Consider the following 115,343-nt stretch of genomic DNA (forward strand, 5'->3'; position numbering starts at 1 on the left):
CTCCCAGCGGCTGGACCAGTACGGCGGCCCGGGCCTGTCGGTGGTCATCCCGAAGACGCCGATGCACTTCCACATCCCGATCGAGCTGGACCCGCCGGAGTTCCGGTCCTTCCGCAAGGTCGTCAACCCCGTCGCCTCGCCGGCCGCCGTCGCCAAGGTCGAGGACATGATCGTGAAGTGGACGACGTGGTTCGTCGACGAGCTGATCGAGACCGGTGAGGCCGACCTCGCCCAGGTCATCGGCGTCCCCGCCATCTGCACCATCGACTGGCTGGGCCTGCCGGTGCAGGACTGGCAGATCTACGCCCGCTCGCACCAGGCCACGCTCGCCGAGCCGACCGACAGCCCGCTGTACAAGCAGGCGGTCGAGGTCGACCTCCCCTACGGCACCGAGCAGATGCGCCAGACCATCGCCGCCCGCGCCGCCGAGCCCCGCGACGACGTCATCAGCTACCTGGTCCAGCAGGAGGTCGACGGGCGGCCGATCACCCAGGAGGAGGTCTTCTCCATGGTCGAGCTGCTGGTCAGCGGCGGCGTGGGGACGACGGCCTCGCTGGTCAGCCAGACCCTGGTCTGGCTCTACGAGCACCAGGACGTGCGGCAGGAGCTGATCGACGACCCGTCGCTGCTGGACCGCGCGATCGAGGAGTTCCTCCGCTACTTCTCCCCCACCCAGGCCCTGGCCCGCACGGTGGTCAAGGACGCCGACTTCCACGGCAGCCACGTGCACGTCGGCGACCGGGCGCTGCTCGCCTGGTCCTCGGCGAACCGGGACCCGAACCAGTTCGAGAACCCGGACGAGATCGACATCCACCGCTGGCCGAACCGGCACGTCTCCTTCGGCGTCGGGGTGCACCGCTGCGCCGGCTCCCACTTCGGCAAGCGCATGGCCAAGGAGATGCTCGCGCAGGTGCTCGAGCGGATGCCCGACTACGAGGTCGACCTCTCCGGCCTCAAGCGCTACCCGCGCCAGGGCGTCAACAAGGGCTGGCAGCGGATCCCGGCCACCTTCACGCCGGGCGAGCGCCGGCTGCCGCCGGGCGCGGTGCCCGAGGGCGTCTCCGCCGCCTCCGCCCGCAGCTGACCGTTCCCCACGCCACCCCACCAGCAGCACCGACCGAGCCGCACCGTCGCGGCCGGGGACCCCGGGCAACCGGAGAACAGGAGCGCACGCCATGGCAGGACGCATGGAGGGCAAGGTCGCCTTCATCACCGGAGCGGCACGCGGCCAGGGCCGCAGCCACGCGATCCGGCTGGCCCAGGAGGGTGCCGACATCATCGCCGTCGACATCTGCGAGGACATCGCGACGGTGACGCCCTACTACCCGCTGGCCACCGAGGCCGAGCTGGCCGAGACCGTGGCGGCCGTCGAGGCGCTGGACCGGCGGATCGTGGCGAAGAAGGCCGACGTCCGCGACCTCGACGGTCTACAGGCCGCCTTCGACGCCGGCGTGGCCGAGCTCGGCCGGGTGGACACCGTCGTCGCCAACGCCGGGATCGCCACGTACGGCCTCGCGTGGGAGCTCTCCGGCGACCAGTGGAAGGACATGATCGACGTCAACCTGACCGGCGTCTTCCACACCGCCAAGGTCGCCATCCCGACGATGATCGAGGCCGGCCGCGGCGGCTCGATCATGTTCACCAGCTCGATCGGCGGGCTCAAGGGCATCCAGCACGTGGCCCACTACGTCGCCGCCAAGCACGGGATCGTCGGCCTGATGCGCACGCTGGCCAACGAGCTCGGCCCGCACAGCATCCGGGTCAACACCATCCACCCGACCAACGTCGACACGATCATGATCCAGAACCCGGGCACCTACGCCATGTTCTCGCCGGGCGACCCGGAGCCGAGCCAGGAGAAGGCGATGCCGGGCTTCATGAGCCTCAACACGCTCCCGGTGCCGTGGATCGAGACCAGCGACATCAGCAACGCCGTCCTCTGGCTGGCCAGCGACGAGAGCCGGTACGTGACCGGCGTGACCCTGCCGGTCGACGCCGGCGCCTACGTGAAGTAGTCGTCCCACCCCGCAGCGGGCGCCGTCGCGAGCACGTCTCGCGGCGGCGCCCGCTGCCTGTTGTGGTGCAGCCCACACCATGCATATGGTGAGCCTGTTTACGCACCGACGCGTCAGCCGAGCCAGGGAGCACCCCGCATGAGCCAGTCGACCGCCGCCCCGCCCGCTCCGGACATCCTCTCGCCGGAGTACGTCGCCGACCCGTACCCGTTCCACAAGGTGCTGCGCGACCACCACCCCGCCACCTACCACGAGGCGACGCAGAGCTGGCTGATCAGCCGGTACGCCGACTGTGCGCACGCGTTCAAGAGCGAGGCGTTCTCCAGCCGGAACTACGACTGGCAGCTGGAGCCCATCCACGGCCGGACGATCCTGCAGATGCAGGGCAAGGAGCACGCCACCCACCGGTCGCTGCTCAACCCGTTCTTCCGCGGCAAGGGCCTCGAGGCCTTCATGCCGACCATCCGTCAGAACGCCGCGGAGCTGATCACCGCCGCCGTGCAGCGCGCCGGCAGCGAGATGATGGACGAGCTGTCCGGGCGCGGCCGGGTCGACCTCGTCGCCGAGTTCACGACCTGGTTCCCGATCCGGGTCATGGTCGACATGCTCGGCCTGCCCAAGAGCGACCACGACCGCTTCCACCGCTGGTACCACTCGGTCATCGCGCACCTGAACAACCTCGCCGGCGACCCGGCCGTCACGGCCGCGGCCGACCAGACCCGCGAGGAGCTGCGCGAGTACATGCTCCCGATCATCCGGGAGCGCCGGAACGGCGACGGCGACGACCTGCTCTCCCGCCTCTGCCGGGCGGAGGTCGACGGCGAGCAGATGTCCGACGAGGAGATCAAGGCGTTCGTGAGCCTGCTCCTGGTCGCCGGCGGCGAGACCACCGACAAGGCCATCGCCAGCATGATGACCAACCTGATCAAGAATCCCGACCAGCTCGAGGCGGTGCGCGCCGACCGCAGCCTGGTCGACGCCGCCATCGCCGAGACGCTGCGCTACACGGGCCCGGTGCACATGATCATGCGCCAGACCGAGCAGCCGGTGGAGATCGAGGGGACGACGATCCCCGAGGGCGCGACCTGCATCCTCATGCTGGCCTCGGCCAACCGCGACGAGCGGCACTTCAGCGACCCGGACCGCTTCGACATCCACCGCAGCGACCTCGACGTGGCGCGGGCCTTCAGCGGCGCCGCCAACCACGTCCAGTTCATCCTGGGCCGGCACTTCTGCGTCGGCTCGCTGCTGGCTCGCACGGAGATGCAGGTGGCCCTGGAGCTGGTCCTCGACTCCATGCCGAACCTGCGTTTCCAGGAGGGCTTCGTGCCGAAGGAGGTCGGGCTCTACACCCGCAGCGTGGAGAGCCTGCTGGTCGAGTTCGACGTCCCGGCCAAGGCCTGAGACCGCCGCCTGAGCGCCCCCCCCCCCCCCCCCCCCCCCCCCCCCCCCGAGACCCGGAGCCCCGGACTGCGCGCCGCCGCGTCCGGGGCTCTGGTCAAACAGGGTAACCATGCATAGGGTAATCCCGATCACATCGACCCGGCCGACGACGCCGTCGGCCCGCCGTCCAGGAGACGCCGAATGTCCGCACGTGGAGACCTCGAGAACGTCCTCAACCGCTACTCCATCGCCTACGACCAGAACGACATGACGGAGATGGCCGACACCTTCGCCGACTCCGCCGTGCTCACGATGCGCATCGGCGGCGGCGACCTCATCGGCCCCTTCGAGGGCAAGGAGGCGGTCATGAAGCTGATGACCGACAGCCTGGCCAGCCAGAGCGACCAGCGCCGGCACGTCACGACGAACATGGCCGTCCGCAAGGAGACCGACGACGCGGCCACCGTCGACTCCTACCTGACGCTGATCTCGATCGAGAACGGCAAGGCCACCCTGCTGTCGACCGCGCTCTACCAGGACGAGCTCGTCAAGGAGGCCGACGGCGCCTGGCGGTTCACCAAGCGGCACATCGAGCTCGACCTGCCGTACTGAGTCCCGCACGACACTGAGGGGGAGGCGCCGGCGGCGCCTCCCCCTCGGTCGTCCGCGGATCAGCGGATCAGGGCACCCGCGTCGACCGGCAGCGCCACCCCGGTGATGAAGCGGGCCTCCTCCGAGGCGAGGAACAGCACGGCGTTGCTGACGTCGTCGGGCTCCACCCAGCCGGTGTCCAGCGCGTGCATGCCCTTCATGATGTCGACGACGTCGTCCTTGCCCGGCGCCTCGAGGTCGGGCCGGAAGAGCTTGTAGATCGCGTCGTTGAACAGCAGCGGCGTGTCGACGTTGGTCGGGTTCACGCAGTTGACCCGGATGCCCTGCGGCGCGACCTCGTTCGCCAGCGCCCGCATGATCCCCACCAGACCGTGCTTGGCCGCCGTGTAGTGGGTGTTGTTCGGCAGCCCCTTGGCCGAGGCGATCGACCCGGTGAGCACGACGGACGCGCCCGCCGACAGGTGCGGCAGCGCCGCCCGGATCGTCTTGAAGACGCCGGTGAGGTTGATGTCGATCATGTCCTGCCACGTCTCGTCGGACATCTCGGCCATCGGCGCGCTGCCCCCGACCCCGGCGTTGGCCACCACGACGTCCAGCCGGCCGAGCTCGGCCACGCCCCGGTCGACCAGCTCCCGCAGTGCGGTGCCGTCGCGGACGTCGACCCGGCCGACGACGGCACGCCGGTCCTCGGCCTCGATCAGCCGGACCGTCTCGGCGAGGTCGGCCTCGGTGGCCAGGCCGTAGCCGACGGTCGCGACGTCGGCGCAGGCGTCGGCGAGGACCAGGTCCGCGCCCTCCCGGGCCAGCCGGACGGCGTGGTTGCGCCCCTGCCCGCGGGCAGCCCCGGTGACGAACGCGACCTTCCCCTGGAACCGCTGGTGCACGTGCTCTCCTCTCCCCCGGGACCGCCCGTGCGGCCCGGTCAGGCAGACGCCACGGCGGCCTCGCCGCCGTAGCAGTGGTGCAGGATCACCGACTCGCTGACCTGCGCCCCGGTCAGTTCCGCGACCACGCGGCCCTCGCGCAGCACGACCACGCGGTCGGACACGGCGGCCAGCTCCGGGAGGTCGGAGGAGATGAACAGGACCGCCTTGCCCTGGTCGGCGAGCTCCCCGACGATCCCGTAGACGTCGGCCTTGCCCTCCACGTCGATCCCCGCCGTGGGCTCGTCGAAGACGAAGACGTCGGCGCCGTGCATGAGCCACTTGGCCAGCACGACCTTCTGCTGGTTGCCGCCCGACAGCGTGCCGACGGCCACCTCGGTGTCGCGCGCCTTGATGCCGAGCCGGCCCACCATCTCCTCGCCGGCCGCGCGCTCCTTCGCCGCGCTCGGCCGGGGCAGCCAGCCGGCGGAGCGGTACCGGCGGAGGGTCGGCAGCGAGGCGTTCTTCCGGATGCTCTGTGCGGTGTCGTTGCCCTGGTGCCGGCGGTCCTCGGGCAGCAGCGCGATCCGCTCCCGCATGGCCGCCCGGGGCGAGCGCAGCACGACGTCCTTCCCGCGGACGGTGATCGTGCCGCCGTCGGGGGTGTCCACGCCGAACAGCACCCGGGCGAGCTCGGTCCGCCCCGCGCCGACCAGGCCGGCCAGGCCGAGGACCTCGCCCTCGCGCAGGGTCAGGTCGACGCCGTGCAGCGCGGGCGCGCGGGTCAGGCCGGTGACCCGCAGCAGCTCCGCGCCGGGCGGCCGGCCGGTGCGCTCGACGTGCACGGTCGCGCTCTCCTCGGTCTTCGCCTCACCGGTGATGCCGGCGACGAGGGTCTGCTTCGTGAGCGTGGCGGTCACCAGGTCGGCCACCACCGAGCCGTCGCGCATGACCACGACCCGGTCGGTGGCACCGAGCACCTCCTCGAGGCGGTGGGAGACGTAGACGATCGCGACACCGGCGTCGGCCAGCTGCCGGATGACCTCCAGCAGGTGCGAGATCTCGTCGTCGGTCAGCGAGGCGGTGGGCTCGTCGAGGACGACCACGCGCGCGTCCCAGGCCAGGCAGCGGGCGATCATGACCATCCGCTGCTGGGCGACGCTGAGGTCCTGGACGTCGACCCGCGGGTCGACCTCCAGGCCGAGCCGCTCGAGCACCGTGCGGGTGCGGCGGTGCAGCTCGGACCAGTCGACGAACAGCCCGGCGCGCCGGGGGTAGGGCAGCCCGAGGAAGACGTTCTCCGCGACGCTGCCGCGCGGGACCAGCGCCAGCTCCTGGTGGACGACGGAAATGCCCAGCACCGAGGCGGCGTGCGAGGAGGCCAGCACGGTCGGCTCGCCGTCGACCAGGATCTCGCCGGAGTCGGGGGCGACCAGCCCGGCGAGCATCTTGATGACGGTGCTCTTGCCTGCGCCGTTCTTGCCGACGAGGCCGAGGATCTCCCCCGGGGCCACCGTGAAGGAGGCGTCGTCGACCGCCAGCACGCCGGGGTAGGTCTTGCGCAGGCCGCGTACCTCGACGACCGGCACCTCGCCGGTCACGTGTGCTTCCGTTCGAGCCGGCTGATCAGCATGGCGGCGATCAGGACCAGGCCCTGGATGATGTTGATCCACGCGGTGGCGATCTGGAGCATCTGCAGGCCGGTGGTGATCACACCGAGGAAGAGCACCGCGACCACGGTGCCCGGCACGTTGAAGACGCCCGGCCGGAACGTCGCCGAGCCGAGGAACGCCGCCGCGTAGGCCGGCAGCAGATACGGCACGCCGGCGTTGGGCTGGGAGGAACCCCCCTGGGCGGTGATCAGGATGCCGGTGATCGCGGCGGCGACGGCGACGATGACGAAGCCGAGGACGCGCAGCCGCTTCACCGAGACGCCGGCGAAGCGGGCCGCGTCCGGGTTGCCGCCGACGGCGTAGATGCGCCGGCCGGTCTCGGTCTGCTCCAGGAAGAGGTACATGAGGACGGCGACCAGGAGCGCCAGCCAGATCTGGATGTTCACGTCGAACAGCGCCTTGCTCTGGCCGAGGTCCTTGTAGCCCTGCGGGACACCGCTGAAGAGCGTCTGCTGGTTGGTGAACAGGTACTCGACCCCGAGCAGGATCACGCCCATGGCCAGCGTCTGGACGAACGACGAGGCGCCCAGGTAGGCGATGAAGACGCCGTTGACCAGCCCGACCAGCAGGCCGATGCCGAGCGCGAGGAGCACCGCGACGGGCCAGGCCACCCCGTGCAGGGTGATCAGGGCGAGGGCCGAGGCGCCGCCGAGGCCCACCATCGAGCCGATCGACAGGTCGAACTCCCCCAGGGCGAGCGGGACCGTGAGCCCGATCGCGAGGATCGCCGGCGCGGCCGCCTGCTGGAGGATCGCGGACAGGTTGTTCGTGGTGAGGAAGCTGTCGGGCTTCGCGATGCCGAAGAACGCGACGACCAGGATCAGCGCGATGAGCACGCCGCCCCGCGCGAGCAGGGCCACCCAGCCCGGGCGATGGCGCCCGGGAGGACGTGCCTCCCTCCCGCCGGACCGCCCGGATCCGGGGCCGGAGTCGGTGGGGATCGCCGCGCCCACCGCGGCGGGTTCCCGGCCGGCGGGTGCGTCGGTCTGTCCTGTCGCCACTGCTGCTCCTCGACGGGCTGGTCCTCGACGGTGCGGGCCCGGGGTGCGGCCGCGTGGCCGCACCCCGGGTGGTCGGGCTACTGCGAGAGGTTGGTGAACTCGGTCGACCACTTCGTGGTGAAGAAGCCCTCGAAGTCGACGGGCGGGGTCGCGAGCTCGCCCTCGTCGGGCAGGTTCTCCGCGTCGACGACGAAGAACCGCCAGAAGTCCAGGTCGGTGCCGTAGTCCGGCCGCGGCTCGGAGGAGATGGCGGTGTCACGGGCGAAGAACTCGGCCAGCTGGTCCATGGCCACCCAGGCGATCCACTCGTGGCTGTTCTCCGCCGCGGCGTCGACCTGGCCGGACCGGATCAGGTCGATGGTCGGGAGGTTGGCGTAGAAGGTCGTGATCAGCGGCCGCTCCGGGAACTGGGCGCCCGGCCGGAGCACCTGCATGGCCTGCGCCGCCCCGATCTCGGAGCCGGAGAAGGTCATGTAGTACGCCTGGAGGTCCGGGTTGCCGTTGAACGACGACGAGACCGACTGCTGGGCACCCGGGATCAGGTTGGCGGCGTCGGCGTCGAAGGTGTCCCCGATCGTCACGTCGGAACCCTCGAGCGCGGTGTCGAGCCCCTCGAGCCGCTGGATGACGAAGTCGGCCTGGAAGGTCTGCGTGGCGATCGGCCCGCCGTCGGGCAGCTTGTCGACCAGCCAGTCGCCCATCACCTCACCGAACCCGGCCTCGTCGGGGTAGATGGAGCCGTCGAACAGGTCCTCCTGGCCGATGTACCCGCCGACGTTGATCACCGGGATGCCGGCCGCGTCGGCCTGGGTGAGGGCCGGGGCGATGGACGACTGCGGCATCCCGTTGGTCAGGATCGCGTCGACGCCCTCGTTCACGAAGTTCGTCGCACAGGTCAGCTGGCCCTGCGGCGTGGACTGGCCGTCGCACACCTCGAGGTCCCAGCCGGCCGCGGCCGCGGCGTTCTGCATGCCCTGCGTCAGCCGGGCGGAGATCGGGATGGCCTCGCCGTAGGAGATGTAGCCGATGGTCTTGGCGGGGAGCTCGACCGGCTCGCCCGCCGCCTCCGCCGAGGCGGTGGCGGCGTCCGAGATCTCCGAGGTGAGCTCGGGCAGCGGCAGGTCGCCGACCCGGTCGCCGTCCGCGCTGCTGCCGCTGCTGTCGCTGCCGCCGCCGGACCCCCCGTCGTCGGAGCTGCCACAGGCGGAGGCGAGCAGGAGGGCGGCCACGGCGGTGCCGGCCATAAGGGTGCGCGATCTCATGAGCGTGGTCTCCGATCAGGACGAGTGCGTCGATGCAGTCGTGGTGCGGTGGAGCCACGCCGGTCGGCGACCGTCCGGGAGACGGGAGCAACACCGGCGCACATCGATGTGACGTGGGTAACGATGCGCATTGATGTCATGGTTTGCGGGTTCGCGTCAATAGAACGCTTCCACCGATACGACTACGTGATCAGGAACGAGAGCGTCTCGTCGGGCCTCGTCGATGCACAGGGGGCTGGCATCCGGAGCCAAACATGCATATGGTTCGCCCAGTCACGTGCCCTGTGGGGCCGGTCACAACGTGGAGACGAGAGAGGGTCACATGAACCAGGGACTGATCCCGGCCAAATGGGCGGCGCTGACCCCGCGCAACGAGGCCGTCATCGACGTGCCGAACAACCGGCGGCTGACCTATGCCGAGTTCGACACCCTCGTCCGTCGCCTGGCCAACGGCCTGCGCGGGCTCGGCCTCGAGCAGGGCGACCGGTTCGGCGTCCTCTCCCGCAACTGCGCCGAGTTCCACGCGCTGTACTTCGCCGCCGGGCGGGCCGGCCTGGTGCTCCAGCCGCTCAACTGGCGGCTGGCCGGCGAGGAGCTGGCCACGATCGTCCGGGACGCGTCACCCAAGGTGATCATCAGCCAGGACGAGTTCAGCGAGGCGATCGAGCAGCTCCAGCGCGACGTCGACGTCCCGAACTGGCTGCAGTTCGGCGACAAGAGCGACGGCAGCTTCACCCGTTTCGTCGAGGCCGCCAGCGACGACGAGCCGATCTGGACGCCCTCGATCGGCGACGACGACCCGTTCTTCATCCTCTACACCGGCGGGACCACCGGGAAGAGCAAGGGCGCCATGCACACCCACCGCAGCGCGGGGGCGATGATGCTGGCGCAGACCGTGGCCGAGCGGATCGTGCCCAGCGACGTCTACATGCTGACCGGGCAGATGTACCACATCCCGATCGTGCTGGCGATGAACTACAACCGGCACGGCTGCCCGCTGGTCCTGGTCAACTTCGAGGCCAAGCAGGCCCTGGAGATCATCCAGGAGGAGAAGGTCTCGGCCTTCCTCGGCATCACCACGATGATCAACTGGATGATGGCCGTCCCGGACTTCGCCAGCTACGACCTGTCGAGCCTGCGCAACTTCCAGTACGGCGGCGGCCCGATGCCCTCGTCGGTCGTCCGGGCCGCCATGGACAACTTCCCCTGCACGATGATCCAGGGCTACGGGCAGACCGAGGGCGCCGGGATGACGTTCCTGTCGCAGGAGGACCACATCGACGCCGTGAAGGGGATCCACCCCGAACGGCTGCGCTCCTGTGGCCGTGAGGGCTTCACCGCGCAGATCCGGGTCGTCGACGAGCGCGGCAACGACGTCCCCCGCGACGGGCGGACCGCCGGCCAGATCGTCGTCCGCGGCGAGCAGAACATGATCGGCTACCTCAACCAGCCCGAGCTCACCGCGCAGACCATCCACGACGGGTGGATGTGGACCGGCGACATGGCGACCTGGGACGAGGACCGCTACATCTTCATCGTCGACCGGGCCAAGGACATGATCATCTCCGGCGGCGAGAACATCTACTCGGTCCAGGTCGAGGAGGCCATCAACCAGCACCCGGCGGTGCTCGAGTGCGCGGTCTTCGGTGTCCCGGACGACGAGTGGGGCGAGACGGTCAAGGCCGTCGTCGTCCTCAAGCCCGGGCAGACCGCCAGCGAGCAGGACATCATCGACGAGGCCAAGAAGCACCTGGCCAGCTACCAGAAGCCGCGCTCGGTGGACTTCGTCGGCGAGCTGCCCAAGGCGCCCACCGGCAAGATCCTCAAGCGCAACCTGCGCGACCCGTACTGGGCCGAGCGCGACCGGGGCGTCTGAGTGGGGTTCGCCGAGGCAGACCTCGACGGTCAGGTGGGCCGGGCCTTCCCGGGTGGCACGTACACCGTGCACCCCTGGCGGGCCTGGCTCCTGGCCGACACGGTGCTGGCCCAGCCGCCGTCGGTGCGCTCGGCCGGCGAGCAGGTGGCCCACCCGCTGTTCGCCTGGATGGCGGCCACCGGCGCGATGGGCATCACCTGGGACGAGCTGTTCTCCTGGTTCGGCGCGACCGCGGCCGACGGCCCGGTGTTCGGCGAGCACGAGACGACGCTGCACCGCCCGCTGCGGGTCGGTGCCGCGTACCGGGTGACCGGCGGGATCGTGTCGGCCGAGCGCAAGGTGGGCCGGCGCACCGGTGTCTTCGACGTCGTCGGGTACTCCATGGACCTGCACGACGAGAGCGACGGCGCGCACGTCGCCACGTGCTGGAACTCCATCGTCTTCCCCCGGAGGGACGCATGACGACCGCCGTCGAGGTGGGCACCGAGCTGCCGGGGTACGAGGTGCCCTCGGTCAGCGCCGAGAAGATGAAGACGATGGCCGCGCTGCTGTCGGACCCCACCGCGATCCACTGGGACGTCGAGACCCTGCAGGCGCTCGGCATGGGCGACCGGCCGGTCAACCAGGGCCCGCTGAACATGGGGTACGTCATGAACGCCGTGACCGACTGGGCCGGCGGCCCCGACCGGCTGCGCCGGTTGCGGGTCCGCTTCCTCGGCAACGTGCTGGCCGGCCACCACCTGCGGGTGCGCGGCACGGTCACGGCGGTGCGCGAGGAGGAGGGCGCCCGGGTGGCCGACTGCGACGTGGTGCTCGAGGTGGTCGACGGCGATGCGGTGGTCTCCGGGACGGCGACGGTGGTGCTCTCGTGAGCTCGCCCCTGCGCTTCCAGCTGTCGTACGGCGACTGCGACACCGTCGGGATCGCCTACTTCGCCGTCTACTACCCGTGGATGGAGCGGGCCTACAGCACCTGGCTGTACTCCCACGGCCTCCGCTCCGGCGAGCTCGTCGAGCAGCACGGGTTCATGACGGTCGGCGTGCACTCCGAGTGCACGTACAAGGCGATGGTCCGCGTCTTCGACGAGCTGACGATCCGCCTGGTGCTCGACCGGGTGGGGTCGTCGTCCTACACCGTCGGCTTCGACTTCCTCCGCGGCGACGAGGTCGTCACCCACGGGACGATGACGTTCGTCTGCCGCACGCCCGAGGGCGGCAAGGCGGCGATCCCCGACGTCCTCATGGACGTGCTGCGCACGTTGCCCTCCGCGGAGGGTGCGGCGGCGTGACGCTCGACCTCGCGGCCGTGACGGCCGCGCTCACCACCGTGCCCGCGCTCCCCGAGGGCGACGCGGCGGCGCTGGCCCGGGTGGTCCGAGACCTGGCCGACCGGCAGGCGATCGCCGACCTCGCCGTCCTCTACGCGCGGGCCGTGGACGACCACGCGATCGACGCCCTGGTGGCGATGTACACCCCGGACGGCGTCTTCGAGCGCCGCGGCGTGCCGGCGACCGGTGCGGCCGAGATCCGGGCCGCCTACGTGGCCAGCTTCGACACCTACCGGACGATGCTGCACACCCCGCATCCCGGCGTGGTGCAGCTGCACGGCGACGGGACGGCGACGGGCTGGTCGCACGGGCACGCGGAGCTGGCGACGCGGAGCACGCTGGTCCTCGCCTCCTACCGGTACGAGGACACCTACCGCCGGGTCGGGGGCCGGTGGCTGTTCGCCCGCCGGTCGCTGGGGTTCTCCTACGCCGTGCCCGCCGACCAGCTGGCCGGCAGTTTCGGCGACGAGCTCCGGATGCGCTGGCCGCGTACCGAGCCGGAGGCCGCCGACTTCCCCGAGTCCGTGCCCACCTGGGACACCTACCGCAGCTAGCGGGCCCGGGGTGCCGGCTCGCGACACCGCGGCAGTGCCGCCGCGCCGTCCCGGGTGCCGCCCCGCGGCGCGGCACCGGCCACGACAGCGCGGCACTGCCGCGGTCGGAACGCCGGCGCGAGCCGTCAGGGGCGGACGGGCGAGGGGTTGAAGCCGGGCATCGCCAGGTGCCCGGCGTCGATCGGGAAGGCCTGGCCGGTGACCCCGTACGCGCCGTCGCCGGCCAGCCAGACGGCGGCGTCGGCGATCGCCTCGGGTCCGAGCGCACCCTGCCCGCCGAGGATGCCGTAGTGCAGCGCGGAGGCCTCGAAGTCCGCGCGCGTCCCGCCGGGCCGGCCGGCCATCCGGTCGTAGAGGCCCGGCCAGTTGGTCATCGGCGTGTCCACCAGGCCGGGACACAGGGCGTTGACCCGGATCCCGTGCGGGCCGAGCTCCAGGGCCGCGCTGCGCATCAGCCCGAGCACCCCGTGCTTGCTCGCGGCGTAGTGCGCGGCGCCGGCGTTGCCGCGCAGGCCGTTGACCGAGGAGACGAGCACCATCGACCCGCTCCCCCGCTCGATCATGTGCGGCGCGACGGCCGTCATGGACCGCCAGACGCCGAGCAGGTTGACGTCGAGCACGTCGCGGAACTGCTGCTCGGTGAGCTCCCAGAACGGCCCGGTGGAGAAGATCCCGGCGTTGGCGACGAGCACGTCGAGGCGGCCGAACGTGGCGAGCCCCTCCTCCACCGCCGCGGCCAGCGCGGCGCCGTCGCGGACGTCGGCGGTCCGGGCGACGATCCGCCGGTCCAGCGCCTCGACCTGCGCGACCGTCTCCTCGAGATCGGCAGCCTGCGCGGTCGGGTAGGGCACCGAGCCGATCGGGGCGTCGATGTCGACGGCGACCACGTCGGCCCCCTCGCGGGCGAAGGCGACCGCGTGCGCCCGCCCCTGCCCGCGGGCGGCCCCGGTCACCAGCACGACCCTGCCCTGCAGCCTGCTCACGGGCGGTCCCCTCTCCTCGCGTCGAAGGCCGCGGCGGCGGCCCGGTGCTCGGGCGACGCGAACAGCAGCGCGGTCGCCTCGGTGGACTCGGCGAAGCCGCCGCCCGCGTCCCGGTTCAGGAACGCCTTGGCCACCTGGACGGCGAGCGGGGAGTGCGCGGCCATCCCGGCGGCGAGGGCGACCGCGGCGCCGAGCAGCTCGCCGTCGGGGTGCACCTCCTGCACCAGGCCGATGCGCTCCGCGACGCCGGCCGGGATCTCCCGCCCGGTGAACGCCAGGAGCCGGGTCCAGTTCCGGCCCATCACCTCGGGCCCGCGGACGATGCCGTACGTCGGCATCAGGCCCATCGTCGGCTCCTTGAGGGCGAACCGCGCCGACTCCGCGGCGAGGACGACGTCGCAGGCCAGCACCAGCTCGGTGCCCCCGCCGAAGGCGATGCCGTTCACCGCCGCGACCACCGGCACCGCGCAGCGCTCCACCGAGGTGAAGGCGTCGACCACCCGGCGCAGGTGCGGCCGGACCCGGGAGACGTCGCCGGCCAGGTCGAGGAACGTGGCCACGTCCCCGCCCGCGGAGAAGGCCCGGCCCTCCCCGGTGAGCACGGCCGCGCGGATCCCGTCGTCGGCACCGAGGGAGCGCATGACCGCGGTGAGCTCGGCGAAGAACTGCTCGTCCATCGCGTTGAGCTTGTCGGGCCGGGCGATGGTCAGCAGGGCGACGCCCGGCGCCGGCTCGCTGCGGCGGATGCGCTCGCTCACGCGTCCGGCGGGGGGAACTGCGGCCGGCGCTTCTCCAGGAACGCCTGCGCGCCCTCGGCCATGTCGGGGCTGCCGATGGCCTGGACCAGCATCCCGAGGCCGTTCGTGAACGAGTCGCGGGCGGCGTTCCACCACACGTTGGAGCTGACCTTGGCGATCTCCAGGTAGCGCGGGGAGAGCCGGGACAGCTCCTCGACCAGCTCGTCGACGGCGGCGACCAGCTCGTCGTCGGGCACGACCCGGTTGACCAGGCCGAGCTCCAGCGCCTGGGCGGCGGAGTAGCGGCGGCACAGGAAGGCCATCTCCTTGGCCCGCTTCTCGCCGATCTGCACGCCGAGCACGTTGGTCGCGCCGGTGACCGGGGCGCTGCCGACCCGGGGGCCGGTCTGGCCGAAGGTGGCCGATTCCGCGGCGATCGCCAGGTCGCAGGCGATGACCAGCTCGTTGCCGCCGCCGGCGGCGGGGCCGTTGACCGCCGCGACGACCGGGCGGGGGTGGGTGCGGATCGCGTCGAACAGCCGCAGCGAGCCGCGGTAGAGCCCGCGCATCGCGGTCACGTCCGGCTCGGCCAGCCCGGTCAGCGCGCCGCCGGCGCAGAAGCTGCCCGGGACGCCGGTGATCACGACGGCGCGGCTGCGGGTGCTGGCCTCCAGCGCCTCGACGACCGCCTCGGCCATCACCGGGTCGTAGGCGTTGCGCCGGTCGGGCCGGTTGAGGGTGATCCAGGTGGCGTCGCCGCGCTGCTCGACGAGCACGTCGCTCATGCCGGCTGCTCCACCGGGCCGGGGACCGGTGCCTCGGGGTCGATGCCCATGAGCCGGGCGAAGTTGCCGCCGAGGATGCCCTCGGTCACCTCGTCGGAGAGGCCGAGCGCCTTGATGGCGGCGATCTCCTTGGCGGGGTCGGCCATCGGCCAGTCCGAGCCGAACACGATCCGGTCGGCGCCGTGCTTGCCGACGATCTCGCGCACCTTCTCCGGGGCGAGGGTGGCCAGCGAGGGTGGCCAGGATGTCTCCAGGTACACGTTCTCCCCCAGCAGGTCGGCCTCGGCCTCCTCGAGCTTGTGGTAGCCGCCGAAGTGGCAGGCCACCATCTTGAGGTCCGGGAACTGGCGGACGATGTCGCGGATCATCCCCGGCGTCGCCCGCTCGTTGCTCTCCTTGTCGCCCCCGGCGCCCACGTGGGCGATGACGGCGATCCCGGCGGCGGCCAGGCCCTCGAGGATGTCCCAGACCCGGGGGTCGGAGTAGGCGAACCCCTGGAACAGCGAGTGCAGCTTGACGCCGCGGATGTCGTTGCTCTGCAGGCTGGCCAGGTTCTCCTCGACCGGCAGGTCGGGGTGCACGGTGCCGAACCCGAACAGGGAGCCGCCGCGGCTGCGGCCGACGAAGCGGTTGGTCCCGTCCACGTACTTGGCGGTGTCGGCGATGCCCAGCAGCACCCCGCGGTCGACCCCGGAGGCGGCGAGCACCCCGGGCAGGGTGGAGATCTTGCCGTCGCCCACCCGGGGCAGCTGCGGCACGCGGGGGCCCAGCGCCCGCTCGGCGATCGCGTCGGGCCAGGCGTGGCAGTGCACGTCGATGATCACAGCTGCTCTCCCATCAGGGCTGTCCACCGTCGACGGTGAGCACCGCGCCGGTGGTGAACGAGGACCAGTCGCCGGCCAGGTACAGGCAGGCGCCGACGATCTCCGACGGCTCGCCGCCGCGGCCCATCGCGAAGGTCGCCGACCGCTTCGCGAACGCCTCCATGTCCCAGGCGGCGGAGACGTCGGTGAAGAAGGTGCCGCACATGATCCCGTTGACCCGCACGGCCGGCCCGAAGGCGTGCGCCAGGCCGACGGTGACGGCGTTCAGGCCGGCCTTGGCCGCGGCGTAGGGCACGATGTCGGCCCGCGGCCGGACGGCGCCGGTGCTGCTGATGTTGATGATCGAGCCGCCCTCGCCGGCCGCCATCCGGGTGCCGATGAGCGCGGCGAGCCGGAACGGGCCCTTGAGGTTGACCCCGAGCACCTTGTCGAACAGCGTCTCGCTGACGTCGGCGACCGTGTCGTAGACCGGTGACATCCCGGCGTTGTTGACCAGCACGTCGACCCGGCCGAACTCGCCGTAGGCGGTGTCGACCAGCGCGTCGAGGGCGTCCCAGCGGCCGACGTGCGCCGCCACCGGCAGCGCCTTCCGCCCGGTCGTCTCGCGCACCTCGGCGGCGGCCTTCTCGCAGCTGTCCAGGTCGCGGCTGGCGATGACGACGTCCGCGCCGGCGGCGGCCAGCCCGAGCACCATCTCCCGGCCGAGCCCCCGGCTGCCCCCGGTGACCAGGGCGACCTTCCCGGACAGGTCGACGGCGGGACCCGGCCGCGTGGAGGGCGCGCTGCCGGGCGCCGTCATCGGGCGGCGACCGGCGTCGGGCCCACCACGGCCGCGGCGCCGAGCGCCTCGAGCTCCTGCGCGGGCATGCCCAGCAGGTCGGTCAGGGCCGACCGGGTGTGCTCGCCGATCGACGGGACGCCGTCGTAGGTCGGGCCCTCGTAGCTGCCCATGTGCAGCACCGGACCGGGCACGAGCGCCTTGCCCAGCACCGTGTTCGCCAGGGGCACGAGGGTGCGGTCGAGGAAGTGCGGGTCCTCGACGATGTCCTTGGCGTCGTTGACCGCGGCGGCGACGACCTCGTGCGCGTCGAGGTCGTCGAGCACCTCGTCGCGCGGGCGCTGCCCCACCCACGCCGCGACGATCTCCTGCAGGGCGTCGTTGTTCGCCATCCGCGCCACGTTGGTGGCGTACCGCTCGTCGGTCTTGAGGTCGGCGCGCTCCATGGCGTCGAACAGCCGCATGGCGATCGTCTGGTTGGACGCGGCGATCGACAGCCACTGCCCGTCGCCGGCCTGGTAGATGCCCCGCGGGGAGGCCGAGCCCGAACCGTTGCCGACCCGCTGCTGGATGAAGCCGCTCGCCGTGTAGTTCAGGATCAGGTCGCCGAGGATGAACATCAGCGGCTCGTAGAGCGCCACGTCGACGACGTCGCCCCTGCCCGTGCGGGTGCGGTTGAACAGCGCCGTCGTCGTCCCGAAGGCGGCCGAGAGGCCGGCGATCGAGTCGGCGAAGCCGAACGGCGGCGAGGTCGGCGGGGTCTCCGGCCAGCCGTTGATGTAGGCGTAGCCGCTGGCGGTCTCGGCGACGGTGCCGAAGCCCGGCCGCTCCCGGTAGGGCCCGGTCTGGCCGAAGCCGGAGACGCGGGTGAGGACCAGGCCGGGGTTGTCCGCCGACAGCACCTCGTAGCCGAGTCCCCAGTCCTCCAGCCGGCCGGGACGGAAGGACTCGACGACGACGTCGACCTCCGCGGCGAGCCGGCGGACCAGGTCGCGGCCCTCCGGGCGGCGCAGGTCGATGCCGATCGACTCCTTGCCGGAGTTCAGCCGGGCGAAGCCGATCGACATGCCCTCGAACTGCGGTGTCCACTGCCGGGCGAAGTCGCCCGACGCCGGGTCCTCGACCTTGACCACCCGCGCGCCGAAGTCGCGCAGCATGCGGCCGGCCGTCGGTGCGGCGTACATCGTGCCCAGTTCCAGGACCGTGACCCCCGCCAGCGGCGGGACCCCCTGTGTGCTGCCGGTCATGGCTCCCCCTCGGGTGCTCGGGTCGTTCAGGTCAGCTGTCATGGCCGCCACTGCACGTGCTGGGGCTCCAGGTACTCGCGGATGCCCCACTCGCCGATCTCTCTGCCCACTCCGGAGAGCCCGAAGCCGCCGAACGGCGCGTCCGGGCGCATGTTGCCGCCGCCGTTGACCCAGACCGTGCCCGACCGCAGCTGGGCGGCCAGTGCGCGGCCGTGCTCGACGTCGGGCGTGTAGACGTTCGCGGCCAGCCCGTAGGCGGTGTCGTTCGCCAGCCGGATCGCCTCCTCCTCGGTGGAGAAGGGGACGACGACGCCGACCGGGCCGAACACCTCGTTCTGCACGAGCCGGTTGTCGTGCGACAGCCCGGTGAAGACGACCGGGTTGACGAAGTAGCCCTTGTCCGGGACCGGGGTGTCCAGCGACAGCGCGATGTGGCCGCCGTCGGCCAGGCCGTTGTCGATGAAGGACTGCACGCGCTGCCGGTGGTCCTCACGGATCATCGGGCCGATGTTCACGCTGCGGTCCCACGGGTCGCCGACCTTGAGCGCGCCGAAGGCCTCCTTGGAGGCGCCGAGGAAGTCGTCGACCAGGCTCTCGTGCACCAGCATCCGGGCCAGCGCCGCGCAGCCCTGGCCGCCGTTGCGGGCCCAGCGCAGGTGGATGTCCTTGGCCAGCGCGGCGGCGTCGATGCCGGGCAGCAGGATGTTCGGCGACTTGCCGCCGAGCTCGAGGGTGACGCCCTTCAGCCCGCGCGCGGCCTGCTCCATGATCGCCGCGCCGACGGCGTCGGAGCCGGTGAAGGAGACCCGGTCCACCCACGGGTGGGTGGTGAGGTGCTGCCCGACCGAGGGGCCGTCGCCGATGACGACGTTGATGACACCGGCCGGGATCCCGGCCTCCTCGAACAGCTCGCCCATCCACAGCGTGGTCAGCGGGGTGCGCGGGGAGGGCAGCAGCACCGTCGTGCAGCCGGCCGCCAGCGCCGCGCCGAACTTGAAGACGGCGAGGTTGATCGGGTAGTTGTAGCCGGTGATGCAGGCGACCACCCCGGCCGGCCGGTAGGCGACCTCGGAGTAGCTGAGCACCGGGTCGTGCCACTCCCCCAGCTGCACCGTGCGGTCGACCAGCGCCGCCTCTGCCATCCACCGCAGGTGCACGATGCCGAGCTTGACCTGCATGGCCTCGGCGAAACCGGCGGGCGTGCCGACCTCGTTGACGATCGAGGCGGTCAGCCGCTCGGTGTGCTTCTCGAACACGTCGGCCAGCCGGTGGATGGCGGCGCTGCGCTCCTGCGGGGAGGCGGCGGCCCAGGCGGGGAACGCCTTCCGCGCGGCGGCGACGGCCTGGTCGACCTGCTCGATGCTGGCCGTGGCGACGGTGGCGTGCACCTGCTCGGTGGCGGGGTTGAGGCCGTCGATGGACGGGCCCTCGCCCGGCACCAGCCGGCCGTCGATCAGCAGCTCGCGGGTGGTGGGGACCCAGTTGCGCAGGTCGTCGGTCATGCTCGCGCCTCCTCGTCGGCGGTGGTGGGGGCGGTGGTGGGTTCACCGGTCACGACCGGGTTGGAGCCACCGTGCTCGGGGGACTTCGCCATCAGGCCGACGCGGGTGCAGACCATGATCAGCTCGTCGTGCTGGTTGTAGCCGCGGTGCTCGAACCACACGATGCCGCTGTCGGTCCGGCTCCTGCTCTCCCGCTTGTCCAGGATCGTCGTCTCCCCGCGCAGCGTGTCCCCGTGGAAGACCGGGTGCGGGAACTTCACGCTGTCGTAGCCCAGGTTCCCCAGTGTGGTGCCGAACGTCAGCTCCAGCACGTGGAAGCCGCCGACCAGCGCCAGGGTGAAGAGGCTGTTGAACAGCGGCCGGCCGTGGATCGTGCCCTTGGCGAACTCGTGGTCCAGGTGCAGCGGCTGGGTGTTCATCGTCAGCGACGTGAACAGCACGTTGTCGGACTCGGTGACGGTGCGGGTGAACGGGTGCCGGTAGACCCGGCCGACCTCGAACTCCTCGAAGTACAGACCGCGCATGTCAGTGGCCCCCTTCCGGGGCGTCGATGCCCGAGGACTGGTACCGCGCGGCCTCCGCTGCGCGGCCGCCGGGCGTCGCCCGCGCGTGCTCCAGCCACTCCGTGGCGGTGTCGGCGTGCGCCTTGTCGATGTGCACGCCCCGGTAGCGGACGGCGCCGTGACCGGCGGCCGCGGCCGAGGCGTAGGCGGCGACCAGGCCCTCGTGGAACTCGACCTCGTCGGCGGTCGGCGTGAACGCCTCGTTGACGGTGGCCACGTGCGAGGGGTGGATGGCGATCATCCCGCGGAAGCCCAGCTGGCGGCCCTTCTCCGCGAAGGCCTTGAGCCCGGCGAGGTCCTCCAGCCGCTCCCACAGCCCGGTCAGCGGGTGGATCCCCGCCTCCCGGCAGGCCAGCAGGATCCGGCTGCGCAGGTAGAGCGTCTCCTCGCCCTCCGGCGTCCACCGGTAGCCGACGGCGCGGGCGATGTCGGCGTGCTCGGCCGTCGGGCCGATCATCGCCCCGACCCGCGGCGAGGCCAGCGCGATCTCCCGGGCGTTCTGGATGGCGCCGATCATCTCGACCGGGACGATGTACTCCAGGCCGGAGACGCCGTTGCGCTCCTCGAAGTGGTCCAGCAGCGCGTCGTAGCGCAGCACGTCCGACGCCACGCTGATCTTCGGCGCGAAGACCCCGGTCAGCCCCGGGACGACGACGGCCTCGAGGTCGCCGCCGGTGAGCCGGGTGTCGAGCGGGTTGACCCGCACGAACAGGCCCACCCGCCGGTCCTTCGCCCGGACGGCCGCGATCGACTCGGCGACGGTCTGCCGGGCGCCGAGCTTGAGGTCGGCGGGCACCGAGTCCTCGAGGTCGAGCACGATGCAGTCGGCGCCGGCGGCCAGCGCCTTGTCGATCCACGCGGGCTTGTGCCCGGGGACGAAGAGGATGGAGCGGTACGGCACCACGGCGCGTCCCCCGTCAGTAGCTGCGCGGCAGGCCGAGCACGTGCTCGGCGGTGTAGTTGAGGACCATCTCCTGGCTGATCGGGGCGATCCGCATCAGCCGCGCCTCGCGGAAGTACCGCTCGACGTGGAACTCCTTGCCGTAGCCGAAGCCGCCGTGCACCTGCAGCGCGACGTCGGCGGCGTAGAAGCCGGCCTCGGCGCAGAGGAACTTGGCGGCGTTGGCCTCGCGCCCGCAGGGCAGCCCGCGGTCGACCATCCAGGCCGCCTTCTGCACGACCTGCTCGGCGGCGTCGAGTCGGATCTGCGCCTCGGCGAGCTGGAAGGAGATGCCCTGGTTCATGCCGATCGGCCGGCCGAACACCTCGCGCTGCTTGGCGTACTCGGTCCCGCGGCGCAGCGCCGCCTTGCCGATGCCGAGCGCGGCGTTGGCGCTGATCACCCGCTCGGCGTTGAGCCCGCCGAGGATGGTGCGGAACCCGTGCCCGGGCTCCCCCACCACGTCGGAGTCGGCCACGAACAGGTCGTCGATGAACAGCTCGTTGGTGTCGACGGCGTTGCGGCCCATCTTCGGGATCGGCCGGACCTGCACCTTGTCCCGGTCGATCTCGGCGAACAGCAGGGTCATGCCCTGCGTCCGCTTCGCCCCGGCCTCGCGCGGCTCGGTGCGGACCAGCAGCAGCATCCGCTGGGACTCCTGGGCCTTGGTGATCCACACCTTCTTGCCCGAGACCAGGTACCCCCCGTCGACCTTGCGGGCGAAGGTGGAGATGTTGGTGGTGTCGGTGCCCGCGTCGGGCTCGGTGACGGCGAAGGAGACGTGCAGGTCGCCGCTGGCCGCCTGGGGCAGGAAGCGCCGCTTCAGGTCCTCGGAGCCGTGCTCGATGATCGGGTGGTAGCCGAAGATCCCGATGTGGACGGCGCTGCAGCCACCCATGCCGGCGCCCGAGGCGGCGATCTCCTGCTCCACGATCGCGGCCTCGGTGACGCCCAGCCCGCCGCCGCCGTACTCCTCGGGGATGGTCAGGCCGAGCCAGCCGGCCTTCTGCACCGCCGCGTAGAACTCCCAGGGGAACTCGTGCGAGGTGTCGTGCTCCATCCAGTACTCGTCCGGGAAGTCCTTGCACATGGCCCGGACGGCCTCGCGGATGTCCCGGTGGACCGGGTCCTCGGTGTAGTCCACGTCAGCCTCCTCAGCGTGCGGCGGCGGAAGCCAGCCGGTCGACGGTGTCCGCGGTGATGCCGAGCTCCCGCAACTGGGCCTTCTGCACCTTCTCCGACGGCGTCTTCGGCAGCGCGTCGACGAGGCGGATGAAGCGCGGGGTGGCGAAGGCCGGGATCCGGCCCTCGCACCACTGCCACAGCTCCGCGGCCTCGACCGGTGCGGAGGCCACGACGTAGGCCATGACCTCGTCCTCGCCGGCCTCGGAGTCGGCGGGCACGGCGATGACGGCCACCTCGAGGACGGCGGGGTGTGACAGCAGCCCCTGCTCGACCTCGTAGGAGCTGATGTTCTCCCCGCGGCGCCGCAGCGCGTCCTTGTAGCGGTCGACGAAGTAGAACCAGCCGTCGGCGTCCTTGCGCAGGGCGTCGCCGGTGTGGAACCACAGGTTGCGCCAGGCCTCGACGGTCTTCTCCGGCATGCCGAAGTACCCCATGGAGCAGGTCCACGGGAACCTCGGCCGGACGGTCAGCTCGCCGACCTCGCCGACCGCCACCTCGCGGTCGGTCTCGGGGTCGACCAGCCGGACGTCGAACCAGTCGGCGGCCTGCAGTCCGGCCGCGCCGGGGGGCCGGGGCTCCCCGTAGGGCGACAGGATCGGCGCGCTGGTCTCGGTGAGGCCGAAGACCTCGGTGAACGCCTCGATGCCGAAGCGCTCCTTGAAGCCGTCGACGATGGAGCTGGCGGTCGGCGCGGCGAAGACCGTCCGGAGCACGTTGTCGGCGTCGTCGTCCTTCGCCGGCTGCTTCCAGATGAAGTCCATCATCACGCCGATGAGGTTGGTGGCCGTCACGCCCGAGACCCGCAGGTGCTCCACCCAGCGGCTGGCGCTGAACTTCGGCCGGCACACCAGCCGGGCGCCGGCGATGAGCGCCGGGTAGGCCGCCATGAACTGCGCGTTGCCGTGGAAGAGCGGCGTGCAGGTGAAGTAGACGTCGTCGGCGGTCAGCCGCTGCAGGCTGACGACCTCCTGGCCGAAGAAGTACATCTGCGCGTGCGGCATGGCCACGCCCTTGGAGGGGCCGGTCGTGCCGGAGGTGAAGAAGATCGACGCCTGCGCGTGCGGCGGCGGGGTCGGGAAGTCCGCGCCGGGCCGGGCGCCCTGGGCGAGCTCCTCCCACGGCGCGGCCTGCCAGCCGGCACCGGTCAGGGTCGCGATCGCCGCGTCCCGGCTGCCGGTGTCGACGACCCAGAACTTCTCGATCACGCGGGCCGGGTCGCCCACGGCGGGGAACTTCGCGGCCTGGACGTCGTCGATGACGGCCCACCGCGGCGCGGCGACGGTCATCTGGTGCTCGAGGAACATGCCCTCGTAGGCGGTGTTGACCGGCACCTCGATGGTGCCGCCGACGCCGGTACCCAGCCAGGTGCGCAGGAACTGCGAGGAGTTCGCCGCCATCACCAGCACCCGGTCCCCGGCGACGGCGCCGGCCTCGGCCAGCCGGTCGGCGACCGACTCCGCCTGCGCCAGGGACTCGGCGTAGGTGAGGGTCAGCCCCTCTTCGGGCAGGTCGAGGAACACCGCGCCGGGTCGCTGGTCCGCGTGGTGGCGCAGCACCGTCGCGAGCGTCCAGTCCCCCTGGTCCGCGAAGGCCGGCACCAGGTCCGTGTAGGTCCGCATGACTCCCCTGCCGACGTCGTCGTCCGTTGCCAATAGCTAATCATGATTAGGGTTGCTGCCGCCAGTGCCCGGTCCCGCCCCGCCCGAGTGGTCACTCCGGCGGAACGGGACGGCGGGTCACTCGACGAGAGCGGCCTCGCCGAGGAAGGCGAGCAGCACCGACGCGTTGGACCGGGCCTGCTCGGCCGGCCCGCTGAACACGACCTCCCCGCGGGCCATGGCGACGACCTCGTCGGCGATCTCCAGGCCCATCTCGGCGTTCTGCTCCACCAGGAGGACGGCGATGCCCGCGTCGGCCATGCCCCGCACCGCCCCGAGCACCGACTCGACCATGGTCGGCGCCAGGCCCATGGACGGCTCGTCGAGCATGATCACCCGCGGCGAGGACATCAGCGCCCGGCCGAAGGCCAGCATCTGCTGCTCCCCGCCGGAGAGCAGTCCGGCGGCGCCGGCCCGGCGCTGGCCGAGGATCGGGAACATCTCGTAGACCTGCGCCAGGACCTCGGCCGACTTCTCGCGGGTGGCCGTGTAGCCGCCGAGGACCAGGTTCTCCTCGACGCTGAGGGGCGCGAACACCCGGCGGCCCTCCGGGACGAGCACCATGCCGTGCCGGACGATCTTGTGCGGGGCGAGCCCGGTGACGTCGCGGCCCTCGAGCGTCACCCGCCCCGCGTGCGGCGTCACCAGCCCGGCCGCGGCGCGCAGCGTGCTGGACTTCCCAGCACCGTTGGCCCCGAGCACGAGGGTGATCCGGCCGGGTGTGGCCGAGGCCGACACCCCCCGGACCGCCTCCGCGGTCGCATACCGGACGTGCAGGTCATCGATCTGCAGCACGGTTCCACCTCTTCCCCAGGTAGGCCTCCTGCACGGTGGGGTCGCGCACCACGTCGGCGGGGGCCCCCTCCGCGACGTGCCTCCCCTGGTTCATCGCCAGCAGCCGGTCGCAGGTGTCGACCATCATCTGGACGTCGTGCTCGACGAGGAGCTGGGTCAGCCCCTCGTCCCGCAGCCGGCGCAGCAGCCCCGCGACCTCGAGCCGCTCCGGCTGGTTCATCCCGGCCGTCGGCTCGTCGAGCATGAGCACCCGCGGCCGGGAGGCCAGGGCCCGCGCGATCTCGACCCGGCGGGCGGTCCCGTACGACAGCTCCCCCGGGAACAGGTCGAGCACGTCGCCCACCCCGGTCCGCTCGATCGCCTCGGTCACCGGTTCCGGCACCGCGCGGCGGACGAGCTCGCGCCAGCGCGCGGCGCGCGGCAGCTTGAGGTCCGAGCCGAGCTGGATGTTCTCCCGCACGGTCAGGTCGGGCAGCAGCCGGACCGTCTGGAACGTCCGCGCGATGCCCCGGTGCGCCAGCCGGGCGGGCGGCGTCCGGCCGTAGTCCTCGCCGTCGAGCAGCACCCGCCCGCGGGTGAGCGGTACCAGCCGGGTCACCGCGCCCAGCAGGGTGCTCTTGCCCGAGCCGTTGGGCCCCAGGATGCCGAGGATCCGGCCGCTCTCCAGCACCAGGTCGATGCCGTCGACGGCCTTGATGCCCCCGTAGTGCACGGCGACGTCGATGGTCTGCAGCACCGTCGTCCCCGTCGCGGGGGACGTCGGGGCGGTGTCCTGGGACGTGGTCACGAGCGCGCCTCCGCGGTCGGGCCGCCCAGGGCGGCGAGCTTCTCCTCGGGGTCCTCGGCGACGGGAGCGGCGGCGACGGACGCGCCCCCGGCCGGCAGCCGGCGGCCGCGGCGGCGCAGCCGGCGCCAGCCCTCCTGGAGCAGGCCGAGCAGGCCGTTGGGCACGTAGACGGCCGCGATCGCGACGACGATGCCGTAGACGAGCAGCTGCCACTCGCCGACGAACTGCAGCACGCTGGGCAGCCAGGTGAAGATCACCGCGCCGATCGCCGCACCCGCCCAGGACAGCGCACCGCCGACGATGATCATCGTCAGCGCGGTGACCACGAGGTGGAAGCCGACGGTCTCCGGCGAGACGGTGGTCCGCAGCAGGGTGTTCATCCCGCCGGCGCAGGCACCCAGGGCGCCGCTGATGACGAAGACCCGGCGGCGCACCCGGTTGACGTCGATGCCCATCGAGACCGCCAGCTGCGGGTCCTCGCGGACGGCGTCCACCCGCCGGCCGAACGACCCGCGCTCGGAGGCGGCCAGGGCGACCAGCACGAGCACGGTGATGGTGATGACGTGCGCGGTCGTCAGGGTGCTGAGCGCGCCGAAGAGGCCGGTCGCCCCGCCGGTGAGGTCACCGCCGTTGGTGGCCAGCACACCGAGGAAGAGGGAGAAGGCGATCGTCGCCATACCCAGGTAGAGACCGGACAGGCGGGCGACGAGCAGGGCCAGCAGGTAGCCGGCCGCCGCGGCGATCAGCACCCCGGCGCCGATGGCCACGACCGGGGCGACCTGCTCGCGGATGGTGAGGATCGCCGCGGTGTAGGCACCGATGGCGTAGCTGCCGATGCCGGCGAAGGAGAAGACCCCCGCTCGCAGGGGCACCTGGATCGACAGCGCCAGCAGCAGGCTGATGAAGGTGCCCTGGATGAGGATCTCGTGGGAGAGATACCACTGGTTCATGTGCGACGGACCTCCTGGCGGCCGAGCAGGCCGTTGGGCCGGACGAGGAGCATCAGGAAGATCACCCCGAAGGCGATCGCGGGGGCCCACGTGCCCGAGGTCGTGACCAGCACGAACGTCTCGATGCCGGCCAGGATCACGGCACCCAGGACGACGCCGGCGATGCTGCCGACCCCGCCGAGGATGATCGCGGCGAAGGCCTTGAGCAGGAACGCGTCACCGGTCTCGGGCGCGATCGACCCCAGGTAGTAGGTGAGGAGCACGCCGGCCAGCCCGGCCAGCGCCCCGGCGACGGCCATGGTCAGCAGCGCCAGGCGCCGCCGGTCGACGCCCATCAGCGACGAGACCTCGGGGTCGACGCCGATGCCGCGCAGCGCCAGCCCGGGCCGGGCCGCCTTGAGCCACCAGCCGATCGCCGCGGCCAGCCCGAAGGCGGCCACGAGCGTCACGATCTGGACGTTGCTGATCCGGACGAAGCCCAGGTCGTAGGTGTCCACCCGGAACGTGCCGCCGGAGTAGCCGAACGGGACGCTGCTGGTGATGTGCTGGGCGATGGCCAGCGGGATGATCGCGATGCCGATGCCGCCGACGAGGATCTGCAGCTCGGCCTGCCGGTGGTCCTTGGCCCGGCGCTGGATGGGCTCGAAGGCCAGCACCTGCACCAGCAGCGAGAGCACCGCCCCCACGGCGGCGCCGATGAGCAGCAGCACCGGCATCGACAGGGCCACCTCGCGCACCACCAGGTAGGCGGAGAACGCGGAGAACATCAGGATCGAGCCGTGGGCGAAGTTGAGGATCCCGATGGTCCCCCACGCCAGGCTCATCCCGAGGGCGAAGAGCAGGTAGAGCGACCCGAGGGTCAGTGCGTTGAGAACGTCCTGTGCCATGTTCGGTCCTTCCGCGAGGGCCGGTGCCGGCGGGGCCACCCCGCCGGCACCGGCCGACGGCCGTCGGTCAGGAGCCGTCCGTGGACAGCGGCACCTCGCGGCTGCCGTCCCACTGGACGAGGACACCGGGCACGCGCGCGTCGTTGCCGTCGAAGGTGATGTCACCCTGCGCCCCGGAGAAGCCGTCCGCGGCCACCGCGGCCAGGCCCTCCTGGAGCGCGGTGCGGTCGGCACTGTCGGCCTCGGCCAGCCCGCGGGCGATGAACCAGACCGCGTCGTAGGCCTCGGCGGCGTAGTTGTTCGGGTCCTCGCCGTACTTCTCCCGGTAGGCGTCGACGAAGGCCTGCGAGCTCTCGCCCTCCTGGTCGGCGGTGAAGTTGGTCGGCCAGACGAAGCCGGCCGCGTCCTCCCCGGCCGACGAGAGGTTGCCGGCGCCGGCGGCGCTCATGCCCACCAGCACGCCGTCGTAGCCGGCCTGCCGCAGCTGGGTGATGGCCACCGGGTACTGCGGCCCCTGGACCATCAGGAAGGCGGCGTCCGGGTCGTCCCCGGCGATCTGCGAGGTCGGCGTCGTGAAGTCCTGCTGCGTCGCCTCGACGCCCGCGGTGCTGACGACCTCGAAGCCGTGGTCCTCGGCGAGGGCGGGGACGGAGTCCTGGCCCAGCTGGACCAGCGTCGGGTTGCCGCTGTTGAACAGCACCGACGCCGTCTTCACGCCCTGCGCCTCGACGTAGTCGCCGGCGATGTCGAAGTAGGAGGCCGCGGGCGGGGTCAGCCGGAAGGTGTAGTCCCCGGTGACGACGCCCTCGCTGCCCGACTGCACGTAGACCGTCGGGATCCCGGCCTGGTCGACGAGCGGGGAGATGGCGGTGGACTGCGCGCTGGCCGACGGGCCGAGGATCGCCGTGTACTTCTGGTCGGTGATCGCCTGGCTGGCGAAGCTCGCCGCCTCCTGGGCGCTGGCCGCGGAGTCCTTGTACTCGATCTCGATCGTCGTGTCGCCGAGCAGCCCGTCGGCCTCGACCTGCTCGACGGCGAGGTCGTAGCCCTTCTGCGCGTTGGTGCCGGCGAACGCGACCGGGCCGGTGAGGCCGTTGATCGCCATCAGCGTCACGGTGTCGGGCAGCCCCTCGCCACCACCGCCACTGCCGCCGCTCCCGCTGCCGGACGACGAGTCACTCGGCGAGCTGCAGGCGGCGAGGCCGACGGCCAGCAGGAGGGCGCCGGCACTCCCGAGTGCCTTGCGCCGGCCGATCCGGGATCCGCTGTTCATGAACGCTCCTGAAGGGTGTTAATCATGTGCAGGGTTGAGCGACTGTAACTGTGCTCACAGTTCGGATCAAGGCCCCGAGACAGATCTGTGACAGCGAGCCCTGGACGCACGACGGCTCCGGCCCCCGAGGGGACCGGAGCCGTCGGGTGCTGCCTCAGATGCCCTGGATGACCTTGGTCTCCAGGAACGCCCCGATCCCCTCGATGCCGCCCTCCCGGCCGAGCCCGGACTGCTTGAAGCCGCCGAAGGGCTGGGTGACGCACATGCCCCAGTCGTTGACGTAGATCTGGCCCGTGCGGACCCGGCGGGCGACGGCCTCCCCCAGCGCCGGATCGGCGGTGAACACCGCGCCGGAGAGCCCGTAGGGGCTGTCGTTGGCGATCCGCACCGCGTCGTCGACGGTGTCGTAGGGGATCACCACGAGCACCGGCCCGAAGATCTCCTCCTGAGCGATCCGCATGGAGTTGTCCACGTCGGCGAAGAGCGTCGGCTGGACGTACCAGCCGCGCTCCAGCCCCTCCGGGCGGCCGCCGCCGGTGACCAGGCGGGCACCCTCCTCGATGCCGGTGCGGATGTAGCCCTCCACCCGCTCCCGCTGCCGCTCCGCCGCGAGCGGGCCGATCAGCACACCCTCCTCGCGGGGATCGCCCACGCGGACGGCCTCCATGACCCCCCGCACCGCCTCGACGACCTCCTCCTGCCGGTCCCGGGGCACCACCAGCCGGGTCAGCGCGGCGCAGACCTGCCCGGAGTTCCCGATGCCGGCGAAGGTGACCGTCTGCGCGACCGCGGCCACGTCGGCGTCGGGCAGGACGATGGCCGCCGACTTGCCGCCCAGTTCCAGCGTCACCCGTGCGATGCGCTCGCCGCACAGCTGCATGACCCGCCGCCCCGCCGCGGTCGAGCCCGTGAAGGACACCTTGTCGACGTCGGGGTGGCGCACCAGGTGCTCGCCGACCTCGCGACCACCGGGGAGCACGCTGACCACCCCCTCCGGCAGCCCGGCGGCCTCCAGCGCCTCCGCCAGGACCAGCACCGAGACCGGCCCCTCCGGCGCCGGCTTGAGGACGACGGTGCAGCCGGCCGCGAGCGCCGGGGCGATCTTCAACGAGGCGGTGGCCACCGGCCCGTTCCACGGGATGATCACCGCGGCCACACCGACCGGCTCGCGGACGACGGTGACCTTCCCGCCGCCGGGGAGGGGACGCTCCTCCTCGAGCACGATCGTGCCGGCGAGGGTCGCGGCGTCGTCCCAGATCGCCGTCGCGTTGGCGTGGAACGCCTGGCTGATCATCGCCGGCGCGCCGATCTCGGCGGTGAAGGACGCCTCCATCTCCGGGATCCGCCGGCCGACCTCCGCGGCGACCCGGCGCAGGGCCTCGGCCCGCTCGGCCGGGGCCATCCGGGGCCACGGTCCCTCGTCGAACGCCGCCCGGGCCGCCGCGACGGCGGCGTCGACGTCCGCCGGGCTCGCCGCCGGGACCGTCGCGACGACCTCCTCGGTGATCGGCGAGACCACCTCGATCAGCTCGTCGGTCGCCGGGGCCACCCAGTGGCCGCCGACGAAGAGCCGGTCGAACGAGCGCACGCCGCTGCCGGCACGCTCCTGCACTGCGCTGCTCATGCTGGTCCTCTCAGGCCGGGGGCCGGGCGGTCAGGCATCGAACCCCTCCATCTCGGGCGGGGTGAGGGCGGAGATGCGGCGGGAGGCGATGCGCCACCCGTCGGCGGTACGCCGGTAGACGTCCTCGTTGAGCGCGATCGCCCGGAACGCCGCGCCGCTCTTCGTGTGCCCCTCGGAGAACACGTAGTTGGTGCCGCGGGCGCTCACGCCGTCGTCGTCGACGTCCACGACGTGGTTGGTGATGACGTGGAACTGGTCGGCGATCGCGGCGGCGTCCCGCTCGAAGAAGTCGAGGATCGCCGCGCGCCCCTCGAGGCGATCGAGCCCGACCGGGGTGGCGTCCCAGACGGCGTCGTCGGTGAAGGCCGACAGGGCCTCCTGCGGGTCGAACCGGTCCAGCCCGCGGGCGTAGACGTGGGTGGCGCGCTGGATGTCCAGGACGTCGGCGGTGCGGGCGTCGTGCGCGGTGGCGGTCATCGCGGGCCTCAGTCGTCGTAGACGATGACGCCGCGGATGTTCGTGCCCTCGCGCAGGTCGGCGAAGGCCTCGTTGATGTCCTCCAGCGCGTAGGTCTTCGTGATCAGCTCGTCGAGCTTGAACTGCCCGTTCTTGTACATGGAGGCGATCAGCGGGATGTCGTTGCGGGAGTTGGTCGTCCCGTAGAGCGACCCCTGCAGCCGCTTGCCCGACATGGCGAAGCTGAACAGGTCGAACTGGACGTCGCGCTGCAGCACCGGCGCCGCCGCGGTGAGCACGATGACCCCGCCGCGCCGGGTGAGCTGGTTCGCCTGCTCGACGATCTCGCCGCGGGCGACGTCGACGGTGATGATCACCCGGTCGGCGCCCTGGCCGTTCGTCATCTGCTGGATCAGCTCGGCGGCCTCGGCGAACGAGCCGACCGGGTGCGTCGCCCCGAACTCCTTGGCCTTCTGCTGCTTGAACGGCACCGGGTCGACCGTGACGATGTTCCGCGCGCCGCGGTGCACGGCCCCCTGCACGGCGTTCATGCCGACGCCGCCGGTGCCGAAGATCACCACCGTGTCGCCGAGCTGCATGTCGGCGGCGTAGACCGACGACCCCCAGCCGGTGGGCACGCCGCAGCCGATCAGCGACGCCGGCATCAGCGGGATCTCCGGGTCGATCTTCACGACCGCGTCGACGGGGACGGTGGCGTACGGCGCGAAGGTGCCCAGGTAGCTCATGGCGCCGACACCCTTGCCGCGGGCGTGGACGCGGTGGGTGCCGTCCGGGGCGAACCCGGCGAGCACGCCGGCGCCGAGGACGCACATGTTGGCCCGGCCGGCCACGCACATCGAGCACTTGCCGCAGGAGGGCAGGAAGGACATGACGACGTGGTCGCCCTCCTGCAGGTCGCTGACCTCCGGGCCCACCTCGGTGACGACGCCGGCGCCCTCGTGACCGCCCAGGATCGGCGCCCAGGGCAACGGGATGTCGCCGGTGTCGAGGTGGTCGTCGCTGTGGCAGATGCCCGACGCCGTCAGCTTGACCGTGACCTCGCGCCGCTGCGGCGGGTCGACCTCGATCTCCTCGACGCTCCACCCGGATCGGGTCCCGGGCTCCCACAACAGTGCTCCGACGGTCTTCACGAGGACTCCTTCGCGTCTGCGCCGGGCACGGTGCGTCCGGCTGCGGCTGGCGGGGTCCGCCGGCGGCCGTGCGGCTCGTCCGGCGTGGTGTGACGGTAGGCACACTCCGGGCGAACACGCCAGAGTTCCTGCGTATGTTTACCCGGGTTCCGCATGGGTCCCCGCCCTCGACGCAGCACGGCTCCGGACCCGTCCTCGTGGACGGGTCCGGAGCCGTGCGAGCACCGCGAGCCGGGGTCAGATCAGGAGCGTGCCCATGTCCACCGGCAGCGCGGTGCCGGTGATGAACTTCGCCTGGTCCGACAGCAGGAACAGCACCGCGTCGGAGATGTCGCCGGGCTGCACGAGGCCGTGCTCCATGACGTTGGCCATCCACCCGGGAGGCGCGTCGGCCTGCAGGTCCTTGGAGAAGTACTCGTTGTTGATCATCGGGGTGTCCACGCCGGCCGGGATGATCGTGTTCACCCGGATGCCGTGCGTCCCCAGCGCCATGGCGTAGTTGCGCATCAGGGAGAGGACGCCGGACTTGGCCGCCCCGTAGGCCTGGTGGCCGGGGTTGAGCATGTCCAGCTTGTAGGCCACGCCGCGGAAGCTCGACGTCGACCCGGTGAGGACGATCGCCCCGCCGGTCCCCCGCTCGACCATGCCCGGGACGACGGCCTGGAGCGTGAAGAAGACGCCGGACAGGTTGGTGGCGATGGTGTCGTGCCAGGCGCTCACGCGCTGGGCGTGCGGCCCGGTCGACGGCAGGATCCCGGCGTTGGCGCAGACCAGGTCGATCGTCCCGAAGCGCTCCTCGGCCTGGGCGACCGCGGCCCTCACCTGCTCCTCGTCCCGGACGTCACCGATGATCCCGAGGAACTCCCGCCCGGAGTCGCGGACCATCTTCTCCGTCTCGGCGAGGTCCTCCGGGGTGCTCATCGCGTACTGCACCGACTCGAACTGGCGGGCGACGTCGACGACGACCACGTCGGCCCCCTCGGCGGCCAGGCGTACCGCGTGCGACCGCCCCTGCCCGCGCGCGCCGCCGGTGACCAGCGCGACCTTTCCCTCGAACCGACCCATGACTGCTCCTCCTGACGTTCGGACGTGCGAATGGACGACGCTCAGGCGCCCGACGGCGCCGGCAGGATCTCGGGCGCCGGGGTGGGCAGGGCCCGGATGGCCGGGACGACCTCCTTGCCCAGCCGCTCGATGGCGGCGATGGTCTCGTCGGCGCTCATCGACGGCCACTGCGGCCGCAGCAGCAGCGGGTCCACCGGGAAGCGGGTGCACAGCTCGGTGAGCGAGGCGATCACCTCGGCGTCGGTCCCGAGGACCGCGTGCTCGGTCACCGTCTTCACGAAGTCCGCGTCGAGGTCGGCCGCGCTGCCCGCCTTGGCCATGCCCTTCTCGGCGTAGCTGAGGTACTTGCCCTTGGCCACCCGGGCGTACTCCACGATCGCCTCCTCGCGCGAGTTCGCCACCAGGACGTTGCGGCGCACCGGCTGGGGGCCGAACGGCTTGCCGCGGGCGGCGAACCCCTCCCGGACGGCGGCGAAGCGCTCCTCGATCTCGTCGTAGGTGGCCTCCGGCGTCACGGGGAAGGCGTCACCGAGGCGGCCGGCCCGGCGGGCGCCGGCGACGCTCTGCGCGCCGACCCAGATGGGCGGGTGCGGCGACTGCACCGGCTTGAGGTGCGGCCGCACCCCCTCGAGCTGCCAGAACCGGCCGTGGTGGGTGACCTCGTCCTGGGTCCAGAGCTTGACCAGGAGCTCGAGGATCTCGTCGGTGCGCGCCGCCCGCTCCTTGAACGGGATGCCGAGGTAGTCGAACTCCTCGGGCCGGTAGCCGATGCCCGCGCCGAAGACGAGCCGGCCCTCGGTGACGACGTCCAGGGTGGCGAGCTCCTCGGCCAGCATCACCGGGTGGTAGAGCGGCGCGATCATGATCTGCGTGGCCAGGCGGGTGTCCCGGTCGCAGTCGGCGGCCAGCCGGGCCAGGAGCGGGACCGGCTGCAGCCAGCGCAGTTCCCCGTACAGGAAGTGCTGGCCGATCGCGATGTAGGTCATCCCGTTCCGCTGCGCGGCGTCGACGATGCGGCGCACGTCGTCGAACTGCTGGGCGGGGCTGACGGACGACGGGACGTCGGAGAGCAGCATGCCGACGGCGACCATGGCGGGCCTCTTCTCTGGGGTTCTCAGCGGGCGGGGCGGGTGAGGGTCTTGGCCAGCTGGCCGAGCAGGACCTCGTTGCCGCCCTCGTAGATGCGCATCGGCCGCGCGTTGCGGTACAGCCGCTCGATGGTCGAGCCGGTGACCACGCCGAAGCGGCCCATCATCTGGACGCAGCGGTCCGCGACCCGGCCGGCGGTCTCGGTGGCGGCGACCTTGGCCATGGACGACCAGTTGAGGGCGCCCATCGGATCGGCGGCCGCGCGGGTGGCAGCGGCGTAGGTGAGCAGCCGGGCCTGCTCGATCTCCATCCAGCAGGTGCCGAGCATCTGCGGCATCGGGCCGAGCCGGGCCAGCGTGCTGCCGAACTGCTCGCGGCCGGTGGTGTGCCGGACGGCCTCGTCCAGCGCGGCCTGGGCCAGCCCGACCGCGGAGCCGGCGACCGACACCCGGAAGGTCGCCAGCGTCTGCAGGACCATGGGGAACGCCTGGCCGGGCAGCCCGACCCGGGAGTCCAGAGGGACACGCACGTCGTCGAAGGAGACCTCGCCGATGATGTGCGGCGCGATCAGGTCCGGCCCCGGGACGACCGAGACGCCGGGGGTGTCGGCCGGGACGAAGACCAGCGAGAAGCCCTCGTCCTCCTTGGCCAGCACGCTGTAGAAGTGCGCCGCGCCGGCGTTGGTGATGAACGACTTGCGCCCGTTCAGCACCAGCTCGTCGCCCTCCTGGACCACCTTCGTGGTGATCGACTTGAGGTCCGAACCGACCTCGGGCTCGGTCAGCCCGAGCGCGGCGATCGCGTCCAGCGAGACCACCTTCGGCAGCCACTCCGCCTGGATCCGCTCGCTGGCGCCGACGGCCAGGGCGTAGCTGCCGATGCCCTGCATCGCGAACAGCGAGTCCAGGTGGGCCGACACCCCGCCGAAGGCCTCGCGGACGACCGTCACCGCCAGCGAGTCGACCTTCTCGGACTCGCCACCGTGGGCGGCGGGCACGGTGAGGGCGGCCAGGCCGCTGGACCGCAGCGCGTCGCGCATGCCCGGGTGGACGTCGGTGGCCGCGTCCGCCTCCCCGGCCTGGTCGCGCACGGAGTCGGCGACCGCACGGGCCCGCTCCCGCAGCTGCTGGTGATGCTCCGGCAGGTCGAACGACATGTGCGGTCCTCTCCTCTGCGACGACCCCGGCACCGCTGCGAGGATCGGTCCACCGGGCGAACGAGCACCCGACGGCGGATTCCATGTTATTGGTATTCATGGTTAGGGTGTCAACGGCCACACCCGCTGCCGAGAGGACACCCCCATGCCTCCTGCCGTCATCGTCGACGCCGTCCGCAGTCCCATGGGCCGCGGCAAGGCCGGCGGCGCCCTGTCCGGGCTGCACCCGGTGGACCTGCTGGCCCAGGTGCTCAGCGCTCTCGCCGAGCGGAACTCCCTCGACCCGGCCACCATCGACGACGTCCTCGTGGGGTGCGTCGGGCAGAACGGCGAGCAGTCGGCGACCCCCGGCCGCCAGGCGGTGCTCGCGGCGGGGTGGCCTGAGTCGGTGCCCTCGGTGACCATCGAGCGCAAGTGCGGCTCCGGCCAGCAGGCGCTGGACTTCGCGGTGCAGGGTGTCGTCGCCGGCGCCTACGACATCGCCGTCGCCGCCGGCGTCGAGTCGATGAGCCGGGTGCCGATGGGCTCCGCGCGCGGCGACGCCGACCCGCACGGCCCCCGGGTGAACGAGCGCTACTCCCCCGGCCTGGTGCCGCAGGGCATCTCCGCCGAGCTCGTCGCGCAGAAGTGGGGCTTGTCCCGCGAACAGCTCGACGCCTTCGCCGTCGCCTCGCACGACCGGGCCGCCGCGGCCGCCGCCTCGGGCGCCTTCGACCGCGAGATCGTGCCGATCACCACGCCGGACGGCGTCGTCACGGCCGACGAGACGATCCGGCCGGGCTCCAGCGTGGAGAAGCTGGGCGGGCTCAAGCCGGCGTTCGCCGCCAGTCCGCACGCGTCCCGCTTCCCCGACCTGGACTGGAAGATCACCGCCGGCAACTCCTCCCAGCTCACCGACGGCGCCTCCGCGCTGCTGGTGATGAGCGAGGAGCGCGCCGCCGCCCTGGGCCTCACGCCCCGCGCGCGCATCGCCGCCACCGCGGTGACCGGCGACGACCCGCTGATGATGCTGACCGGGCCGATCCCCGCCACCCACAAGCTGCTGCAGCGGTCGGGGCTGTCCATCGACGACATCGCCGCCTTCGAGGTCAACGAGGCCTTCGCCTCGGTGCCGCTGGCCTTCCAGGCCGAGTTCGGGATCCCCGGCGAGAAGCTCAACCCCCGGGGCGGCGCGATCGCCCTCGGCCACCCGCTCGGCGCCTCCGGCGCCCGGCTGGCCACCACGCTGCTCGGGTACCTCGAGGACACCGGCCAGCGGTACGGACTGCAGACGATGTGCGAGGCCGGCGGCATGGCCAACGCACTGGTGATCGAGAACCTGAGCGCAGGGAGGAACTGAGCATGGACGTCACGTCGGGCTCCGCCGTCGTCACGGGAGGGGCCTCCGGGCTCGCCCTCGCCACCGCCCGCCGCCTGGTCGAGAAGGGCGTGCCGACGGTCCTCGTCGACCTGCCCACCTCCGCCGGCGAGGAGGTCGCGAAGGAGCTGGGCGGGAAGACGCGGTTCGTCGCCGCGGACGTCACCGACCCGGAGGCCGTCGCCGCCGCGGTCGCCGCTGCCGACGAGCTGGCGCCGCTGCGCACGCTGGTGCACTGCGCCGGCCGCGGCGGGGCCATGCGCGTCGTCGACAAGGAGGGCAACCCGGGCGACCTGGCCTTCTACGAGCAGATCGTGCGGATCAACCTGATCGGCACGTTCAACGTGCTCAGCCAGGCGGCCGCCCGGATGGCGAAGCACGACCCGGTCGACGGCGAGCGCGGCGTCTGCGTGCTCACCGCGTCGGTCGCCGCGTGGGAGGGCCAGATCGGCCAGCTCCCCTACGCCTCGGCCAAGGCCGGCATCGTCGGGCTCACCCTCGTCGCCGCGCGCGACCTGGCCAGCAAGCTGATCCGGGTGGCCACGATCGCCCCGGGCACCTTCGACACCCCGATCCTCGCCCGGCTGCCGCAGAACGTGCGCGACTCCCTCGGCGAGATGACGCCGCACCCGCGGCGCCTCGGCCAGCCCGACGAGTTCGCCCGCATGGCGATGGCGATCATCGACAACCCGATGCTCAACGGCGAGACGATCCGGCTGGACGGCGCGATCCGGATGCAGCCCAAGTGAGCGAGGCGGCCGAGCCCGAGGTCCTGGTCGAGCGCCAGGACGCCGTCCTCGTCGTCACGATCAACCGGCCACGGGCGAAGAACTCGATCAACACCGCCACGGCGCAGGCCATCGGCGCGGCGATGGACTCCCTCGACAGCGACGACGGACTGTTCGTCGGGGTGATCACCGGCGCCGGCGGCGTGTTCAGCGCCGGCATGGACCTCAAGGCCTTCCTCGCCGGGGAGAAGCCGGCCGTGCCCGGGCGCGGTTTCGCCGGCCTCGTCGAGCGACCGCCGACGACGCCGCTGATCGCCGCGGTCGAGGGTCCGGCACTCGCCGGGGGCTTCGAGATCGCGCTCGCCTGCGACCTGGTCGTCGCCGCCGAAGACGCCTTCTTCGGGCTGCCGGAGGTGAAGCGGGGCCTGCTGGCCGGGGGCGGCGGGCTGCTGCGGCTGCCGGTGAAGGCGGGCCTGCCCAAGGCCACCGAGTGGGCGCTGACCGGCGACCGGGTGAGCGCCGCCGACGCGCACGCGGCCGGCGTGGTCAACCGCCTGGTGCCGCCCGGCCAGGCGCTGACCGCAGCGCTCGAGCTGGCGCACCAGATCGCCGGCAACGGGCCGCTGGCCGTGCAGGGCACCAAGCGCATCCTGGCCGAGGGCCCCGGGTGGCCGGCCGAGGAGGCCTTCGCCCGTCAGTGGGAGGTCTACGAGCCGATCCGCTCGTCGGCCGACGCCCAGGAGGGCGCCCGCGCGTTCACGGAGAAGCGCGCCCCGCGCTGGCAGGGCCGCTGAGGGACAGCAGCGGAGCTACGTGCGGCAGGACGGCCCCGTCCGGAGGCTCGCCCCGAGCTTGCGAGGGGTGAGAGGGACGGGGTCCTTCACTTCCAGTCGATGATCGCGTCGATCAGCTGCGGGTGGCCGGAGTAGACCCAGTCGGCGTACTCCTGCATGTGCTCGCGCATGTGCTTCTCGGCGGCCTCGGCGTCGCCCCGGGCGATGGCCTCGGCGATGTCGGTGTGCACCTCGAGCACGTGCTTACGCTCGTCCTTGGGCGACAGCAGTCCGCTCACCTGGTCGCGGAAGATCTCCTCCAGCGACGAGCTCATCAGGTTGAGCACCGGGTTGCCCGACATGGCGGCGACCGTCTTGTGGAAGTCCGTCGTCGCGTCGAAGTACTCGTTGTCGTCCTCGACGTGGGTGGTCTCCGGGTCGGCGAGGGCACCCACCAGCTCCTGGCCGCGGCGCTCGGCGGCGAGCCGCGCCATCATCGGCTCCAGGGCCAGGCGGGCCTCGACGAGCTGGCGGAAGGTCACCCCGCCGATGTGGAAGAAGAGGCTGGACATCCGCCCGTAGTCGCGCGAGCCGACCTCGATGACCATCGGCCCACCGTTGCGACCGGGCTTCATGGTGATCAGGCCGTGCACCTCGAGGATCCGCAGGGCCTCGCGCAGCGAGCCGCGTCCCACGCCGTAGTCCTCGAGCATCTGTGCCTCGGAGGACAGCAGCGTCCCCGGGGGGAGCTTGCGGGAGACGATCTCGTGCACGATCTCCTGCGCGAGCGCCTCGGCGACCTTGGCACCCCGCTTGATCGGCCGGGGGGAGCTGCCCGCGTCACGCGAGCGGCCGGAAGTCGTCATGCATCGAGCCTAATAGCTCTGCGCAGGGTTTAGCGCCGCCCGCGAGGCGGCCGACCCAGATTGGTGAGACGGACCGGTGCCGGATTCCCCGGTCCCGAGGGCCGTACAGCGCTCCCGGTTCGCAGGCCGTCCCCCGGCGGTGGGGGCGGACCGCGCCCGCCCCGGCGCGCGTCCCGGGAGGCGGCCGGGGCCCCGCGTGGTCTTGGATGCCAGGGGGACGACGACGCGGTCGTCCCCGAGCCCGGGGCGGTGGCGAGGTGTACATCTGCATCTGCCGCGTGGTGAGCAGCACGACCGTGCGCGAGGTCATCACCGGCGGCGCCCGGACCGTGCGCCAGGTGGCCGACGCCTGCGGGGCCGGGACGGACTGCGGGCGGTGCACCGCGCACGTGCGGGCCCTGCTCGAGGAGCACCACGGGCCGCGCCCCCGCGGCCGGCTGGAGGCCCGTCCGTGAACACCGAGCGAGGAGGCGGCGCGATGGTCTACCTGGTGACGATCTTCCCCGTCGAGGACTACGCCGAGTACTCGGCGAGCCTCGACCGGAACGCCGACAAGTTCGCCCGGCTCGGCGCGACCCGGCAGTGGCTCTTCCGGGCCACCGACGACGGCCGGGAGGTGCTCAACGTCTTCGAGTTCCCGAGCGTCGAGCAGGCGAAGGGCTTCCTCCGCTCACCCGAGCTCGACATCCCGAAGCTGCTGGACTCCCTCACCCTCGAGATCTACCCGACGTTCTTCCTCGGCGAGCAGACCGTGTACCGCGAGTTCGCCCAGGCACCCGAGGGCTGACCGGCGCCGGTCAGGACGCCGTCGGGCCGGTGATGTAGGCCGCGTGCTCCGGCGCCATGTGCTCGGCCAGCAGCCGGTGCGCCGGGCGCATCTCCCCCAGGTCGACGCCCAGCTCGGCCATCACCTGGTTGACGACGGCGACGTCCTTGCCGATGAACTCGCCCGCCGCCCGGGCGAAGCCGTCCACCGTGCCGGCGCCGCCCATGAACTGCAGCGCCCGGCTGGTGCCACTGCCGTGCTGCAGCCCGGCGAGCAACGCGCGCTCGTCGAGGCCCAGGTCGGCCGCGGTCCGGACGGCCTGGGCGAGGACGCCGATGTTGGCGGCGAAGACGGCGTTGTTCAGCAGCTTCACCTGCTGGCCCGACCCGGGCGGCCCCAGGTGGATCAGCGGGTCCCCGTAGGCCTCGAGCGCCGGGCGAGCCCGGGCCAGGCCCTCGTCGGTCGCGCCGACGTACAGCGTCACCGACCCGGCCTCGACGTCGGGCGGGCCGCCGCTGATCGGCGCGTCGACGACCTCGATCCCCCGGGCACCGGCCCGCTCGGCGATGGCCTGCACCGTCCGCGGGCTGCCGGTCGTGTGCGTGACCAGCACCGAGCCCGACGGCATCGCGTCGACCAGGCCGCCGTCCAGGCACACCTCGCGGACCTGCCCGTCGCTGAGCACGCAGACCAGCACCGCGTCGGCGGCCTCGGCCACGGCCGCCAGGTCCTCCAGCGGTGCGGCACCGAGTGCACGCACCGCCTCGGCCGACTCCGGCGACCGGACGAACACCCGCACGTCGTGCCCGGCCGCCGCCAGCCGGCCGATCATCGGCCGGCCGATGCGGCCGGCCCCGACGAACCCGATCCGCACCGTCAGACGTTCTGCGGGAAGCCGAGGTCGAGGCCGCCGTGGCTGGGGTCCAGCCAGCGGGAGGTCACGACCTTGCCGCGGGTGAAGAAGGAGATGCCCTCGGTGCCGTGGGCGTGGGAGTCACCGAACAGCGAGTGCTTCCAGCCGCCGAAGGAGTAGTAGGCCATCGGCACCGGGACCGGCACGTTGATGCCGATCATCCCGACCTCGACCTCGTTCTGGAACCGCCGCGCGGCGCCACCGTCGTTGGTGAAGATCGCCGTGCCGTTGCCGTACTCGTTGCTGTTGATCAGCTGGAGCGCCTGCTCGTAGGTGTCGACCCGCAGCACCGACAGCACCGGCCCGAAGATCTCGTCGGTGTAGACGGTCATGTCGGTCGAGACGTTGTCCAGCAGCGTCGGCCCGAGCCAGAAGCCGTCCGCCGCGCCGTCCGGCCGCACCTCGCGGCCGTCGACCACGACCTTCGCGCCCGCGGCCTCGCCGGCGTCCACGTAGGAGGCGACCTTGTCGCGGTGCTCCTTGGTGACCAGCGGCCCCATGTCGCAGCCGCGGCGGCCGTCACCGGTGCGCAGCGTGTGCGCCCGCTCGGCGATCCGGGCGACCAGGTCGTCGCCGATCCCGCCCACGGCGACCAGCGCGCTGACGGCCATGCACCGCTCCCCCGCCGAGCCGAAGCCGGCGTTGATGGCGGCGTCGGCGGCGAGGTCCAGGTCGGCGTCGGGCAGCACGACCATGTGGTTCTTGGCCCCGCCCAGGGCCTGCACCCGCTTGCCCGCGCGGGTGCCGTTCTCGTACACGTAGCGGGCGATGGGCGTCGACCCGACGAAGCTGACGGCCCTGACGTCCGGGTGCTCCAGCAGCCGGTCGACCGAGACCTTGTCGCCCTGCACGACGTTGAACACGCCGTCGGGGAGACCGGCCTGCTTCCACAGCTCGGCGATCCACAGCGCCGCCGACGGGTCCTTCTCGCTGGGCTTGAGGATCACCGTGTTGCCGGTGGCGATCGCGATGGGGAAGAACCACATCGGGACCATGGCCGGGAAGTTGAACGGACTGATCACCGCCACCGGCCCGACGGGCTGGCGGACCGAGTGCACGTCCACCCCGGTCGAGGCGTTCTCCGTGAAGCCGCCCTTGACCAGGTGCGGCACCCCGCAGGCGAACTCCACGACCTCCTGGCCGCGCGACACCTCGCCCAGTGCATCCGAGAGGACCTTGCCGTGCTCGGCGGTGATGATCTCCGCGAGCTCGCCCTTGCGGGCGTTCAGCAGCTCCCGGAACGCGAAGAGGATCGTCGTCCGCTTGGCCAGCGACATGTCGCGCCAGAGGGGGAACGCCCTCGTCGCGGCGGCGACCGCCGCGTCGACCTCGTCGACCGAGGCGAGCACGACCTGGCCGGTGACCTCACCGGTCGCGGGGTCGGTCACCGGAGCGGTGCGGCCGGAGGTGCTCTCCCGGAGGGCTCCGTCGATCCAGTGCGGGATGGTTCCGGGCATGGGTCTTCCCTCGGTTCTCGGCGGCGGTACGAGGTGCAGAGTAGTGCGCCGGACCCCCGATCGGACCAAAGGTTCGCTCCGGGCCCGTCCTAGAAGTTCGTGCCGCCGTCCGCGTTGACCAGTGCGCCGGTGACGTAGCCGGCCCGCGGGGACAGGAGGAAGGCGATGAGCTCGCCGACCTCCTCCGGCCGGCCGGGCCGACGCAGGGCGACGTCCAGGTGCCACTCCTCGACCATCACCTGCTCGAGCACCCCCTCGGGCGGGACACCCCGCTGCTCGGCGAGCAGCTGCCGCATCCGCGCCAGGCCGGCGGTCTCGATCGCGCCCGGCGCGACGCAGTTGGCCCGGACGCCGTCGGCGCCGTAGGCCTTGGCGATGCCCTTGGTGAAGGTGGCGACGGCGGCCTTGAGCGAGGCGTATGGCAACCGGAGGAGCTCCGGCGCCCGCATGCTGTAGGCCGCGGTGGTGACGACGGTGCCGCCCTGCCGCCGCAGGTGGGGCAGCGCCGCCTGGACGCTGCGCACGGTGCCCCGGAGCACGTCGTGGAAGACCTCGTCCCAGCGGTCGTCGGTGATGTCGAGCCCGTCGTGCCCGAGCAGTCCGGTGGTCACCGCGATCCCGTCGAGCCGGCCGAACCCCTCGGCCGCCGCGTCGACCGCCTGCTCGGCGTCGCCGCTGCGGTGCACGTCAGCGGTGAGGGCGACGGCCTCCGTGGCGCCGGCCGCCCGCAGCTCCGCCGCCGCGGCCTCGGCGCGGTCGCGGTCCCGGCCGACCACGGCCACCGACGCCCCCTCCTCGGCGAGCTGGCGGGCGGCCGCGAGGCCCATCCCGGCCGTTCCGCCGACGAGGACGAAGGCCTTGTCCCGGACCAGCAGGTCCACGTCGCCGTCCTCAGGCCGTCGGCGCGAGCTCGCGGGCGAACCCGGCGTTCTCGACCGCGCGCCGGATCTGCGCCCGCGCCGCGTCGGGCAGCACGCCCTGCGGCGGCCGCGACTCGGCGTGGTCGCCCATCGGCAGCCCCATCACCGCGGCCGCGTGGCGGAAGGCCGAGCCCCAGTGCGTGAAGTAGTCCGGGCGGCCCGGGTAGGAGGTGAACCAGGTGCCCATGTCGGCGCTGAACCGGTCGATGCCGGAGTCCGCGGCGTGCCGGATCGCCTCACCGATCTCGCCGGCCTCGAAGAGCTCGAAGTACCGGGTGTACCGCTTGTCCTCCGGCGTCTCGTACAGGTAGCCGCAGGTGCCCAGCTGCGCGCCGGTGACGATGCCCTCCTGCAGCCACCCGGCCCGGTAGACGATCAGGTCGCACTCCCAGATGACGAGGTCGGGGGCCAGGGCGTGCAGCGCCTTGCTCCAGTACGGCTTGAAGGAGCCCTCCTTGGTCGCGCAGACCGCGGGCACCGCCTCGGCGATGCGGGCGACCTCCTGCGGGGTCATCACGTAGTTCGACGACGGGGAGTTGAACAGGCCCAGCGCGATGTCGGTCCGGTCCGCGACGTACTGGACGAAGCGGAGCACGCCTTCACCCCCGTGCAGCTCCATCGGCGGCGTCTGGAGGTAGGCGATGTCGGCACCGGCCTCCTGCGCGTGCCGGGTCAGCTCGACGGCGTCCTTGGCGCTGGTCGCCGCGGTGCACGCCTGGACGACGACGCCCGGGTCGATCGCCCGGGCCTCCTCGATCGCGACCTCGGTGAGCTTCTTGCGCTCGTCCATCGTGAGCGACCACCACTCGGCGATGCCGCTGGTGAGCCACAGCATCGGGTGCCGCAGGTCCCCCACGCAGTACCGCACCAGCGCGCGGTAGGCGTCGTAGTCGATGTCGTCCCCGTCGGGGCCGCTGAACGGGGTGTACAGCGAGTCGCCGATCCCGTGCAGGCCTCCGGAGCGGGCCCAGTCCCGCGCGTCCCGAGCTGATGGCACGTCGACCTCCGAGTGAGCGTGGGTGCAGCGGTGCGGCGACGCTAGCAGTGACGTGAACGACCCTCAAGGAACGAACGGCGTTCACGGACAGACGTCCCGGATGGCAGACTGGGACCCGTGACGGCAGCTCCGGACGTGGCCGACGACGTGCCCGCCGGGGCGCCGTCGCCGCGGGAGCTGCGCCGGGCGCGGGAGCTGGAGACCCGCCGCCGGGAGGTCCTCGACGCGGCGGAGGAGCTCTTCGCGACCGCCGGGTTCGAGGGCGCGAGCCTCGACCGGATCGCCGCGGCCAGCGGCCACTCGGTCGGCTCGATCTACAACCTCTTCCCGAGCAAGGACGCCGTCTACGCCGCGGTGCTCGAACGGCCCGCCCGGCTCCTGGTGGAGCACCTCGGGGAGTGCACCGGGGGCACCGGCCTGGCCCGGCTCCTGGCCATGGCCTCGGTCGCGGTCACCGACATGCGGGCCTTCCCGCCGCACGCCCGCACCTCACTGGCCGCCCCGGGCGCGCACCGCACCGCGTCGCACGCACGGGAGATCACCGGCGCGATGCTCGACCTCTACGCCGCCGCGATCCAGCAGGGCCAGGCCGACGGGACCGTGCGGGCCGGCGACCCCGCGGACCTCGCCCGGTACGTCGGCGGACTGATCGCCGCACACATCCACGTCGACCCGGAGATCGCCGGCCGGCGGTCCGGCACCCCGCTCGAGACGTTCCTCGACGTCGTGCGCGGGGCGTTCGCCGCCTGACCGGTCAGCTCCCGGGCTGGTACGGCGGGGCCACTCCCCAGCCCCAGCGGGGCACCGGGGCCTGCTCCACGACGTCGGCCCCGTCCGCGGAGTTCTCCATCGCCAGCCGGGTCCCCCACTCGGCGTAGCCCATCAGCGCCGCGCGCAGCTCCGGGTCGCCGGGCAGCCCCGCGTCGTCGGCGGCACGGGAGAGCAGCGTGACGAAGCGCAGCCGCTGCTCGGGGGTGATGCCCAGGCCGCGGTGGTGGCGGAGCATGTTCTCGTAGCCGCCGAGGGCCGCGGTGTAGTCGGCCGGGCCGCCCATCACCTCGCACCACCAGGTGACGACGTCGGTCCGGTGCTGGTGCGAGACCCGGCCGCCGAACACGGGTCCGAGCAGGTCGTCGTCCTCCACCAGGTCGTAGAAGCGGCCGAGCCAGCCCTCGAAGGCGGGGCGGCCACCGGCCCAGTCGTGGATCGTCGGCGGGTTCGACGGCATGCGCAGGCCTCCGGTACGCGAGTGGGAGTCCCCTTGTAGACCCCGCGGGCGACGGAGGCCAGCGAGATACGCCGGCGGCTAGTGTCCGGCCGGTGGGCGCACTGGACGGGCTGACCGTGGTCGACGCCGGGCTGGCCGTGCAGGGCCCGCAGGCGGCGGGCCTCCTCCGGGACTGGGGCGCCGACGTCGTCAAGGTCGAGCTCCCGGGCATCGGCGACCACTCCCGCTCGCTGCCCGCAGCCCCCGACGAGCCGCGGTCGGGCTACTTCGCGGCCTGCAACCGCGGCAAGCGCAGCATGACGCTCGACCTGCGGGTCCCCGCCGGCCGCGAGGTGTTCCTCCGGCTCACCGATCAGGCGGACGTCGTCATCTCCAACTTCACGCCCGGCACGATGGAGTCCTGGGGCCTGGGCTACGACGACGTGTCCGCCCGCAACCCGCGGATCGTCTACGGCGTCGGCTCGATGTACGGCCCGCTGGGCCCGGACGCGCGGCAGTCCGGCGCCGACCTCAGCGGACAGGCCGCCGGTGGGCTCGTCTCCGCCACCGGCGCCGACGGCACCGAACCCACCCCGGTCGGCGCGCTGATCGCCGACAGCATCGCCGCCCAGACGCTCGCCTCGGCGGTCCTCGCCGCACTGGTGGCCCGGGGCCGGACCGGCCGGGGCCAGCGGGTCGAGACCTCGCTGCTGGGCAGCCAGATCTGGGCACAGGCCGGCGAGTACGCCTCCTATCTGATCTCCGGCCGCGTCCCCGGCCGGGCCAACCGCGGCGCTCCGCTGGTCGGCGGGATCTACAGCCTGTTCCCCACCGCCGACGGCTGGCTGGCCGTCGCCGGCGTCCGCGGCTCGGACCGCCCCGCCTTCTACGCGCTCGTGGGCCGGCCCGACCTGGCGGCACGCTTTCCCCAGCAGCAGTACGGCCCCGACGTCCGCGCCGTCCTCTACGAGGAGCTGGCCCCGGTGTTCCGCGCCCGGCCGACGGCGGAGTGGTGCGCCCTGCTGCGGGCGGCGGGCGTGCGGCACGCCCCGGTGCGCGACCACGCGGAGGTGGCCGCGGACCCCGGCGTCTGGGCGAACGGCTACCTGGCCCGCACCGCCGACGGCGAGGCCGTCGTCGGCACGCCCGTGCAGTTCAGCGACACCCCCGCCGATCCCGCGGCCGCCGCACCGGAGCTCGGGCAGCACACGGAGGAGGTCCTGCTGGAACTCGGTTACAGCTGGGCCGACATCACCCGGCTGGCCGACGAGCGCACGATCTGACTCAGCGGTCCGGCGCCGCGACGGTGGCCGGTCCGGCGAAGGCCTGCGCGATGCCCAGCCAGGTCGCGGCGACCTCCCCGTGCGCCTCGACGTCGCTGCGCGCGGGGTGGCGGCGCTGGGTGAACACCAGCGCGACGTCCAGCGCGCTGCCGGTGATCCGGTCGGCGGCGTCGTCAGGTCCCCAGGTCCAGTCGGTGCCGTCCGGTGCGTGGACCGTCAGCCGGACCGGATCGCCCGGGTCGTCGACCCCGTGGACGGCGAAGGCGTAGCCCCGGGCGCGGTGGCCGAGGTCGCACACGTGCCGCAGCCGCGCCGACGGCTCGACCGGGAGCCCGAGCGCGTCGCGGATGTCGACGCCGTGTGCCCAGGTCTCCATCAACCGCGCGGTCAGCATGCTGGCCAGGCCCATCGGCAGCGCGAACCAGGGGACGCGCACCGCGGGGTCGGCGCCGGCCACCGCGTCGAGGAAGCCGGCCCCGGCCGCCCGCCAGCGCCGGAGCAGCTCCGCGGGCGGCAGGGAGCGCCCGAGCTCCACACTGCGGGGCGCCGGGCCCTCCGCCGGCCGCGAGCCGAGGTGCTCGGCCGCGAACCGGCCGGGGTCGGCGACGGCGAGCCGGGCGGCCTCGTCGGTCCAGCAGAGGTGCCCGAGCGTGTCGCGGACGTCCCAGCCCACCGCCCGCGTGGGCCGGGACCAGTCGTCGTCCGCCAGGCCCGCGAGCACGGCGTCGAGGGCCCGGTACTCGTCGGCGAGGTCGCCGGCGAGCCGGGCGGCGGTCGGTCCGGGCACCTAGGCGGCCGACCTCTCCAGCACGTGCACGCCGCACGCCGAGCCGAGGCCGATGACGTGCGCGAGGCCCACCCGCGCGCCCTCGATCTGCCGGTCGCCGGCCTCGCCGCGCAGGTGGGTGGCGACCTCCCAGACGTTGGCGATGCCGGTGGCCGAGACCGGGTGCCCCTTGGACTGGAGCCCACCGGAGACGTTGACCGGCGTGCTGCCGTCGCGCCAGGTGGCCCCGGAGTTGAAGAAGTCGGCGGCGCCACCGGGCTCGCAGAGGCCGAGGTTGTCGTAGTGGACGAGCTCCGCGGTGGCGAAGCAGTCGTGCAGCTCGACCAGGTCGAGGTCGGCCGGGCCGATGCCGGCCTGCTCGTAGGCGGTCGCCGCGGCGCGCCGGGTCAGGGTGTTGATGTCGGGCAGCACCTGGCAGCCGTCGGTCCACGGGTCGCTGGTGAGCACCGAGGCGCTGATCTTCACGGCCCGCCGCTGCTGCTCCAGCGAGAGCGTGCGCAGCTTGGTCTCGCTGACCAGCACCGCGGCCGCCGCGCCGTCGACGTTGGCCGAGCACATCGGCCGGGTGTTCGGGTAGGCGATCATGACGTCGTTCATGATCTCGTCGAGGGTGAAGCGCTTGCGGTGGGCGGCCATCGGGTTGAGCGTCGAGTGCGCGTGGTTCTTCTCCGAGATGCGCGCGAAGAGCTCGAAGTCCGCTCCCCCGTACTTGTGCGCGTACTCCATGCCGATCTGGGCGAAGACGCCCGGCATGGTCTCGGTGCCGACCCGCCCGTCCAGCGGGGCGACCGCGCCGTAGCGGCCGTCGCGGACCCAGTGCCCGCCCTCGGCCTGGCGCGCGTTGCCGGTGAGCAGGCCGGCGCCCGACAGCTTCTCCACGCCGACGGCCATGCCGGTGTCGACCTCGCCGGACTTGATCGCCATGACCACCACGCGCAGCGCCGTCGCGCCGGTCGCGCAGGCGTTGGCGACGTTGTAGACCGGGATGCCGGTCTGCCCGATCTGCTTCTGCAGCAGCTGGCCGAAGCCGTTGCCGCCGATGAGGTTGCCGGCGGCCAGCACACCGATGTCACCGATCCCGACGCCGGCGTCGCGCATCGCGCCGATCGCGGCCTCGGAGCCCAGGTCGAGGGTGTCCTTGTCCTTGTGCTTGCCGAACCGGGTCATCGAGATGCCCAGGATCCACACGTTCTCGGCCATGACGCGCTCCCTCAGTCGATCGGCTCGAAGCCGTAGCCGACGGCCTCGACGCCGTCCGCGTCGGTGCCGACCGGCACCGTGGTCAGGCGCACCCGCATGCCGAGCGTGACGTGCTCGGGGTCGGGCGGGGTGTTGACGACGTTGCCCTTGACGCTGGTCCCGTCGCAGTCCACGACACCGGCGACGAACGGCACCTCGACGCCCTCGGCCGCGAACTGGACGATCGTGAACGTCGTCAGCACGCCCTCGGTCGGCACGTCCGCCGACCCGAACTCCAGTCCGCCGCACCTCGCGCAGGCGCTGCGCCGGTCGAAGTACCGGGCACCGCAGTCGGTGCACTCGGCGGCGACGAGGTGCGGCTCGTCGCCGAGCACCAGATAGTCGACCAGTGGCACGCGCTCCATGGGCCCTCCGCCTGCTCCGGGGTGTGGTCGGGACCATAGCGATCCCGTTCACCGGGACGACGCCCCGACGTCCGTGAAGTTTTGATTGATTCCGGACTGGGATCGCGCGAGGATGGCCACGTGCCGACGACCACGGACCTGGAGCGCATGCTCCGGGCTGCCGAGCTGCGGGTCACCCGGCCCCGGCTGGCGGTGCTCTCCGCCGTGTACGACCACCCCCACGCCGACACCGAGTCGCTCATCGGAGCCACCCGGGAGCGCCTGGCGGACGTCTCGCACCAGGCGGTCTACGACGGCCTGCGGGTGCTCTCCTCCGCCGGCCTGATCCGGCGGCTGCAGCCGCCGGGCTCGGTCGCGCGGTACGAGGCGCGGGTCGGGGACAACCACCACCACGTCGTGTGCCGGTCCTGCGGCGTGATCGCCGACGTCGACTGTGCCGTCGGCTACGCGCCGTGCCTGACCGCTTCCGACGACGCCGGCTTCGAGATCGACGAGGCCGAGGTCATCTACTGGGGGCGCTGCCCGGCCTGCGTGGCCGAGCGACGTCCCGCACCACCCCACCGCAAGTGAGCAGAGAGAGGGACACAGTGAGCAAAGAAGCCGACAAGGTCGAGACCGCCAGCACCAGCGAGAGCGAGAACCCGGCGATCCCCTCGCCGACCCAGCACCGCAACGGGCGGCCGCAGAGCAACCGCGACTGGTGGCCCAACCAGGTCGACCTGGACGTGCTGAACAAGCCCTCGAAGGACTCCGACCCGCTCGGCGCGGACTTCGACTACAAGGCCGCCGTCGCCACGCTCGACGTCGAGGCCGTCAAGCGCGACATCGTCGACGTCATGCGCACCTCGCAGGACTGGTGGCCGGCGGACTGGGGTCACTACGGCCCGCTGTTCATCCGCATGTCGTGGCACGCGGCCGGCACGTACCGCATCGCGGACGGCCGGGGTGGCGGCGGCCAGGGCGCCCAGCGCTTCGCCCCGCTCAACAGCTGGCCGGACAACGCGAACCTCGACAAGGCCCGTCGCCTGCTGCTGCCGGTCAAGCAGAAGTACGGCCGCAAGCTCTCCTGGGCCGACCTGCTGGTGCTCGCCGGCAACGTCGCCCACGACGACATGGGGCTCAAGACCTTCGGCTTCGCCTTCGGTCGCGAGGACACCTGGCAGCCCGAGGAGGTCTTCTGGGGTCCGGAGGACACCTGGCTCGGCGACGAGCGCTACGCCGACGAGGCCCCGCTCGACCTCGACGAGGGCCACCTGGCCGCCGTCACCATGGGTCTGATCTACGTCAACCCCGAGGGCCCGCGCGGCAGCGCCGACCCGGTCGCGTCGGGTCACGACATCAAGGTGACGTTCCGGCGCATGGGCATGACCGACGAGGAGACCGTCGCGCTCATCGCCGGTGGCCACACCTTCGGCAAGACCCACGGCGCGGGCAACCCCGACCTGGTCGGTCCCGAGCCCGAGGGCTGCCCGGTGCACGGCAACGGCATCGGCTGGATCAACCAGCACGGCACCGGCAAGGGTGCCGACACGATCACCAGCGGCCTCGAGGGCGCCTGGACCCCGACGCCCACCACCTGGGACAACAGCTACTGGGACACGCTGTTCGGCTACGAGTGGGAGCTCACTCAGAGCCCCGCCGGGGCCAAGCAGTGGCAGCCGAGCAACCCCGAGGCGCAGGAGCTCGTGCCCGACGCGCACATCGAGGGCAAGAAGAACCCCCCGATGATGGCGACGACGGACCTCGCGCTCATCCGCGACCCGGAGCTGCGCGCGATCTCCGAGCGCTTCCGCGACGACCCGGTCTACTTCGCCGACCAGTACGCGCGGGCGTGGTTCAAGCTGCTGCACCGCGACATGGGCCCGAAGACCCGCTACGTCGGTCCCGACGTGCCGGCCGAGGACCTCATCTGGCAGGACCCGCTGCCCGCGGTCGACCACGAGCTCGTGGGCGAGGCGGAGATCGCCGACCTCAAGCAGCGGCTGCTCTCCTCCGGGCTGACCGTCTCGCAGCTGGTGCACACCGCGTGGTCCGCGGCCGCGTCCTTCCGCGGCACGGACAAGCGCGGCGGCGCCAACGGTGCCCGCATCCGCCTCGAGCCGCAGATCAACTGGGCGGCCAACGCCGGCGTCCAGGAGGTCCTGCCGGTCCTCGAGCGGGTCAAGGCCGAGTTCGAGCAGTCCGGCAAGAAGGTCTCGCTGGCCGACCTGATCGTCCTGGGCGGCACCGCGGCGGTGGAGAAGGCCGCGGCCGACGCCGGCGTGCCGGTCACCGTGCCGTTCCACCCGGGTCGCACGGACGCCACCCAGGAGCAGACCGACGTCGAGAACTTCAACTGGCTGGAGACGCGGGCCGACGGCTTCCGCAACTGGATCGCGCCGGGCGGCAAGCTCCCGGCCGAGACGCTGCTGATCGACAAGGCCTACATGCTCGAGCTCACCCCGAAGGAGATGACCGTGCTCGTCGGCGGTCTGCGGGTGCTCGGTGCCAACACCGGGGGCGCGAAGCACGGCGTCTTCACCGACCGGGTGGGGGTCCTCTCCCAGGACTTCTTCCGCAACCTGCTCGACCTGGGCATCTCGTGGCGGACCGCGGTCGAGGGCGAGGGCGTCTACGAGGGCCTGGACGCCGACGGCAACGTCGTCCGCACGGCGACCGCGGCCGACCTGGTGTTCAACTCGAACTCCATCCTGCGCGGCATCGTCGAGGTGTACTCGTTCGAGGACACCAAGGAGAAGTTCGTCCAGGACTTCGCCGCGGCGTGGGTCAAGGTCATGGAGCTCGACCGGTTCGACCTGCACAACTGATCCGACGGCGGGGCCGGCCAGTGGCCGGCCCCGCCCCGGGCCACTGCCTGATCGGGGCGCCGACGGATCTGTCCGTCGGCGCCCCGCGCGCGTCGGGGAGGGTTCCGGTAGGCAGGGACCCCCACCTCTCCCCGATCCGGAGGCGACCGACGTGACGGTGCGCAGTGCGGTCCGCTGGGCCGCGACCCACGGTGCGATGCGACTGGCGATCAAGGCCCAGGTCCGCCGGGGCAACCCCGACGCCGAGGTGCTCAGCGACCCCGCCGTGCGGGAGGACCCGTACGGGCACTACGAGCGGCTGCGCACCGGGGCGCCGTTCGCCGGCGGGGCGTTCGCACGGGTCAGCGTCCACCACGACGTCTGCACCGACGTGCTGCGCAGCGACGACTTCGGGGTGATCGGCGGCGACCGCGCCGACACCCTCCCGGCGGTGCTCCGGACGGCGCTGCGGCTGGCCGGCCCCCGGCCGAGCATCGGCCCGATCGACCCGCCGTCGATGCTCGCCGTCGACCCGCCGGAGCACACTCGCTACCGCCGCCTGGTCAGCCGGGCCTTCACCGCCCGCGCGGTCGCGCACCTGCGCGAGCGGACCGGGCAGATCGCCGCGGAGCTGCTCGACGAGCTCGAGCGCGACGCCGCCGGCGGGCAGCCGGTCGACCTGGTGGCCCGCTACGCCAGCCTGCTGCCGGTCACGGTCATCTCCGAGATGCTCGGCGTCCCGGTCGCCATGCGGGAGCAGTTCCTCGCCTGGGGCGACGGCGCCACCCCCAGCCTCGACATCGGCCTGTCCTGGTCGACCTACCGCAGCGTGGAGCGCAACCTCGCGGAGCTCGACAGCTGGTTCCACGGCCACCTGCGCCGGTTGCGGCGCGAGCCCGGCGAGGACCTGCTGTCGCAGCTCGCCGGCCTGGCCGACGACGACGGCAGCGGCCTCACCGAGCGGGAGCTGGTCGCCACCGCCGCCCTGGTGTTCGGCGCCGGGTTCGAGACGACGGTCAACCTGATCGGCAACGGGACGGCGCTGCTGTTCGCCAACCCCGACCAGCGCCGCCTGCTGGCCGACGACCCCTCGCTGTGGCCGAACGCCGTCGACGAGATGCTGCGCGTCGAGTCCCCCGTGCAGCGCACCGGACGGCGGGTCCGGCGGGACACCACGGTGCACGGCGTGCAGCTGCGCGAGGGCGACCTGGTGCTCCTCGGCCTGGCCGGCGCCAACCGCGACCCGGAGGTGTTCGCCGACCCGCACCGCTTCGACGTCACCCGCGCCAACGCCCGCGACCACGTCGCGTTCTCCAGCGGCATCCACTTCTGCCTGGGCGCCGCGCTCGCCCGGATGGAGGGCGAGGTGGCCCTGCGGGCGCTGTTCGAGCGGTTCCCCGACCTCTCCCCCGCCGGTGCGGGGACACGGCGGAGCACGATCATCCTGCGCGGCTACGAGTCGCTCCCGGTCACGCTCGGCCGGCCGGTGGCCGGGGAGCGGCCTGCCGTTCCGGCCGGTCCTGCCGCCACCTCGCCATGATGTCGAGGAAGTCCGGCACGCCGAGCAGGTGCGTCCCGCCGTCGGCCTGCAGCACGACACCGGTCACCCACGCCGCCGCCGGAGAGCAGAGGAAGGCCACCACCTCGGCGATGTCCGCCGCCTCCCCGACCCGGCCCAGCGGCGTGCGCTCGGCGAACGCCCGGCCGAGCGGGCCGTCGACGACGGCGTCGGAGAAGGTCTCACTGCGGGTGGCACCAGGGGCCACGCTGTTGACGCGGACCCCGCGCGGGCCGAACTCGGCGGCGGCCACGCGGGTGAGCTGGTCGAGGGCCGCCTTCGCCGCGGAGTAGGCGGCGTGCCCCGGGGTGACGCCGCCGAGGCCGCCGTTCACCGAGCTGATGTTGACGATCGACCCGGGCGCCGGGTCGTCCGGACGGCGGCGGATGAACTCCCGCATGGCGAGGAAGGCGCTCGTCGTGTTGCCGGTGAAGACCTGCGCCCAGGTCTCCTCGTCGAGGACCGCGATCGGCCGCAGCGGCCCACCACCGGCGTTGTTGACGAGCACGTCCACCCGGCCGAAGGCGGCCTCGGCCGCGTCGAACGTGGCGGCGACGTCGGCCGCCGAGGTCGCGTCCCCGGGGACGGCGAGGACACGGTCGTCGCCGACCTCCGCGCCGATCGCCCGGGCGGCCTCCTCGAGGAGCTCGGCCCGGCGGCCGGTGATGACCACCCGGGCGCCGTGCCGGGCCAGCGACCCGGCCACGCCCCGGCCGATCCCGGTGCTGCCGCCGGTGACGACCGCGACGTCCCCCACGAGTCCGGTCACGGTCGCTCAGCTCGTGGCGTAGCCGCCGTTGACCGGGATCGTCTGCCCGGTGACCCAGGAGGCCTCCTCGCTGACCAGCCAGGCCACGGCCGCCGCGACGTCGCTGCCCTTGCCGAGCCGGGGCACCGCGTAGGCGCGGAGCTGCTTGAGCGCCATGTCGGAGGCCTCGTCCATGCCGGCGTTGTTCTGGGTCGCCAGCGAGATGCTGTTGCAGGTGATCCCCTGCTTGCCCACCTCCTTGGCCAGCGAGCGCATCAGCGCCGGACCGGCCCCCTTGGAGGCGGCGTAGGTGGCGATCAGCTTGTCCCCGACCCGCGCGGACTCGGAGCTGATCGTGATCACCCGGCCCCAGCCCCGGTCCAGCATCCCGGGCAGGGCGGTGTGCGTGCAGTTCATCGGCCCGTAGACGTTGAGGTCGACGAACGCCTTCCAGGTGGCCGGGTCCTCGTCGACGAACTTCTTCATCTGGATGCCGGTGATCGGGATGCCGGCGTTGTTCACGAGGATGTCGATCGGCCCGAACAGCCCGAACGCCTCCTGCACGGCCGCCAGGTCGGTCACGTCCGCCACCACGGCCTCGGCCTTGCCGCCGGCGGCGCGGATCTCCTCGACGACCCGCTCGGCGCGGTCGGCGAACAGGTCGTTGACGCCCACGGTGATCCCGCGGGCGGCCAGCACCCGGGCCGTCTCCGCCCCGACGTTCTGCCCGGCACCGGTGATCAGTGCCGTCCGTCCGCTCTGCTCAGCCACAGCGTCGTCCCTCTCGCTCGCGTCGGTCGGCCGATGTGTCGCCGATCACGGGCACCCTAGGGGCAGGCACCGCCCCGCTCCCCCGCGATCGCGGGCCGGGGCCGGTGTCCCGCGCCCCGAGGGGCGGGCGCGGGCGCATCCGGACCGGTCGCCCGCGAACGACTGCACGAGGCCGCCGGCGAGATCATCAGGCACGCCCCGCGGACCTTCGGCCCGGCCGGCACGCTGCGGAGCAGCGGACCGCCCGCGACCGGGCCCGTCCGTCGTACGGACGACCACGGTCCCGGGCGGTCCCGACTGCGGGGGTCAGCGCCTGCGGTCGCGGCGATCCTCGCGCCGGTCCTCGCGGCGGTCCACGCCGTGCGCGACGACCGCCACGGTCGCCACCGTCCCGGCGGCGCGGACCACCGGCGCGGGCCCGATCACCGCCGCCCGGCGCATCCTCCTGGCTGCCAGCGGCATGTCACTCACCCCTCTCGTCGGTGCTGCTCTCGTCGGCGTCGTCGGCCTCGACCGCGGCCAGCAGGGCCTGGATCGGGATCCGACCGCTGGCCACCAGCTGGCCACCCGCTCGGCGCACGGCCGAGCCGAACGGCGCTGCCCACCGGTTCTCCCAGACGAGCAGCGCCGCGGTGCTCCCCGGCTCGATCGCCGCGGCGACGGCGTTCACGTCGTCCTCGCTGAGCAGGTTCGCCAGCACGGCCTCGTACGCCCGGAGAGTGCCCAGTTCACTGTCATCGAGGTCACTGAGCTCGAAGAACTCGGGCACGCCGTCCTCGCCCTTCCGGATCATGAGGAGGTCCAGGACGCGGACCGTGCCGCGGTTCACCAGGTCGTCCAGGAGCGGGGCGATCTCCCCGCGGAACTGGCTGCCGGGGAACTCGACCACCATCCAGTCGACCGGCCCCAGCTCGTCCAGGGGATCCGGCGCCTGCTCGGTCAGTTGCTGTGTCACGTCACCACCGCCTGCTCTCACGGCCACCGGATCTCCGGCGTCACCCCCCGGACGGTGCTCCGTGAGCGAGGGGCGCCGCATCACCCGCCTGTGACGAGCCGCCCTCCGCAGAGCACTCGACTGGCTGCGGCTCAGGCGGGGTCCGCCGGGCCGGAGCCCTCCCGCGGTGGAGCTGCGGCGACCCACTGCTCGGCGTCCTCGTGCGCCCGCCGGGACGTGGCACCGACCCACTCGTCGCCCACGTAGATCGCGTCCCTGCCGAGGAGGTCGGACAACCCCTCCCCCTCCAGCTGGTGGCGGACCCGCTCGCTGCTGACCACCAGCACCAGTCGTGACCCGGCCTCCTGCAGCTCACCGCCGTACCGACGGAGGACGTCGATGACGGACACGCCGAGTGCCTCGACGCCGCGCAGCCGGATGATGACGACGGCCCGGCCGCTGGTCCCGGGATCCACCCGCGGCAGCTGGCTGCGGAAGACCGGGGCGCTGGCGAAGAACAGGCTGCCGTAGGGCTGCAGCACGGTCACCGCCCCCGGGCGCACCTCCTCGTCGGGGTCCACCTCCTTCCACCTCCCGTCCGGGAGCACCTCGACCTGGCGGACGGTCAGCCGGTTGGACTGCTCGGCGACGAAGAGGATCACGGCCAGCCCGACGCCGATGAGGACGGCGTACTGCAGCGGGACCACCAGGGTCAGCCCGAAGGTCACCGCCATGACCGCGACCTGCAGCGGCCCGGTCCGGCTCACGGAGACGATCTGCGCCGGCTTGAGGCTGCCGATCGCGACCACGATGAGCAGCGCGGCGAGCGCGGGCATGGCGACGAGGGCGACGACGTCGGCCAGCAGCAGGATGGTCACCGCCATGACGCCGCCGGCGAAGACCAGCGACAGCCGGGTCCGGGCGCCGCTGGCGGCCACCAGCGCGGAGGCCGACATCGATCCGCCCACCGGCATGCCCTGGAAGAGCCCCGCCACGACGCCGCCCACCCCCTGACCCACGAAGTCCCGCGAGACGTCGGACGGCCGGCCGCCGGGGTTCGGGATGCCCGCGGAGATGGCGGCGCCCTGCACCAGCCCGACGAAGGCGAGGGACACGGCCGGCAGCAGGAGGAACGGCACGTCCCCGAGGTCGGGGAGGACGACGCCGGGCAGCGCGTTCGGCACGTCGGCGATGTCCCCGACGAGCAGGACGGAGGAGCCGGCGGCGTCGAGGACGGCCGCGAGCGCGGACCCCAGGGCGATCGCCACGACCAGGCCGAGCGACCCCAGCCGGGTCCGCTGGAGGACGAGGATGCCGCCGACGGTGACGGCACCGACCGCCAGCGTGCCCGCGTGCATCTGGAGCGGGTGCAGCACGAGGTCGACGGTCCGCAGCACTCGATTGTCCGCCGTGGACCGGTAGCCGGTGAAGTTGGCCAGTTGCCCCAGGACGATGTTGATCGCCACCGCGGTGACGAACCCGGTCATCACGGCCGTCGGGACGAACCGCAGGAGCGCTCCGAGCCGGCAGAAGCCGGCCGCGAGCATCACGACACCCGTCAGGACCGCGAGGGTGAACAGCGCCCGTTCCGGGTCCTCCCGCGACCCGAGGTCGGTGTCGGCCACGACCAGGGACATCGCGCCGGTCGCCTGCACGGCCATGAAGGTCGTGCTGGTCACGAAGGCGGCGCCGACCATGCCGAAGAGGTAGCCGTACAGCCCGGACAGCGGGTTCACGCCGGCCAGCAGCCCGAGCGCCAGCCCGTCGGGGACGCTCTCCACCCCCAGGACGACCCCGGCCACGGCGTCGTGGCCCACCGTGCGGCGGTCGATCCCCCGGGGCCCGTGCTTCAGGAACGGCACCCGCACTCAGATCGCCCACCCGAGGAGCCGGTCGGAGAGCGAGGGCGCGGCCACCCCGGCAGCGTCCCGGCCGCGCGGTGCTCCGACGCCGCCCGAGAGGGGTGATTCCGACTCGCGCGGTCCCCCCTGGGTTCGCGCATCGAACCGACTCTGCGGTACCGTCCCGCCGACTCGGTTTGACAAGCGAACCGACTGTTTCCCGGGGGTTCTCGTGGCGGACACGACGAGCGAGGCGGCCACTGGGTCGCTCACCGCACCTCAGGCGACGCCGCCGGTGCGGACCGGCCTGATCCTGCTCGTCGTCTCCGCGGGCGTCTTCCTCGCCAGCCTGGACCTGTTCATCGTCAACATCGCCTTCCCGGCGATCGGGGCGGACTTCGGGGCCGATCCGGCCGCCCTGTCCTGGGTGCTGAACGCCTACACGATCGGCTTCGCCGCGCTGCTCGTCCCGGCCGGGCGCACCGCCGACCGCATCGGCCGGCGCCGGGTGTTCCTGCTCGGGCTGGCGGTCTTCATCGCGGCGTCGGTGGGCTGCGCGTCGGCCTGGGACGTCGGGTCCCTCGTCGGCTTCCGCGTGGTGCAGGCCCTGGGCGCGGCGTTGCTGATGTCGACCTCGCTGGCCCTGCTGCTGCACAGCTTCCCGCCGGCTCGCCGGGCGCACGCGATCGCCGTCTGGTCGGCCATCAGCGGAGTGGCCGCGGCGCTCGGACCGCCGATCGGCGGCCTGCTGGTCGAGGCGTCGTGGCGCTGGGTGTTCCTCGTCAACGTGCCGGTCGGCATCGCCGCGCTGCTGCTCGGCCGGCGGGTGCTGCCGGAGTCGCGCGACGAGAACGAGCGCCGCCGCCCCGACGTCGTCGGCACCGTGTTGCTCGTCGGCGGCGTCGCACTCCTCTCGCTGGCGCTGGTCGAGGCGCCCGACCGCGGCTGGTCGAGCGGCGTGACGGTGGCGCGGCTCGCCGGGGCGGTGCTGCTCCTGCTGCTCGTGGTCGTCCGCGCGGCACGCACGCCGCGTCGCCTGGTGCCAGTGCTGCCCTTGCCGCTGCTGCGGACGAGGACGTACGCGCTCACCTGCTTCGCCGGGCTCGTCTTCTTCGCCTCGTTCGGGGCGATGCTGCTCGGCAACGTCCTCTGGCTCACCGGCGGATGGGGCATGTCCGCACTCGAGGCGGGTCTGCTGCTCGTGCCCGGCCCGGCCTGCGCCGCCGTCTTCGCCATCCCGGGCGGCCGGCTCGGCGCGCGCTTCGGCTGCGGGCAGGTCGCCGCTCTCGGCATGTCGCTGTTCGCCGTGAGCGGCATCTGGTGGCTGACCCAGGTCGACGGCGAGCGGAACTACGCCACCGCCATGCTCCCCGCCCTGATCGTGAGCGGCATCGGCGTCGGGCTCACGATCACGAACCTGTCGGCGGCGGTGTCGTCGACCCTGTCACCGTCCGACCTCGCGACCGGCACGGCCACGTTCACCGCGGGCCGTCAGCTCGGGGCGACCCTCGGCGTGGCCCTGCTCGTCGGCATCGTGGCCGGCGGGCAGGATCCCCTCGACGGCGCGCGGGGCGGGTGGCTCCTGGTGGTCGTCCTCGCGCTGCTCGCCGGCGCCACCTCGCTGCTGATCGGCCGCGCCCACCACCCGGACGTGACCACCGCGGCCGTCGGCGCGACGAGCACGGCTCGCCGATGAGGGCGTTCGTCTTCGACGGGTACGGGGCGCCGGTGCACGAGGCGGACGTCCCCGAGCCCGTGGTCGGAGATCGCGACGTCCTCGTCCAGGTGGCGGCAGCCGGCGTCAACCAGCTGGACGAGAAGCTGCGCCTCGGTGAGTTCAAGCTGGTCCTCCCGTACGGGCGCCCGCTCGTCCTCGGCCACGACGTCGCCGGCACCGTCGTCCGCATCGGCGCGGAGGTACGGGGATTCGAGCCCGGCGACGAGGTCTTCGCGCGACCCCGCGACGGCCGGATCGGCACCTTCGCGGAGCGCATCGCCGTCGACGAGGCCGATCTCGCGCTGAAGCCGGCCCGGCTCTCCCCCGTGGAGGCGGCGTCGCTGCCGCTGGTGGCGCTGACCGCCTGGCAGGCGCTCGTGGAACGCAGCAACGTGCAGCCCGGTCAGGAGGTCCTCGTCCATGCCGGCGCGGGTGGTGTGGGCTCGATCGCGATCCAGCTCGCCAAGCACCTGGGCGCGCGCGTGGCGACCACCGCCGGCGCGGCCAACGCCGACTTCGTCCGGTCGCTCGGTGCCGACACGGTCATCGACCACCGCACCCAGGACTTCGAGCAGCTCCTCACCGGCTACGACGTGGTGCTGGACAGCCTCGGTGGAGAGACCCTGCAGAAGTCCCTGCGCGTGCTCCGTCCCGGCGGCCGGGCCATCGGGATCTCCGGGCCTCCGGACCCGGCCTTCGCCCGCTCGGCCGGCCTGAACCCCTTGGTGTGCCTCGCGATCAGGGGGCTGAGCCGCCGGGTCCGCCGCCAGGCCAGGGCGCTCGGCGTGGACTACGAGTTCCTGCTGATGCGTGCCGACGGCGGACAGCTCGGCGAGATTGCGGCCCTCGTCGGCGACGGCGTGCTCCGCCCTGTCGTGGGGAGGGTGTTCCCCTTCGACGAGACCCCGCAGGCCCTGCAGGCGTTGGTCGGGGGCGGCATCCGCGGGAAGGCCGTCATCACCCTCGAGTGATCGGCCCCGGTGCGCCGGTCAGACGCGGGCCGCCCGCATCAGCGTGCCGCCCGGGAGCGGCGTCCGCTGCTCCCGGGCGGCATCGCCGTCAGTTCTCGATGCGTTCGCCGCACAGCGGCTGGGCGTCGTCCACCGGCACGAACTCCTCGCCGTCGAGCTGCACGTAGTAGCTGCACTCCTGGCCCAGGGAGCTCCGGTCGGAGAAGTCGAACGACTGCGGGAACAGGCCGCCGTTGTCCCAGGTGTCGTCCTCGCGCAGCGCGTCCATGAACTCCTGCTGCGTGGCGTCGCAGCCGGCCAGCTCCAGCCCGTGCAGCAGCAGGTCGGCGAGACTCCAGCCGAGCGAGTGGTCGAGGTCGGGGATGCCGCCCTCGATGCCGGCGTCCTCGAGTGCCGTGCGGAACACCTCGGTCTCCTCGGTCTCCAGCTCCACCGGGGCGATCGCGGACGTGTAGAAGATCCCCTGCGAGGCCGCGACGGCCGGCTCGGACTCGAGCAGTGAGGCGCCGTAGCCGGTGGCGGCGAGGATCGCCTTCATCGGGTAGTCGGCCTCCTTGAGGCCCTGGGCGATGGCGACGATGCTGTTGGAGTTGATCGGCAGGTACACGGCGTCGGCACCCGAGTCCATGATCCCCAGGACGATCGCGCTGACGTCCTCGCTGCCCAGCGGCATGTTGGGGTTGACGTAGGCGCGCTCCAGCCCGGCGGCCTCGGCGGAGACGATGGCGTCCTCGAGGCTCTGCTGGGAGCTCGGCGTGGCGAAGGCGACGCCCGCGATCTTGGTGGCGCCCTGGCTGGCGAAGAAGTCGCCCGCGGTCGAGAAGACGGTGCCGGGCAGCGGCACGGGGAACGCCGGGAACAGGTTGTTGTCCGCGTCCTGCCACTGGGGCGCCCCGTCGGTCGCCACCCCGAGCACCGGGATGTCGGCGGCCTGCGTGGTCGCGTACTCGGCGGCGGCGAAGAAGAGCTGGCTGTCGTCGAGGATCACGTAGGGGTCCTCTTGGGTGGCCAGCTGCTGGAAGGCCGCCAGGGCACCCTGCGGCGCGGAGGTGTCGTCGGCCGTGACCAGCTCGAACTCGGTGTCCGCACACTCCCCTCCCGCCTCGCGGTAGGCGTCCATCCGCGCCTGGAACGAGACCTCGGACTTCCCGCCCTTCGACGGCGCCGCCGGCCCGCTGTAGGAGGTCATGAGGCCGACGGTGAGGGTGCCGCCACCGCTCTCCTGGGCCGCGTCGCCGTCGCCGTCCTCGTCGTCGGACCCGCACGCCGACATCCCGAGCACGAGGAGGCCGGTGCCCACTGCTGCCACTGCTTTCCTGATTCGCAAGACGACTCCTACGTCGAGGGGAGGGAGCGGCTCCTGGCGACCGTGCCGGGTGCGCGCCCCGCCGATCCCGCGGACCGGCCGGACTGGAGGGACCGATTGTGTTGCTGCTCACACATGAGCGGAAGACCGTTCTGCTCATTCGGCAGCTGTCGTTCTTCGATCGTGACCTGCCGAACCGGCGCAGAGCCCGAGCGCGCCGGTCAGACGGGACGGCCCGAGGGGTCGAGGTAGTCCTCGCTCGCCACCCCCCGCTCGACCAGGCGCCGGTACTCGTCCGCGTCGAGGCCGAGCAGCTCGCGGAAGACGTACTCGTTGTCCTCCCCGAGCACGGGGGCGCCCCGGTCCCAGGCCAGGGGGATCCCGCGGAAGGCGTGCCCGAGGTGGTCGAACCGGCCGACGTCGGTGCTGTCCAGCGGCCGGATCCACTCCCGTGCCACGACCTGCGGGTCGGCCGCGAACTCCCCCTCGCTGAGGTGCGGTGCGGCCGCGACGCCCACGGCCTGCAGGGCCGCGAAGCCCTCGTACGCCGTGACCGTCCCGGCCCAGGCGCCGATCGCCTCGTCCAGCCGGTCGTGCGCGACGTGCCGCCCCTCCGCCCGGGCCAGGGACTCGTCCGCGGCGAGGTCCGGCCGACCGATCGCGGCGGCCAGCGCCTGCCAGGCCTCGTCGTCGGTCGCCGTGACGGCGAGCGGCCGCCCGTCGGCGCAGACGTAGAGGCCCTGGGGCGCCCGGAGCGGGTCCCGGTTCCCGTACCGCTGCGGCTGCCGCCCCCGCTGGAGGTCGACGAACACGTCACCCAGCTGAGCCAGCACGTTCTCGCTCTGCGCGAGCTCGACGACCTGCCCCCGGCCGGTCGCGGCGCGGTAGTGGAGCGCCGCCAGGAGGGCGAAGACCCCTGCGGGCCCGGTGACGCTGTCCATGTGCTGGCTCGTGGGCGTCTCGTAGAGCTCCGTGCCACGATGCCCGCACAGCGAGGCGAACCCGGTGAGACCGTCGAACTGCCCGCCGAAGCCCGTGTAGTGGGCCCAGTCGCCGGTCAGTCCCGCCGGCGGGATGCGCAGGACGATCATCCGCGGGTTGGCGGCGAGCAACTCGGTCTCGTGGATGCCGAGCTGGTGCAGCGTCGAGGACTTGAGGTTCTCCACGAAGACGTCGGACTGCGCGACGAGGCGGAGGAACAGCTCGCGCTGCTCGGCGTCGCGCAGGTCCAGCGTGCAGGAGCGCTTGCCGCGGTTGATCGAGTTGTAGAGGGAGTGCCGGTTGTAGGGCCGGTCGGGCCGGTCCGGCCGGGCGGGACCGTAGCCCCCGAGGATCGAGCTGAGCAGCATCTGCTCGGTGGGCTTCGGCGAGTAGCCCCGGGTGGTCGGCGGGAAGACCCGCGGGCTCTCCACCCGGATCACCTCCGCGCCGAGGTCGGCGAGGTGCATGGTGAGCAGCGGGCCCGACCAGACCGTCGTGAGGTCCAGGACGCGCAGTCCGCGCAGCGGCGGCTCGTGCACCGCCGCGGTCGCGACGGGCGGTACGGGCCGCGACTCCTCCCCCGCTGCCGGCCCCGGCGGCTCCGACTGCCCGAGGCGGGGCGCCGCGCGGCGCAACTGCCAGCCGCCCTCGGCGAACCGGTAGGGCGCCCCCGGCAGGACGACCGGGCCCAGCTCGGGGTCGACCGCGTGCACCCAGAAGCCCCGCTGGTACAGGTGGTCCGCGGCGAGCACCTCCGCCGGGACGTTCACCGGTGTGACCGGCCACCCCGCGGCCTGCGCGGCGTCGGTCACCTCCCGCCGGGTGCGGGTGAGCAGCCACGGGTACAGCGCTCCGTCGAGGACCTCTTTCGCCTCGGGGCGGACGAACGCGTCGGGGCGGGCGAAGAAGTCGTGGAGCTCGTCGCTGTCCAGGACGGTCAGCATCTCGCGGAGCTGCGGGGGGATCATCATCATGGCGACGAAGCCGTCCGCGCACGGGTGCGGCCCGACCGGCAGCACGGTGGAGCTGCTGTCGGCGATCATCTCCGCCAACGGCTTGCGGTCGCCGTACTCCCAGCCCAGGTACCGGCCCATGCGCGTCGGGTTGGCGGCCAGCGCCTCGGAGGCCGCGCAGTCGACGAAGGCGCCCACCCCCGAGGCCCGCGCGCGCAGCACCGCAGCCAGAGCGCCGGCGGCGGCCGTGTGGCCGAAGGCGCACTGGGTCACCGACATCGGCAACCGCACGGGCCCGCGGCGGTCCAGCAGCAGCGTGCCCGCGAAGGCCTGCGCGACGAGGTCGCTCCAGGCGTGTCCGGCATACGGCCCCGTCGCGCCGAAGCCGGTGAGGGCCACGACCGACAGGCCCGGACGGCGGTCCATCAGCTCTGCGCGGTCGACGCCCCAGTCGGCAAGGGCCCCCGACCCCGGCGTCTCGACGACCAGGTCGGCCGCGTCGACCAGCGCGAGCAACTCCTCGCGGACGTCGGAGGAGCGCTCCAGGACCATGCTGCGCTTGTTCGTGACCAGGGTCGCGAAAGCCCCGGGCTCCGCCCGGAGGGGGTCGCCCGACGGAGGCTCGACCTTGAGCACGTCCGCCCCGAGGTCGGCGAACACCTTGCCGCACCACTCGGCTGCGACGCCGGTCCCCAGTTGTACGACCGAGATGTCGCTCAACGCCTGCCGCATCACGCCTCCCCGGAGGCCGCGGCCGAACGCGGGTCGTCCAGCCACTGCTCGAGATCGGCCACGGCGTCCCGTCGGACGGCGTAGGTGAGTGCCCGGGCGCTCCCCCGCACGTCGATGAGGCCGGCCTGCAGCAGCGCCCGGGTGTGGTAGCTGAGCATCGTCTTGGAGACCCCCAGGGCTCTCTCGAGTTCGGCGCGCGGCATCTCCGTCCGCCGGCACAGGTGCCCGAGCAGCTGCCACCGGAGGGGGTCGGACAGCGCGCGGAACACCGCGACGGGGTCGGCCGGCAGGCCTTCCCGGCCTGCGGGGGCCGAGCGCAGGAGGACGGCGGTCACGGGACGTCGCACCGGGCCGGGAGGTCACCGGTCGCGATGTGGTCGCCGGAGTGACATGACCCCGCCGCCGCCATCCGGATGAGCAGATCGCCCTGGCGCGGGGACTCCAGATCCACAGTTCTCGTGCGCATGGGTGCGACTCCTCGATCCGGGTGGGCGCCAGGACGGGCCGGGCACGGCGGCGAGCGACTGGTCGTGTGGCAGCCGTCACATCGGCGGCAACCCTAGTGAGCGGTCCCCGATCCGCGCAACGTCGGGAGGCAATCGAGTAGAACCCCCTTCTGCTTACTGGTGAGCTGTGCCACAGTTCCCGCCGTGCCCGCCCCGGCGCCGCCTCGGTGGCTCCGCGCGGCACCGGCGGGGCCGCCCCCCAGGGGCCCGCCACCCCCTGCCCACATCGGAACGAAGGAGTCGTCTTGCGCACCAGGAAAGTGGCAGCAGCGGCAACGTGCCTGCTCGTGCTCGGGGCATCGGCGTGCGGCTCGGACGACGAGGACGACGATGGTGGCAGCAGCAGCGGCGACAGCAGCAGCGCCGCGAGCAGCGGCGGGGGCACGCTCCGGATCGGCCTGATGACCGAGCTCACCGGCCCGGGCGCCGCACAGAAGGGCGACCGGACCGCCACGGGCTTCAACGCGCGCATGGCGACCAACGCGGAGGAGGGGGGCGCCTGCGCCGACACCGACGTCGAACTGGTCGACGCGGACACGGCGTCCAACCCGCAGGGTGCGCTCACGGCGGCGCAGCGCCTGGTGGAGCAGGAAGACGTCTACGCCATCATCGGTGCCAGCCAGCTCTTCTACGCCGCAGCGGACTACCTGACCACGCAGGCGAGCGACATCCCGGTGCTCGGCCCGGCGACCGACGGGGCGCCCCAGTGGCTGCAGAGCGACACCAACCTGTTCCCCGCCTCGCCCCCGCCGCTCACCGACGTCTCCTTCACGACGACCGGGGAGTACCTCGCCGACCAGGGCGTGACGAAGGTCGCCGGCGTCGCCGTGGCGGTCCCGGCCTCGCAGCAGAGCCTGGAGACGATCCTGCAGTCGGCCGAGGCCGTGGGCCTGGAGCGCGGCTACGTCAACGACAGCCTGCCGCTGGGGAGCGAGGACGTCGGCGCGGTCGTGCTGGGCATCGAGGAGTCCGGCAGTGACGGCCTGTACCTGCCGATCACGACCAACAGCGCCGTCGCCGTCATGCAGGGCCTCTCGCAGGCCGGCTACGACTTCAAGGCCGCCATCCTGGCCAGCGGCTACGGCGCGAGCTCGCTGGAGAACCAGCCCTTCGTGGACGCGGCGCAGGGAGCCACCTTCACCGTCGGCTACACCCCGGTGGAGGTGGAGAACGACGCCACCGCGAGGTTGAAGGAGTCCATGGAGGCCGCGGGCGTCCCCCAGGGCATCCCCGACCTCGGGCAGATCCAGGGGTGGCTGACGGCCGACCTGCTGCTGCACGGCCTCGAGCTCGCGGGCTGCGACGCCACCCAGGACGAGCTGATGACCGCCCTGGAGGAGGACGCCAGCTGGGATGCCGACGGCCTGCTCCCCCAGGCGTTCGACTTCACCGACCACCGCGACCTGGGCCAGAACTGCAGCTACTTCGTGACGCTGGAGGGCGACGAGTTCGTGCCGTCCTCCGACGAGGCCATCTGCGGCGAGGAGATCTAGCACGGACGCCGCGTCGTCCCCGGTCCGGCCCGGGGTCCGGGGACGACGCCACGGCCGCCGTCAGTGGCGGCCGGATGTTGACACCGCGTCGAGTGACCCAGATCATGGGATATGACGTTCTACTTTCTTGGGAGTCGTCGCTATGGCCGCCCTGCTGGACCCCCGCAGCTCGTTCATCGCCGGCCGCTGGGCTGATCACGACGCCACGTTCGCGGTCGAGGACCCGGCCGACGAATCGGTCCTCTGCGAGGTGGCGTCCGCATCGGCCGCCGACGTCGAGGAGGCGGTCGCGGCCGCCCGCAGCAGTTTCGACTCGGGTGTCTGGGCGGACCGGCCGGCGGCCGAGCGGGCCGAAGTCGTACGGGCGTTCCTCGACGCCCTCGCGGCGCTGAGCGAGCCGCTGGTCGCCAGCATCTCGGCCGAGGCGGGGCAGCCGACGTGGTTCGCCGAGATGACCCAGGTTCAGATGGGGCTCGACCTCGGCCGGCGCACCGTCGACCTCTACCTCGCGATGCCGCACGAGGAGGCCAACCCGGTCCCGGTCGACGAGCTGGTCCGCGGCCGGGTCGCGCTGAGCGTCCGCCGGCACGAGCCGGTCGGCGTGGTGTCGGCGATCACGCCGTACAACGGCGCCTTCATCATGGCGATGCAGAAGCTCGTGCCGGCGCTGATGGCCGGCAACTCCGTCGTCCTGCGGCCGAGCCCCCTCACGCCGATCTCCTCGCTCGCGCTGGGGCTCGCCGCCGAGGCGGCGGGCCTTCCGCCGGGCGTGCTGAGCGTGCTGATCGAGGAGGGGGCGGCCGGCGCGGAGGTGATGACCACCGACCCGCGGGTGGACATGGTGTCGTTCACCGGCTCCACCGGCGTCGGCCGCCGGATCCTCGCCCAGGCCGCGCCCACCGTGAAGCACGTCGCGCTGGAGCTCGGCGGCAAATCCGCCCAGATCTACCTGCCCGACGCGCTGCACCGCGTCGCCCAGGGCGCGGCCGCCGTCGTCGCCGCCACCGCCGGCCAGGCCTGCGTCGCGGCCACCCGGATGCTCGTCCCCCAGGAGAGCAAGGACGACGTCCTGGCCGCGGTCACCGGCGCGTACGGCGCGCTCACGGTCGGCCCGCCCACGGCGCCGGGCACGGTGCTGGGGCCGGTGATCAGCGCCGCCCAGCGCGACCGCTGCGAACGGTTCGTCGCCCTCGCCGAAGAGCACGGCGGCAAGGTCGTCACCGGCGGCGGCCGACCCGCGCACCTGGACCGCGGCTACTACGTCGAGCCCACCGTCCTCGACGTGCCCGACAACGCCAACCCCGCGGCCCAGGAGGAGATCTTCGGGCCGGTGCTCACGGTGATCGGCTACCGCGACCTCGACGACGCCGTCCGCATCGCCAACGACAGCCCCTACGGGCTCTCCGGCCAGGTGTACGGCGCGGACGTCGCGGCAGCCACCGCGGTCGCCCGCCGCTTGCGGACCGGCGCCGTGAACGTCAACACCTCCGTCTTCAGCGCCTACGCCCCCAGCGGCGGCTACAAGCAGTCCGGGCTGGGACGGGAGCGCGGGCCCGACGGGATCCGCGCCTTCCAGGAGGTCAAGCACATGTCCATCGGCGAACTGCCCCGCTAGAACCGAACAGAAGGAGCGAGCATGACCACGGAACAGACCACTGACCTGAACCTCGACTGGCTGATCTCCGTCGACGACCACGTGCTCGAGCCGCCGAACGTGTGGATCGACCGGGTGCCGGCCAAGGACCGCGACCGGGCGCCCCGGCTGGTCGTCGAGGCCGACGGCACGGACTACTGGCTCTACGAGGGCAAGAAGATGCCGGGCTCGGGCCTGTCCGCCGTGGTCGGGAAGAAGAAGGAGGACTTCAGCCCCGAGCCGATCAGCTACGCCGAGATGGCGCCCGGCTGCTACGACCCGGTCGCGCGGCTGGAGGACATGGACCGCGCCGGCATCCTCGCCTCGCTGAGCTTCCCCTCGCTCCCGCGCTTCTGCGGCCAGCTGTTCGCCGAGGCCAACGACCGCGACTTCGGCCTGGTCTGCCTCAAGGCCTACAACGACTGGATGATCGACGAGTGGTGCGCTGCCGCACCCGGTCGCTACATCCCGCTCACCCTGATCCCGATCTGGGACACCGCGCTCGCCGTCCAGGAGATGGAGCGCTGCGCGGCCAAGGGCTCGCACGCCTTCGCGTTCTCGGAGAACTTCGCCCCGCTGGGCTACCCGACGATCAACGACAAGAACGGGCACTGGGAGCCGGTGCTCGCCGCGGCCAACGACCTCGACATGGTGGCGTGCATGCACGTCGGCTCGTCCTCGACGCTGCCGGCGATCGCGCCGGACGCGCCGTTCATGGCGAACCTGACCTGGGGTGCCAGCCGCACCTCCGGCACCATGCTGGCCTGGCTGTTCAGCGGCTGGTTCCAGAAGTACCCGAACCTGAAGATCGCGCTGTCCGAGGGCGAGATCGGCTGGATCCCCTACTTCCTCGAGCGCGGCGAGCAGGTCCTGGACAAGCAGCGGCACTGGGTCAAGAAGGGCGTGACGTTCCAGGACCACGCCGACGGCGGCAACGTCATCGACTACGACAACTTCGACCTGCGGCAGATCTACAAGGACCACGTCTTCGGCTGCATGATCGAGGACAAGCACGGCATCGCCTCGATCGACGAGATCGGCGAGGACAACATCATGTGCGAGACGGACTACCCGCACTCGGACACGACCTGGCCCGACAGCATCCACGTGGTCAAGCGCATCATCGAGCACCTGCCGCCGGAGACCCAGTACAAGATCCTCCGCGGCAACGCCGAGAAGCTCTACCGGTTCACCCCGGCCGAGCCCCCCGCCGTCAGCCGTGCCTGACGCCGCCGGACTCGCGGTCGTGATCGACCGCGATCTCTGCCTCGGCACCGGCCTCTGCGTCGTCTACGCGCCGCAGACCTTCGCCCACGACGACGAGACCAAGGCGGTCCTGCAGGACCCGCCGCACGACGCCGAGGGCGACGTCGCCACCGCGGTGGAGGCGTGCCCGATGGGCGCGCTGGCACTGCGCGCTCCCTCCTCCGCGGAGGGCTGAGCCCCCGGGGTCGCCGTCCCGTTCCCCCGGGCGGCGACCCCGGTCCCGATCCGGACGGCGACCCCGATCCCGACCCGACAGGAACCGGCCCCGCAGCCGGTCGACAGGAGTGCCGAGAGATGACCGAGACCGCGCCGCTGCTCGATGTGGACCGGGTGCGCCAGCTGTTCGACCTGCGCGGTGCCTACATGGCACACAACGGCGGCGGGTTCGCCGGCGACCCGTACCCGCTGTGGGCGCGACTGCGCGAGCAGGCACCCGTCCACCCGGGCACGCTGCACGAGCTCACCGAGGGCGCCGAGGAGTGGTTCTTCCACGGCCTCCCCGAGCCCGGCCGCCCACACTTCACGGCGTTCACCTACGCCGCGTGCAACGACGTCTACAAGAACAGCGCCCTGTTCGCCTCGTCCGCCGAGGCGGTCGACATCGGCGGCGCCGCCAGCGTCAGCAACAGCATGCTGTCCATGGGCGGCAAGCAGCACCGTCGCTACCGCGCGCTCGTGCAGCCGCGCTTCACCCCGCAGGCGGCCGAGTGGTGGATGCGCAAGTCCATCCAGGACACCGTCGACGCACTCGTCGACCACATCCGGCCGCTCGGCCGGGCGGAGCTCAACGTCGACTTCTGCGCCGCGATCCCGGTCCTCACGATCACCGGGGTCTTCGGCATCCCGGTGGAGCAGGCGCTCGACGTCCGGGCGGCGATGGTCGATCCACCGAAGGTGATCGAGATCGTGGCCCCGCTGGTCGCTGCCCGGCGCGAGGAGCCCCGTGACGACCTGATCAGCGTGCTCGTCCAGTCGGAGGTCGCCGACGAGGACGGCACCGTGCACCGGCTCTCCGACGCCGAGATCTACTCGTTCTGCCTCCTCCTGCTCGCCGCGGGCTCGGGCACCACCTGGAAGCAGATGGGCATCACGCTCACCGCGCTGCTCCAGCGGCCCGACGTCCTCCAGGCGGTACGCGAGGACCGCTCCCTGCTGCGGCCGGCCATCGAGGAGGCGCTGCGCTGGCAGCCGACCGACCCGATGTTCTCCCGCTGGGTCACCGAGGACACCGACTTCCACGGCGTGCACCTGCCCCAGGGCTCCGTCGTCCACATCGCGCTCGGCGCCGCCAACCGGGACCCCGCGCGCTGGGAGCGGCCGGACGAGTACGACATCCGGCGGCCCACCCGGCCGATCCTCTCCTTCGGCGGCGGGCCGCACATCTGCCTGGGCATGCACGTCGCCCGCGCCGAGATGGTCACCGGCATCAGCGCGCTGCTGGACCGGCTGCCGAACCTGCGGCTGGACCCCGACGCGGAGCCGCCCAGGTACGTCGGCTTCTACGAGCGCGGCGCCACCGCCATCCCCGTCCTGTTCGACTGAGGAGCACCCCCATGGCGCAGTACCAGCAGATCGACGGCACGTTGCTCAACCAGGACCACGTGAAGGTGTACCGGGAGACCGACGGGGAGGTCGGCTACCTCTGGAACGGGGTGCCGATCCTGCTGCTGACGACGACCGGCCGGAAGAGCGGCGAACGCCGGACGACGCCCCTCATCTTCGCCCGCGACGGCGACGACTACCTCGTCGTGGCCTCCCAGGGCGGGGCGCCCACGCACCCGAACTGGTACCTCAACCTGCTCGCCGACCCGCGGGCCGAGATCCAGGTGAAGGCCGAGCACATCACGGTGACCGGGCGGGCGGCGACCGAGGCGGAACGCCCCCGGCTCTGGGACGTCGTCCGCGGCCCGTGGCCCAACTACGACGTCTACCAGGAGCGCACCGACCGGGTCATCCCCGTCGTGGTGCTGAGCCCGGCGGGGGGTGGCGCGGATGCCTGACGAGCAGGCAGCCCCTCGCGCGTTCGACGGCATCCGCGTGGTCGAGCTCGCGCAGTGGGTGTTCGTCCCGGTCGCCGGCGCGCTGCTGGCCGACTGGGGGGCCGACGTGCTCCACATCGAGCCCCCGACCGGCGACCCCTACCGGGGGCTGATGACCCAGGGCATCGGGTCCGACGCCGGCGGCGTGAACGTGTCGATGGCGCTGGCCAACCGGGGCAAGCGCTCGGTCGCCCTCGACGTGCGGACCGAGCGCGGGAAGGAGGTGCTGCACCGGCTGCTCGAGGACGCCGACGTGTTCCTCACCAACCTGCGTCCCGGCGCCCTGGAGCGGCTCGGACTGGGCGCCGACGCGCTCACCGAGCGGTACCCCCGGCTGGTGTACGCGCGCGGCCACGGGTACGGCGCCCGCGGGCCGGACGCCGACCAGGCCGGCTACGACTCGTCGGCGTTCTTCGCCCGAGGCGGACTGGCGCACATCCTCACGCCGCCCGACCGCGACTACCCGATCGGCCAGCGGGGCGCGATGGGCGACCGCAACGGCGCGATGGCGCTCGCCTTCGCCGTCTCCGCGGCGCTGCTGCGGCGGGAGCGGTCCGGGGTCGGCGGCGTCGTGGACGTGTCCCTGCTGGCCACCGCGATGTGGACGCTCTCCTCCGACGTGCTCGCAGCCCTCAGCGGGACGACGCCGCAGCCGAACCCGGGCCGCGGGCCGACCCCGAACCCGCTGACCGGCACCTACCGCACGGCGGACGGCCGGCACGTGCAGCTCGTCTTCCTGGAGGCCGACCGCTACTGGGCGCCGTTCTGCGAGATCGTCGGGCGGCCGGAGCTCATCGAGGACCCCCGGTTCGCCGACATCCACGCCCGCCGGGTCAACAGCGCCGAGTGCGTGGCCCTGCTGGACGAGGAGTTCGCCCGCCGGACCCTCGCCGAGTGGGTCGAGCTGCTGAGGGGCCTCGACGCCCCGTGGGCCCCGGTGCAGTCGGTGACCGAGCTGCTCGACGACCCGCAGGTGGAGGCCAACGACTACCTCGGGACGGTCGAGGACGGCGGTGTCTCCTACCGCCTGCCCAACGTCCCGGTGCAGTTCGACGGCCGGCCGGCGGAACTGCGGCGCGGACCCGAGCACGGCGAGCACACCGAGACCGTCCTGCTGGAGCTCGGCTACGGCTGGGACGACATCGCTGCGCTGCAGTCGGCCCGGGCGATCCCGTGACGGCGGAGCACCCTCTCCCCCACCGGCCGGTCCCGGTCCCGGACGAGCTGTCGGCCGCGTTCTGGGAGGCGGCCGCCCGGCACGTGCTGACGCTGGCGAAGTGCTCGGTCTGCGGCACGCTCACCCATCCCCCCGACGTCGTCTGCGACACCTGCGGCAGCACCGACCCCCGGTTCACGGCCACCCCGGTGGACGGGCGCGGCGTGGTCCGCTCGTGGACGGTCGTGCGGCAGTCCTTCCTGCCCGGCTTCGCCGAGCTGCTGCCGCTCGTGCTGGTCGACGTGGAGCTGGTGGGCCCGGAGCTGGACGGGCAGCCGGACGTGCGGCTGGTCGGACGGCTGCTCGACGGCGTGGACGCACCCCTGGCGGCCGGCTCCGCCGTGCGCGTCGCCTTCGAGCAGGTGCGGGGCGACGTCGCCGTCCCCGCCTTCGAGCTCGCAGGGGCCTCATGAGCATGCGCGGCCGGGACCGGGTGGCGATCGTCGGCTACGCGCAGAGCCCGGTCGTCCGGAGCGCGGACCGGCCCCTGGGGGCACTGGCCGTCGACACCGCCCGCGCGGCGATCGCCGACGCCGGGCTGGAGCCCGCCCAGGTCGACGGGTTCGTCGGCGCCACGCTGCTGCCCAGCTCGGGCGGGCACGCGGTCACGGACGGCGTCAGCGTCGTCTCCGCCGACTGGCTGGCCGCCCGCCTCAACCCCAACCCGCGCTACGCCGCCGGCTTCCAGGGCCTCGGCCAGATCCCGGGCTCGATGGCCATGGCGGTCAACGCCGTCGCCACCGGCGCTGCCGACCACGTGCTGGTGCACCGGGCGCTGCACAACCCCCGCGGCAGCTACCACGCGACGAGCGCGTCGGAGTTCGGCGGCCCGATGCAGTGGACCGCCCCGCAGGGCTTCTTCGGCCCGCTGGCCATGATCGCGCTGACCTACAACGAGTACGTCCAGCGGTACGGCGCCTCGCGGGAGGCGCTGGCGGAGGTGGTCGTGGAGGCGCGCAAGAACGGCGCCCGGCTCCCGTGGTCGTACTGGTCCGGCCGCCCGCTGACGACGGAGCAGTACCTCGCCGAGCCGATGCTCGACGACCCGATCTGCCGCTTCGACTGCGACATCCCCGTGGACGGCGTGGCCGCCTTCGTGCTGACCACTGCCGAGCGGGCCCGCGACCTGCCGCACCGGCCGGTCCACGTCTCCGGGTACGCGACCGGTGGCCCGCCGAAGCGGCGGCTGCCGGCGCACTGGCCGCTGGACGACCTGATGGCGGCCGGGGCCGGGATGGCCGAGCGGCTGTGGGCGAGCGCCGGCATGGGGCTGGACGAGATCGACCTGCTGCAGGTCTACGACGGCTTCTCGCCCCTGGTCTACCTGTGGCTGGAGGCGCTGGGCCGCTGCCCGGTCGGCGAGGCACACCGGTACGTGCGCGACGGCGGCATCGACAGTGACAGCGCGGACGGCGACCCGGTGCTGCTCAGCGGTGGATCGCTGGGCAACGGCCGGATGCACGGGGTGCCCCAGCTGCTCGAGTGCTATCTCCAGGTCGCCGGCCGAGCGGGTGAACGTCAGCGGGAAGGAGTTGAAACCGCGTTATCCTGCCATTCGTCACCGCACCTCGGGGGTGCGCTGATCTACAGCGCGGAGGCACACCAGTGGTGAACGACGAGGCAGGTGACGGCCAGCCGTCGTCCTGGGTCACCCGGGCTGCCGACCGCGCGCCCAGCGTGCAGAACTCCCGCCTCCGCAGCATGCAGCGCGCGCAGCAGATCGTCGACGCCGCGCGCCGGCTGATCGACGCCGGCGGGGACTTCACGACCCACCAGCTGGTGCGCGAGGCCGGCATCGCCATCCAGACGCTGTACAAGCACTTCGCCAGCAAGGACGAGGTGATGGTCGCGGTCCTCGAGGACGTGATCGGGCAGTCCGTCGACCAGCTGCGGGAGCGCGGCGCTGCCATCCGCGACCCGGTCGAGAGGCTGCGGTTCTACGTGTTCTCGATCATCGAGAGCCTCGACGGCAGCGCGAACCGGTTCATCCCGGCCGAGCACTGGCGGCTCGTGCAGCTGTACCCGGACGAGGTCGAGCACGCCCGCCAGCCGGTCGCCGACCTCTTCCACGCATCACTGCAGGAGGCCGTGGACGCGGGGCTGCTGGCCCCGGCGGACACCGTGCACGCCGCGGCGATGACCAACCAGCTGCTGCTGGCGGAGTACCACGCGCACGCCTTCGCCACGTCACGTGCGTCGACCGACGTCATCGCCACGAAACTGTGGTCGTTCCTGCTGCCCGCCTACGGCGGGGGCGTGCCCGCCGCCGACCGGCTCCCGCCGGCCGCTGCACCCCGGGAGGCGGCGGCCGGCGTCTGACGCCGGCGACCCCACCGCGGCCCGGGCGGCGAGGACGCCGGCGTCGTCACCGCGTGGCCGCGGAGAGGACCTCGTGGTCCTCGGCCGCCGTACCGAGCCGGGTGAGCAGCTCGGTGGTGATCGGCGGGGCCACCCGGAGCGTGATGGCCCACAGGTAGAAGCCGTGCACGATGCCGCGCGTGATCAGCCGCCGTGCCTCGTCCTCGTCGGGGCGGTCGACCCCGCCGGCGGCGAGCCGGTCGAGGTAGTGCCGCAGCAGGTCGCGCTCGACCCCGCGCCGCACGTCGGCCGGCATCGTCGAGGCGATGTGGTACCCGACGTCGATGTACCACGGTCCGCGCTGCACGAGCTGCCAGTCGACCAGGCAGGGCCGGCCCTCGCCGTCGAGGAAGAGATTGCCCACGTGGGCGTCGCCGTGCATCACCGTCCACGGGGACGCGGTGACGGCCTCCTCGGCGACGACGGTGTACGCGTCGACCAGCCGTCGACCGTCGCGCACCGCGGTCGGGACGCCGGCCCCGATCGGCCCCTCGAAGTTGCCCTGGATCTCGGGGAGTCCGCGGCTGCGCAGCAGGTGCGGCAGCGAGCTGGCCAGCCACGGCGCGTCCGCCACGGCCGGGCTCATCCACGTCGCCGCGTGCAGCGTCGCGAACTGCTCGAGGCTCTCGGCGACCTGGTCGGGCGTGTAGGTGCTCAGCGGGTCGAGGAAGGAGCCGCCCCGGGCCTCGACGTCCTCGGTGATGACGATGCTGGCCCGCGTCGCGGGGTCCACGGCGGCGTAGACGGGCCGGAGCGTGCGGACGCCGGTGGTGGCAGCGAGAGAGCCGTAGAACATCGCCTCCGAGAGCCCGGCGGCCGACGCCTCCCCGTTGCCCATGTCGGAGAAGTAGCCCTTCACGCACAGGTCGCGGGGCAGCTCCTCGTCAGGTGCACCCGTGTACTCGATGCGGAAACGCGCGTTGCACGACACGCGGCTGACCACCGGCCCCGGAGTCACGTCGTGCACCTCGACGTCAGGGAAGCGGGTCCGCAGGGCGGACGTGAGCCAGCCCGGCGTCAGGACCTCGGCGAGGGTCTCGGGGATCGGCAGCGAGCCGACCGCGGACGCGGTGTCGGCGGTCACGGCGTCGTCACGCCGGCGTCGACGGGCAGCGTGATCCCGGTGACGGCACGGGCAGCGTCGGAGACCAGCCACAGGATGGCGTTGCTGATGTCGTTGGGGTCGAGGATCTGGATGGGCAGCAGCCGGGGCTGGGTCTCGAGCATCGCCTCGCCGCCCCGGTAGAACTCCTCGAACTGGGGGTTGATGACCATCGGCGTCGCGACGCCCATGGGGTGGACCGTGTTGACCCGGATGCCGTGCTTGCCCAGCAGTTTCGCGTAGCCCCGCATCAGGCCGATGACGCCGTGCTTGGCCGCGGTGTAGGCCGCCATGCCGCCGGTGCCGTCGTGCATCCCGTTGAGTCCGGCGGTCGAGCTGGTGATCACGATGGAGCCGCCGGCCCCGCCGTCGACCAGCACCGGCGCCGTGACGCGCACGGTGTTGTAGACCCCGCTGAGCATCACCCCGATGCCGTCGTCCCAGGCGGCCGCGGCCTCGTCGATGCTCTGCTCGCCCCGGGCGGTGATCAGGATGCCGGCGTTGGCCAGCACGATGTCGATCCGTCCGAACTCGGCCACCGCCTGGTCGGCGGCGCGCTGCATGGCGTGGATGTCACGGACGTCGGCGACGATCGGCAGGCAGCGCCGGTCCTCCTTCTCCACCAGGGCCACGGTCTCGTCGAGGTCCTCGCGGCTCGCCATCGCGTAGGACACCGTCGGGATCTGGTCGGCGATGTCCACCGCGACGATGTCGACGCCCGCTCGGGCCAGCGCCAGCGCGTGCGACCGCCCCTGCCCTCGAGCGGCACCCGTGATGAAGGCGACCTTGCCTTCGAGGCCGTTGCTCTTCAGCTGATCCATCCCCAGGTCCACCTTCGATTGTGTCGTAGAACACAGACAAGGCAAACCATAGAACGTCATATCCCCGAAGGGAAGGAGCACCTTCCGCACGACCACTCGTCAACGGCCTGACGCCCGGTTCAGCCCTCGTCCGGTATCAGCCGCGGTTCGGTGGCGAGGTCGTCCACGAACGCCTCGACGTCGCCGGTCTCTGTGCGGCACCCAGCAGGTCCTCCAGAGCCCTGTCGCGAACAGGAGCCACCTCGCACCAGAGCCGTGCAGCTCAGCGCTCGACGGGTTCCCGTGGCAGGAGGAGGACGAGCACGTCACGTAGGGCGTCTTCCAGCTCTGAGCCCGGATGGGTGATCCAGTGTTCGTGCGCGGCGAGGGTGGCGGCGAGCACGGCATGTCCGGCGGCCCGGGCGAACAGGTCCTCGCCCGGGAAGCGTCCGGCGACGTACTCGGTCGCGATGCTGCGCCAGCCCGCGAACACCACCGCCGCCTGCGCCTGCAGCGCCGGTACGGACAAGATCAGCTGAGCCCGCTGCAGAGCCCACTCCCGGTCCCCGGGCGCCACCCGCAGCGCGGTGGTCACCCCCCGGACCAGCGCGGTGCGGTAGTCCTCCCCCTCGCACGCGGACGCCAGCTCGCGCCGCAACACCTCGAGCTCGGACGCCGACTCGGCGAACAGGACGTCGACCTTCGCCCGGAAGTAGCGGAAGAAGGTGCGCCGGCCGATGCCCGCGGCCGCGGCGATGTCGTCGATGCTCGTCCGCTCGAACCCCCGCTCGAGGAACAGCCGCTGGGCCACAGCAGCCAACTCGTGCGCCGTGGTCACCGCCGGCCGTCCGCCGAGGTCCCGCTCCCCTGCACCCCGCGCGGCCGTCACGCAGCGATCCTGCCCCACACCCCCCTGGCGCCCCCTTTCGGCACTGGGTGCCATAACCTCGGCGGTGACCGGCGTCACCGGGGCGCCGTCGACCGAGGAGGAGATCCACGATGGCCCGACTCGAAGGCAAGGTCGCCTTCATCACCGGCGCAGCTCGCGGCCAGGGCCGCAGCCACGCGGTCCGCCTGGCCCAGGAGGGCGCCGACATCATCGCCGTCGACGTCTGCCAGCAGGTCGAGACGGTTCCCTACCCCACTGCCACGTCCGAGGACCTGGCCGAGACCGTCCGTCAGGTCGAGGCCCTGGACCGGCGGATCGTCGCCGCCGAGGTCGATGTCCGCGACCTCGCCGGCCTGACGAAGGTCGTCGACGACGCCGTCGCCGAGCTCGGCCGGCTGGACATCGTCCTGGCCAACGCCGGCATCTCCACCCCCGCCTCCACGCTGGAGATGGACGAGGAGACCTGGCAGACCATGATCGACGTCAACCTCACCGGTCAGTGGAAGACGATCAGAGCCGCCGTGCCGCACATCGTCGCCGGCGGCCGCGGCGGCTCCGTGGTGATCACCAGCTCCCTGGCCGCCATCTACGCGAACCCGAACACGGCGCACTACTCGGCCGCGAAGGCCGGGCTGGTCATGTTCGCCAAGGTGCTCGCCAAGGAACTGGCGCCGCAGAACATCCGGGTCAACACCATCCACCCGACCACGGTGGCCACCGACATGATCCTCAACGACGCCACCTACCGGCTCTTCCGGCCCGACCTGGAGAACGCGACGCGTGCGGACTTCGAGGAAGCGGCCCTCACGTTGAACGCCCTCCCGGTCCCGGCCATGGAGGCCGTCGACATCTCGAACGCCGTCCTCTACCTGGTCTCCGATGACGGCCGCTACGTCACCGGCACCACCCACGTGGTGGACGCCGGCGGACAGCTCTGAACCGACACCCACAGAGAGGAACAGTCATGGGTCTGCTCGAGGGGAAGACGGTCCTGATCACCGGCGGGGCACGCGGTCAGGGCCGCGCGCACGCGCTCGCCTCAGCGCGGGAGGGCGCCGACGTCGTCATCGTCGACATCGCCGACCAGATCGGCACGGTCCCCTACGCGATGGCCCGCGAGGCCGATCTCGCGGAGACCGTCCGCCAGGTCGAGGCGCTGGATCGGCGGGCGCTGAGCCTGGTCGCCGACGTCCGGTCCCAGGCACAGATGGACCAGGCGGTGGCCAGCGGCATCGCCGAGTTCGGCCACATCGACGCCCTCATCGCCAACGCCGGCATCTGGACGCAGGGGCAGTTCTGGGAACTCACCGACGAGCAGTGGCAAGACATGCTCGACGTCAACCTCACCGGCGTCTGGCGCTCGGCGAAAGCCGTCGCGCCGCACATGATCGAGCGCCAGGCCGGCTCCATCGTCCTGATCTCGTCGGTCAACGGCCTCGAGGGCGGCCCGACCTTCGCCCACTACACCGCCGCCAAGCACGGCGTCGTCGGGCTCATGCGCACCATCGCCCTGGAACTCGCACCCCACGGCATCCGGTGCAACACCATCCATCCCGGTGCGATCCGCACGCCGATGACCGATCACCAGGGCGCCTGGGACATGTTCGCGGGGCATCCCGGCGGTACCGAAGCCGACATGATCGAGGGCGGCTACCACTACGGCGCCCTCAAGGGGACGACGTTCCTGCCTCCCGAGGTCATCGCCAACGCCGCGCTCTACCTCAACTCCGACCTCGCAGCGGCCGTCACCGGGGTCACCCTGCCCGTCGACGCCGGGCACCTGGTCCTGCCGGGGGTGAACGGCGCGCCGGTGCGCTGAGCGATCCAGCGGGCCAGATCCGTGACGGCGTGATCCCAGGTCGGCTCGTGGCGCCTCCACTGCGAGGTGGCGCCACGTCGACGCCGTCAGGGACCCCACGGAAGGTGAGGTCCGTCCTGGTTCTCCGACTCCCGGCGTACTCCGCGGCGACATGCCGGTTCCGTCGACGACGGACTCGTCGCCAGACTCGGATCCGTGGAGCGTGTGGGTGGCAGCGGGCCGAGATCGCCATCGCTGCAGGTCAGAGCAGTGCTTGCTCCCCCGACTGGACTCGAACCAGTAACCCTGCGAGAACGCGCCGGGCCCATTTGTCCGTGTTGGGTGGAATTGGCTGGCGATGAGAGCGCAGCTCGCTTCGCGTGTCGCGAGTTAACCAACGTTGATTGAGAAGTGGAAATTACGGTTGATTGATCGTCGTAAGTGCGTCGCAGTCGCGGGCGAGCGGGCTCCTGAACTCGCCCCTCGGATCCACCCGAGTGACGCGCAGCCACTGAGAAGCCGACGGCCTCTCGTTCTCCTCCAGTTGGCCTCCAGAACGGTCACACCCTTGCGGTAGGCACGGCCTCTGTTGGCGGCGCGAGCCGCTGGGGTGACAGCCGACCAGAGGGGGCGATGACCCATGCCGATCGACGCCGAGGAACCGAGGACCGGCCGCGCGGCTCCTCACCAGCCACTACGTCGGCTGCCAGCGCCGCCCGCGGGTGACCACACGGGCGCGGACTACTTCCAGCGAAGTGCGTCAGCACGCATCCGGCCGAGCCGCGTCCGGGGATGGCGTAAGCCGGTCGGTGCCGTGGTCGTGGCTCGTCCCACCCGCTGGGGCAACCCATTCCGCGTCGGCGAGACGTACATGTGGCTGGCGGCGACTGGCACGTCTCTTCGTCAGCTTTGCCGGAGGACAGCACGGGCCGAGTGCCCGACCTAGCACGCGCCGGCTTGTGCCGTCCGGTCTCGGGTATCCCACAGGCCCGGCCGGTCCGTGGCGGACCGGCCGGGCAGTGCGCGGGGACCGCGCGGTCCGCCGGCGTCGCGTCAGGAATGCGCGGTACGGCGGCGGACCGGGTGGCGCTGCGCCGTCAGTTGATCGGTGCGCCGCAGAACGGCTCACCGTCGTTCAGCGGGACGAAGCCGTCACCCTCGAGCTGCAGGTAGAACAGGCACGTCTCGTCGTAATCGTTCGTGGTCTGCGGGACCGGGATCGGGTAGAGGCCGTTGGAGTCCCAGTCGTCGGTCTCCTGCAGGGTGGAGATCAGGCCGGCCTGGTCGGCGTCACAGCCGGCCTTCTCGAGGCCGTAGAGGAGCAGATCGGCGCCGAACCAGCCCTGGCTCTCGTAGAAGCCCGGGATACCCGACTCGTTGCCCTGCTCCTGCAGCGCCGCGCTCAGCTCCTGGGTCGCGGGGGTGTCGTTCTCGACCGGTACGAAGGAGTTGGAGAAGATCACGCCCTGGCCGATGTCGACGGCGACGTCGGAGCCGAGCAGGTCGGCGCCGTAGCCGGTCGGCGAGGTGAAGACGCCGTCCCAGCCGGCCTGGCGCAGGCCGGCGACCAGCGCGAGCGACGTGTCGAAGTTGATCGTCGTGTAGACCGCGTCGTCACCGGACTCGAGGATGCCGAGGACCAGCGGGCCGACGTCGGTGCTGCCGAACTGGACGCTGTTGTTCGTGTACCCGACCTCCAGACCGGCCGCCTCCATCGAGGCGAGGCCGACCTCGAGGCCCGCCTGCGAGCTGGGGCTCACGTACGCGATTCCGGCGACCTTCGTGGCACCCTGGTCCCTGAAGAAGGTGCCGGGGATTTCGGTGACCGTTCCCAAGTCCGGCACAAAGGCGGAGTTGAACATGTTGTCGTCGGTGGCCGTCCACTCCGGCGCGCCGTCCCAGGCCCCGCCGAAGACCGGCACGTCGCTGGCCTGACCGGTCACGTAGGGCGAGGCGCCGTAGAAGAAGGCGCTGACGTTGATCATCGCGAAGACGTCGTCCTGCTGGACGAGCTTCTGCGTCCCGGCCAGGGCGCCCTGGGCCGACGACGTGTCGTCGGCCTGGACGATGTTGATCTCGACGTCCTTGCACTCGCCGTCGTAGGAGTCGAACCGCGCCTGAGCGCCGCGGATGGAGCCCGCCGCCGCCGCCGCGCCAGGGCCGCTGAGCGAGGTCAGGATGCCGACGTCCACCGGCCCGTCCGCGCGGGTGCCGCCACTGTCGCCGCCACCGCCGCTGCTGCCCGAGTCCTCGTCGTCACTGCCGCACGCCGACAGCACCAGCGCGACCGAGCACGCGATGCCGACCGCTGCCATTCCTCTTCTGCGCATGCCTTGGAGCTCCTATCGGAACGAAGGTTGTCGAACGATCGCGGGACCGCCTGGCGCACCATGCACCGCGGATCGGGCGTCGAGCCGGCACTACCGAGGCCGTAGTAACGCGTGTTACGCGGAGCACGAACGTAGCAGCGAACTTGAGCCCCCTCAAGCCCCCGGTGCAGGTAGCCGCGGACGTCGACGGGTGAGACTGGGCCGCGGAGCGCCTCCCCGGAAACACGGTGAATTTCCTGGAGACCGCCGATGACGGCGCAGCCGTGTCGAGCGTCCAGGTACGCGGGTGCACGCGGATCACGGCGTCGTACTGACGTTCCAGCGCCGTCGCTCGGTCGGTCGAGGGCTCGATCGAGGTGACGTCGGCATCCGTCGGCTCCAGGTCTGCTGCGATCGCGATCGGTCTCAGGAAGGTGTTGCCGGGCGCGTCCCGGCTGCAAAGCACGCTGCCGGTACGCGCGCTCACCTCGACCGAGTGGAAGGCCGTGCACAGCACGTCGACCACCTACTGAGGCCGCCCGGTCAGTCAGCGCGGTGGAGGTCGTCGGTCAGCGGGACGAACGTCGCCCGCTCGTGCGGTGTCGTGTTGGGGCTGTGCAGCGTGAGCCAGAGGCGCCCGTCGAACGTGCGGAACGCCATGCCGTGCCCGCCGTCCTCACCCCAGACCGGCTGGGAACGCTGGCGCCAGGGACCGACAACCGTGCCGGACTCCGACTCGGCGACGCCCATCGCGTAGCCCTGCTCGCCGAAGCTGGACCAGAGCATGAGCAGTGCGCCCTCCTGGGTGCGGTGCAGGAACGGGCCGTCGGTCACGAATGCCGGGCCGCCGGCGTGCTCCCCGAAGGACCTCGCCCACGGGGCCGCGGAGCCGCGGAAGAGCACGACCGGGTCGCCGACCGCGGTGTGCAGGTCCTCGGACAGCCGCACGGCGCAGACCTCGCCGTCCGAGCACTGCATCCACTCGTGGCAGAAGACCATCCACGGCTGCCCGTCCTCGGCGACGTGCAGCGTCCCGTCCAGGCACAGCCACTCCGGCGGCGTGACCGGGCCGTCGGACCAGGGCACGTACGGCCCCTCCGGCCGGTCGGCGACCAGCACCTGGGTGCCCCGGCGGTCACCGGCCGGCACGCCGAAGGTCGCCAGCAGGTACCACCGGCCCCGGTACGGGTGGCACTCCGGCGCCCAGAACTGGGTCGAGGACCAGAAGTCCTCGGGCGGCCGGAACGCCTCGATCGGCCCCTCCCAGACGGCCAGGTCGGTGCTCCGGTAGCAGTCGAAGCCCTTTCCCGGACCGGCCCAGATGTCGGCGTCCGTGCTGCCGAACAGGTAGTAGGCGCCCTCATCGGGTTCCGCCAGCACGTAGGGGTCCCGGATCTGGATTTCGTCCAGCCGCGGCATCAGGCACCTTTCCTCGAGGAGTCGAACGGGGTCATCGATCGTTAGCTGATCTCATCCGTCACCGGTCCTGGACCTCCCCGCGACGCCGCTGCCGGAGGACGAAGCGCTGGATCTTGCCGCTGGGGGTCTTGGGCAACTCCGGCACGAAGTGCACCGTGCGCGGGTAGGCGTGCGCGGCGAACTTCTGCTTGACCAGCTGCTTGAGTTCCTCGGCCAGGTCGTCGTCGCCCTCGTCCCCCGCCCGGAGAACGACGAAGGCCTCGACCACCTCGCCACGCAGGGCGTCGGGAGCGCCGACGACGGCGGACTCCACGACCCTGGGATGCGTCACCAGGACGCTCTCGACGTCGAAGGGACCGATCCGGTAGCCGGCCATGATGATCACGTCGTCGTCTCGGGAGGAGAAGGCGAAGTACCCGTCCTCGTCGACGCTCCCGGCGTCCCCGGTCAGGTACCAGGCGCCGTCCTCGGTGAACCGCTCGGCGGACTTCTCCGGCGCATCGGCGTAACCCGAGAACCACATCAGCGGGCTCTCGGCGACCCGGATGGCGACGCGCCCCACCTGCCCAGGCGCTGCCACCTCGGTGCGTTCGTCGTGCAGGACGGCGGCCGACCAGCCCGGCAGCGGCCGCCCCATCGAACCGGGGCGAACAGGGGCGTAGACGCCCTGGCCCCAGCCGTTGGCGATCACCATGCCGTGCTCGGTCTGCCCGTAGTGGTCCCGGACCGGTACGCCCAGGTGCTCCTCGGCCCATGTGATGACCTCAGGGGTCAGCGGCTCGCCTGCCGAGGACATCCGGCGCAGCTGCAGGCCATCGGGGACGGGCGCCCCGTCGGCGTTCAGCGCGCGGTAGACCGTCGGCGCAGCGGCGAAATTCGTGACCCCGAACGCCTGGATGACCTGCCAGGTGAGCGTTGGGCTGAAGCCGGCGTGCAGCAGCAGGCTGCGGACGCCGGCGGCCAGCGGTCCCAGCACGGCGTAGTACAGCCCGTACGCCCAGCCAGGGTCCGCGGCGTTCCAGAACACGTCGTCGGCGGACACGTCCAGACCGAACTCGAGGTAGGCCTGGAAGGAGGCCAGGGCCTTGACGGGCACCGGCACGCCCTTGGGGTTTCCGGTGGTCCCGGAGGTGAAGAGCAGGACAAGCGGGGCGTCCCCGCCTACGGCGACCGGAGCCCCCGCGGGATCGTCGGAGGCGTGACCCGCGACCAGCTCAGCGAAGGACAGTTCGTCGCCTTGGGGAGCGCCGCCCACGACGATGACGCGCCACCCCCGGTCGGCAGGCATGTCGGGGCGTGACGACAGCTTGGTGCGCTGGTCGGCGTCGGTGACGACCAGTCGCGCGCCGCTGGCCTGGAGCCGCAGGGCGATCGCCGGCCCGGCGAAGGCGGTGAACAGCGGGACGTGTACCGCACCCCGCCGCCAGATCCCGAGCAGCGCGACCACGAGTTCGGCGGACTTGCCCATCAGCACGGCCACGCGGTCGCCGGGGCCGATGCCGATGTCGGCGAGGGCCGCTGCGAACCGGGCGGACTCGCGCTGGAGGTGGCCGTAGGTCAGGTCGTGCGCCGACAGATCGGCCTCGATGACGGTGATCGCCACCGCGTCGGCCGGGTGCCGGTCGCACAGCAGCGTCGCGGCATCGGCGTCCGGGGTGTCGTACGTCGCCAGCAGCTCCGCGATGCGGTCGTCGATGGTGGTGGACATGGGGGCTCCTGCGCTCGTGAAGTGAGAGGGGGTGATCACGGGACCAGCCTCGGGGGCTTCCCGCAGCGGACGCCTGCCGGAACGCGAGTTCACGTGGTGGTGATGCCATGTCCATGGATGCGGATGAGCAGCCTGCCGACGGCTCTGCGTTCGTCCATCGTGCGGATAGCCGCGGCAGCGTCCTCCAGGTCGAAGACCGACCCGATCGGCGGGTCGACGGCCCCGGACTCCATCAGCGGCAGCAAATCCTGCCACTGCTGGCCGACGAAGCCGGGCTGCGTGTGCCAGAACTCCTCGGAAGCAGCACCGAGCACCGTTGTGTTGGTCAACAGCAGTCGGTTGACCTTGACCGTCGGAATCGCACGTCCGGTGAAGCCGATGACGATGAGACGGCCCTCGGTGGCGAGGGAGCGCAGCGAGTCGGTGAAGCGGTCGCCGCCGACCGGGTCGACCACGACGTCCACGCCCCTGCCGCCAGTCAACCGACGCACCTCGTCCCGGAAGCCGTCGACCGGCAGGACCTCGTCCGCTCCCGCCCTTCGGGCGACCTCCGCCTTGTCCGGGGTGGAGACGACGGCGAGTACTCGCGCGCCGCGAGCGGCGGCGAGTTGGCAGGCAGCTGTCCCGACACCGCCGGCGGCGCCGTGCACCAGGACCGTCTCCCCCGCGACCAGCCGGGCCCTGCGGTGCAGTGCGAAGTCGGCGGTCAGGTAGTTCAGCGGGATCGCCGCCCCCTTGTCGAAGGGGACAGCGTCAGGGAGCGGGAAGACCATCTCGGTGTCGACGGCGACCGTCTCGGCGAAGCCGCCGATGACCGGCATGGCGGCGACCCGGTCGCCGGCGCGGAACCCGCCGGCGTCCTCGCGGACCACGCCGGCGACTTCCCAGCCCGGAATGAACGGCAGGTCGGGCCGCATCTGGTAGTCGCCACGGGTCTGCAGGACGTCGGGGAAGACCACTCCCGCGTAGTGGACATCGATGCGTACTCGGCCGGGCGCCGGCTCCGGTTCGGGCACATCCCTGATCTCCACGGCATCCGGACCTGTCAGGGCAGTGATGACAGCGGCACGCACGAGATTCCTCCGAGGTGGTCGATCGCTGACGATGTCCGTCGAGAGGTCACGCAGCCACGCGAAGTTCGGTCGGACGACCGGTCCCTCGGTGGCCAGGCACTGCCCCTCCTACCGGCCCTCACCGGTCTGCTGGAGCCGGAGGACGCCCGGGACGTCGTCCACGGTGGGACGCGCGACGGTCTCGCTCACCCCGGGGCGCCGTTGGCCGCCGCCGTGGCCGGGGGGCCGGTGATGGCCCCGAGGATGCCGTCCTCGGCCTTGCCGACGGCGTGCCGGTCCTCGTGCACCCAGGCCCAGTGGGCGTGGTTGAGCTCGTGCAGCGTCAGGCAGGCCTTGAGCGCGTTCTGGAAGCCCATGTTGTCGACGGACTGGTTGACCGACTCCTTGGCCAGCAGCGCCGCCATGGTGGGCAGCTGCGCGATCTTGCGGGCCAGGGCCAGCGCACCCTCGGCGAGCTCGTCGGCGGGGAAGACCTTGCTCACCATGCCGAGCTTGTGGGCCTCTTCGGCGTCGATCGAGTCGCCGGTGAGCAGGAGCTCCTTGGTCTTGCGCGGGCCGAACTCCCACGGGTGGGCGAAGTACTCCACCCCGCACATGCCCAGCCGCTGCCCGACCACGTCGGAGAACTGGGTGCCCTCCGCGGCCACGATCAGGTCGCACGCCCACGCGAGCATCAGGCCCGCGGAGATCACGTTGCCGTGCACCTGGGCGATGGTGATCTTGCGCAGGTCCCGCCAGCGGGCGGTGTTCTGGAAGTAGTAGTGCCACTCCTGCAGGTACAGCTTCTCCGCACCCTGCCGCGTGCCACCGTCGATCGTCACGCTGTGGTGCTGCGAGGGGCCCGGCATCCACTCGGCGATCGACTGCTTGGACCCGGTGTCGTGGCCGGCGGAGAACACCGGACCCTCGGCGCCCAGGATGATCACCCGGACCAGGTCGTCCATCTCGGCCGCCCGGAAGGCGTCGTCGAGCTCGACGAGCATGCCGCGGTTCTGCGCGTTCCGCTGCTTGGGCCGGTTCAGGTTGATCCGGACGATCGTGCCCTCGTCCAGCGGCTCGTAGGTGATGAACTGGTAGTCGGCCATCCGTGCTCTCCGCCTCTCCGCCCGGCGCCGTCGCCGGGGTGGGTCCGATCAGGGGGAACTGCTGCGGACACGACGGAGGCGCCGGCCGGACGGCCGTGCTCGTCCGGCCGGCGCCTCAGGTCGTGTATGGCCCCGTCCCGGGGTTCACCCCGAGGCTGCAAGGGGCGAGAAGGACGGGTCCTAGCTCAGGCGGCGATGACCTTGTCGTCGGCGGCGAAGCCGAAGAGCTTGTTCAGGTTGCCGCCCATGACCTTGGCCTTGTCCTCGTCGGAGAGGCCCTCGAGCTCGTTCATGTACTCGATCGGGTCGTGCAGGCCCTCGGGGTGCGGGTAGTCCGAACCGAAGACGACGTTGTCGACGCCCATGGCCTCGATCACGCCGACCACGTCCTCCTCGAAGAAGGGGTGCAGGACGATCGACCGCTTGAGCGCGACGGTCGGGTCCTCGTCGAAGGCGCCCGGGTTGCGGCCGTACACCTTCGCCATGGTGGCGAGGAGCGGCTTGAGCCAGGAGCTGCCGTTCTCCACGGGCATGAACCGGAGGTCGGGGAACCGGGTCGCCAGGCCGTGGCCGACGATCGAGGTCACCGTGTCCTTGATGCCGCGATAATCGGCTGACACCAGCGCGTGGAAGCCCGAGGTCTTGGCGAAGGCCAGGAACTCGCCCTGGCGGCCCTCCCACTCGTTCATGTAGCGCTGCTGGCCGTCGTCGGAGGAGTGCATGCCGACGATGAGGCCGGCCTCGTTCACCCGCTCCCAGAACGGGTCGTACTCCGGCAGCGCGAAGGAGCGGCGGCGGCCGTTGTAGCCGGGCACCGGAGCCGGGCGGATGAGGATGGCCTTGGCGCCGCGCTCCACGACGTAGTCCAGCTCGGCCAGCGCCTTGTCCAGGACCGGCAGGGTGATGACCGGGGTCGGGAAGATCCGGTTCTCGTAGTTGAAGGTCCAGTGCTCGTGCATCCACTCGTTGAGCGCGTGCACCATCACGTGCGTGGCGTCGGGGTCGTCGGCCATGCGCTCCTCGAGCAACGATGCCAGCGTCGGCCACATCACCGCGCGGTCCAGGCCCAGTTCGTCGAGGACCATCAGCCGGTCGGCCGGGTTGAAGAACGCCGGCGGCGACTCGATGTACTTGGGCGGCATGCCCGCGATGGAGCTGCGCTCCTCGTTGGTGACCTCGCCGAACGAGGTCTTATTGGCGACCGGCTTGTGCTTCGACGAGGGGTTCTTGGCGCGGAACTCCAGCTCGAGGGCCCCGGGAGGCGCGACCTTGTTGAAGGTCGGGTTCGGGATGTACTCGCTGATGACGTTGCGCAGCGCGATCTTGGTGCGGCCGTTGACCTGCACGTACTTGACCAGGCCCGCGTACTCCGCAGGGAGGTACTTGGTGAAGGCGTCGGTGGTCTCGTAGAAGTGGTTGTCGGCGTCGAACACCGGGAAGTCGAGTCGTCGGGCCACGAGGCCTCTCCTCATTCGTCGGATCGGGCGCGGCCGGACTGACGCGGCCCTGGGGTAACGCGCGTTACGCAGTCGCCGTGGCCGAACGTAGCAGCGAGCCCGAGCCACCTCAAGCCCTGAGATCGATAGTTCGACAACGACGGATTCGTCCGGCCCATCCCGGTAGCAGCATCCTGCGCTGCGTCCTCGGGCGGGCCCGTCCCAACGCCCCTGAGCGATCGCTCCGGCGTGCACATCCACAACGGCGCGCACGGAGCCCGGTCGGCGGCCGCGTCGAGATCGGCGGCGGCCGCTTCGGGCGCCCGGCGCGGGACACAGGCGGGTCAGGAGCCGCTGTCGCCGGGGATCCGAGGCGGCGCGGAGTGCGGTGCCGCTGGCTTGCTCGTGTCCTGCATGCGAACGAGCACGAGGGTCGCGGCCAGCGAGCAGGCCGCGGTCAACAGGAAGACGAGGGCGAACGGGCCGTCGTCGGTCGCGTCGCCGGCCAGCGCGGTGAACAGTCCGATGCCGATGACGGCACCGACCTGGAAGCCCGTCTGCTGGAGGGAGGCGGCCAGGCCGACGTCCCGCTCGTCCACCGCCGAGCCCTGAGCCGACAGCAGCGAGGGATTGAGGTGTCCCACGGCGTATCCGCTGAGTGCGATCGCGATCGCCACGACGACCAGCGAGGACACCAAGCCGCCCACCGCCATCACGGCAAGGGCCAGGGTCAGGGCGATCCCGGCCATCAGGGCGACGCGGCGCTCACCGAAGCGCATGGCCGCCCGGCCGGCGGTGGGGGCGGCGAGCACGATCGAGAGCGCCCGAGGCACGGTGAGCAGTGAGGTCACCGCTGCGGTGAGCCCCAGCACGCCCTGCAGGTAGAGCGGGGTGACGACGAAGTTCCCCATGTAACCGGCGCCGACGAGAACGGTCGCACCGGTGATGACCCGGACGTTGTGGGAGCCCAGCACGCGCACCGGAAGCAGTGGCGAGACCGCGCGCCGCTCGACGAGGACGAGCACCCGGAGGGCGAGCGGCGCGATCACCAGGCACGCGACCGGTACCGGCGACCACCCCCAGACGGCTAGCCGGTTGATGCCGAAGGTGAGCGTGAGGGTGGCGACCGCGAGCGCCAGGGCACCGGGAACATCCAGGGATGAGCGGGCCCGCTTGCCCGGGTCGGCCGGCGTGACGATCAGGGAGAGGATCAGCGCCCCGGCGCACAACCCGACCTGGCCCACGAAGATGGCACGCCAGCCGACCAGGTCCACCAGTGGCCCGCCCACGACCACGCCGATGACCGCCGCGGCCGAGGTGGTGGCGCCGATCCGGGCGCTGGCCCGGACCCGCTGGCCGGGCGGGCTCGCGCGGAAGAGCATCGCCACGGCGGTCGGCACCGTGGCGGCCGCGCCGGTCTGGGAGAGGGTGCGGGCCATGATGAGGCTCGTCGCGTTCCACGCCAACGCGCTGCCGAGTGCGAACACCATCGCGATGACGATCCCCACCAGGTACACGCGCCGGTGACCGTAGATGTCGCCCAGCCGGCCGAACAGCGGCGTGCTGACAGCGGCGGCGAGCAGCGGAGCGGTGGTGACCCAGACGACCGTGGAGGGCAGCGCGTTCAGGTCCTCCGCGATCGGTTGCACGGCGATCGTGAGGATCGTCGACGGGAAGCTCGTGGTGAAGAGCCCGAGCAGGAGCGCGGCGGTGATCCACCCGGTCCCACGATGGGTCTCCTCGCTTGAAGCCTGCACGTGGCGCTCCCATCGGTACGGCCGGGGGTGGTGACGGATCGTGGATCGGATCGCGCCGCGCTCCCGGTTCTTCCCTTGCGGCCGCGGTGTTCGGCGCACAGAGCGACCGCTCAGGAATCCAGGACGCCGCCGCGACGGGCGACGTCGCCCAACCACGCGAGGCTCGGTTTGGGCTTGCGCTCGAACGTCTCCCGGTCCACCGCGATGAGGCCGAAGGTGGGCTCCCAATGGCCCCACTCGTAGTTGTCCAGAGCCGACCAGTGCAGGTAGCCGCGGACGTCGACGCCCTCGTCGGCGGTGACGAGGAGGCCACGCAGGGCCTCGCGCGTGTACGCGATCCGACGGGTGTCGTCGGCGGTGGCGATGCCGTTCTCCGTCACCAGGACCGGCACGCCCCCGGTCACCTCCCAGCTGTGCCGGATCGCCATGCCGAGCGCGTCCGGCCGGAAGGCGGTGCCGACCTGCGTGTTGTCCGGATGCTGCGGGGTCGGCACCAGACCGTTCGCGTCCACCTCCTGCGTGGAGTACGCCTGCACCCCGACGAAGTCGTCCCCGCGGGCAGCCTCGAAGTACAGGTCCTCGCGGACGTAGCGCTCCTCGATCAGCTTCTGCTCTCCACCCGGCGCGGCGGTGTACGCCCCGGCGGCGACCGTCCAGCCGACCGCGGCGTCGGTTCGCTCTCGCACGATGCTGCGGGCGGCGGCGTGGACGTCGGCCAGCCGGCGGCCGATCTCCGGGTCCGGCGCCGGCAGCACTGCCGGCCGCCCCGTCCCCTGGCCCCCTTCGCCCTCGCTCTCGACCGTCGGGCTCTGCCACTCCGCCAGCTCCCCGGCCTCGACCGCGCGGGCGAGCGTCACCATCATCGCCAGCATGTTGGGCTCGTTGAACGTCGCGACGTAGGGGACGCCGTCGAGGATCCCGGTGGCCGCCTGCACGTAGGAGACGAAGCGATCGAGTGCCTTCTCCCCGGTCCAGCCACCTTCCTCGGCGAACCACCGCGGCACGGTGAAGTGGTTCAGCGTCACCACCGGGGCGAGGCCCAGCTGCAACGCGGTGTCGATCATCCGCCGGTAGTGCGCCAGCTCTGCGCGCGACACGTGGCCGGGGTCGGGTTCGATGCGCGCCCACTCGATGCCGAAGCGGTACGCGTTGAGCCCTGCGTCGGCGAGCAGCCGCATGTCTTCGGCGTAGCGGTGGTAGCTGTCGCACGCATCGCCGCTGCGCTCCATGCCGGGCATCAGCCGCTCCGTGGCCCACCAGTCGCTGTTGAGGTTGTTGCCCTCGATCTGGTGCGGTGCCGTGGCCGCGCCCCACAGGAAGTCGGGGGTCGGTCGCCTCATCTGTGGATCCTCACTGTCTCGGTGTCGTTGGATCGAGTCGAGCCGCGAGGCGAGGCGCACGGCGACGGCGAGGAGCCGGATGTCCGCCGGTGACCCGGGTCCGCTCGGATGGAGGCGCCGTTGAGGTCACCGTCCGACCCGCAGGACCGTCAGTGGAAGCCGGCCGCGATGTGGTCAGTGAGCACGGGCCCGTCAGGAGGCCGCTGTCCCTGGAGCAGCCGCGGGCGGCGCGGCGCCGTCCCGGCCGCCGCCGAAAGCGCTCAGCCGGCCGACGGGGATGGACCCCATCGTCTGGGCCACGTCCATACCGAGGGCCTCACCGGCCGAGGCGAGCAGCGGCAGGATCGACGCCCTGGCTTCGGGGTCCGCCAGCACCTCATCCAGAGTGCTCTCCCCGGTGATGGGAGGGCGGAACCCGTCCCCGATCACGCCGACGAGCGCGGTGGCGCGCAGGTCGCGGCTGGACACCCCGGCCGACACCTCGTACTCCCCCGGCTCGAGGACCCACCGCTGTGCCTTCGGGTGCCAGTAGGCCAGATCCGCGCGGCGCAGCAGCGCCGACACCCGCCGGCTCTCCCCCGGCTCCAGGACCACTGCGGCGAAGCCCTTCAGTTCACGCAGCGGCCGCCGCACCGCCGATCCGGGGACACCGACGTAGAACTGCACGACCTCCCGCCCGGCCCGGGCCCCGGTGTTGGCTACGGTGACGGTGGCGGTGATGCCGTCGTCCGAGGCGCCCAGGTGCAGGTCGGTCACGTCGAAGGTCGTGTAGGACAGGCCGTGGCCGAAGGGGAACGTCACGTCGATGCCACGAGCGTCGTACCAGCGATGCCCGACGTGCACGCCCTCGCTGTAGCGGTGCGCGGAGAACTCGCTGGGGAAGTCCAGGTAGGCGGGCACGTCCTGCAGCCGCTGAGGCACCGTCTCGGCGAGCTTGCCCGAGGGGTTGACCGCGCCCACCAGGACGTCGGCCAGCGCCGCTCCCCCGCCCTGCCCGATCAGCGCGCCGTCCACGATCGCCGGCACCAGGTCCACCACCGGCGCCAGCCGGACCACCCCGCCATGGGACAGCACCAGCACGGTGCGCGGCTGCACGGCGGCGACTTCCCGGACGAGCGCGACCTGGTCGGCGGGGAGCTCGATGTCCTCGCGGTCGAAGCCCTCCGACTCCTGCTCTTCCGCCAGCCCGATGAACAGGACGGCGACGTCGGCGGCGCGGGCGGCCTCGACGGCCTCCGCCCGCAGCGCGTCGGGGTCCCCCGATCCGTCGGTGGTGAACCCGCGCGTGGAGGCGACGGGTCCGCCGTGGCGGGCGCGCAGCTCCTCGAGGGGGACGTCGAGGCGGGTGGGGTTCACGTGCGAGCTGCCCCCGCCCTGGTAACGCGGCAGCTCGGCGAACTCCCCGATCACCGCCACCGAAGCATCGGGCGCCAGGGGCAGCAGGGCCGATCCGTCCACGGGGTCGTTCTCCAGCAGCACCACACACCGCGCGGCCACCTGGCGGGCCAGCTCGTGGTGGGCGTCGGCGTCGAAGGCCACTCCCGGGCGGCGGCCGGCGGCCACCTTCGCCGCGAGCTCCGCGACGGTCCGGCCGGCGCGCTGCAGCGACGCCGCGGGCAGCCCGCCCTCCTCGACCGCCGTGACCAGGCCGGCGTCGCCCCCCGGATCGGGGCCGGGCATCTGCAGGTCCAGGCCGGCCGCGACGGCCGCGACGCGGTCGGCGACGGCGCCCCAGTCGCTGACCACCACCCCGTCGAAGCCCCACTCACCGCGCAGGACGTCGGTCAGCAACGACCGGTCCTCGGTCGCGTAGACGCCGTTGACCTTGTTGTAAGCGGCCATCACCGTCCATGGCTGCGCGTCCTCCACCACCCGCTGGAAGGCGCGGAGGTAGATCTCGCGCAGTGGCCGCTGCTCGACGTCGGAACTCGCCCGCATGCGGTCGTGCTCGGCCTCGTTGCCGGCGAAGTGCTTCAGCGAGGTCCCCACGCCCTCGCCCTGCACGCCGCGCACCCAGGCGGCCGCCAGGGTCCCGGTCAGCACCGGGTCCTCGGAGAAGTACTCGAAGCTGCGGCCGCCGCGGGGGTCCCGCTTGATGTTCACCCCCGGGCCCAGCAGCACCCCCACGCCGTGGGCCTGCGCCTCCCGGCCCAGCGCCGCACCGACCTCGGAGGCGAGCTCCGGGTCCCACGACTGCGCCAGCCCCACCGCCGGGGGGAAGCACGTCGCCGGCTCGCTCGCCGCCAGCCCCAGATGGTCCGGGGACGCGACCTGCTTGCGGATACCGTGCGGCCCGTCGGTCAGCCAGAACGACGCCGCACCGTCCGCCTCCTTCGTCGTCCAGAACGACGCCCCGCTCGTGAGGGCCGCAGCCTCCTCGAGGCGGCGACCGGCGTCGGGCGTGGTCATCGGGCGACGTCCTCTCCGGCGCTGGGCGCCGCGGTGCGGGTGAGCTGCGAGCGGATCTCGTCGAGAGTGCGGAACACGGACAGGGTGTCCGCGACCGTGTGCACGGGATGCTCGGTCAGGCCCGCCTCGATCGCCTCCACCACCTCGCGCATCATCGGCACGTAGCCGTTGCCCTCCCGGGGCAGGTCCACCGCTTCCGGTGTCACGAAGATCGCCTCGAGGGAGCCCGCGCGGACCTGCAGGCTCGTCGTCGCCCAGAAGGGAGGCGAGAGCACGATCCATCCCTTCGGACCGCTGACCGACGCGGACAGGTCGGTGAACTCCGTCATGGACGTCGCGCACTGGGCAAAACGGCCCTGGGAGAACTCGAGAGTCACGTGGTGGGCGAGGTCGACCCCGTCCGGCCGGACGACGCCGCCGGCATGCAGGGACTGCGGCTCGCCGAAGAGGGCGTGGGCAAGCGTGACCGGGTAGATCCCCTGGTCCAGCAGCGCCCCGCCGCCGGGGCCGGCTTCGAACCGGGTGCCCATGTCCTCCGGGAAGGGGATGCCGAAGCCCGCCCGCAGGCTCCGGGGCTCGCCGATCCGGCCCTCGGCGATCTCCTGCCGGAGCCGCCGGAAGACCGGGTTGAACTTCATCCACATGGCCTCCATGAGGAAGACCCCACGGTCGGCGGCCAGCGCGAACAGGTCGGCGGCTTCGGCTGCACTGGTGGCGATCGGCTTCTCCACCAGCACGTTCCGGCCGGCGAGCAGCGCCTGCCGCGTCATCGCATGGTGGGTGGCGATCGGTGTGGCCAGATAGATCGCGTCGATCGAGTCGTCCGCGACCACCGCTGCGTAGTCCCCGGTGGACCGGGGGATGCCGAACTCGGCGGCGAAGGCCGCCGCCTTCTCCGGGTCCCGGCTGTGCACGATCGTGACCTCGACGCCCTCGCACGCCATGAGGTCCGGCACCGCACTCCGGGAGATCGTCCCCGTGCCGACGACGGCCCAGCGCTGCGGACGGCTCACGCCGAGGCCGCCGCGGACCGGGCCAGCCGGCGGGCCTCACGCCGCTCCCGCTGCCGATCCGGGTCGGCCGTGGGCGAGGCGAGCAGGAGATTGCGGGTGTAGTCGTTGCTCGGGCTGGTCGTCACCGCGGCCGTGTCCCCCGTCTCGACCAGTTCGCCGCGGTACATGACGGCGATGCGGTGGCTGACGTGCCGGACGACGGCGAGGTCGTGGGTGATGAACAGGTACGCCACACCGGTGCGACGCTGGATGTCTATGAGCAGATCGAGCACGCGCGCCTGTGTGGACAGGTCCAGCGCCGACACCGGCTCGTCGCACACGATCAGCCGCGGCTCCAGCGCCAGCGCACGGGCGATCGCCACCCGCTGACGCTGCCCGCCGGAGAACTCGCGCGGGTAGCGGTGCAGGGCGTCGACGGGCATGCCGACCTGGTCCAGCAGCCGGCCGACCGACGTCCGCGCCTCTGCCGGATCGGTCCCCTGGGCGATGAGGGGCTCGGCGAGGATGTCGGCGATCGTCAGGGTCGGGTTCAGCGACGTGTACGGGTCCTGGAACACCACCTGGATGTCGCGGGCCAGCGACCGGCGCTGCTTCGGCCCGAGATGCGTGATGTCCCTGCCGTCGAAGGTGATCGTCCCGGCGGTGGGGGTGGCCAGCCCGAGGATGGCCCGGCCCAGGGTGGTCTTGCCGGAGCCCGACTCCCCCACCAGGCCCAGGGTGTCCCCCGGTGCGATCTCCAGCGAGACTCCGCGCAGCACCTCCGGCGTCTTGGACCGCCAACCCCGCGACGGATAGCTCAGCCGCAGGTTCCGGACCTCCAGCAGGGCGGTCATCGTGCCCCACCCTTGGTCAGCGCTGGCGCAGTCGTTCCGGTGGAGGTGGGGGTGGGGTCGGTGCGCACGGTCTCCTCGTCCAGGATCGCTCCGATCAACTGCTGGGTGTACGGGTGCTGCGGCGCGTGGAAGATCGACCGGACGTCACCGCCCTCGACCAGTTCCCCCTCCTGCATGACCAGGACCCGGTCGCACAGGTCGGCCACGACCCCGAAGTTGTGCGTGACCAGCAGAACGCCCATGTGGAACTCGTTCTGCAGGTCGCGCAGCAGGTCGAGGATCTCCGCCTGGACGGTGACGTCGAGGGCGGTGGTGGGCTCGTCGGCGATCAGCAGCTTCGGCCGTGGCGCGACCGCGCCGGCGATGAGCGCCCGCTGCGCCATGCCCCCGGAGATCTGGTGGGGGTAGCTCTTGAAGGTGCGCCGGGGGTCGACGATGCCGACCCGGTCCAGGAGGTCCAGCACCGTCTGCTCGGCCTCCCGCTTCGGGATCCCACGCAGGCCCTCGACGAGCTGGCTGCCGATGGTGAAGGACGGGTCCAGGTTCGCCATCGGCTCCTGCGGGATGTAGGCCAGGACCGACCCGCGGAGCTTGCCCATCCCGCCCGGCCCCAGGCCCTGGAGGTCCTGCCCGTCCACCCGGAGCACGTCGGCGGTCACCCTGGCCTGCCGTGGCAGCAGCCCCAGGATCGAGAAGGCGGTCTGGGACTTGCCCGAGCCCGACTCGCCGACCAGACCGACGATCTCGCCGGCTGCGACGTCGAGCGAGACGCCCTTGACCACGTCGCGCACAGAGCCGTCGACCTGCGGGTAGCCCACGCGCAGGTTGCGCACGGCCAGCAGGGCCCCGCCTGCGGACTCCGCTGCGGCGAGAGCAGCGACGGTGGCGGTGGCGGCGCTTCCCACCGACGGTGCATGGTCGCCTGCGGTGACGTCCTGGGGCAACACGTCGCCAGGGGCGGACGGCGAGGCCGCAGCCGGTCGCCGCTTCGCCCGCCGGCCGCCGGGCGCGACCGCACCCTGGGGGGCTGCAAGGACGTCGCGGTAGGCGTTGCCCAGCAGCACCAGCGAGCCGGTGAGCAGCGCCAGGAACAGGGAGGGCCAGACCATCTGCACCGGCTTGACGTAGATGTTGCCGAACGCGTCGGCGGTCATCGCGCCGAAGCTCACCTGCTGGCTGGAGCCGACGCCCAGGAAGGCGAGACCGGCCTGCACGCCGATGGCGGCAGTGCCCAGGAAGGCCGCAGTGATGATGATCGGTCCGCGGACGACGTAGAGCACGTGCCGGGAGAGGATCCGCCGGTTCGACAACCCCGCCACCCGCGCAGCATCGACGTAGAGCTCGTTGCGCACGCCGACGACGAGGTTGCGGACGAGGCGGAAGAGCCCCGGGGCGAGGAACACCCCGAAGATCACCATCGTCACCTTGTAGGAGCCACCGGTCACCGGCTGCAGGACCAGGATCAGGATCAGCGCCGGGAAGGTCATGAGCAGCTCGAACACCCAGGACAGGGTCGCGCCCGTCCGCTTCCCGATGTAGCCGGCGATCAGGCCGAAGACGGTGCCCAGCACGACCGCCACCCCGGCGCCGATGAGGGCGGAGGCGACGGACACGTTGATCGAGGAGAGGACCCGGGCCCAGATGTCGCGCCCGAACTGGTCGGCGCCCAGCAGGTAGCCGGGCTCACCGACGTCGGCGTTGACCTTCTGGAGGTTGGCGAGAGCCGAGTCGTGCTGGCTGAGAACGGGTTCGAGCAGCCCGAGCACGATGATCGCCACCAGCACGAGCAGGGCGCCGATGCCGAGTGGCTTGCGCAGCAGCCGCCGCCAGGCACCTCTGCGCGGCCGGACTGCGGTCTCCACGACCGGTGCCGTGGCGGTGTCGACGTCGGGAACGGTCACGCGAGCCTCGCCTTCGGGTTGAGCCAGCCCTGGGCCAGATCGACGAGCAGGTTGACGATGACCACGAGCAGGACGCCGAAGACGGTCACGCCCAGCAGAGCGGGCAGGTCTCCCTGCAGCGTGGCGTTGAAGGCGTAGGAGCCGTAGCCGGGCAGGGCGAAGATCTTCTCGACGAACAACGCGGCACCGAAGATCGAGATGAACTGCAGGGAGAAGGTCGTCAGCGCCGGACCTGCCGCGTTGCGCAATGCGTGCTTCAGCAGCAGCGACCGCTCCGACACCCCGCGGGCCCGCAGGGTGCGGACGTATTCGCGGTCCAGCTCGTCGATCAGGGATCCGCGGACCTGCGCGGCCAGAGCCGCGATCCCACCGATCGACAGCACGATGGCGGGCAGGATCACCGACGAGAACCAGGCCCGCGGGTCGTCGGCCAGCTTCGTGTAGCCCGTGGCCGGCACCCAGCGCAGCTCGATCGCGAACACGTAGACCAGCGCGATGCCCAGGATGATCCCGGGGAAGACGAACGAGATCGTCGAGATGCCCTGCAGCAGGTTGTCCAGCCACCCCCGGCGGGCGGCGGAGGCGATCCCCAGCGCGGTGCTGGCGAGCAGGGTGATGATCATGGCGACGACCACCACCGACAGGGTGACCGGCAGCCGGCTGGTCAGCGCGTCGGTGACGTCCTGGCCGCTGAAGTAGGACTTGCCCAGATCACCGTGGAAGAGGCCACCCAGCCAGTCGGTGTACTGCTCCCACAAGGGCTTGTCCAGGCCCAGCCGGGCATTGAGGATCGCGATCTGTTCATCGGTCGCCTGGGGACCGAGGATGTTGCGGGCGACAGGGATGTCGGCGGTGTACGTCAGGGCGAAGGTGATACCGGTGACCAGGAACACCAGCACGATGCCGGCACCCAGACGGCGGAACAAGTAGGGCAGCATGACGACCTCCAGCCGGCGGTGCGGCGCGGGGCCAGGGGCCCCGCGCCGCACCGGGAATCGATCGGGCTCAGTCGGCCGGTGCGAACGGACGGAGCGTCTGCGCGGTGATGTACGGCGGTGTGAACACGATGTCCTTGGCCGTGACGAACTTGCCCTGGGCATACCCGAGAGGTGCGAACCAGGCCTGGTCGACGAAGTACTCGTTCACCGCGCGGAAGGCGTCGTCCTGCTGGTCCAGCGGCGCGGCGTTGGCGGTCGTGACCAGCTGCTCGAACTCCGGCGTCGTCTGGTCGAAGGCGTTGAAGATCGCACTGGTGTTCGCCTGCACGTCACCAGAGTCCGTCCCGGCGTACCCGTTGAAGAAGAAGAACATCGGGTAGTTGCGGGCGGCGATCCGGGCCTGGAAGTCCTGGAAGGTGATCGGCTCCCAGGTGATGTCGATGCCGATCTCACCGAACTGCTGGTCGAAGGCCGACTCGAACGTCGTCGTCAGGCCCTGGATGCTGGGCATCGTGACGCTGAAGCCGTCCGAGTAGCCGGCCTCGGCCATGAGGTCCTTGGCGCGGTCGAGGTCGAACGACTGCTCGTCGACGAGCTCCTCGCTGTAGGCATCTCCTCGGGGGTCCATCACCTGGTTGGTCGGCACCACCCCTCCCTGGCCGAGAGTCTCGGCGATGGTCTCCCGGTCCAGCGCGAGGTTGATCGCCTGTCGGACGCGGACGTCGGCGAGCGCTGGGACGATCGTGCCGGCCCGGTCGAGCAGCCACAGCCCCGCGACGGCCTGCGGCGCGCCGTCCCCGATCGTGAACTGGTCCTCCGGGTAGAGCGACTCCTGCCCCGCCTGGAGCCCGCTGTAGTCGATCTGGCCCGAGAGCATCGCGTTCTGGACGGCGGTCGTGTCCGAGATGACCTGGAAGACGACCGTGGAGAACGGGTAGGAGTCGGCGTCCCAGTTGTCACCGTTGCGCTGCAACGTGTACGTCGACCCCACTACGGTGCCGGCCTGGTCGAGCGTGTACGGACCGGATCCGACCGGCTCGAGCTGCGAGGACTCGTCCTCGAGCACCTCCGGGGAACCGACGGCGCCGGCGATGCTGGCGAGCGCGGCCAGCAGTCCTGCGTCGGGGGCGGAGAGGGTCACCACCACGGTCGACTCGTCGGTCGCCTCGACACCGGAGACGGAGGCCAGCCGGCCCGACGTGGCGACGCCCTCCTTCGACGCGTTGAGAGAGGCAGCGACGGCGGCGGCATCGACGGGAGTGTCGTCGGTGAACGTCATCCCGTCCCTGATGTGCAGCGTCAGCTCGGTGTTGTCGGCGTTGTACTCGAAGGTCTCCGCGATGTTGGGCTCGACCTCACCGTCGGGGCTGAGGCTGACGACGGTGTCGTACACCGAGAGGAAGAGATAGGCCTCGCCGCCGGTCCAGGCGCCGATCCGGAAGTCCGCCGGCGGGGTGCCGGTGGCCAGGTTGAGGGTGGCGGTGCCGCCGCCCGATGAGTTCCCGCCTTCAGAGTCGCCACCGTCGGAATCCCCACCATCGGAGGTGCAGGCGCTCAGGGCCAGAGCAAGCGCCACAGCGACGGCGCCGGTGCGCGCCAGTGCCTTGAACTTCATGGGACTCCTCGTCACAGGCAGGGGACGGCGGACAGCAGCGACGACAGGTCAGAGACTCGCTGTCCGTATCGCACGCGTTAGTAACACGCGACACCTGACCGTAAGGTGGATCACACGTGTGTGTAAAGGTCCGACGACGAAAGCGTTGCGAAATGTCGCTCGGCGACCCCGGCATCCGCGTTCGGGAGCGTCCGATGGTGCCCTCCGACGCGTCCGTCGCCCACTGCCCGAGGACTCACACATGGCCTGCTGTGTCAGGATGCAGCCATGACGGCGACCCCCGTGGGCCGGCGACCGGCGACGAGCTATGACGTGGCGGCACGAGCCGGGGTCTCCCGCTCGACGGTCAGCTTCATCCTCAACGGCAACGACGCCCGGTTCCCGGAGAGCACCCGCCAGCGAGTGCTCGATGCGGCGAAGGAACTCGCGTATCAGCCCTCCCTCGCCGGGCGTTCGTTGGCCAGCGGGCGCAGCGACACGATCGTCGTCCTGCTCCCCAACAGCACCTTCGGCAGCAACCTGCAGGACGTGGTCGACGAGGTGATGGTGGGCACGCGGGCGGTCGGCGGGAACGTCGTCGTGCGGTTCGCCGGGAACACGCCGAGCGCGACCATGACGGCCATTCTGGCCCTGCGGCCGGCCGGGGTCATCGACCTCGGAGTGCTCTCCGCCGACGAGCGGCTCCAGCTGGAGGGGCACGGGATCATCGCGCTCCCCGACGCCCCGCCGGGAACGGCCCGCGATGGCGATGGCGGCATCTCGGAGATCCAGGCCCGAACCCTGCTCGAGAGCGGCTGCCGGACGCTGTGGTTCGCCGCGCTCGCCGACCAGCGGCTGGACGCCTACGGCCCCGGGCGACTTGCGGCACTGCGGGCCTTCGCCGCCGGCGAAGGCCTGCCCGAACCGGCACAGGTGCGCGTACCTCTCGATCTCACGCAGGCGACGGTGGCGCTGGGAGAGGTGCTCGCCGGCGACGACGTCCCGGTCGGCGTCGCCTGCTACAACGACGAGGTCGCGCTCGCACTGCTCGCAGCCGCCCGGGAGCTCGACGTCGCTGTGCCGGACCGGTTGGCCCTGGTCGGCGTCGACCACATCCCCGTCGGGCAGCTGTGGTCGCCCCCGCTGACGACGGTCGACGTGGACCTGCGCGGCATGGTCAGCGCGATCGCCTCCCAGCTGCGGGCGCTTCTGGGCGACGGCGAGGCCGAGCAACCCGTCCAGGCGTCTCCCTTCCTCACCCTCGTGCGGGGCGGGACGGCCTGAGGCACGCCCTCTGGGTCGGATCGTGGCCGGGAGCGCGGCGGCCTACGCCGTCCCGACCCCTGGCCAGGGCACGAAGCCCTCGCTGCGGACCGACCACGTGTCGGCCGGGAAGCCGGGAGCGGCGCCCTCCCCCGACCCCGTCACCATGAGCGAGACCGCGGCCAGCAGTGCGCCGTTCCCCGGCAGGTAGATCGGCAGGAACGACCCGAGCTGCGGGTTGTGCCCGACCGCGGTGAACCCGTTCCGGGGGACCTCCTTCAGCAGGGCCTCGACGGCGAGGTCGGGGCGGCCCACCCGGGTGGCGGTCATGGCCATCACCGGGAAGTCCCAGCCCCACGCGGAGGGCCAGTGCCAGTCAGCCATGACGTCGACCAGGGTCGCCGCCATCGTGTCCGGGTCGACGAGTGGCGTCGGGGGCAGAACGCCCAGAGCGGCGAGCATCGAGGGGTGGTCGTCCCGGCGGACCTCAGAGGTCCCGGCCACGACGGCGTACCGGCCGTCCACGACGGAGGGCCGGGCCATTGTGGCCTGCACCCGGTCCCACTCCGAATGCCGCCCGATCCCCGACCGCTCCCGCCACCGCTGAGCGAGCTCGAGACCCCACCACCAATAGGCGAGCTCGTACGTGGGGTCCTCGGTCTCGGCGGCCTCGTAGAACTCCTGGGCGGGCATGACCGGTGGACCCAGGTGGAACACCCCGTCGCGTTCCTCGGCGAAGGCGGCCATGAACTCCGCGGTCTCCTCGACCAGGTCCGCGAACTCCGCGACCAGCGTCGGTCGCCGGTCGGCCTCCGAGGCCGCCCAGACCAGTTCCAACAGGTACAACAGGTGCGGCTGCTGCCAGATGAGCAGAGAACCGGTGGGGTCGGGGCTCTCCCTGCCGTCCGGCCCGACGTGCTTGGGCCAGCGGAGCCCCGGATACCCCTGCCGGCTCGCCGTCGCCCGCGCCTGTCCGGCGATCGAGCGGTACCAGCCGAGGCTGCGCTCGAACAGCTGCGGGCGCCCCCAGGCCGCGAAGTGCGCCGCGTGCCAGAAGTGCATCTCGAGGTGAGACTTGCCCTGCCAGGAGTTGGTGACGAGCCCCGTCTCCTGCGGCGGCATCCCGCCGGCGCAGTTCACCGCGGTGAGGTACTGGGACAGGACGAGGCGCCGCTCCAGCTCGTGTGCCCTCGGGTCGGTGCTGCCGGCCAGGTCGACCGCGGCACCGGAGAGCCAGAACGACTCCCACCACCCGGCCGCCCGTGCCCTGACGGAGCCGAAGGACTCGGCCGGGCCCTCGTCGGCATCGGCAGGTGCGAACCGGACGACGAGCTCGAGCGTCTCGTCCGGCCCGTGCAGCTCGAACGTGTGCGGCTCCGTGCCCGGCCGGAGGCTGCCGGAGGACGAGCGGACGTCCACCTTGTAGGAGGTGGCGTCGAGTGTCCGCTGGACGACGGCGTGGCCGGGTTCGTCCCCGACCAGGGCCGACGTGTGCCGCTCGGGCGCTGTCCAGTCCGCGGTCTGGAAGAAGCCGTCGGAGGCGTACGGGAAGCGCAGCGCCACGACGGCGCGGCCGTCCTGCAGCAGCGGCGACTCGATGCAGAAGGCCACGGTGGACGAGTCCGGTGCCGCGACCGTCCGGACGGAGACGGCCTCACCGCCGTAGCGGGAGGAGCTGTCGATCACACCGGTCCAGGGGTCCAGCCGCTGGCGCACGTCCGCCAGGCATGCGGGGTCGGTCTCGGCCGGCGCGTCCGACCCAGGTCTCAGGGCGAGCCCGATGCGTCCGAGGTCGATCCGCTGGGGGTTGGCGTGCAGCCAGGCGCCGGCCCGGTTCCGCTCGCTGACCTGTCCCGACATGGCCTCGCCGATGTCGTAGCGATCCGGGTAGAACACCGGGCCACGGGTCGTCGGGTACTCCGACATCGCGTCCTCGAGCACGAACCCGTCCGGATTGGGCATCTCGTGCCAGCCCCAGGTGCTCATGGTAGCGGTGTTCACCGCCGTGGACCCGCGCGCGGCGGCCGCCGCCTGGTCGTGGAAGGCGGGGAAGGTCTGCATGCCGGTGATGTCCGTCGTGTACGCGAAGTCGCCGTTGCCCACGGTCAGGACGTGTTCGGGATGCGGCTCGGTCAGCTCGACGACGTGGCGGCGGACCACGGCCGCGCGGTCGATGGGGTCCAGTGCGGCTCACCGCGCCCGGAGGGTGACGGTGACCGGGTCGCAGCCCTCGGCCTTGGCGTTCAGGGCGATGTCGCCTGGACCCGTGGGCCGGACGACGGCGAGGGCGCGGCCGTCGAACGTGCGGTGGTTGTCCTCCGTGAAGGCCTCCGGGTTCACCGGGTTGCCGTTGCCGAGCGCCTGCAGCACCCCCGAACCGTCCACGGTCACGGTGACGCTGCGGTCGCGGCCGTTGTGCACCCGCCCGTTCCCGTCGGTCAGCACGAGGTCGACGAAGGCGAGATCGCGGGTGTCGGCGGACAGCTCGGCGCGGTCGGCCACCGCGGTGAGCACCAGGTCGTCCCCGGCGGTCGAAAGGGTGCAGCGTCCGGTCTCCACCCCGCCGGCGTAGGAGACCGCGGTGAGCTCACCAGGTCGGTAGGTGGTGCGGAAATCGGCCCGGAAGGGCTTGTCCGCGCCGACGGCCGAACGCCCGACGGACTCACCGTCCAGGAGCAACTCGACCTCGTCGGCCGCGCTGTAGACCTCCACGGCCACGGGTGCGCCCTCCGACCCCTCCCAGGTCCAGCTCGCGATGCCGTCGGTCCACGCCCAAGGCGTCGCCACGGCGATCTCGCGGTCCAGGTTCTCCGGCCGGCCGACGACGGCGTACGGCTGCGACCTGAGGCCGAACACCACCTCGCGGAAGTAGGACACGGGCAGCCGGTGGCCGGTGATGTCGATGTCCCCGGTCCCCGCGGTGAGGTCCGGATGACCACCCGAGAACCCCCTCAGCTTCCGGCCGTCCTCGCCAGCCGCATACCGGACGACGCCGATGCCGGACTCGCCGAGGTAGTCCCACCCGGTCCAGGTGAAGTCCCCGATCACGTGTGGATGGGCCATCACGAGGGCCCAGTTGCCGGGGATCTGCGCCGGCCAGGTCTCGCTGCCGACGATGACCCGGTTGGGGAACAGCTCGCGGTCGGGCTCGTAGCGCGCGTCGGCGTAGTTCATGCCGGCGACGTCGAGCACGGCGAAGGACTCCTCCGTCCGCTCGGTCGCGGGCTGCGAGGTCTGGATCTTCCCCATCATCTGGCCGAAGTCGGCCATCATCGTGTTGACACCGCCACCCGACTCCGCCGCCTCGCGCTGCTGCCGCATGTGCGGGAGGACCACGTCGAGGATGCCGACGAAGGGGTTGATGCCGTTGGTGACCAGCCGCGTGCCGTCCAGCGACCGGACCTTCTCGGCGAGCCGCCGCCCCCAGACGGCGCCGAAGGGGCTGCCCGCCTCGGGGATCTCGTTGCCGATCGAGTAGAAGACGACGCTCGGGTGGTTGATGTCCTTCGCCACCATGGCCTCGACGTCCCGCTCCCACCAGTCCTCGAACTGGAATGCGGGGTCGAAGTCGGACTTGCCGGACGTCCACATGTCGAAGGTCTCGTCCATCACCAGCATGCCGAGCCGGTCGCAGGCCTCGAGCATCGCGCTGCTGATCGGGTTGTGCGCGCTGCGGATGGCGTTGAAGCCGGCCTCCTTCAGCCGCTCGACCCGCCGCTCCTCGGCACGCCCGATGGCCGCGGCACCGAGGGGGCCGTTGTCGGCGTGGATGCAGGCCCCGCGGAGCTTCACGACCTCGCCGTTGATCCGCAGGCCGTGCTGCGGATCGACCCGCAGGGACCGGATGCCGAAGGTGGTGCGCTCCTCGTCGACGACCTCGTCGCCGTCGCAGAGCTCGAGACGCAGCGAGTACAGGGAGGGGCTGTCGACACTCCACAGCGCCGGCTCCGGGACGTACAGCCGTGGCCGTACGGTGGCCCGCTCCCCCGGGAAGACGGTCACCGGCGCCCGATCGCTCGCCACCTCGGCGCCGTGTGCGTCCTCCAGAACTGCGGTCAGCGTGAACGTCGTCGTCGTCGGGTTGCCGTTCACCACCTCGACGGCGGCGGCGACGACGGCCCGCTGCCCGTCGATGTCAGGGGTGGTCACGGCGACGCCGTCGACGGCGATGTGCCCGGGGCTCTTCGTGATCAGGTGCACGTCTCGATGGATCCCTGCGCCGGAGTACCAGCGGCTGTCCTGGTGCGCTCGGCACTCCACCCGGATCTCGTTGTCGCTCCCGAAGGACAGGAAGGGATCGATCCGGACGACGAAGCGCGAGTAGCCGTAGGCGTGCCGGCCGGCGAGTGCGCCGTTCACGTAGACCATGGCGTCGCGGTAGACGCCGTCGAACTCGAGGAAGAAGCGATCGCCGCGGTCGGCCTCGTCCACCGCAAGCGTCTTGCGGTACTCGAACGCCCCGCCCGGGTACCAGCCCGTCGTCTCGCCATGTTCCAGAGTGGGACGACGCGGCTGCGAGATCACCGCGTCGTGCGGCAGGGTGACCGGTTCCCAGTCGCTTGCGGCCCCACCGCCCAGCTCCTGGAAGGCGGTCACCTTGGTCCGGCACGCCCAGTCCCGGTTGAAGTCGATGCGGGGCACCCTCGGACCTCCTCGTCGATGGAGCGCCAGAGGCGGGGTCGCCCACCCCGCGTAGCCGCGCGGATCCCGACCCGGGACGCTCCGGAGAGCCGCCCTCCGGACGGGATGACCCGCGCCGATCGGAATAGTGTCGCGCGTTACCAACGCAATCACGGTCATGCTGCCGCGTCAACCACACCGCGGCACATCGGCGCACCACGGTGAGCACAGCGAGGCTCGTGCCGGCTCGCGCCCTCACCCGGACCTGCGGTCCAGGACCACGTGCCTGGTCGCATCTCACGGCCAGAGCGCGGCGCGGCGACCCTCTGCCGCACCGACCGACGGCCCGGGATCAGCCGTCGGGGGCGGTGCTGCCGTCGAGGACCGGGCCACCGACTCGGCGGTGACGTCGACCGCGAGCCCTGGGTGCCGCGCGACCCGCCTCGACGTCGTCCGGCGCGAGCGACGCGAGCAAAGCCGCGCCTTCGGATGGTGCGACGAGCAGCGTTCCTGCAAGCTTCGCCACTTCGGAGGCCTCGTCGAGAGGAGAGGGAACACGCCTATGACCGCCGCCGCATTCCCACCGACCTCTGGTGCAGCCAGCCTTCTCATCGTCGGCGGAGCGGTGCTCGACGTCGTTGCGGGTACGACGCGTGAGGCGGACATCCGGATCGAGGACGGCTGGATCGTCGAGATCGGCACGGAGCTCGATCACCGCGGGACGGAGCGGATCGACGCGTCGGGGCGGGTGGTGGTGCCGGGGCTCATCGACGGACATGTGCACCTCACCGCCTTCAGCGCTGACTTTCGAGTGGTCGAGAGCGCCGCACCGTCGTACGTGTACGCGCAGAGCGCCAGGATCATGAGGGAGACCCTCGGGCGAGGATTCACGACCGTGCGCGACCTCGCGGGAGCGGACCACGGCCTGGCGCGAGCCCAGAAGGAGGGGCTTCTCGCGGGACCACGCATCTTCTACTGCGGCCACGCGCTCAGCCAGACCGGTGGCCACGGGGACATGCGGTTACCCGGGGAGGACCACGTGCCCGGTTCCCGTGGCTACTGCGGGATCGGGACCATCGCCGACGGCGTCGACGCGGTACGGACGGCCGCTCGCGATGAGATCCGGAAGGGCGCGCACCACATCAAGATCATGGCATCGGGAGGGGTGTCGTCGCCGACGGACCGCATCGATTCCACGCAGTACTCCATCGAGGAGTTGGAAGCCGCCGTAGGAGAGGCGGAGGCGGCCAATCGCTACGTCGCGGCGCACGCCTACACAGCCCGCGCCGTCAACCGCGCACTGCGCGCTGGCGTTCGCTCGATCGAACACGGCAACCTGCTCGACGATGAGAGCATCTCCCTCTTCCTCGAGCGCGATGCCTTTCTGGTGCCCACCCTGGTGACCTACTGGGCGCTGAAGGAGGAGGGCCGCGAATTCGGCCTGACCAGCGACATGTGGCTGAAGGTCGACACTGTTCTCGAGACCGGGCTCGAAGCGATCCGCCGCGCTCATCTGGCCGGCGTCAATCTCGTCTACGGCTCCGATCTCCTCGGCGGCATGCAGCGGCATCAGAACGAAGAGTTCCGGCTGCTCGGGCAGGTCCAACCAGCCATCGATGCCATACGAGCGGCGACCGTGACCGCGGCCGAGTTGCTCGGGTGTTCTGGTGAGCTCGGCGTCGTGGATGAGGGAGCCAGGGCAGATCTCCTCATTCTCGATGCCGACCCGAGTCTCGACATCGAGGTACTCGCCGACATCGGGGAGCATCTCGTCTCGGTCATACAAGGGGGGCGCATCGTCCATACAACAGACGCCGCGGTGCAGACCTCGAGATAGCGACTTAGACGAACCTGCAGAACCTCGAGGCGAAGGACGCGATTGTGGTGCTCGACGGAAGAATCACCTCTAGCCCGACTGTGACCCGAAGCAGGTACGAGACCGGTTGGCGAGAGCCGGTGGTCGGTGAACGGATAGAAGCCCTGCGAGCCGAGCTGGCTGATGGTGACGACCCTGAGCAGGTTGTCTCCGCGTTCTGGACCGAGGTCCGGGCTGCGGGCGGGCCGCTGGTCCGTCCGATCGAGGGCGACAGCACAGGGGTCGCGGTCACGTTCCTCTGGCGAGACGAGACCGGAACAACCGAGCACGTCGGTCTCGCCGGTGGAATCGTCCTGAGCGACTGGGAGCAGCACCTCCTCCGACGCCTCCCCGGCACCGATGTCTTCCACCTCACGCTGCGGCTCCCCCGAGACACACGCACTACGTACTCGTATGCGCCGGACATCCGCGGGCACTGGGATCCGTGGCTGGAAGCAGCCGATCAATGGGAGAAGTACAGCCGGTTCGTAGCAGATCCGATCAATCCTCGGTCGCTGCTGGACCTCGATCCGGGACGAGACCCCGAACTCGTCGCCGCCCTCACCCGGCCGGCGGCCGGTTCGCTCCACGAGCACACGGTGACGAGCGAGGTGCTGGCAGGCGACCGTCGCTACTGGGTCTACCTGCCGCCCGGGAACGACCCGTTGGAGAACGTGATCTGGGCCTTCGACGGGGCGGGGTGCCTCGGCAGGTACATGCTGCCGCCGCAGAACCTCGTGGAACACCTCATCACCTCGGGGAGCATCGGGCGGACGGCGATGGTCTTCATCGACAACCCCCCGGAGAGTCGTCAGGCCGAGGTGACCTTCGCGGTACCGCTCGATCGATTCGTGTGCGAGGAACTCGTCACCGATGTCCGAGCCCGCTACGAGTTCCCGACCGCTCGGGACCGCAACGTCGTGTCCGGTCACAGTGGGGGCGGCGAGGCTGCCATTCTCAGCGCGGCACACGAGTCCGCTCACTTCGGGCACGTCGTCGCGACGTCGCCCGGAATCGCCTACATGGCTCGTGGACACGAACCACGTGAGTTCTACGAGCGCTTCCGCTCGAATCCGCCACCGCCGGACACTCGTTTCGTGCTCGCAGTGGGCGAACTCGAAGTAGATCGCGTGTACGACATTCCGTCTCTCTATACCGCTACCCACGAATTCGCGAGCGTTCTTCGGGAACTCGACCTCGACGTCGACTTGTTGACAGGTCCGTACGGTCACGACCACTTCTCGTCCCACATCCTCTTCGCGCACGGGTTGATGCAGCTCCTGCGGTCCACGACCTAGCGCGGGGACATCGGTGACGTGGTCGCACGAGCAACGTCTGCTGCGGCGCCGCGGGCTCGCGCCCCAGGCAGTGACACAGACAGGAGCTCCGTCAGGAGGGCTCTCGCCGTGACTCGAGGCGCTGGGCGTACGGGCCACCGGTTCGACGGCTCCCCTGGTTGCTGTAGGTCGCACTAAGCGCCGCCGTCGAACCGCAGCACTCCGTGCGAGCCGCGTGAGGGGCGGCCTCCACTGCTGGCTGTCGACGCCAGCGGGGCGCCTTCGTGCGCCATTTCCCGCGGGGAACTTCTTCAGTAGGCCGTCAGCCTGACGTGGTCGGGCCGGTAGGCCGCCTTGAGGCAGGGACATGACCGACCGCGTCAGGTCGAGCTCCGGAACCGATCGCCCCGGTGTTCACGGCCTGGCACCCATCGGCGCTCACTGTGCCTCCGGAAGTTCGGACCCGCCGTTCGGACCTGTCATTGACCCGTGCATCGGGCCTGGACGAGAGTTAGTGTCGCGCGTTACAACATGCATCCATGCTCGTGCTCAGCACCCGGTGCACCGGTGTCCTGCCCGGCGGGGACCCCGTCTCCTGCACGTCCGACGCAACGACCCATCGAACGGGAACCCGCACATGACGATGTCAGCGCAGTCACCCTTGCCCGCCCCGAAGAGCGTCAGCGAAGCCGCCCGCGCGGCTCTCGCCGCACCCCGCGTGACAGCGCCATGGCCGGCCCTGAGCGATACGGATGGCTGGGAGCAGCTGGTTGCCGCGGCCGACGGCGGCATGTCGACCCGGTTCTCGGCCTATGCCTTCCCGGGCACTGTGGCGGACCGGCAGGTGGCAGGTGTCCGCACCTTCGTCGCCACACCGACCGGGGCCTCCACCGAGACCGGGCCGGTCTATCTGGACCTGCACGGCGGGGCACTCATCATGGGCGGCGGGGACCTCTGCGGAACCTTCGCTGCCATAACAGCGAGCACCATTGGCCTGCCCACCTGGGGTGTCGACTACCGGATGCCCCCGCGCCACCCCTTCCCGGCCGGCCTCGACGACTGCCTCGCGGTCTATCGCGAGCTGCTGACGGTCCGGGATGCGGCCGACGTCTTCATCGGTGGGAACTCGGCCGGCGGCAACCTCGCGGCCGCGTTGCTGGTGCGTGCTCGGGAGGAAGGCCTGCCGATGCCGGCCGCACTCGTCCTCAAGAGTCCGGAGGTGGACCTGACCGAATCAGGTGACTCGTTCACCACGAACCTGGCCGCCGACAACGTGCTCGGGTCCCTGATGGAGATCAACCGTCTCTATGCCGCCGGCGCCGACCTCGCCGATCCTCATGTCTCGCCGTTGTTCGCCGACCTGACCGGCTTCCCACCCACCTTCCTCACGACAGGTACTCGCGACCTGTTCCTCTCCAACGCGGTGCGCATGCACCGCAGTCTGCGCGCGGCCGGCGTCGAGGCGGAGCTCCACGTCTTCGAGGCCATGCCACACGGTGGGTTCGGGGGTGAGGCGCCCGAGGACCTGGAACTCGCCGCCGAGCAACGCCGGTTCGTGGACCGGCACCGCCGGCCCGCCTGAGGACCGGCGGTCGAGATCCGTCGGTCGACGACGGACCTCCACGTCGAATGCCCCGTGACCGTAAGAGAGATGGCAAGAGGAGTCGACATGGGTTTCAGGGTCGAGCGAGATGTCATGGTCCCGATGCGGGACGGGATCAGGCTCGCCACCGATGTCTGGATCCCAGACGCCGGACCGGCGCCAGCGCTCTTGGTGCGTCTCCCGTACGGCAAGAACCAGCCTGGCATGTCGGCCATCGCCACGAACCCCGACATCATCGGGCTGCTCGACGCCGGGTACGCGGTGGTGTGGCAGGACTGTCGTGGCGCGTACGCCTCCGAGGGGACGTTCGAGCCGATGGTGAACGAGCCTGATGACGGCGTGGACACCATCGCATGGGTGCGCCAGCAGCCCTGGTGCGACGGCAACGTCGGCGGCTTCGGCCCCTCCTACCTCGGGTTCACCCAGTGGGCATCGGCCTCCCGTGCACCCGAGGGGCTGAAGGCGATCGCGCCCACGTTCACCACCATCGACTACTACGCCGACCCCTGGTACTCCGAGGGTGGCGCGATGTCCTGGCAGACCGTCTGGTTCTGGTGCACGTCGATGGCGCTGGCCGATGCCCGGCGGTCGCTGGCCGCCGGCACGGGCGACCGGCAGACGGTGAAGGCCCTGGCCGTGTCAGCGGCCGACCCGAAGGCCTCACTCGAGGTGATGCCCGCCGAGCAGGAGCTCCTGGGCAAGCACGCGCCGTGGTGGTCGGACTGGATGCAGCACGCCGACCGGGACGACTTCTGGCAGGGCCTCGCCGTCGCCGAGCGGATCGAAGAGATCACGGTCCCGGCGCTGCACGTCGGCGGCTGGTTCGACATCTTCGCCGGCGCCACCGCCCGCGCCTTCACCCGGATGAAGGCCGAGGCCGGCAGCCCCGAGGCGCGCGAGGGGCAGCGGCTGATCATCGGCCCGTGGGACCACCTCTCCCAGACCGGCGTCTACCCCGACCGGCAGTTCGGGATGGCCGCCAGCGCACTGGCCGCCGACCTCACCGCGGCGCACGTCGCCTTCTACGACCGGTGGCTGCGCGGGCAGACCGATGCCCTCGACGGGCGTGCTCCGGTCCGGATCTTCGTCATGGGCATCGACCGGTGGCGCGACGAGCAGGACTGGCCGCTGCCCGACACCACCTACGTCGACTTCCACCTCGACAGCGCCGGTGCGGCCAACACCGCCGACGGGGACGGCGTCCTGCGGGCGAGCGACGCGCCGTCGGTGGAGACCGTGGACAGCTACACCTACGACCCCGCCCAGCCGGTGCCCTCCTTCGGCGGCCGGTGGAACGAATCGGCGGTGCTGAACGCCGTCGGACCGGTCGACCAGCGCCCCGCCGAGGCCCGCGACGACGTGCTGTGCTTCACCACCCCCGTCCTCGACGAGCCGGTCGAGGTCACCGGCCACGTGTCCCTCGTCCTGCACGTCACCTCCTCGGCCCGCGACACCGACTTCACCGGCAAGCTCGTCGACGTCCACCCCGACGGCCGCGCCCTGTACCTCACCGACGGCATCCTGCGCGCCCGCTACCGCAACTCCCTCGCCCAGCCCGAGCTGCTGGAGCCCGAGCAGGAATACGAGCTGACGCTGGACCTGGCGGTGACGTCCAACGTCTTCCTGGCCGGTCACCGGATCCGGCTGGAGGTCTCCTCCAGCAACTTCCCCCGCTACGACCGCAACACCAACACCGGCGGCGTCATCAACAGCGAGACCCTCGACCAGGCCGTCGTCGCCACCAACCGGGTCCTGCACGGCCCCGAGCACCCCAGTCGGCTCATCCTGCCGATCATCCGCCGCTGAACAGCACACCACTGGCCGCTGAACCCACGACGTCCTCGACGAGGAGAGACCGCATGGACATGATGTACGAACGCAACGTCCCCATGAAGACCCGCGACGGGGTGACTCTGCGCGCCAACGTCTGGCGCCCTGTGGAGGGGCAGGCGCCCACCCTGCTGATACGCACGGCGTACAGCAAGGACACCGCCTACTTCGGCGGCACAGCCGGTGGCCACACCTCTCTGCTCACATACCTCAACGCCGGCTACGCCGTCGTCTGGCAGGACACCCGCGGCACCTACGACTCCGACGGTGTCTTCGTCCCGATGGTCCACGAGAGCGCCGACGGTCAGGACACCGTCGCGTGGATCACCGAACAGGACTGGAGCGACGGGTCGGTCGGCACCTACGGCGGCTCCTTCATGGGCATGACCCAATGGGCTCTGGCCACCGCCGACGCCCCCGGCCTGCGGGCCATCGCGCCCACCGCGGCCGCGGCGGACTGGCACTCGAAGCTCATCTACTCCCCGGGTGGCGCCCTGTCCCTGAGCCTCGTGACGTTCTGGGCCGCCGCGATGTACGCCGCCGAGGAACAGCGGTCCCTGCAGCGCGGTGAGACCTCTGACAACTCGGCGTTGATGCGGCTGGGCCCAGCGGCGATGGACCCGGTCTCGCTCAACCACGCCACACCCGTCGCCGACCTGCCGGTGCACGGACGAGGCCGCTGGCTCGACGACTGGCTGGCCCACCCCGACTACGACGAGTACTGGCGCGCAGTCGACCGGGCGGCACGAATCGAGCAGGTCACCGTCCCGGTGCTGTCCACCGGCGGCTGGTACGACATCAAGATCCACGGGCTGGTCACCGACTTCGTCCGGGTCCGGACGTCCGCCGGTTCCGAGCAGGCCCGGGAGGAGTCCCGGCTGGTCATCGGACCGTGGGACCACCTCAACTGGACCGGGCACTACCCCGTCCGCTCCTTCGGACCGCTCGCCGCCGTCGACCTCACCGCCTCACACCTCGAGTTCTTCGACCAGCACCTCAAGGGCACGCCTCCCCCGGCGCCGGCGCCGCGGGTACGGATCTTCGTCATGGGCATCGACCAGTGGCGCGACGAGACCGACTGGCCGCTGCCGGACACGCGGTACACCGACTACCACCTGGCCAGCGGCGGCGCGGCCAACACCCGCGACGGCGACGGCACCCTCGAACTCGACGCACCGACCACCGACGGCAGCGACACGTTCCGGTACGACCCCCGGAACCCGGTGCCGACCGCGGGCGGCTCGCTGCTGCCGCCCGGCCCCGGCCTCGAGCTCGGGCCGGTGGACCAATGCGTGGTCGACGGCCGCGACGACGTCCTCTGCTACAGCACCGCGGTCCTGACCGAGCCCGTGGAGGTCACCGGGTTCGTCGAGTTGAAGGTGTTCGTCTCCTCCACCGCGGTGGACACCGACATCACCGCCAAGCTCGTCGACGTCTTCCCCGACGGCCGCGCCATCAATCTGTGCGACGGCATCCTCCGGCTGCGCTACCGCAACAGCCTGTCCGAGCCCGAGCTGATGGCCCCCGGCGAGGTCTACGAGGTCACCGTCCCGATGTCGGTCACCTCCAACGTGTTCCTCCCCGGGCACCGCATCCGCCTGGACGTGTCAGGGAGCAATTTCCCGCACTACGACCGCAACTCGAACACCGGCGGGGTCATCTCCTCCGAGGCGCTGGAGGACATGGTCGTCGCCGACACCACCGTCCACCACGGCGGAGCCCGACCCAGCCGCCTCGTCCTGCCCATCATCAACCGGTGACCTACGCCCGCGCCCACGGGCGTGGGCGGTCGGGGGGGGCGTCCGGGGGCGTCCGGGGGCGAGCCTCACCTCCGCCGGCCGCTTCCTGACCCCGGCCCCCAGCCCGACCGACGAGGAGCCCGACATGCCCGCCCTGCCCACCGACCCCGTCGAGCAGCTGCGACGACGCGCCGAACAGGAGGTCGCCGCGGGCAACATCCCGTCCTGCCAGTTCGCACTGGCCCGCGACGGTGAGGTGCTCGTCCAGGAGACCATCGGGGCGCCGGACAGCAGCCGGTACACGATCTTCTCCGCCACGAAGCCCATCGTCGCCTCCGTGATCTGGCAGTTGATCGCCGAGGGTGAGCTCGATCCAGCCGAGCCGGTGAGCACCTGGTGGCCGGGCTTCGCGCAGAACGGAAAGGACGGCGTCACCCTGGACCACCTGCTGCTGCACACCGCCGGCTTTCCCCACGCCCAGCTGGACTGGTCCACCATGGGCGACCGGGAAGCGCGGGTGAAGCAGATGGAGGCGTGGACGCTGATCTCGGCTCCGGGGTCGAGCTACGTCTACCACGGGCTGTCCGCGCACTGGGTGCTGGCCGAGCTCATCACACTGCGCACCGGACTGGACCACCGCGCCGCCGTCCGCGAACGCGTCCTGGACCCCCTCGGACTGGACCGCCTCGAGCTCGGTGTACCCCCGGAGCGCGGGCACGACGTCCGGCCGCTACAGCTGATCGGCCGGCAGCTGAGCAGGGCCGAGTTCGCCGAGTCCCTGGGCCTGGACTTCGAGATACCCGAGGGCGCGCTGGTGGACCTGCCGCCGTTCAACGAGCCGGAGGCGCGGGCGGCAGGTGTGCCCGGTGCGGGTGCGGTGTCCGACGCTCGGAGCCTCGCGCTGTTCCACCAGGCCCTGCTGCACAACACGAGCCGCCTCTGGGATCCCGCCGTCCTGGCCGATGTGACCGGCAACGTGCGGAACCGGCTGCCCGACGCGTTCGGCATTCCGGCGATGCGCACTCGGGGCCTGGAGACGTCCGGGGACGGCCCCGGCGCAGCTGCCCGGATCGGGATGGGGAGCACCTCGCCGGGGACGTTCGGGCACCCCGGCGCCGCCGGCCAGCTCGCCTGGACCGACCCGGCCAACGGGCTGACCTTCGTGTTCCTCACCGACGGCGCTGACCAGAACCCCGCTCAGGAGTTCCAGCGCAGCATCGACCTGTGCCGGCTGGCCGCCGCCTGCGGTTCCGTGTGACCACCGGCCCCCGCCGCCCGCGCGTC

The 115,343-nt window shown here is 71.9% G+C and carries 103 protein-coding genes (1 of these 103 cut by a window edge); 41 read left to right on the top strand and 62 right to left on the bottom strand.

The features are described 5' to 3' along the window. The 4 genes from N555_RS0101615 to N555_RS0101630 form a co-directional block, all read left to right on the top strand. Nucleotides 1-1,084, top strand: the 3' portion of a protein-coding gene (locus tag N555_RS0101615; RefSeq protein WP_029429759.1) for a cytochrome P450. It extends 194 nt beyond the left edge of the window; 1,084 of the gene's 1,278 nt are visible here — the last part of the coding sequence; its start codon lies off the left edge, out of view; the stop codon is at nucleotides 1,082-1,084. A 91-nt stretch (nucleotides 1,085-1,175) separates the two neighbouring features. Beyond that, nucleotides 1,176-2,015: a mycofactocin-coupled SDR family oxidoreductase gene (locus tag N555_RS0101620; protein ID WP_029429760.1), complete on the top strand. Its 840-nt coding sequence runs from the start codon at nucleotides 1,176-1,178 to the stop codon at nucleotides 2,013-2,015. 138 nt (nucleotides 2,016-2,153) lie between these two features. Continuing rightward, on the top strand, nucleotides 2,154-3,419 hold the full coding sequence (locus N555_RS0101625) for a cytochrome P450 (protein WP_029429761.1): 1,266 nt from the start codon (nucleotides 2,154-2,156) through the stop codon (nucleotides 3,417-3,419). 180 nt (nucleotides 3,420-3,599) lie between these two features. After that, nucleotides 3,600-4,010 (top strand): nuclear transport factor 2 family protein, encoded by a 411-nt coding sequence (locus N555_RS0101630; protein WP_029429762.1) that lies wholly within the window; start codon nucleotides 3,600-3,602, stop codon nucleotides 4,008-4,010. A 59-nt stretch (nucleotides 4,011-4,069) separates the two neighbouring features. On the opposite strand, the gene N555_RS0101635 is transcribed toward N555_RS0101630, so the two are convergent. From N555_RS0101635 to N555_RS0101650, 4 genes are all read right to left on the bottom strand, one after another. Next, entirely contained in the window at nucleotides 4,070-4,894 is an 825-nt protein-coding gene (locus tag N555_RS0101635; RefSeq protein ID WP_029429763.1) for a mycofactocin-coupled SDR family oxidoreductase, read from the bottom strand. A gap of 38 nt (nucleotides 4,895-4,932) precedes the next feature. After that, complete coding sequence (locus N555_RS0101640) at nucleotides 4,933-6,474, bottom strand: sugar ABC transporter ATP-binding protein (RefSeq protein WP_051683550.1); 1,542 nt, start codon at nucleotides 6,472-6,474, stop codon at nucleotides 4,933-4,935. After that, nucleotides 6,471-7,406: an ABC transporter permease gene (locus tag N555_RS0101645; protein ID WP_029429765.1), complete on the bottom strand. Its 936-nt coding sequence runs from the start codon at nucleotides 7,404-7,406 to the stop codon at nucleotides 6,471-6,473. The genes N555_RS0101640 and N555_RS0101645 overlap by 4 nt, the downstream gene beginning before the upstream one ends. Before the next feature lie 218 nt (nucleotides 7,407-7,624). Continuing rightward, nucleotides 7,625-8,809 (bottom strand): sugar ABC transporter substrate-binding protein, encoded by a 1,185-nt coding sequence (locus tag N555_RS0101650; RefSeq protein WP_081865898.1) that lies wholly within the window; start codon nucleotides 8,807-8,809, stop codon nucleotides 7,625-7,627. A gap of 322 nt (nucleotides 8,810-9,131) precedes the next feature. Between N555_RS0101650 and N555_RS0101655 the strand changes: the two genes are divergently transcribed. From N555_RS0101655 to N555_RS0101675, 5 genes are read left to right on the top strand one after another with little or no spacing between them, the layout of a single operon-like run. After that, on the top strand, nucleotides 9,132-10,685 hold the full coding sequence (locus N555_RS0101655; protein ID WP_029429767.1) for an AMP-binding protein: 1,554 nt from the start codon (nucleotides 9,132-9,134) through the stop codon (nucleotides 10,683-10,685). Further along, nucleotides 10,686-11,147, top strand: a complete 462-nt coding sequence (locus N555_RS0101660) for a hypothetical protein (RefSeq protein ID WP_029429768.1) — start codon at nucleotides 10,686-10,688, stop codon at nucleotides 11,145-11,147. After that, the gene (locus N555_RS0101665; protein ID WP_029429769.1) at nucleotides 11,144-11,557 is read left to right on the top strand and encodes a MaoC family dehydratase; all 414 of its coding nucleotides are present in this window, start codon (nucleotides 11,144-11,146) and stop codon (nucleotides 11,555-11,557) included. Before N555_RS0101660 ends, N555_RS0101665 begins: the two co-directional genes overlap by 4 nt. After that, nucleotides 11,554-11,973, top strand: a complete 420-nt coding sequence (locus tag N555_RS0101670; protein ID WP_029429770.1) for an acyl-CoA thioesterase — start codon at nucleotides 11,554-11,556, stop codon at nucleotides 11,971-11,973. Before N555_RS0101665 ends, N555_RS0101670 begins: the two co-directional genes overlap by 4 nt. After that, complete coding sequence (locus N555_RS0101675) at nucleotides 11,970-12,566, top strand: nuclear transport factor 2 family protein (protein ID WP_081865899.1); 597 nt, start codon at nucleotides 11,970-11,972, stop codon at nucleotides 12,564-12,566. Before N555_RS0101670 ends, N555_RS0101675 begins: the two co-directional genes overlap by 4 nt. A 125-nt stretch (nucleotides 12,567-12,691) precedes the next feature. Here the strand turns inward: N555_RS0101675 and N555_RS0101680 are convergent, their stop codons facing one another. The 22 genes from N555_RS0101680 to N555_RS0101785 form a co-directional block, all read right to left on the bottom strand. Next, entirely contained in the window at nucleotides 12,692-13,549 is an 858-nt protein-coding gene (locus N555_RS0101680; protein ID WP_029429772.1) for a mycofactocin-coupled SDR family oxidoreductase, read from the bottom strand. Next, nucleotides 13,546-14,307: an enoyl-CoA hydratase/isomerase family protein gene (locus N555_RS0101685; protein ID WP_051683551.1), complete on the bottom strand. Its 762-nt coding sequence runs from the start codon at nucleotides 14,305-14,307 to the stop codon at nucleotides 13,546-13,548. Before N555_RS0101685 ends, N555_RS0101680 begins: the two co-directional genes overlap by 4 nt. After that, entirely contained in the window at nucleotides 14,304-15,071 is a 768-nt protein-coding gene (locus tag N555_RS0101690) for an enoyl-CoA hydratase/isomerase family protein (protein WP_029429774.1), read from the bottom strand. Before N555_RS0101690 ends, N555_RS0101685 begins: the two co-directional genes overlap by 4 nt. Further along, a complete protein-coding gene (locus N555_RS0101695; protein ID WP_051683553.1) occupies nucleotides 15,068-15,895 on the bottom strand; it encodes an amidohydrolase family protein in 828 nt (275 codons plus the stop codon). Before N555_RS0101695 ends, N555_RS0101690 begins: the two co-directional genes overlap by 4 nt. A 13-nt stretch (nucleotides 15,896-15,908) precedes the next feature. Further along, nucleotides 15,909-16,694 carry an SDR family NAD(P)-dependent oxidoreductase gene (locus N555_RS0101700; protein WP_051683554.1) on the bottom strand — a complete coding sequence of 262 codons (786 nt, stop codon included), beginning with the start codon at nucleotides 16,692-16,694 and terminating at the stop codon, nucleotides 15,909-15,911. Then, entirely contained in the window at nucleotides 16,691-17,920 is a 1,230-nt protein-coding gene (locus N555_RS0101705) for a CaiB/BaiF CoA transferase family protein (protein ID WP_029429777.1), read from the bottom strand. The genes N555_RS0101700 and N555_RS0101705 overlap by 4 nt, the downstream gene beginning before the upstream one ends. Before the next feature lie 38 nt (nucleotides 17,921-17,958). After that, on the bottom strand, nucleotides 17,959-19,422 hold the full coding sequence (locus tag N555_RS0101710; RefSeq protein ID WP_029429778.1) for an aldehyde dehydrogenase family protein: 1,464 nt from the start codon (nucleotides 19,420-19,422) through the stop codon (nucleotides 17,959-17,961). Further along, entirely contained in the window at nucleotides 19,419-19,946 is a 528-nt protein-coding gene (locus N555_RS0101715) for a MaoC family dehydratase (protein WP_081865900.1), read from the bottom strand. Before N555_RS0101715 ends, N555_RS0101710 begins: the two co-directional genes overlap by 4 nt. A gap of 1 nt (nucleotide 19,947) precedes the next feature. Further along, nucleotides 19,948-20,889: an HpcH/HpaI aldolase/citrate lyase family protein gene (locus tag N555_RS0101720; protein WP_029429780.1), complete on the bottom strand. Its 942-nt coding sequence runs from the start codon at nucleotides 20,887-20,889 to the stop codon at nucleotides 19,948-19,950. 13 nt (nucleotides 20,890-20,902) lie between these two features. After that, nucleotides 20,903-22,069 (bottom strand): acyl-CoA dehydrogenase family protein, encoded by a 1,167-nt coding sequence (locus tag N555_RS29040; protein ID WP_029429781.1) that lies wholly within the window; start codon nucleotides 22,067-22,069, stop codon nucleotides 20,903-20,905. Nucleotides 22,070-22,079: 10 nt separating this feature from the next. After that, a complete protein-coding gene (locus N555_RS0101730; RefSeq protein WP_029429782.1) occupies nucleotides 22,080-23,729 on the bottom strand; it encodes an AMP-binding protein in 1,650 nt (549 codons plus the stop codon). A gap of 117 nt (nucleotides 23,730-23,846) precedes the next feature. After that, nucleotides 23,847-24,563: an ABC transporter ATP-binding protein gene (locus N555_RS0101735; RefSeq protein ID WP_029429783.1), complete on the bottom strand. Its 717-nt coding sequence runs from the start codon at nucleotides 24,561-24,563 to the stop codon at nucleotides 23,847-23,849. After that, on the bottom strand, nucleotides 24,547-25,350 hold the full coding sequence (locus N555_RS0101740; protein ID WP_029429784.1) for an ABC transporter ATP-binding protein: 804 nt from the start codon (nucleotides 25,348-25,350) through the stop codon (nucleotides 24,547-24,549). Before N555_RS0101740 ends, N555_RS0101735 begins: the two co-directional genes overlap by 17 nt. After that, entirely contained in the window at nucleotides 25,347-26,300 is a 954-nt protein-coding gene (locus N555_RS0101745; protein WP_029429785.1) for a branched-chain amino acid ABC transporter permease, read from the bottom strand. The genes N555_RS0101740 and N555_RS0101745 overlap by 4 nt, the downstream gene beginning before the upstream one ends. Further along, nucleotides 26,297-27,187 carry a branched-chain amino acid ABC transporter permease gene (locus N555_RS0101750; protein WP_029429786.1) on the bottom strand — a complete coding sequence of 297 codons (891 nt, stop codon included), beginning with the start codon at nucleotides 27,185-27,187 and terminating at the stop codon, nucleotides 26,297-26,299. Before N555_RS0101750 ends, N555_RS0101745 begins: the two co-directional genes overlap by 4 nt. 67 nt (nucleotides 27,188-27,254) lie before the next feature. Then, nucleotides 27,255-28,460, bottom strand: a complete 1,206-nt coding sequence (locus N555_RS0101755; protein ID WP_029429787.1) for an ABC transporter substrate-binding protein — start codon at nucleotides 28,458-28,460, stop codon at nucleotides 27,255-27,257. Between the two features lie 154 nt (nucleotides 28,461-28,614). Further along, nucleotides 28,615-30,084, bottom strand: coding sequence for an aldehyde dehydrogenase (locus N555_RS0101760; protein ID WP_029429788.1), 1,470 nt, complete (start codon nucleotides 30,082-30,084; stop codon nucleotides 28,615-28,617). 30 nt (nucleotides 30,085-30,114) lie between these two features. Beyond that, the gene (locus tag N555_RS0101765) at nucleotides 30,115-30,561 is read right to left on the bottom strand and encodes a nuclear transport factor 2 family protein (RefSeq protein WP_029429789.1); all 447 of its coding nucleotides are present in this window, start codon (nucleotides 30,559-30,561) and stop codon (nucleotides 30,115-30,117) included. 8 nt (nucleotides 30,562-30,569) lie between these two features. Continuing rightward, nucleotides 30,570-31,691: an NDMA-dependent alcohol dehydrogenase gene (locus N555_RS0101770; protein ID WP_029429790.1), complete on the bottom strand. Its 1,122-nt coding sequence runs from the start codon at nucleotides 31,689-31,691 to the stop codon at nucleotides 30,570-30,572. A gap of 237 nt (nucleotides 31,692-31,928) precedes the next feature. Continuing rightward, nucleotides 31,929-32,756 carry a mycofactocin-coupled SDR family oxidoreductase gene (locus tag N555_RS0101775; RefSeq protein WP_029429791.1) on the bottom strand — a complete coding sequence of 276 codons (828 nt, stop codon included), beginning with the start codon at nucleotides 32,754-32,756 and terminating at the stop codon, nucleotides 31,929-31,931. A gap of 41 nt (nucleotides 32,757-32,797) precedes the next feature. Continuing rightward, complete coding sequence (locus N555_RS0101780) at nucleotides 32,798-33,847, bottom strand: LLM class flavin-dependent oxidoreductase (protein ID WP_029429792.1); 1,050 nt, start codon at nucleotides 33,845-33,847, stop codon at nucleotides 32,798-32,800. Nucleotides 33,848-33,870: 23 nt separating this feature from the next. After that, nucleotides 33,871-35,001: an acyl-CoA dehydrogenase family protein gene (locus N555_RS0101785; protein ID WP_029429793.1), complete on the bottom strand. Its 1,131-nt coding sequence runs from the start codon at nucleotides 34,999-35,001 to the stop codon at nucleotides 33,871-33,873. 145 nt (nucleotides 35,002-35,146) lie between these two features. On the opposite strand from N555_RS0101785, the gene N555_RS0101790 reads away from it, so the two are divergent. From N555_RS0101790 to N555_RS0101800, 3 genes are read left to right on the top strand one after another with little or no spacing between them, the layout of a single operon-like run. Next, a complete protein-coding gene (locus N555_RS0101790) occupies nucleotides 35,147-36,340 on the top strand; it encodes a thiolase family protein (RefSeq protein ID WP_029429794.1) in 1,194 nt (397 codons plus the stop codon). Between the two features lie 2 nt (nucleotides 36,341-36,342). After that, a complete protein-coding gene (locus N555_RS0101795) occupies nucleotides 36,343-37,107 on the top strand; it encodes an SDR family NAD(P)-dependent oxidoreductase (protein WP_029429795.1) in 765 nt (254 codons plus the stop codon). Beyond that, on the top strand, nucleotides 37,104-37,880 hold the full coding sequence (locus N555_RS0101800) for a crotonase/enoyl-CoA hydratase family protein (protein WP_029429796.1): 777 nt from the start codon (nucleotides 37,104-37,106) through the stop codon (nucleotides 37,878-37,880). Before N555_RS0101795 ends, N555_RS0101800 begins: the two co-directional genes overlap by 4 nt. Nucleotides 37,881-37,966: 86 nt before the next feature. Here the strand turns inward: N555_RS0101800 and N555_RS0101805 are convergent, their stop codons facing one another. Continuing rightward, nucleotides 37,967-38,725, bottom strand: coding sequence for a FadR/GntR family transcriptional regulator (locus tag N555_RS0101805; protein WP_051683556.1), 759 nt, complete (start codon nucleotides 38,723-38,725; stop codon nucleotides 37,967-37,969). 206 nt (nucleotides 38,726-38,931) lie between these two features. On the opposite strand from N555_RS0101805, the gene N555_RS0101810 reads away from it, so the two are divergent. Together N555_RS0101810 and N555_RS0101815 are read left to right on the top strand one after the other, a co-directional pair. Beyond that, nucleotides 38,932-39,180: a (2Fe-2S)-binding protein gene (locus N555_RS0101810; protein WP_255347328.1), complete on the top strand. Its 249-nt coding sequence runs from the start codon at nucleotides 38,932-38,934 to the stop codon at nucleotides 39,178-39,180. Next, entirely contained in the window at nucleotides 39,177-39,512 is a 336-nt protein-coding gene (locus N555_RS0101815; RefSeq protein WP_156036059.1) for a DUF1330 domain-containing protein, read from the top strand. Before N555_RS0101810 ends, N555_RS0101815 begins: the two co-directional genes overlap by 4 nt. Before the next feature lie 10 nt (nucleotides 39,513-39,522). On the opposite strand, the gene N555_RS0101820 is transcribed toward N555_RS0101815, so the two are convergent. From N555_RS0101820 to N555_RS0101835, 4 genes are all read right to left on the bottom strand, one after another. After that, the gene (locus N555_RS0101820; RefSeq protein WP_029429800.1) at nucleotides 39,523-40,365 is read right to left on the bottom strand and encodes an NAD(P)-dependent oxidoreductase; all 843 of its coding nucleotides are present in this window, start codon (nucleotides 40,363-40,365) and stop codon (nucleotides 39,523-39,525) included. Between the two features lie 2 nt (nucleotides 40,366-40,367). Next, entirely contained in the window at nucleotides 40,368-41,861 is a 1,494-nt protein-coding gene (locus N555_RS0101825; protein WP_029429801.1) for a CoA-acylating methylmalonate-semialdehyde dehydrogenase, read from the bottom strand. A gap of 89 nt (nucleotides 41,862-41,950) precedes the next feature. Continuing rightward, nucleotides 41,951-42,742 carry an SDR family NAD(P)-dependent oxidoreductase gene (locus N555_RS0101830; RefSeq protein WP_029429802.1) on the bottom strand — a complete coding sequence of 264 codons (792 nt, stop codon included), beginning with the start codon at nucleotides 42,740-42,742 and terminating at the stop codon, nucleotides 41,951-41,953. 10 nt (nucleotides 42,743-42,752) lie between these two features. Beyond that, nucleotides 42,753-43,778 (bottom strand): dihydrodipicolinate synthase family protein, encoded by a 1,026-nt coding sequence (locus N555_RS0101835; protein WP_029429803.1) that lies wholly within the window; start codon nucleotides 43,776-43,778, stop codon nucleotides 42,753-42,755. Between the two features lie 117 nt (nucleotides 43,779-43,895). Between N555_RS0101835 and N555_RS26505 the strand changes: the two genes are divergently transcribed. Then, nucleotides 43,896-44,528, top strand: coding sequence for a TetR/AcrR family transcriptional regulator (locus tag N555_RS26505; RefSeq protein ID WP_156036062.1), 633 nt, complete (start codon nucleotides 43,896-43,898; stop codon nucleotides 44,526-44,528). 4 nt (nucleotides 44,529-44,532) lie between these two features. Here N555_RS26505 and N555_RS29045 read toward each other — a convergent pair whose 3' ends face one another. Beyond that, a complete protein-coding gene (locus N555_RS29045) occupies nucleotides 44,533-45,006 on the bottom strand; it encodes a group II truncated hemoglobin (protein ID WP_029429805.1) in 474 nt (157 codons plus the stop codon). Between the two features lie 92 nt (nucleotides 45,007-45,098). On the opposite strand from N555_RS29045, the gene N555_RS0101850 reads away from it, so the two are divergent. Then, entirely contained in the window at nucleotides 45,099-46,268 is a 1,170-nt protein-coding gene (locus N555_RS0101850) for a CaiB/BaiF CoA transferase family protein (RefSeq protein ID WP_029429806.1), read from the top strand. Between the two features lies 1 nt (nucleotide 46,269). On the opposite strand, the gene N555_RS0101855 is transcribed toward N555_RS0101850, so the two are convergent. Genes N555_RS0101855 through N555_RS0101865 form a run of 3 tightly spaced genes read right to left on the bottom strand, consistent with a single transcriptional unit; the run spans nucleotide 46,270 to nucleotide 48,659 of the window. Then, a complete protein-coding gene (locus N555_RS0101855) occupies nucleotides 46,270-47,055 on the bottom strand; it encodes a TIGR03084 family metal-binding protein (protein ID WP_029429807.1) in 786 nt (261 codons plus the stop codon). After that, complete coding sequence (locus N555_RS0101860) at nucleotides 47,056-48,255, bottom strand: thiolase family protein (protein ID WP_029429808.1); 1,200 nt, start codon at nucleotides 48,253-48,255, stop codon at nucleotides 47,056-47,058. Nucleotides 48,256-48,266: 11 nt separating this feature from the next. Beyond that, complete coding sequence (locus N555_RS0101865) at nucleotides 48,267-48,659, bottom strand: Zn-ribbon domain-containing OB-fold protein (protein ID WP_029429809.1); 393 nt, start codon at nucleotides 48,657-48,659, stop codon at nucleotides 48,267-48,269. 120 nt (nucleotides 48,660-48,779) lie between these two features. On the opposite strand from N555_RS0101865, the gene N555_RS0101870 reads away from it, so the two are divergent. From N555_RS0101870 to N555_RS0101880, 3 genes are all read left to right on the top strand, one after another. After that, nucleotides 48,780-49,229 (top strand): Fur family transcriptional regulator, encoded by a 450-nt coding sequence (locus tag N555_RS0101870; protein WP_029429810.1) that lies wholly within the window; start codon nucleotides 48,780-48,782, stop codon nucleotides 49,227-49,229. A 17-nt stretch (nucleotides 49,230-49,246) separates the two neighbouring features. Beyond that, nucleotides 49,247-51,466, top strand: coding sequence for a catalase/peroxidase HPI (gene katG, locus N555_RS0101875; RefSeq protein ID WP_029429811.1), 2,220 nt, complete (start codon nucleotides 49,247-49,249; stop codon nucleotides 51,464-51,466). Nucleotides 51,467-51,617: 151 nt separating this feature from the next. Then, nucleotides 51,618-52,985, top strand: a complete 1,368-nt coding sequence (locus tag N555_RS0101880; protein ID WP_231502569.1) for a cytochrome P450 — start codon at nucleotides 51,618-51,620, stop codon at nucleotides 52,983-52,985. On the opposite strand, the gene N555_RS0101885 is transcribed toward N555_RS0101880, so the two are convergent. The 5 genes from N555_RS0101885 to N555_RS0101905 all read right to left on the bottom strand — a co-directional run bounded on the left by N555_RS0101885 (nucleotide 52,915) and on the right by N555_RS0101905 (nucleotide 57,318). Next, a complete protein-coding gene (locus N555_RS0101885; protein WP_051683557.1) occupies nucleotides 52,915-53,772 on the bottom strand; it encodes an SDR family NAD(P)-dependent oxidoreductase in 858 nt (285 codons plus the stop codon). The two genes, N555_RS0101880 and N555_RS0101885, sit on opposite strands and share 71 nt — an antisense overlap. A gap of 6 nt (nucleotides 53,773-53,778) precedes the next feature. Beyond that, nucleotides 53,779-54,522 carry an SDR family NAD(P)-dependent oxidoreductase gene (locus tag N555_RS0101890; protein ID WP_029429814.1) on the bottom strand — a complete coding sequence of 248 codons (744 nt, stop codon included), beginning with the start codon at nucleotides 54,520-54,522 and terminating at the stop codon, nucleotides 53,779-53,781. 306 nt (nucleotides 54,523-54,828) lie between these two features. After that, nucleotides 54,829-54,984, bottom strand: coding sequence for a hypothetical protein (locus N555_RS27705; RefSeq protein WP_156036065.1), 156 nt, complete (start codon nucleotides 54,982-54,984; stop codon nucleotides 54,829-54,831). 1 nt (nucleotide 54,985) lies between these two features. Continuing rightward, entirely contained in the window at nucleotides 54,986-55,477 is a 492-nt protein-coding gene (locus N555_RS0101900) for a DUF6325 family protein (protein WP_029429815.1), read from the bottom strand. A gap of 131 nt (nucleotides 55,478-55,608) precedes the next feature. Then, the gene (locus N555_RS0101905; protein WP_231502570.1) at nucleotides 55,609-57,318 is read right to left on the bottom strand and encodes a SulP family inorganic anion transporter; all 1,710 of its coding nucleotides are present in this window, start codon (nucleotides 57,316-57,318) and stop codon (nucleotides 55,609-55,611) included. A 211-nt stretch (nucleotides 57,319-57,529) separates the two neighbouring features. Between N555_RS0101905 and N555_RS0101910 the strand changes: the two genes are divergently transcribed. Beyond that, nucleotides 57,530-58,993 carry an MFS transporter gene (locus N555_RS0101910; RefSeq protein ID WP_051683558.1) on the top strand — a complete coding sequence of 488 codons (1,464 nt, stop codon included), beginning with the start codon at nucleotides 57,530-57,532 and terminating at the stop codon, nucleotides 58,991-58,993. Then, the gene (locus N555_RS0101915; protein ID WP_029429818.1) at nucleotides 58,990-59,985 is read left to right on the top strand and encodes an NADP-dependent oxidoreductase; all 996 of its coding nucleotides are present in this window, start codon (nucleotides 58,990-58,992) and stop codon (nucleotides 59,983-59,985) included. Before N555_RS0101910 ends, N555_RS0101915 begins: the two co-directional genes overlap by 4 nt. Before the next feature lie 88 nt (nucleotides 59,986-60,073). Here N555_RS0101915 and N555_RS0101920 read toward each other — a convergent pair whose 3' ends face one another. The 3 genes from N555_RS0101920 to N555_RS0101930 form a co-directional block, all read right to left on the bottom strand. Further along, on the bottom strand, nucleotides 60,074-61,294 hold the full coding sequence (locus N555_RS0101920) for an ABC transporter substrate-binding protein (protein ID WP_156036068.1): 1,221 nt from the start codon (nucleotides 61,292-61,294) through the stop codon (nucleotides 60,074-60,076). 218 nt (nucleotides 61,295-61,512) lie between these two features. Beyond that, nucleotides 61,513-63,957, bottom strand: coding sequence for a CaiB/BaiF CoA-transferase family protein (locus tag N555_RS0101925; RefSeq protein ID WP_029429820.1), 2,445 nt, complete (start codon nucleotides 63,955-63,957; stop codon nucleotides 61,513-61,515). Next, nucleotides 63,957-64,292, bottom strand: coding sequence for an ArsR/SmtB family transcription factor (locus N555_RS0101930; protein ID WP_051683562.1), 336 nt, complete (start codon nucleotides 64,290-64,292; stop codon nucleotides 63,957-63,959). The genes N555_RS0101925 and N555_RS0101930 overlap by 1 nt, the downstream gene beginning before the upstream one ends. 416 nt (nucleotides 64,293-64,708) lie before the next feature. Between N555_RS0101930 and N555_RS0101940 the strand changes: the two genes are divergently transcribed. The 10 genes from N555_RS0101940 to N555_RS0101985 all read left to right on the top strand — a co-directional run bounded on the left by N555_RS0101940 (nucleotide 64,709) and on the right by N555_RS0101985 (nucleotide 74,429). Further along, entirely contained in the window at nucleotides 64,709-65,956 is a 1,248-nt protein-coding gene (locus tag N555_RS0101940) for an ABC transporter substrate-binding protein (RefSeq protein WP_156036071.1), read from the top strand. Nucleotides 65,957-66,098: 142 nt separating this feature from the next. Further along, nucleotides 66,099-67,571, top strand: a complete 1,473-nt coding sequence (locus tag N555_RS0101945) for an aldehyde dehydrogenase family protein (RefSeq protein WP_029429823.1) — start codon at nucleotides 66,099-66,101, stop codon at nucleotides 67,569-67,571. Nucleotides 67,572-67,592: 21 nt separating this feature from the next. After that, nucleotides 67,593-68,816, top strand: a complete 1,224-nt coding sequence (locus tag N555_RS0101950) for an amidohydrolase family protein (protein ID WP_029429824.1) — start codon at nucleotides 67,593-67,595, stop codon at nucleotides 68,814-68,816. A 19-nt stretch (nucleotides 68,817-68,835) separates the two neighbouring features. Next, nucleotides 68,836-69,030, top strand: a complete 195-nt coding sequence (locus tag N555_RS0101955) for a ferredoxin (protein ID WP_197028874.1) — start codon at nucleotides 68,836-68,838, stop codon at nucleotides 69,028-69,030. A gap of 119 nt (nucleotides 69,031-69,149) precedes the next feature. Next, entirely contained in the window at nucleotides 69,150-70,397 is a 1,248-nt protein-coding gene (locus tag N555_RS0101960; protein ID WP_029429826.1) for a cytochrome P450, read from the top strand. An 11-nt stretch (nucleotides 70,398-70,408) separates the two neighbouring features. Then, entirely contained in the window at nucleotides 70,409-70,855 is a 447-nt protein-coding gene (locus tag N555_RS0101965; RefSeq protein WP_029429827.1) for a nitroreductase family deazaflavin-dependent oxidoreductase, read from the top strand. Next, a complete protein-coding gene (locus N555_RS0101970; protein WP_029429828.1) occupies nucleotides 70,848-72,071 on the top strand; it encodes a CaiB/BaiF CoA transferase family protein in 1,224 nt (407 codons plus the stop codon). Before N555_RS0101965 ends, N555_RS0101970 begins: the two co-directional genes overlap by 8 nt. Then, nucleotides 72,068-72,523: a Zn-ribbon domain-containing OB-fold protein gene (locus tag N555_RS0101975; protein WP_029429829.1), complete on the top strand. Its 456-nt coding sequence runs from the start codon at nucleotides 72,068-72,070 to the stop codon at nucleotides 72,521-72,523. The genes N555_RS0101970 and N555_RS0101975 overlap by 4 nt, the downstream gene beginning before the upstream one ends. Continuing rightward, the gene (locus tag N555_RS0101980) at nucleotides 72,520-73,722 is read left to right on the top strand and encodes a thiolase family protein (RefSeq protein ID WP_197028875.1); all 1,203 of its coding nucleotides are present in this window, start codon (nucleotides 72,520-72,522) and stop codon (nucleotides 73,720-73,722) included. Before N555_RS0101975 ends, N555_RS0101980 begins: the two co-directional genes overlap by 4 nt. Next, a complete protein-coding gene (locus N555_RS0101985; RefSeq protein ID WP_034508419.1) occupies nucleotides 73,719-74,429 on the top strand; it encodes a TetR/AcrR family transcriptional regulator in 711 nt (236 codons plus the stop codon). The genes N555_RS0101980 and N555_RS0101985 overlap by 4 nt, the downstream gene beginning before the upstream one ends. 46 nt (nucleotides 74,430-74,475) lie before the next feature. Here the strand turns inward: N555_RS0101985 and N555_RS0101990 are convergent, their stop codons facing one another. The 3 genes from N555_RS0101990 to N555_RS0102000 form a co-directional block, all read right to left on the bottom strand. Further along, complete coding sequence (locus N555_RS0101990) at nucleotides 74,476-75,552, bottom strand: phosphotransferase (protein ID WP_029429832.1); 1,077 nt, start codon at nucleotides 75,550-75,552, stop codon at nucleotides 74,476-74,478. Then, nucleotides 75,549-76,391: a mycofactocin-coupled SDR family oxidoreductase gene (locus N555_RS0101995; RefSeq protein WP_029429833.1), complete on the bottom strand. Its 843-nt coding sequence runs from the start codon at nucleotides 76,389-76,391 to the stop codon at nucleotides 75,549-75,551. Before N555_RS0101995 ends, N555_RS0101990 begins: the two co-directional genes overlap by 4 nt. Nucleotides 76,392-76,653: 262 nt before the next feature. Beyond that, on the bottom strand, nucleotides 76,654-77,259 hold the full coding sequence (locus N555_RS0102000; protein ID WP_029429834.1) for an acyl-CoA-like ligand-binding transcription factor: 606 nt from the start codon (nucleotides 77,257-77,259) through the stop codon (nucleotides 76,654-76,656). A gap of 110 nt (nucleotides 77,260-77,369) precedes the next feature. On the opposite strand from N555_RS0102000, the gene N555_RS0102005 reads away from it, so the two are divergent. The 3 genes from N555_RS0102005 to N555_RS29205 all read left to right on the top strand — a co-directional run bounded on the left by N555_RS0102005 (nucleotide 77,370) and on the right by N555_RS29205 (nucleotide 80,003). Continuing rightward, on the top strand, nucleotides 77,370-78,197 hold the full coding sequence (locus N555_RS0102005; RefSeq protein ID WP_029429835.1) for a mycofactocin-coupled SDR family oxidoreductase: 828 nt from the start codon (nucleotides 77,370-77,372) through the stop codon (nucleotides 78,195-78,197). 26 nt (nucleotides 78,198-78,223) lie between these two features. After that, the gene (locus N555_RS0102010) at nucleotides 78,224-79,078 is read left to right on the top strand and encodes a mycofactocin-coupled SDR family oxidoreductase (RefSeq protein WP_029429836.1); all 855 of its coding nucleotides are present in this window, start codon (nucleotides 78,224-78,226) and stop codon (nucleotides 79,076-79,078) included. 619 nt (nucleotides 79,079-79,697) lie between these two features. Beyond that, nucleotides 79,698-80,003: a DUF4326 domain-containing protein gene (locus N555_RS29205; protein WP_081865903.1), complete on the top strand. Its 306-nt coding sequence runs from the start codon at nucleotides 79,698-79,700 to the stop codon at nucleotides 80,001-80,003. A gap of 151 nt (nucleotides 80,004-80,154) precedes the next feature. On the opposite strand, the gene N555_RS0102015 is transcribed toward N555_RS29205, so the two are convergent. The 14 genes from N555_RS0102015 to N555_RS0102090 form a co-directional block, all read right to left on the bottom strand. Continuing rightward, nucleotides 80,155-81,387: an ABC transporter substrate-binding protein gene (locus tag N555_RS0102015; RefSeq protein WP_081865904.1), complete on the bottom strand. Its 1,233-nt coding sequence runs from the start codon at nucleotides 81,385-81,387 to the stop codon at nucleotides 80,155-80,157. A gap of 522 nt (nucleotides 81,388-81,909) precedes the next feature. Beyond that, nucleotides 81,910-82,785, bottom strand: a complete 876-nt coding sequence (locus N555_RS0102025) for a glycoside hydrolase family 43 protein (protein ID WP_029429838.1) — start codon at nucleotides 82,783-82,785, stop codon at nucleotides 81,910-81,912. A 58-nt stretch (nucleotides 82,786-82,843) separates the two neighbouring features. Next, the gene (locus N555_RS0102030) at nucleotides 82,844-84,493 is read right to left on the bottom strand and encodes an AMP-binding protein (RefSeq protein ID WP_029429839.1); all 1,650 of its coding nucleotides are present in this window, start codon (nucleotides 84,491-84,493) and stop codon (nucleotides 82,844-82,846) included. An 89-nt stretch (nucleotides 84,494-84,582) separates the two neighbouring features. After that, entirely contained in the window at nucleotides 84,583-85,524 is a 942-nt protein-coding gene (locus N555_RS0102035; RefSeq protein ID WP_231502571.1) for an NADPH:quinone oxidoreductase family protein, read from the bottom strand. A gap of 227 nt (nucleotides 85,525-85,751) precedes the next feature. Next, nucleotides 85,752-86,651 carry an enoyl-CoA hydratase gene (locus N555_RS0102040; RefSeq protein ID WP_029429841.1) on the bottom strand — a complete coding sequence of 300 codons (900 nt, stop codon included), beginning with the start codon at nucleotides 86,649-86,651 and terminating at the stop codon, nucleotides 85,752-85,754. Nucleotides 86,652-86,836: 185 nt separating this feature from the next. Then, a complete protein-coding gene (locus N555_RS0102050) occupies nucleotides 86,837-88,108 on the bottom strand; it encodes an amidohydrolase family protein (protein ID WP_197028877.1) in 1,272 nt (423 codons plus the stop codon). A 323-nt stretch (nucleotides 88,109-88,431) separates the two neighbouring features. Next, a complete protein-coding gene (locus N555_RS0102055) occupies nucleotides 88,432-89,844 on the bottom strand; it encodes an MFS transporter (RefSeq protein ID WP_051683569.1) in 1,413 nt (470 codons plus the stop codon). Nucleotides 89,845-89,954: 110 nt separating this feature from the next. Beyond that, nucleotides 89,955-91,184 carry a family 1 glycosylhydrolase gene (locus tag N555_RS0102060; protein WP_029429844.1) on the bottom strand — a complete coding sequence of 410 codons (1,230 nt, stop codon included), beginning with the start codon at nucleotides 91,182-91,184 and terminating at the stop codon, nucleotides 89,955-89,957. A 192-nt stretch (nucleotides 91,185-91,376) separates the two neighbouring features. Beyond that, a complete protein-coding gene (locus N555_RS0102065; RefSeq protein ID WP_029429845.1) occupies nucleotides 91,377-93,593 on the bottom strand; it encodes a glycoside hydrolase family 3 C-terminal domain-containing protein in 2,217 nt (738 codons plus the stop codon). Further along, on the bottom strand, nucleotides 93,590-94,606 hold the full coding sequence (locus tag N555_RS0102070; RefSeq protein WP_051683571.1) for a Gfo/Idh/MocA family protein: 1,017 nt from the start codon (nucleotides 94,604-94,606) through the stop codon (nucleotides 93,590-93,592). The genes N555_RS0102065 and N555_RS0102070 overlap by 4 nt, the downstream gene beginning before the upstream one ends. Further along, on the bottom strand, nucleotides 94,603-95,439 hold the full coding sequence (locus tag N555_RS0102075) for an ATP-binding cassette domain-containing protein (RefSeq protein WP_029429847.1): 837 nt from the start codon (nucleotides 95,437-95,439) through the stop codon (nucleotides 94,603-94,605). The genes N555_RS0102070 and N555_RS0102075 overlap by 4 nt, the downstream gene beginning before the upstream one ends. Beyond that, a complete protein-coding gene (locus tag N555_RS0102080; RefSeq protein WP_034508340.1) occupies nucleotides 95,436-97,340 on the bottom strand; it encodes a dipeptide/oligopeptide/nickel ABC transporter permease/ATP-binding protein in 1,905 nt (634 codons plus the stop codon). Before N555_RS0102080 ends, N555_RS0102075 begins: the two co-directional genes overlap by 4 nt. Further along, a complete protein-coding gene (locus N555_RS0102085; protein WP_029429849.1) occupies nucleotides 97,337-98,278 on the bottom strand; it encodes an ABC transporter permease in 942 nt (313 codons plus the stop codon). Before N555_RS0102085 ends, N555_RS0102080 begins: the two co-directional genes overlap by 4 nt. Before the next feature lie 67 nt (nucleotides 98,279-98,345). Further along, nucleotides 98,346-99,893, bottom strand: coding sequence for an ABC transporter substrate-binding protein (locus N555_RS0102090; RefSeq protein ID WP_051683573.1), 1,548 nt, complete (start codon nucleotides 99,891-99,893; stop codon nucleotides 98,346-98,348). 267 nt (nucleotides 99,894-100,160) lie between these two features. Here N555_RS0102090 and N555_RS0102105 point away from each other — a divergent pair, with 267 nt between their 5' ends. Continuing rightward, a complete protein-coding gene (locus N555_RS0102105) occupies nucleotides 100,161-101,156 on the top strand; it encodes a LacI family DNA-binding transcriptional regulator (protein WP_081865906.1) in 996 nt (331 codons plus the stop codon). A gap of 42 nt (nucleotides 101,157-101,198) precedes the next feature. On the opposite strand, the gene N555_RS0102110 is transcribed toward N555_RS0102105, so the two are convergent. Together N555_RS0102110 and N555_RS0102115 are read right to left on the bottom strand one after the other, a co-directional pair. Then, a complete protein-coding gene (locus N555_RS0102110; protein ID WP_051683575.1) occupies nucleotides 101,199-103,295 on the bottom strand; it encodes a hypothetical protein in 2,097 nt (698 codons plus the stop codon). Between the two features lie 30 nt (nucleotides 103,296-103,325). After that, nucleotides 103,326-105,776, bottom strand: a complete 2,451-nt coding sequence (locus tag N555_RS0102115) for a glycoside hydrolase family 2 TIM barrel-domain containing protein (RefSeq protein ID WP_029429853.1) — start codon at nucleotides 105,774-105,776, stop codon at nucleotides 103,326-103,328. A gap of 541 nt (nucleotides 105,777-106,317) precedes the next feature. On the opposite strand from N555_RS0102115, the gene N555_RS0102120 reads away from it, so the two are divergent. The 6 genes from N555_RS0102120 to N555_RS0102145 all read left to right on the top strand — a co-directional run bounded on the left by N555_RS0102120 (nucleotide 106,318) and on the right by N555_RS0102145 (nucleotide 115,317). Beyond that, a complete protein-coding gene (locus tag N555_RS0102120; RefSeq protein WP_051683578.1) occupies nucleotides 106,318-107,592 on the top strand; it encodes a metal-dependent hydrolase family protein in 1,275 nt (424 codons plus the stop codon). Between the two features lie 44 nt (nucleotides 107,593-107,636). Continuing rightward, complete coding sequence (locus N555_RS0102125) at nucleotides 107,637-108,908, top strand: enterochelin esterase domain-containing protein (protein WP_081865908.1); 1,272 nt, start codon at nucleotides 107,637-107,639, stop codon at nucleotides 108,906-108,908. Between the two features lie 616 nt (nucleotides 108,909-109,524). Next, entirely contained in the window at nucleotides 109,525-110,469 is a 945-nt protein-coding gene (locus N555_RS0102130; RefSeq protein ID WP_029429856.1) for an alpha/beta hydrolase, read from the top strand. A gap of 123 nt (nucleotides 110,470-110,592) precedes the next feature. After that, nucleotides 110,593-112,296 carry a CocE/NonD family hydrolase gene (locus tag N555_RS0102135; protein WP_081865932.1) on the top strand — a complete coding sequence of 568 codons (1,704 nt, stop codon included), beginning with the start codon at nucleotides 110,593-110,595 and terminating at the stop codon, nucleotides 112,294-112,296. Nucleotides 112,297-112,349: 53 nt separating this feature from the next. Further along, the gene (locus N555_RS0102140) at nucleotides 112,350-114,080 is read left to right on the top strand and encodes a CocE/NonD family hydrolase (RefSeq protein ID WP_029429858.1); all 1,731 of its coding nucleotides are present in this window, start codon (nucleotides 112,350-112,352) and stop codon (nucleotides 114,078-114,080) included. Between the two features lie 124 nt (nucleotides 114,081-114,204). Next, nucleotides 114,205-115,317 (top strand): serine hydrolase domain-containing protein, encoded by a 1,113-nt coding sequence (locus N555_RS0102145; RefSeq protein WP_029429859.1) that lies wholly within the window; start codon nucleotides 114,205-114,207, stop codon nucleotides 115,315-115,317. The last annotated feature ends 26 nt before the right edge of the window (nucleotides 115,318-115,343 follow it).

This window comes from Blastococcus sp. URHD0036 (assembly GCF_000701365.1).
GTDB lineage: Bacteria > Actinomycetota > Actinomycetes > Mycobacteriales > Geodermatophilaceae > Trujillonella.

Bases quoted from the DNA above. Each gene is read 5' to 3' on its own strand.
- N555_RS0101620 (WP_029429760.1), top strand. From the start codon at position 1,176: ATGGCAGGACGCATGGAGGGCAAGGTCGCCTTCATCACCGGAGCGGCA.
- N555_RS0101625 (WP_029429761.1), top strand. From the start codon at position 2,154: ATGAGCCAGTCGACCGCCGCCCCGCCCGCTCCGGACATCCTCTCGCCG.
- N555_RS0101630 (WP_029429762.1), top strand. From the start codon at position 3,600: ATGTCCGCACGTGGAGACCTCGAGAACGTCCTCAACCGCTACTCCATC.
- N555_RS0101650 (WP_081865898.1), bottom strand. From the start codon at position 8,809: ATGAGATCGCGCACCCTTATGGCCGGCACCGCCGTGGCCGCCCTCCTG.
- N555_RS0101655 (WP_029429767.1), top strand. From the start codon at position 9,132: ATGAACCAGGGACTGATCCCGGCCAAATGGGCGGCGCTGACCCCGCGC.
- N555_RS0101665 (WP_029429769.1), top strand. From the start codon at position 11,144: ATGACGACCGCCGTCGAGGTGGGCACCGAGCTGCCGGGGTACGAGGTG.
- N555_RS0101690 (WP_029429774.1), bottom strand. From the start codon at position 15,071: ATGAGCGACGTGCTCGTCGAGCAGCGCGGCGACGCCACCTGGATCACC.
- N555_RS0101700 (WP_051683554.1), bottom strand. From the start codon at position 16,694: ATGACGGCGCCCGGCAGCGCGCCCTCCACGCGGCCGGGTCCCGCCGTC.
- N555_RS0101705 (WP_029429777.1), bottom strand. From the start codon at position 17,920: ATGACCGGCAGCACACAGGGGGTCCCGCCGCTGGCGGGGGTCACGGTC.
- N555_RS0101710 (WP_029429778.1), bottom strand. From the start codon at position 19,422: ATGACCGACGACCTGCGCAACTGGGTCCCCACCACCCGCGAGCTGCTG.
- N555_RS0101715 (WP_081865900.1), bottom strand. From the start codon at position 19,946: ATGCGCGGTCTGTACTTCGAGGAGTTCGAGGTCGGCCGGGTCTACCGG.
- N555_RS0101730 (WP_029429782.1), bottom strand. From the start codon at position 23,729: ATGCGGACCTACACGGACCTGGTGCCGGCCTTCGCGGACCAGGGGGAC.
- N555_RS0101745 (WP_029429785.1), bottom strand. From the start codon at position 26,300: ATGAACCAGTGGTATCTCTCCCACGAGATCCTCATCCAGGGCACCTTC.
- N555_RS0101750 (WP_029429786.1), bottom strand. From the start codon at position 27,187: ATGGCACAGGACGTTCTCAACGCACTGACCCTCGGGTCGCTCTACCTG.
- N555_RS0101755 (WP_029429787.1), bottom strand. From the start codon at position 28,460: ATGAACAGCGGATCCCGGATCGGCCGGCGCAAGGCACTCGGGAGTGCC.
- N555_RS0101760 (WP_029429788.1), bottom strand. From the start codon at position 30,084: ATGAGCAGCGCAGTGCAGGAGCGTGCCGGCAGCGGCGTGCGCTCGTTC.
- N555_RS0101765 (WP_029429789.1), bottom strand. From the start codon at position 30,561: ATGACCGCCACCGCGCACGACGCCCGCACCGCCGACGTCCTGGACATC.
- N555_RS0101775 (WP_029429791.1), bottom strand. From the start codon at position 32,756: ATGGGTCGGTTCGAGGGAAAGGTCGCGCTGGTCACCGGCGGCGCGCGC.
- N555_RS0101780 (WP_029429792.1), bottom strand. From the start codon at position 33,847: ATGGTCGCCGTCGGCATGCTGCTCTCCGACGTCCCGTCGTCCGTCAGC.
- N555_RS0101785 (WP_029429793.1), bottom strand. From the start codon at position 35,001: ATGTCGTTCGACCTGCCGGAGCATCACCAGCAGCTGCGGGAGCGGGCC.
- N555_RS0101790 (WP_029429794.1), top strand. From the start codon at position 35,147: ATGCCTCCTGCCGTCATCGTCGACGCCGTCCGCAGTCCCATGGGCCGC.
- N555_RS0101795 (WP_029429795.1), top strand. From the start codon at position 36,343: ATGGACGTCACGTCGGGCTCCGCCGTCGTCACGGGAGGGGCCTCCGGG.
- N555_RS0101805 (WP_051683556.1), bottom strand. From the start codon at position 38,725: ATGACGACTTCCGGCCGCTCGCGTGACGCGGGCAGCTCCCCCCGGCCG.
- N555_RS0101810 (WP_255347328.1), top strand. From the start codon at position 38,932: ATGCCAGGGGGACGACGACGCGGTCGTCCCCGAGCCCGGGGCGGTGGC.
- N555_RS0101825 (WP_029429801.1), bottom strand. From the start codon at position 41,861: ATGCCCGGAACCATCCCGCACTGGATCGACGGAGCCCTCCGGGAGAGC.
- N555_RS29045 (WP_029429805.1), bottom strand. From the start codon at position 45,006: ATGCCGTCGAACCCGCCGACGATCCACGACTGGGCCGGTGGCCGCCCC.
- N555_RS0101860 (WP_029429808.1), bottom strand. From the start codon at position 48,255: ATGGCCGAGAACGTGTGGATCCTGGGCATCTCGATGACCCGGTTCGGC.
- N555_RS0101865 (WP_029429809.1), bottom strand. From the start codon at position 48,659: ATGGAGCGCGTGCCACTGGTCGACTATCTGGTGCTCGGCGACGAGCCG.
- N555_RS27705 (WP_156036065.1), bottom strand. From the start codon at position 54,984: ATGCCGCTGGCAGCCAGGAGGATGCGCCGGGCGGCGGTGATCGGGCCC.
- N555_RS0101915 (WP_029429818.1), top strand. From the start codon at position 58,990: ATGAGGGCGTTCGTCTTCGACGGGTACGGGGCGCCGGTGCACGAGGCG.
- N555_RS0101925 (WP_029429820.1), bottom strand. From the start codon at position 63,957: ATGCGGCAGGCGTTGAGCGACATCTCGGTCGTACAACTGGGGACCGGC.
- N555_RS0101945 (WP_029429823.1), top strand. From the start codon at position 66,099: ATGGCCGCCCTGCTGGACCCCCGCAGCTCGTTCATCGCCGGCCGCTGG.
- N555_RS0101950 (WP_029429824.1), top strand. From the start codon at position 67,593: ATGACCACGGAACAGACCACTGACCTGAACCTCGACTGGCTGATCTCC.
- N555_RS0101960 (WP_029429826.1), top strand. From the start codon at position 69,150: ATGACCGAGACCGCGCCGCTGCTCGATGTGGACCGGGTGCGCCAGCTG.
- N555_RS0101965 (WP_029429827.1), top strand. From the start codon at position 70,409: ATGGCGCAGTACCAGCAGATCGACGGCACGTTGCTCAACCAGGACCAC.
- N555_RS0101970 (WP_029429828.1), top strand. From the start codon at position 70,848: ATGCCTGACGAGCAGGCAGCCCCTCGCGCGTTCGACGGCATCCGCGTG.
- N555_RS0101980 (WP_197028875.1), top strand. From the start codon at position 72,520: ATGAGCATGCGCGGCCGGGACCGGGTGGCGATCGTCGGCTACGCGCAG.
- N555_RS0101995 (WP_029429833.1), bottom strand. From the start codon at position 76,391: ATGGATCAGCTGAAGAGCAACGGCCTCGAAGGCAAGGTCGCCTTCATC.
- N555_RS0102005 (WP_029429835.1), top strand. From the start codon at position 77,370: ATGGCCCGACTCGAAGGCAAGGTCGCCTTCATCACCGGCGCAGCTCGC.
- N555_RS0102010 (WP_029429836.1), top strand. From the start codon at position 78,224: ATGGGTCTGCTCGAGGGGAAGACGGTCCTGATCACCGGCGGGGCACGC.
- N555_RS29205 (WP_081865903.1), top strand. From the start codon at position 79,698: ATGCCGATCGACGCCGAGGAACCGAGGACCGGCCGCGCGGCTCCTCAC.
- N555_RS0102015 (WP_081865904.1), bottom strand. From the start codon at position 81,387: ATGCGCAGAAGAGGAATGGCAGCGGTCGGCATCGCGTGCTCGGTCGCG.
- N555_RS0102025 (WP_029429838.1), bottom strand. From the start codon at position 82,785: ATGCCGCGGCTGGACGAAATCCAGATCCGGGACCCCTACGTGCTGGCG.
- N555_RS0102030 (WP_029429839.1), bottom strand. From the start codon at position 84,493: ATGTCCACCACCATCGACGACCGCATCGCGGAGCTGCTGGCGACGTAC.
- N555_RS0102040 (WP_029429841.1), bottom strand. From the start codon at position 86,651: ATGGCCGACTACCAGTTCATCACCTACGAGCCGCTGGACGAGGGCACG.
- N555_RS0102060 (WP_029429844.1), bottom strand. From the start codon at position 91,184: ATGAGGCGACCGACCCCCGACTTCCTGTGGGGCGCGGCCACGGCACCG.
- N555_RS0102065 (WP_029429845.1), bottom strand. From the start codon at position 93,593: ATGACCACGCCCGACGCCGGTCGCCGCCTCGAGGAGGCTGCGGCCCTC.
- N555_RS0102075 (WP_029429847.1), bottom strand. From the start codon at position 95,439: ATGACCGCCCTGCTGGAGGTCCGGAACCTGCGGCTGAGCTATCCGTCG.
- N555_RS0102085 (WP_029429849.1), bottom strand. From the start codon at position 98,278: ATGCTGCCCTACTTGTTCCGCCGTCTGGGTGCCGGCATCGTGCTGGTG.
- N555_RS0102090 (WP_051683573.1), bottom strand. From the start codon at position 99,893: ATGAAGTTCAAGGCACTGGCGCGCACCGGCGCCGTCGCTGTGGCGCTT.
- N555_RS0102105 (WP_081865906.1), top strand. From the start codon at position 100,161: ATGACGGCGACCCCCGTGGGCCGGCGACCGGCGACGAGCTATGACGTG.
- N555_RS0102120 (WP_051683578.1), top strand. From the start codon at position 106,318: ATGACCGCCGCCGCATTCCCACCGACCTCTGGTGCAGCCAGCCTTCTC.
- N555_RS0102130 (WP_029429856.1), top strand. From the start codon at position 109,525: ATGACGATGTCAGCGCAGTCACCCTTGCCCGCCCCGAAGAGCGTCAGC.
- N555_RS0102135 (WP_081865932.1), top strand. From the start codon at position 110,593: ATGCGGGACGGGATCAGGCTCGCCACCGATGTCTGGATCCCAGACGCC.
- N555_RS0102140 (WP_029429858.1), top strand. From the start codon at position 112,350: ATGGACATGATGTACGAACGCAACGTCCCCATGAAGACCCGCGACGGG.
- N555_RS0102145 (WP_029429859.1), top strand. From the start codon at position 114,205: ATGCCCGCCCTGCCCACCGACCCCGTCGAGCAGCTGCGACGACGCGCC.